94 protein-coding genes, 1 other RNA gene and 20 pseudogenes (2 of these 115 running past the window's edge) are annotated in these 115,343 nt (G+C 41.0%); 66 read left to right on the top strand and 49 right to left on the bottom strand.

Annotation, left to right across the window (positions count from 1 at the left end; translation table 11 throughout):
• Both RS130_RS10180 and RS130_RS10185 read left to right on the top strand, forming a co-directional pair.
• Nucleotides 1-37 carry the end of an undecaprenyl-diphosphate phosphatase gene (locus tag RS130_RS10180; protein WP_316025863.1) on the top strand. 764 nt of this gene lie to the left of the window's left edge, so the window shows 37 of its 801 coding nt (coding positions 765-801); its start codon lies beyond the left edge, outside the window; the stop codon is at nt 35-37.
• A gap of 12 nt (nt 38-49) precedes the next feature.
• Complete coding sequence (locus RS130_RS10185; protein ID WP_316025864.1) at nt 50-415, top strand: histidine triad nucleotide-binding protein; 366 nt, start codon at nt 50-52, stop codon at nt 413-415.
• 70 nt (nt 416-485) lie between these two features.
• Here the strand turns inward: RS130_RS10185 and RS130_RS10190 are convergent.
• Nucleotides 486-2,174: pseudogene (locus RS130_RS10190) on the bottom strand (dipeptidyl-peptidase 3 family protein).
• 307 nt (nt 2,175-2,481) lie between these two features.
• Here RS130_RS10190 and RS130_RS10195 point away from each other — a divergent pair.
• Nucleotides 2,482-3,318: an HDOD domain-containing protein gene (locus RS130_RS10195; RefSeq protein ID WP_316025865.1), complete on the top strand. Its 837-nt coding sequence runs from the start codon at nt 2,482-2,484 to the stop codon at nt 3,316-3,318.
• 173 nt (nt 3,319-3,491) lie between these two features.
• On the opposite strand, the gene rdgC is transcribed toward RS130_RS10195, so the two are convergent.
• Together rdgC and RS130_RS10205 are read right to left on the bottom strand one after the other, a co-directional pair.
• Nucleotides 3,492-4,397 (bottom strand): recombination-associated protein RdgC, encoded by a 906-nt coding sequence (rdgC, locus tag RS130_RS10200; protein WP_316025866.1) that lies wholly within the window; start codon nt 4,395-4,397, stop codon nt 3,492-3,494.
• A gap of 92 nt (nt 4,398-4,489) precedes the next feature.
• Nucleotides 4,490-6,210: pseudogene (locus RS130_RS10205) on the bottom strand (sensor histidine kinase).
• Nucleotides 6,211-6,528: 318 nt separating this feature from the next.
• Between RS130_RS10205 and phoB the strand changes: the two are divergent.
• The 4 genes from phoB (at nt 6,529) to RS130_RS10225 (ending at nt 11,023) form a co-directional block, all read left to right on the top strand.
• Nucleotides 6,529-7,218 (top strand): phosphate regulon transcriptional regulator PhoB, encoded by a 690-nt coding sequence (gene phoB / locus RS130_RS10210; protein ID WP_316025867.1) that lies wholly within the window; start codon nt 6,529-6,531, stop codon nt 7,216-7,218.
• A 112-nt stretch (nt 7,219-7,330) separates the two neighbouring features.
• Nucleotides 7,331-8,656, top strand: a complete 1,326-nt coding sequence (phoR, locus tag RS130_RS10215; RefSeq protein ID WP_316025868.1) for a phosphate regulon sensor histidine kinase PhoR — start codon at nt 7,331-7,333, stop codon at nt 8,654-8,656.
• Nucleotides 8,657-8,855: 199 nt separating this feature from the next.
• Nucleotides 8,856-10,460 (top strand): S9 family peptidase, encoded by a 1,605-nt coding sequence (locus tag RS130_RS10220; protein WP_316025869.1) that lies wholly within the window; start codon nt 8,856-8,858, stop codon nt 10,458-10,460.
• Entirely contained in the window at nt 10,439-11,023 is a 585-nt protein-coding gene (locus tag RS130_RS10225; RefSeq protein WP_316025870.1) for a prolyl oligopeptidase family serine peptidase, read from the top strand. Before RS130_RS10220 ends, RS130_RS10225 begins: the two co-directional genes overlap by 22 nt.
• 123 nt (nt 11,024-11,146) lie before the next feature.
• Here the strand turns inward: RS130_RS10225 and RS130_RS10230 are convergent, their stop codons facing one another.
• A complete protein-coding gene (locus tag RS130_RS10230; protein ID WP_316025871.1) occupies nt 11,147-12,286 on the bottom strand; it encodes an HD domain-containing phosphohydrolase in 1,140 nt (379 codons plus the stop codon).
• A gap of 163 nt (nt 12,287-12,449) precedes the next feature.
• On the opposite strand from RS130_RS10230, the gene RS130_RS10235 reads away from it, so the two are divergent.
• From RS130_RS10235 to RS130_RS10260, 6 genes are all read left to right on the top strand, one after another.
• The gene (locus tag RS130_RS10235; RefSeq protein ID WP_316025872.1) at nt 12,450-13,193 is read left to right on the top strand and encodes a 1-acylglycerol-3-phosphate O-acyltransferase; all 744 of its coding nucleotides are present in this window, start codon (nt 12,450-12,452) and stop codon (nt 13,191-13,193) included.
• Nucleotide 13,194: 1 nt separating this feature from the next.
• Nucleotides 13,195-13,560, top strand: coding sequence for a ribonuclease E inhibitor RraB (rraB, locus tag RS130_RS10240; protein WP_316025873.1), 366 nt, complete (start codon nt 13,195-13,197; stop codon nt 13,558-13,560).
• A gap of 224 nt (nt 13,561-13,784) precedes the next feature.
• Nucleotides 13,785-16,163: a TonB-dependent receptor domain-containing protein gene (locus RS130_RS10245; RefSeq protein ID WP_316025874.1), complete on the top strand. Its 2,379-nt coding sequence runs from the start codon at nt 13,785-13,787 to the stop codon at nt 16,161-16,163.
• Nucleotides 16,164-16,231: 68 nt separating this feature from the next.
• Entirely contained in the window at nt 16,232-16,555 is a 324-nt protein-coding gene (locus RS130_RS10250; protein WP_316025875.1) for a hypothetical protein, read from the top strand.
• Between the two features lie 70 nt (nt 16,556-16,625).
• Nucleotides 16,626-17,369 carry an alkaline phosphatase family protein gene (locus tag RS130_RS10255; RefSeq protein WP_316025876.1) on the top strand — a complete coding sequence of 248 codons (744 nt, stop codon included), beginning with the start codon at nt 16,626-16,628 and terminating at the stop codon, nt 17,367-17,369.
• Nucleotides 17,370-17,390: 21 nt separating this feature from the next.
• Nucleotides 17,391-18,473: an alkaline phosphatase D family protein gene (locus RS130_RS10260; RefSeq protein WP_316025877.1), complete on the top strand. Its 1,083-nt coding sequence runs from the start codon at nt 17,391-17,393 to the stop codon at nt 18,471-18,473.
• A gap of 179 nt (nt 18,474-18,652) precedes the next feature.
• On the opposite strand, the pseudogene RS130_RS10265 reads toward RS130_RS10260, so the two are convergent.
• From RS130_RS10265 to RS130_RS10275, 3 genes and pseudogenes are all read right to left on the bottom strand, one after another.
• A pseudogene (locus RS130_RS10265) lies at nt 18,653-19,694 on the bottom strand (NADP-dependent oxidoreductase).
• A 98-nt stretch (nt 19,695-19,792) separates the two neighbouring features.
• Nucleotides 19,793-20,950, bottom strand: coding sequence for an iron-containing alcohol dehydrogenase (locus tag RS130_RS10270; RefSeq protein WP_316025878.1), 1,158 nt, complete (start codon nt 20,948-20,950; stop codon nt 19,793-19,795).
• Between the two features lie 37 nt (nt 20,951-20,987).
• Nucleotides 20,988-21,674, bottom strand: coding sequence for a type 1 glutamine amidotransferase domain-containing protein (locus RS130_RS10275; RefSeq protein WP_316025879.1), 687 nt, complete (start codon nt 21,672-21,674; stop codon nt 20,988-20,990).
• 177 nt (nt 21,675-21,851) lie between these two features.
• On the opposite strand from RS130_RS10275, the gene RS130_RS10280 reads away from it, so the two are divergent.
• The 5 genes and pseudogenes from RS130_RS10280 to RS130_RS10300 form a co-directional block, all read left to right on the top strand.
• Nucleotides 21,852-22,754 carry a LysR family transcriptional regulator gene (locus RS130_RS10280; RefSeq protein ID WP_316025880.1) on the top strand — a complete coding sequence of 301 codons (903 nt, stop codon included), beginning with the start codon at nt 21,852-21,854 and terminating at the stop codon, nt 22,752-22,754.
• A 32-nt stretch (nt 22,755-22,786) separates the two neighbouring features.
• On the top strand, nt 22,787-23,257 hold the full coding sequence (locus RS130_RS10285; protein ID WP_316025881.1) for a DUF1499 domain-containing protein: 471 nt from the start codon (nt 22,787-22,789) through the stop codon (nt 23,255-23,257).
• Nucleotides 23,258-23,306: 49 nt separating this feature from the next.
• On the top strand, nt 23,307-23,588 hold the full coding sequence (locus RS130_RS10290) for a YkgJ family cysteine cluster protein (protein WP_316025882.1): 282 nt from the start codon (nt 23,307-23,309) through the stop codon (nt 23,586-23,588).
• Nucleotides 23,589-24,701: 1,113 nt separating this feature from the next.
• Nucleotides 24,702-24,824 (top strand): annotated as a pseudogene (locus RS130_RS10295) (type II toxin-antitoxin system CcdA family antitoxin); the annotation flags it as partial.
• A gap of 27 nt (nt 24,825-24,851) precedes the next feature.
• Nucleotides 24,852-25,139: pseudogene (locus RS130_RS10300) on the top strand (CcdB family protein); the annotation flags it as partial.
• Between the two features lie 316 nt (nt 25,140-25,455).
• Here RS130_RS10300 and RS130_RS10305 read toward each other — a convergent pair.
• The 8 genes from RS130_RS10305 to RS130_RS10340 form a co-directional block, all read right to left on the bottom strand.
• Nucleotides 25,456-26,034 (bottom strand): hypothetical protein, encoded by a 579-nt coding sequence (locus RS130_RS10305; RefSeq protein ID WP_316025883.1) that lies wholly within the window; start codon nt 26,032-26,034, stop codon nt 25,456-25,458.
• A gap of 11 nt (nt 26,035-26,045) precedes the next feature.
• A complete protein-coding gene (locus tag RS130_RS10310; RefSeq protein ID WP_316025884.1) occupies nt 26,046-26,360 on the bottom strand; it encodes a response regulator in 315 nt (104 codons plus the stop codon).
• The gene (locus RS130_RS10315) at nt 26,357-27,856 is read right to left on the bottom strand and encodes a sensor histidine kinase (RefSeq protein ID WP_316025885.1); all 1,500 of its coding nucleotides are present in this window, start codon (nt 27,854-27,856) and stop codon (nt 26,357-26,359) included. The genes RS130_RS10310 and RS130_RS10315 overlap by 4 nt, the downstream gene beginning before the upstream one ends.
• Nucleotides 27,857-28,077: 221 nt before the next feature.
• The gene (locus tag RS130_RS10320) at nt 28,078-28,806 is read right to left on the bottom strand and encodes an ATP-binding protein (RefSeq protein ID WP_316025886.1); all 729 of its coding nucleotides are present in this window, start codon (nt 28,804-28,806) and stop codon (nt 28,078-28,080) included.
• Nucleotides 28,807-30,063 (bottom strand): DNA cytosine methyltransferase, encoded by a 1,257-nt coding sequence (locus RS130_RS10325; RefSeq protein ID WP_316025887.1) that lies wholly within the window; start codon nt 30,061-30,063, stop codon nt 28,807-28,809.
• A gap of 539 nt (nt 30,064-30,602) precedes the next feature.
• Nucleotides 30,603-30,959: a transposase gene (locus RS130_RS10330; RefSeq protein ID WP_316025888.1), complete on the bottom strand. Its 357-nt coding sequence runs from the start codon at nt 30,957-30,959 to the stop codon at nt 30,603-30,605.
• Between the two features lie 20 nt (nt 30,960-30,979).
• Nucleotides 30,980-31,411: an IS110 family transposase gene (locus RS130_RS10335; RefSeq protein ID WP_316025889.1), complete on the bottom strand. Its 432-nt coding sequence runs from the start codon at nt 31,409-31,411 to the stop codon at nt 30,980-30,982.
• A 673-nt stretch (nt 31,412-32,084) separates the two neighbouring features.
• Nucleotides 32,085-32,981 carry a DapH/DapD/GlmU-related protein gene (locus RS130_RS10340; protein ID WP_316025890.1) on the bottom strand — a complete coding sequence of 299 codons (897 nt, stop codon included), beginning with the start codon at nt 32,979-32,981 and terminating at the stop codon, nt 32,085-32,087.
• A gap of 290 nt (nt 32,982-33,271) precedes the next feature.
• On the opposite strand from RS130_RS10340, the gene RS130_RS10345 reads away from it, so the two are divergent.
• Nucleotides 33,272-34,819: a VCBS repeat-containing protein gene (locus RS130_RS10345; protein WP_316025891.1), complete on the top strand. Its 1,548-nt coding sequence runs from the start codon at nt 33,272-33,274 to the stop codon at nt 34,817-34,819.
• 116 nt (nt 34,820-34,935) lie between these two features.
• On the opposite strand, the gene RS130_RS10350 is transcribed toward RS130_RS10345, so the two are convergent.
• The 3 genes and pseudogenes from RS130_RS10350 to RS130_RS10360 all read right to left on the bottom strand — a co-directional run bounded on the left by RS130_RS10350 (nt 34,936) and on the right by RS130_RS10360 (nt 37,280).
• Nucleotides 34,936-35,763 carry an SDR family NAD(P)-dependent oxidoreductase gene (locus tag RS130_RS10350; RefSeq protein ID WP_316025892.1) on the bottom strand — a complete coding sequence of 276 codons (828 nt, stop codon included), beginning with the start codon at nt 35,761-35,763 and terminating at the stop codon, nt 34,936-34,938.
• Between the two features lie 160 nt (nt 35,764-35,923).
• Nucleotides 35,924-36,199: a DUF1330 domain-containing protein gene (locus RS130_RS10355; RefSeq protein WP_316025893.1), complete on the bottom strand. Its 276-nt coding sequence runs from the start codon at nt 36,197-36,199 to the stop codon at nt 35,924-35,926.
• A 93-nt stretch (nt 36,200-36,292) separates the two neighbouring features.
• Nucleotides 36,293-37,280, bottom strand: a pseudogene (locus tag RS130_RS10360) (zinc-dependent alcohol dehydrogenase family protein).
• A gap of 121 nt (nt 37,281-37,401) precedes the next feature.
• Between RS130_RS10360 and RS130_RS10365 the strand changes: the two are divergent.
• The gene (locus RS130_RS10365; RefSeq protein ID WP_316025894.1) at nt 37,402-38,352 is read left to right on the top strand and encodes a LysR family transcriptional regulator; all 951 of its coding nucleotides are present in this window, start codon (nt 37,402-37,404) and stop codon (nt 38,350-38,352) included.
• A 49-nt stretch (nt 38,353-38,401) separates the two neighbouring features.
• Here the strand turns inward: RS130_RS10365 and RS130_RS10370 are convergent, their stop codons facing one another.
• On the bottom strand, nt 38,402-39,718 hold the full coding sequence (locus RS130_RS10370) for a hypothetical protein (RefSeq protein ID WP_316025895.1): 1,317 nt from the start codon (nt 39,716-39,718) through the stop codon (nt 38,402-38,404).
• Between the two features lie 254 nt (nt 39,719-39,972).
• On the opposite strand from RS130_RS10370, the gene RS130_RS10375 reads away from it, so the two are divergent.
• A complete protein-coding gene (locus RS130_RS10375; RefSeq protein WP_316025896.1) occupies nt 39,973-40,827 on the top strand; it encodes a PA4780 family RIO1-like protein kinase in 855 nt (284 codons plus the stop codon).
• A gap of 96 nt (nt 40,828-40,923) precedes the next feature.
• Nucleotides 40,924-42,429: a sulfatase gene (locus tag RS130_RS10380; RefSeq protein ID WP_316025897.1), complete on the top strand. Its 1,506-nt coding sequence runs from the start codon at nt 40,924-40,926 to the stop codon at nt 42,427-42,429.
• A gap of 235 nt (nt 42,430-42,664) precedes the next feature.
• Here RS130_RS10380 and RS130_RS10385 read toward each other — a convergent pair whose 3' ends face one another.
• From RS130_RS10385 to RS130_RS10400, 4 genes and pseudogenes are all read right to left on the bottom strand, one after another.
• Nucleotides 42,665-43,693 (bottom strand): GGDEF domain-containing protein, encoded by a 1,029-nt coding sequence (locus RS130_RS10385; protein WP_316025898.1) that lies wholly within the window; start codon nt 43,691-43,693, stop codon nt 42,665-42,667.
• 98 nt (nt 43,694-43,791) lie between these two features.
• Nucleotides 43,792-45,320, bottom strand: a pseudogene (gene ppx, locus RS130_RS10390) (exopolyphosphatase).
• Between the two features lie 2 nt (nt 45,321-45,322).
• Nucleotides 45,323-47,394 (bottom strand): annotated as a pseudogene (ppk1, locus tag RS130_RS10395) (polyphosphate kinase 1).
• Nucleotides 47,395-47,512: 118 nt separating this feature from the next.
• The gene (locus tag RS130_RS10400; RefSeq protein WP_316025899.1) at nt 47,513-48,016 is read right to left on the bottom strand and encodes a glycine cleavage system transcriptional repressor; all 504 of its coding nucleotides are present in this window, start codon (nt 48,014-48,016) and stop codon (nt 47,513-47,515) included.
• Nucleotides 48,017-48,272: 256 nt separating this feature from the next.
• Here RS130_RS10400 and RS130_RS10405 point away from each other — a divergent pair, with 256 nt between their 5' ends.
• From RS130_RS10405 to RS130_RS10450, 10 genes and pseudogenes are all read left to right on the top strand, one after another.
• Nucleotides 48,273-48,950, top strand: a complete 678-nt coding sequence (locus tag RS130_RS10405; protein ID WP_316025900.1) for a TIGR00153 family protein — start codon at nt 48,273-48,275, stop codon at nt 48,948-48,950.
• Nucleotides 48,951-48,965: 15 nt separating this feature from the next.
• A pseudogene (locus RS130_RS10410) lies at nt 48,966-50,233 on the top strand (inorganic phosphate transporter).
• Nucleotides 50,234-50,693: 460 nt separating this feature from the next.
• The gene (locus RS130_RS10415; RefSeq protein WP_316025901.1) at nt 50,694-52,280 is read left to right on the top strand and encodes a hypothetical protein; all 1,587 of its coding nucleotides are present in this window, start codon (nt 50,694-50,696) and stop codon (nt 52,278-52,280) included.
• A 79-nt stretch (nt 52,281-52,359) separates the two neighbouring features.
• Nucleotides 52,360-55,029, top strand: coding sequence for a TonB-dependent receptor domain-containing protein (locus tag RS130_RS10420; protein WP_316028023.1), 2,670 nt, complete (start codon nt 52,360-52,362; stop codon nt 55,027-55,029).
• 290 nt (nt 55,030-55,319) lie between these two features.
• The gene (locus RS130_RS10425) at nt 55,320-56,084 is read left to right on the top strand and encodes a DUF3450 domain-containing protein (RefSeq protein ID WP_316025902.1); all 765 of its coding nucleotides are present in this window, start codon (nt 55,320-55,322) and stop codon (nt 56,082-56,084) included.
• Nucleotides 56,085-56,097: 13 nt separating this feature from the next.
• Complete coding sequence (locus RS130_RS10430) at nt 56,098-57,495, top strand: MotA/TolQ/ExbB proton channel family protein (protein WP_316025903.1); 1,398 nt, start codon at nt 56,098-56,100, stop codon at nt 57,493-57,495.
• A gap of 8 nt (nt 57,496-57,503) precedes the next feature.
• A complete protein-coding gene (locus tag RS130_RS10435) occupies nt 57,504-58,028 on the top strand; it encodes a MotA/TolQ/ExbB proton channel family protein (protein WP_316025904.1) in 525 nt (174 codons plus the stop codon).
• 48 nt (nt 58,029-58,076) lie between these two features.
• The gene (locus tag RS130_RS10440) at nt 58,077-58,484 is read left to right on the top strand and encodes an ExbD/TolR family protein (RefSeq protein ID WP_235311970.1); all 408 of its coding nucleotides are present in this window, start codon (nt 58,077-58,079) and stop codon (nt 58,482-58,484) included.
• Nucleotides 58,485-58,503: 19 nt separating this feature from the next.
• Nucleotides 58,504-59,112 carry an energy transducer TonB gene (locus tag RS130_RS10445; RefSeq protein ID WP_428982853.1) on the top strand — a complete coding sequence of 203 codons (609 nt, stop codon included), beginning with the start codon at nt 58,504-58,506 and terminating at the stop codon, nt 59,110-59,112.
• An 85-nt stretch (nt 59,113-59,197) separates the two neighbouring features.
• A pseudogene (locus tag RS130_RS10450) lies at nt 59,198-60,444 on the top strand (tetratricopeptide repeat protein).
• A gap of 855 nt (nt 60,445-61,299) precedes the next feature.
• Here RS130_RS10450 and RS130_RS10455 read toward each other — a convergent pair.
• From RS130_RS10455 to ampD, 7 genes and pseudogenes are all read right to left on the bottom strand, one after another.
• Nucleotides 61,300-63,243 carry a S9 family peptidase gene (locus RS130_RS10455; RefSeq protein ID WP_316025906.1) on the bottom strand — a complete coding sequence of 648 codons (1,944 nt, stop codon included), beginning with the start codon at nt 63,241-63,243 and terminating at the stop codon, nt 61,300-61,302.
• A gap of 172 nt (nt 63,244-63,415) precedes the next feature.
• A pseudogene (gene lpdA, locus RS130_RS10460) lies at nt 63,416-64,850 on the bottom strand (dihydrolipoyl dehydrogenase).
• A gap of 124 nt (nt 64,851-64,974) precedes the next feature.
• Complete coding sequence (gene aceF / locus RS130_RS10465; RefSeq protein ID WP_316025907.1) at nt 64,975-66,957, bottom strand: pyruvate dehydrogenase complex dihydrolipoyllysine-residue acetyltransferase; 1,983 nt, start codon at nt 66,955-66,957, stop codon at nt 64,975-64,977.
• Nucleotides 66,958-66,983: 26 nt separating this feature from the next.
• A pseudogene (aceE, locus tag RS130_RS10470) lies at nt 66,984-69,660 on the bottom strand (pyruvate dehydrogenase (acetyl-transferring), homodimeric type).
• A 99-nt stretch (nt 69,661-69,759) separates the two neighbouring features.
• Nucleotides 69,760-70,515: a pyruvate dehydrogenase complex transcriptional repressor PdhR gene (gene pdhR, locus RS130_RS10475; RefSeq protein WP_316025908.1), complete on the bottom strand. Its 756-nt coding sequence runs from the start codon at nt 70,513-70,515 to the stop codon at nt 69,760-69,762.
• Between the two features lie 196 nt (nt 70,516-70,711).
• Nucleotides 70,712-71,536 (bottom strand): beta-lactamase regulator AmpE, encoded by an 825-nt coding sequence (ampE, locus tag RS130_RS10480; protein ID WP_316025909.1) that lies wholly within the window; start codon nt 71,534-71,536, stop codon nt 70,712-70,714.
• A 70-nt stretch (nt 71,537-71,606) separates the two neighbouring features.
• A pseudogene (ampD, locus tag RS130_RS10485) lies at nt 71,607-72,184 on the bottom strand (1,6-anhydro-N-acetylmuramyl-L-alanine amidase AmpD).
• 189 nt (nt 72,185-72,373) lie between these two features.
• Between ampD and RS130_RS10490 the strand changes: the two are divergent.
• From RS130_RS10490 to RS130_RS10530, 9 genes and pseudogenes are all read left to right on the top strand, one after another.
• Nucleotides 72,374-72,849 (top strand): annotated as a pseudogene (locus tag RS130_RS10490) (retropepsin-like aspartic protease family protein).
• A 27-nt stretch (nt 72,850-72,876) separates the two neighbouring features.
• Nucleotides 72,877-73,719, top strand: coding sequence for a carboxylating nicotinate-nucleotide diphosphorylase (nadC, locus tag RS130_RS10495; protein ID WP_316025910.1), 843 nt, complete (start codon nt 72,877-72,879; stop codon nt 73,717-73,719).
• Between the two features lie 314 nt (nt 73,720-74,033).
• Nucleotides 74,034-74,450, top strand: a complete 417-nt coding sequence (locus RS130_RS10500) for a pilin (RefSeq protein ID WP_316025911.1) — start codon at nt 74,034-74,036, stop codon at nt 74,448-74,450.
• A gap of 74 nt (nt 74,451-74,524) precedes the next feature.
• Entirely contained in the window at nt 74,525-75,739 is a 1,215-nt protein-coding gene (locus tag RS130_RS10505; protein WP_316025912.1) for a type II secretion system F family protein, read from the top strand.
• 169 nt (nt 75,740-75,908) lie between these two features.
• Nucleotides 75,909-76,796, top strand: coding sequence for a prepilin peptidase (locus tag RS130_RS10510; RefSeq protein WP_316025913.1), 888 nt, complete (start codon nt 75,909-75,911; stop codon nt 76,794-76,796).
• A gap of 10 nt (nt 76,797-76,806) precedes the next feature.
• A complete protein-coding gene (gene coaE / locus RS130_RS10515) occupies nt 76,807-77,415 on the top strand; it encodes a dephospho-CoA kinase (protein ID WP_316025914.1) in 609 nt (202 codons plus the stop codon).
• Between the two features lie 174 nt (nt 77,416-77,589).
• Nucleotides 77,590-78,342: a cell division protein ZapD gene (gene zapD / locus RS130_RS10520; RefSeq protein ID WP_316025915.1), complete on the top strand. Its 753-nt coding sequence runs from the start codon at nt 77,590-77,592 to the stop codon at nt 78,340-78,342.
• 10 nt (nt 78,343-78,352) lie between these two features.
• On the top strand, nt 78,353-78,583 hold the full coding sequence (gene yacG / locus RS130_RS10525; protein WP_316025916.1) for a DNA gyrase inhibitor YacG: 231 nt from the start codon (nt 78,353-78,355) through the stop codon (nt 78,581-78,583).
• A gap of 142 nt (nt 78,584-78,725) precedes the next feature.
• On the top strand, nt 78,726-79,466 hold the full coding sequence (locus tag RS130_RS10530; protein WP_316025917.1) for a glutathione peroxidase: 741 nt from the start codon (nt 78,726-78,728) through the stop codon (nt 79,464-79,466).
• 476 nt (nt 79,467-79,942) lie between these two features.
• On the opposite strand, the gene RS130_RS10535 is transcribed toward RS130_RS10530, so the two are convergent.
• Together RS130_RS10535 and RS130_RS10540 are read right to left on the bottom strand one after the other, a co-directional pair.
• A complete protein-coding gene (locus RS130_RS10535) occupies nt 79,943-80,926 on the bottom strand; it encodes a transposase (RefSeq protein WP_316025918.1) in 984 nt (327 codons plus the stop codon).
• Nucleotides 80,927-81,385: 459 nt separating this feature from the next.
• Entirely contained in the window at nt 81,386-82,411 is a 1,026-nt protein-coding gene (locus RS130_RS10540) for an endonuclease/exonuclease/phosphatase family protein (protein WP_316025919.1), read from the bottom strand.
• A 402-nt stretch (nt 82,412-82,813) separates the two neighbouring features.
• Here RS130_RS10540 and RS130_RS10545 point away from each other — a divergent pair, with 402 nt between their 5' ends.
• The 4 genes from RS130_RS10545 (at nt 82,814) to RS130_RS10560 (ending at nt 85,277) form a co-directional block, all read left to right on the top strand.
• Complete coding sequence (locus RS130_RS10545) at nt 82,814-83,527, top strand: alpha/beta hydrolase (protein ID WP_316025920.1); 714 nt, start codon at nt 82,814-82,816, stop codon at nt 83,525-83,527.
• 1 nt (nt 83,528) lies between these two features.
• A complete protein-coding gene (locus RS130_RS10550; protein ID WP_316025921.1) occupies nt 83,529-83,852 on the top strand; it encodes a hypothetical protein in 324 nt (107 codons plus the stop codon).
• Nucleotides 83,853-84,136: 284 nt separating this feature from the next.
• The gene (locus RS130_RS10555) at nt 84,137-84,544 is read left to right on the top strand and encodes a CidA/LrgA family protein (protein ID WP_316025922.1); all 408 of its coding nucleotides are present in this window, start codon (nt 84,137-84,139) and stop codon (nt 84,542-84,544) included.
• A complete protein-coding gene (locus tag RS130_RS10560) occupies nt 84,537-85,277 on the top strand; it encodes an LrgB family protein (RefSeq protein WP_316025923.1) in 741 nt (246 codons plus the stop codon). Before RS130_RS10555 ends, RS130_RS10560 begins: the two co-directional genes overlap by 8 nt.
• A gap of 63 nt (nt 85,278-85,340) precedes the next feature.
• Here the strand turns inward: RS130_RS10560 and RS130_RS10565 are convergent, their stop codons facing one another.
• From RS130_RS10565 to RS130_RS10580, 4 genes and pseudogenes are all read right to left on the bottom strand, one after another.
• Nucleotides 85,341-86,534, bottom strand: a complete 1,194-nt coding sequence (locus RS130_RS10565) for an AGE family epimerase/isomerase (protein ID WP_316025924.1) — start codon at nt 86,532-86,534, stop codon at nt 85,341-85,343.
• Nucleotides 86,531-87,256: pseudogene (locus RS130_RS10570) on the bottom strand (carbohydrate kinase family protein); the annotation flags it as partial. The pseudogene RS130_RS10570 and the gene RS130_RS10565, both read right to left, overlap by 4 nt.
• Before the next feature lie 85 nt (nt 87,257-87,341).
• Nucleotides 87,342-87,512 (bottom strand): PfkB family carbohydrate kinase, encoded by a 171-nt coding sequence (locus tag RS130_RS10575; RefSeq protein WP_316025925.1) that lies wholly within the window; start codon nt 87,510-87,512, stop codon nt 87,342-87,344.
• Nucleotides 87,513-87,537: 25 nt separating this feature from the next.
• Nucleotides 87,538-88,830 (bottom strand): MGH1-like glycoside hydrolase domain-containing protein, encoded by a 1,293-nt coding sequence (locus RS130_RS10580; RefSeq protein WP_316025926.1) that lies wholly within the window; start codon nt 88,828-88,830, stop codon nt 87,538-87,540.
• Between the two features lie 222 nt (nt 88,831-89,052).
• Between RS130_RS10580 and RS130_RS10585 the strand changes: the two genes are divergently transcribed.
• The 12 genes from RS130_RS10585 to RS130_RS10640 all read left to right on the top strand — a co-directional run bounded on the left by RS130_RS10585 (nt 89,053) and on the right by RS130_RS10640 (nt 98,470).
• Nucleotides 89,053-90,003, top strand: coding sequence for a TonB-dependent receptor plug domain-containing protein (locus RS130_RS10585; protein WP_316025927.1), 951 nt, complete (start codon nt 89,053-89,055; stop codon nt 90,001-90,003).
• Nucleotides 90,004-90,516, top strand: a complete 513-nt coding sequence (locus RS130_RS10590) for a hypothetical protein (RefSeq protein WP_316025928.1) — start codon at nt 90,004-90,006, stop codon at nt 90,514-90,516.
• Nucleotides 90,517-90,551: 35 nt separating this feature from the next.
• Entirely contained in the window at nt 90,552-90,929 is a 378-nt protein-coding gene (locus RS130_RS10595; protein WP_316025929.1) for a hypothetical protein, read from the top strand.
• Nucleotides 90,930-90,943: 14 nt separating this feature from the next.
• Nucleotides 90,944-91,495 carry a TonB-dependent receptor gene (locus tag RS130_RS10600; protein ID WP_316025930.1) on the top strand — a complete coding sequence of 184 codons (552 nt, stop codon included), beginning with the start codon at nt 90,944-90,946 and terminating at the stop codon, nt 91,493-91,495.
• 141 nt (nt 91,496-91,636) lie between these two features.
• Nucleotides 91,637-93,214: a sodium:solute symporter family protein gene (locus RS130_RS10605; RefSeq protein WP_316025931.1), complete on the top strand. Its 1,578-nt coding sequence runs from the start codon at nt 91,637-91,639 to the stop codon at nt 93,212-93,214.
• 13 nt (nt 93,215-93,227) lie between these two features.
• Complete coding sequence (locus tag RS130_RS10610; protein ID WP_316025932.1) at nt 93,228-93,581, top strand: DUF4147 domain-containing protein; 354 nt, start codon at nt 93,228-93,230, stop codon at nt 93,579-93,581.
• A gap of 23 nt (nt 93,582-93,604) precedes the next feature.
• Nucleotides 93,605-94,477, top strand: coding sequence for a glycerate kinase type-2 family protein (locus RS130_RS10615; RefSeq protein ID WP_316028025.1), 873 nt, complete (start codon nt 93,605-93,607; stop codon nt 94,475-94,477).
• A 35-nt stretch (nt 94,478-94,512) separates the two neighbouring features.
• Nucleotides 94,513-95,439: an ROK family transcriptional regulator gene (locus RS130_RS10620; RefSeq protein WP_316025933.1), complete on the top strand. Its 927-nt coding sequence runs from the start codon at nt 94,513-94,515 to the stop codon at nt 95,437-95,439.
• Between the two features lie 37 nt (nt 95,440-95,476).
• Nucleotides 95,477-95,698 carry a hypothetical protein gene (locus RS130_RS10625; protein ID WP_316025934.1) on the top strand — a complete coding sequence of 74 codons (222 nt, stop codon included), beginning with the start codon at nt 95,477-95,479 and terminating at the stop codon, nt 95,696-95,698.
• A 142-nt stretch (nt 95,699-95,840) separates the two neighbouring features.
• Nucleotides 95,841-96,272: a thioredoxin TrxC gene (gene trxC, locus RS130_RS10630; RefSeq protein WP_316025935.1), complete on the top strand. Its 432-nt coding sequence runs from the start codon at nt 95,841-95,843 to the stop codon at nt 96,270-96,272.
• A gap of 12 nt (nt 96,273-96,284) precedes the next feature.
• Nucleotides 96,285-97,010, top strand: a complete 726-nt coding sequence (locus RS130_RS10635) for an SOS response-associated peptidase family protein (RefSeq protein ID WP_316025936.1) — start codon at nt 96,285-96,287, stop codon at nt 97,008-97,010.
• 185 nt (nt 97,011-97,195) lie between these two features.
• Complete coding sequence (locus RS130_RS10640) at nt 97,196-98,470, top strand: O-acetylhomoserine aminocarboxypropyltransferase/cysteine synthase family protein (RefSeq protein WP_316025937.1); 1,275 nt, start codon at nt 97,196-97,198, stop codon at nt 98,468-98,470.
• Between the two features lie 122 nt (nt 98,471-98,592).
• Here RS130_RS10640 and RS130_RS10645 read toward each other — a convergent pair whose 3' ends face one another.
• From RS130_RS10645 to ssrS, 10 genes and pseudogenes are all read right to left on the bottom strand, one after another.
• On the bottom strand, nt 98,593-99,786 hold the full coding sequence (locus tag RS130_RS10645; RefSeq protein WP_316025938.1) for an acyltransferase family protein: 1,194 nt from the start codon (nt 99,784-99,786) through the stop codon (nt 98,593-98,595).
• Nucleotides 99,787-99,872: 86 nt separating this feature from the next.
• Nucleotides 99,873-100,544, bottom strand: coding sequence for a hypothetical protein (locus RS130_RS10650; RefSeq protein WP_316025939.1), 672 nt, complete (start codon nt 100,542-100,544; stop codon nt 99,873-99,875).
• Entirely contained in the window at nt 100,544-101,449 is a 906-nt protein-coding gene (locus tag RS130_RS10655; protein WP_316025940.1) for an ABC transporter ATP-binding protein, read from the bottom strand. Before RS130_RS10655 ends, RS130_RS10650 begins: the two co-directional genes overlap by 1 nt.
• A gap of 11 nt (nt 101,450-101,460) precedes the next feature.
• Entirely contained in the window at nt 101,461-101,844 is a 384-nt protein-coding gene (locus RS130_RS10660; RefSeq protein ID WP_316025941.1) for a GntR family transcriptional regulator, read from the bottom strand.
• A 405-nt stretch (nt 101,845-102,249) separates the two neighbouring features.
• Nucleotides 102,250-102,906, bottom strand: coding sequence for a ribose-5-phosphate isomerase RpiA (gene rpiA / locus RS130_RS10665; protein ID WP_316028026.1), 657 nt, complete (start codon nt 102,904-102,906; stop codon nt 102,250-102,252).
• Nucleotides 102,907-102,968: 62 nt separating this feature from the next.
• A complete protein-coding gene (locus RS130_RS10670; protein WP_316025942.1) occupies nt 102,969-103,571 on the bottom strand; it encodes a 5-formyltetrahydrofolate cyclo-ligase in 603 nt (200 codons plus the stop codon).
• 60 nt (nt 103,572-103,631) lie between these two features.
• Nucleotides 103,632-104,574, bottom strand: a pseudogene (locus tag RS130_RS10675) (nucleoside hydrolase).
• Between the two features lie 25 nt (nt 104,575-104,599).
• A pseudogene (locus tag RS130_RS10680) lies at nt 104,600-105,495 on the bottom strand (ribokinase).
• A 280-nt stretch (nt 105,496-105,775) separates the two neighbouring features.
• A complete protein-coding gene (locus RS130_RS10685) occupies nt 105,776-106,186 on the bottom strand; it encodes a hypothetical protein (protein WP_316025943.1) in 411 nt (136 codons plus the stop codon).
• 26 nt (nt 106,187-106,212) lie between these two features.
• Nucleotides 106,213-106,394, bottom strand: a non-coding RNA gene (gene ssrS / locus RS130_RS10690) — 6S RNA.
• A gap of 522 nt (nt 106,395-106,916) precedes the next feature.
• Between ssrS and RS130_RS10695 the strand changes: the two genes are divergently transcribed.
• From RS130_RS10695 to ybaK, 6 genes and pseudogenes are all read left to right on the top strand, one after another.
• Entirely contained in the window at nt 106,917-107,486 is a 570-nt protein-coding gene (locus RS130_RS10695) for a UPF0149 family protein (RefSeq protein WP_316025944.1), read from the top strand.
• A gap of 38 nt (nt 107,487-107,524) precedes the next feature.
• A pseudogene (gene pepP / locus RS130_RS10700) lies at nt 107,525-108,851 on the top strand (Xaa-Pro aminopeptidase).
• On the top strand, nt 108,851-109,690 hold the full coding sequence (locus RS130_RS10705; protein WP_316025945.1) for an FAD-dependent monooxygenase: 840 nt from the start codon (nt 108,851-108,853) through the stop codon (nt 109,688-109,690). Before pepP ends, RS130_RS10705 begins: the two are co-directional and overlap by 1 nt.
• The gene (locus RS130_RS10710; protein WP_316025946.1) at nt 109,665-110,072 is read left to right on the top strand and encodes an FAD-dependent monooxygenase; all 408 of its coding nucleotides are present in this window, start codon (nt 109,665-109,667) and stop codon (nt 110,070-110,072) included. Before RS130_RS10705 ends, RS130_RS10710 begins: the two co-directional genes overlap by 26 nt.
• Nucleotides 110,059-110,418 (top strand): hypothetical protein, encoded by a 360-nt coding sequence (locus tag RS130_RS10715; protein WP_316025947.1) that lies wholly within the window; start codon nt 110,059-110,061, stop codon nt 110,416-110,418. Before RS130_RS10710 ends, RS130_RS10715 begins: the two co-directional genes overlap by 14 nt.
• Nucleotides 110,419-110,482: 64 nt before the next feature.
• Nucleotides 110,483-110,949 (top strand): annotated as a pseudogene (gene ybaK / locus RS130_RS10720) (Cys-tRNA(Pro) deacylase).
• A 102-nt stretch (nt 110,950-111,051) separates the two neighbouring features.
• On the opposite strand, the gene RS130_RS10725 reads toward ybaK, so the two are convergent.
• Nucleotides 111,052-112,140 carry a glycoside hydrolase family protein gene (locus RS130_RS10725; protein ID WP_316025948.1) on the bottom strand — a complete coding sequence of 363 codons (1,089 nt, stop codon included), beginning with the start codon at nt 112,138-112,140 and terminating at the stop codon, nt 111,052-111,054.
• A gap of 255 nt (nt 112,141-112,395) precedes the next feature.
• Here RS130_RS10725 and RS130_RS10730 point away from each other — a divergent pair, with 255 nt between their 5' ends.
• The 3 genes from RS130_RS10730 to RS130_RS10740 all read left to right on the top strand — a co-directional run bounded on the left by RS130_RS10730 (nt 112,396) and on the right by RS130_RS10740 (nt 114,050).
• A complete protein-coding gene (locus RS130_RS10730; RefSeq protein ID WP_316025949.1) occupies nt 112,396-112,893 on the top strand; it encodes a sulfatase-like hydrolase/transferase in 498 nt (165 codons plus the stop codon).
• A 109-nt stretch (nt 112,894-113,002) separates the two neighbouring features.
• Nucleotides 113,003-113,527, top strand: a complete 525-nt coding sequence (locus RS130_RS10735; protein WP_346433325.1) for a sulfatase-like hydrolase/transferase — start codon at nt 113,003-113,005, stop codon at nt 113,525-113,527.
• Nucleotides 113,478-114,050, top strand: coding sequence for a sulfatase/phosphatase domain-containing protein (locus tag RS130_RS10740; protein ID WP_316025950.1), 573 nt, complete (start codon nt 113,478-113,480; stop codon nt 114,048-114,050). Before RS130_RS10735 ends, RS130_RS10740 begins: the two co-directional genes overlap by 50 nt.
• Nucleotides 114,051-114,152: 102 nt before the next feature.
• Here the strand turns inward: RS130_RS10740 and RS130_RS10745 are convergent, their stop codons facing one another.
• On the bottom strand, nt 114,153-114,821 hold the full coding sequence (locus RS130_RS10745; RefSeq protein WP_316025951.1) for an RluA family pseudouridine synthase: 669 nt from the start codon (nt 114,819-114,821) through the stop codon (nt 114,153-114,155).
• Between the two features lie 88 nt (nt 114,822-114,909).
• A pseudogene (locus RS130_RS10750) lies at nt 114,910-115,343 on the bottom strand (tryptophan halogenase family protein) (it continues 1,050 nt past the right edge of the window).

A 115,343-nucleotide genomic window follows, 5' to 3' on the forward strand; every position in this document is an offset into this window, starting at 1 on the left:
CCTAGGTGTAGCACTGTTGCTATTTGTATTGCTATAAAAAGGAGCTGTTATGTCCGACACTATTTTTTCCAAAATTATTAATAAAGAAATACCTGCTGAAATTTTGTATGAAGATGATTTGGCATTGGCCTTTAAGGATATCAATCCTCAGGCACCGATACACTTTTTAGTGATCCCGAAAAAGCCGATTGCCACAATCAACGATATTCAAGTCGAAGATAAGGCGCTCGTTGGCCATTTATATTGGGTCGCGGCAACTATTGCAAAAGAGCAAGGGTTTGCTGAGGATGGTTACCGCGCAGTGATGAACTGCAATGAAGATGGCGGACAAACTGTCTATCACATTCATTTGCACGTATTGGCGGGGAAAGCGTTGGGTTGGCCGCCGTATCAAGCTACATTAAAAACAGGCTAACTCTTAACGCTACTCAATATTTTACAACGGCCATCTTATACAAAGAATATGGCCGTTGTGGGCACTAATATTATTGCGCTAACCCTAGTACTTTTAGACCTTGTTTAAAGTCAATATCTACGGGGATAGCAGCTTTAGTCAATTTATCTAAGTCACTTTGTAATTGCGGCTGAATACCCCCATTTCCGCTACTAATTTAGCTACACCTTTATAATCGCCATCACCTTGCAGTGTGAGTATTTTGTTTGCTAGGGCAGTAATAGCGCTATTCATTTTTAGCATATTTACGCGATACAGTCCGTCATCACCTTTGCTAAAAGCTTGATGCTGCTGGAAGAAATTAAAGCGGATCATATTCGCTTTACCATGGGCGGAGCTAGCGCCAAAACGGACTGAGCGAAAAATACCAGCCATGAAAGTGACATAATAGTCTTCTAATACCCCTTCAGTTATATCGCCTTTGGCCAAAAGTTGCTGCACCATGTACAAGCCCAAAATGTCGGCTTTACCTTCTTCCAATGCAGATGCGTGCTCTTTTAGCGCTTGTCTAACTGTTTGCTTTGTGCCCAAAACTGTTTTTATACCTAAACCATGAGCCACTTCATGAAACATGGTATTGGCAAAAAATGCCGTGAATGTAATGTGTTTTCTTTGTTCTGGGACAATTAACTGATCAGCAATGGGCAGTAGAATATTATCGAACTTAGCTCGCATGGCGTTTTTTAGTTGCAGTCTACGGGTGCCTTTTTGTAATTGTACCTCTTCATCATTGGGTAAATTAATGGCAATCGTTTTACTACCCGCATTTGAGTGCCCAGCGTAATAAATTACGTCGTAAGCATTTAAGTCTGCGTTGCTGCCGGGCATTTGTGCTTTATATTTATCCGCAACGGGTAAGCCTTTCTGTAGCTCTGGTAAATAAGCGGCATATTTACTCAGTTTGTCGCTCCATTCTAAATCTTTAATCAAGACATAAGCTTCAAATGCGGCGCGGTATCCGTAGAGTTGATCTTCATACGTTTCAATCGGACCATAAACTAATTCAATCGGATTTGTTTTCATGTTCATCCAAGCAAAATCTGACGCCTGGTAGTCATTTGTCAGTAATGCTTTGGCGCGCATTTCTAAATATTCTGCGAAACTATCGTCATCAGCCAATTCCGCCGCTTTAGTCAACAAAGCCGCAGCCTGTTTTAGTTCTTTGGCATAATAGGATGAATAGGGAATAGTATAGAGCTGGCCATTTTTGTCTCTACGTACAACGGAGTACAGACCTTGTTTGTCGGTAAAATCAGCTTTCTCGAATTCAGCTTTAGTCATGTCTTTAGGATAAAACTCGGCGGCCTGGTGACTTTTCTTGAATATGGCTGAGTAAAATTTTATCACCATCCAATCTGTCCCAAGGCCCATAGTTGATGCGTATAAAGTCGGTTACTTTGGTATCTGATATTTGTGATAGAAATTGCTCTTTAGGTTGATAGAAAGCTTGTTTCCAAAATAACTCATCCATTATTTCAGACGCTTCAATTAGTATGCTTAACATTGCTTTTTGATTGGCACTTAAATGAGAAAGGTCTGCAGTCAGCTCAACTTGATGATAAATATCCAGTCGACTATGGTCATCGTTGATTAATTGATATTGATCTGGAACGGGATCTTTAACTTGCAGTGTTGGCTCAGTAGTTGTGTTGTCACAGGAATATAGTAAAGTGGATAGTGCTCCCACTACTAAGGTTGAAATAACTGATTTACAAAAGATTTTTCATAATGTTTCCGATATATAAAGGTTAATATCTATTGAGAAAAATAGAACATTTGGAAATATAACAAATATTTCACGGCATATGAGCTAACAAGACTAGTTAGAAGCAAAAAATATGCTAGCATTTAAGTTCTTTCAGATTCATCAATTCATTGTATTTGATAGTGCTTTCAAGTTGGTTAAGTGAGTTAGCTGGAATCCGAAAGATACGGCAATCTAAGTTTAGGTCCGATTGGATATAGCTTAAGAGAACAAAATTAATACGACTGACCGATTCGGTTGCTCAATGATTACGGGTAATAATATGTATACAGAAAATGCATTATTAACAATTTTGGTTGAAAAAATTAACAATGACACATTGGTCTTGCCGACGCTACCTGCTATTGCATTAAAGGTAAGGCGTGCCGCCGATGATCCAAATATTAACCTAAATGCTATGGCTGACGTTTTAGGTCAAGATCCTTCTTTGTGTGCTCGTATGATCAAAATATCGAATAGTGCTTATTTAGGTAGAGCGGTTAAAGTGACCTCTACTCAACAAGCTGTTACGCGTATTGGTTTACGTCAAATTAAGAATATTTCTACGGCACTAGCCATGGAACAACTGTTTGTATCTAAAAACGATGTCGTAAAAGAGTACATGGATCGAGTTTGGGCCGATACCATAGAAGTGGTAGCGAGCTCTTTGGCGGTGTTGCAAATACACATAAGGCAAACTAAGAACCGCCTTCTTTCTTTAGAATCTATGATGCTGGCCGCACTCATTAATAACATAGGTGTGCTACCCGTACTAACTGAAGCCGAACGTCATTCTGAAGTGTTCGCTAATCTGACCTTTTTGGATGCGGCGATTGATAAATTGTCGGGAAAAATTGGTGCCAGTATCATGAAAGAGTGGGGATTTGAGTCCGACTTTATTCAAGTTGCTGCCTATTTTAAAGATATGTCTGTTCAAACTGACGCTATCTCATACTTAGATTTAGTACGCTTAGGAGCTGCACTTTGTGGGCGTTTGGAAGAACATAAAGATGAAGTGTTTGAGTTGGCGGTGAGCAAGGGTATCGTTAATCAATTCTCTGATTTATTGTCTGAGGACTTTGCTGAGTTGCGAGACAACGCTAAATTAATTTTTGCTTAATTCAGCGCTAGATAAAATATTTCTACAGAGCTGAAGCTAAGTATCAGCTCTGTATTTTCTACATAACCTGAGTTATGGATAAAAAGTATCGTTTAAGCTAAACAATCCAACGCCACTAGATACAAAAAGAGCGTTATCCAGAGGTTTGGTTTATCCAGGATTCAGGTTACCTATTATTGCTCTTCGTTATCTAACTGAAAAATCACTTTTAGTCGTTCAGCGAACTTCACTACTTCTCCCGACATCAGGGCAAAATTAGCGTCTAGTCTCGCTAACTGTTGATCTTTCGGTATATCGTCATTTTGTTCTACGATAACATCGGTAAATTTAAGTCGTTTGATACTTAAGTCTTCTTGAATGATGGCTTGCAAGGTTTCATTCCACTCAAATGCAATCTTTTGCACGGATTTTCCTGCCGCTAAATGATTCGCGATTTCTTCACTGAATAAATCTTGGTTTTTACAGCGTATTATTGCCCCTTCATCTTCCAGTGCCTTAAGCTCAGCCTCCTCTAAAATACTAATATCTGATGGGGTGGCGTCATCTTGCAACCAAGCAGTTAATTCAGCTTGGACAGATTGTCTGGCCATAGGCATTACAGGCAATGAGCCAATGGCTTTACGTAACATGGCTAAGAAGGCCTCTGCTTTTCCATCTGCGGCAGCGTCAACCACCACTAGGTTGTCTTTCCACGATATAAATCCGTGGGTGAAACTATTCTTAGTAAATGCCTGTGGTAACAAACGCTGAATGATTTCTTGCTTAATATCTTGTTGGGCTTTTTTGCCGACGGGCGAACCCGTTTCTGCTTCGATCAAGGCAACTTTGTCGGCTAGTTCTGCGTTAACGACTGCAGCGGGTAAGATGCGTTCTTGTTTTTTTAAAGTTAACCAAACTCGCCCTGCTGTAACATGTATTAGCGTTTCGCCTTGGTTGAATGGTGAACCCCAACCCATTGTGGCGAGTTCTTGACTGCCGCATGGACGAAATTTAAATTCCGCTAACTTCGCTTCTAGATCTTGTTCGGTAATATCTACGGACTGTGTGAGGGTGTATAGTTTTAGGTTCTTAAACCACATATATCGTATCCAGTGTAAGGCTATTTTATAAGAATAAAAAGAGAGAAAGGGTAGCAGGAATTGTAAGTTGTAGCCATGAATGACCGAAGTTTTTACATAGGGATTCTGATTTTATATTGTAAGCCTTCGTTTGGCGCACTGATGGCATCAATTTTCCCTTTAAGGGTTTGAGTAACCAAATTAAACATAATGTGTGTGCCTAAGCCACTGCCTCCTTTACCTCGTTTAGTCGTATAAAAGGCTTCGAAATGTTTCTCTAATGCATCGCTAGATAAACCTTTACCATTGTCTGCATAATCGATAACTAGCTGATCATCAAGTTGACTAACATCAATTTTAATTTCGCCTTTTTCCATATCTTCAAAACCATGAATTATCGAATTCATAATCATGTTAGTAAAAATTTGCGCAAGTACACTAGGGGCACATCTGATAGTGAGTTCTTTCTGACAAATCACGTCAATAGTGTGTTTGGTTTTTTCAAGCTCGGCGCTAACGATTGAACAACTTCAGTCAAATACTGGCAAACGTTAATTTCTCGCACCGCTTCACTTGTTTGGTCTACAGCGACTTGTTTAAAACTAGATATCAAGTCGGAAGCACGGTTTAGATTATTAGTTAACAATACGGTTGTTTGCTTAGCGTCTTCAATGAAAGTTGCCATAGTATTGCCGGTAAGTGTTTTTTCTTGATAGGCTGTCTGTAGTTTATTTAACCGTTCTTCTAAAAAGCTGGTAGCGGTAATACTGACACCTAGTGGGGTATTTACGTCATGGGCTATACCTGCAACTAAGCCACCGAGAGATGCCAGCTTTTCAGATTCAATTAATTGGTCTTTAGCTAGTTGAATGGTTTCCATTGATGAAGCAAGTTCATTGTTTCTACTTCGCAACTCATCTTCAATAAATTTACGGTTTTCATTCTCTTGGCGTAATTCTCGCTGATTGATCAGTAATTCATCTTTCTGCTGCTCAAGATCTAGCATGATCTTGCTTAATGTCGCGGTTTTTTTCGCGACTTCCTCTTCAAGGGAGATATTCTGTTCATCTAACCGTATATTGGCATCTTCAAGCTTCTTTTGGGTACCCGCAAGTTTGGACTGATAAGCAGCCATTTCATCGATAAGTTTGTTGTAAGAGGTTTCTAATAGTTTTAATTCATTGTTATCAGCAATGCCTAAGTCTAACTTTGAAGATTCAGGATCATCTAAATGGAAATCGGTAATTTGTTGAGCTAATTCATTCAGTGGGTTAGTTAACATTTGGCGAAAGGCACTCATAAACAAAAACACTAAAAATGCCGTTTTAACTATGGCATTGCCAATCAAAAAGAAAATCCCAACTTCTATGCGGCTAAAGATAATATCAACACTTGAATATAAGGTTACGTCGCCAACAAGTGAGGTGCGCCCCGAAAACTCAAAAATCAGTGGGAAGCTGTAACCAAAAGTGCCACCAGAATGATCTCTGACTACACCTCTGGTGATTGATTCATTGGATAATTTCGATGTACGGCCTAGATCTTCTATATAATTACTATTTTCATCTCGAATTTGTACTCCTTCGATAATAGGCAATTCCATTAAACCTTGAGCAATAGACTTAGCCTGTGGGGTGTTTAATTCCCATATAGCTCGGGTTAAACTGGTGCTGAAAGTATTTTTTAAGGTCCGAAGTTCACTTTCAATATGGCTTTTAGTATTCAGGTATTCAGTTAAAATTTGACCACTGGTCACTATAAGGGTAAGAATGAAATATACCGATAACACTCTAGCTAGTAGTTTTTTAGATAATCCTTTTTTTATACTAGACATTTCCGACAAGCACCCTTAGCTAAAGTTTTGTTCTTTCCTAGTTACAGAATATGCGTATTCAAAAAAATAAACAAGGAGAGTCATTAAATGATTATTTATCAATTGGGTGCTGCACTTTAAGCCGTCCAATAATTCATTTTGCAGTGATAGTTTAATAAAGAATAGGTGTTTTTATATCCAAGAACTGATGAAATAACAATATTTCAATTTAAATTATGAGTAATAACCACCTTTATGACACTTAAATGAAGGATTTAATAAAAGTGTCATGAAAAGTATGAATAATCAGCTTCGCTTTCAGTACCGAGGAATTCGCACATGGCAAAACGTATATTATTAGTTGAAGATGAAGCTCCGATTCGAGACATGTTAAAATTTGTTCTTGAGCAATCGGGTTATGAAACGATCGAAGCTGAAGATTATCAAGTGGCATTAGATAGAATTGTTGAGCCATATCCTGATTTGATTTTGTTAGATTGGATGTTACCTGGAGGTACAGGTATTCAATTAGCAAAAAAATTGAAACAGCATGAATATGCCCGAGATATTCCAATTATCATGTTAACTGCTAAGGGTGAAGAAGAAGACAAAATTAGAGGCCTAGAATCAGGGGCTGATGATTATGTCACTAAGCCATTTTCTCCTAAAGAACTAGTTGCCAGAGTTAAAGCCGTTATTCGACGGGTTACACCAACCTCTAGCGAAGACGCAATTGAATTTAAAGGTTTAAGACTTGACCCTGTTTCTCATCGAGTGACGTCTAACGATTCTCCAATAGAAATGGGCCCTACAGAATTTAAGTTGTTACATTTTTTTATGACACACGCCGAACGTGTTTATAGTCGTGAGCAACTGTTAGATAATGTGTGGGGAACCAACGTTTATGTTGAAGATAGAACTGTCGATGTGCATATTCGTCGATTAAGAAAGGCTTTATCGGTGTTTTCACATGAGAATATGATCCAAACTGTTCGTGGCGCAGGCTATAGGTATTCCACTAAAATTTAGGATGGGTCGTCCCGTTTTTAACGGGGAATGATCTTTGGTGCATGTTTTGCCATGACAGCAAGGTGTTTGAATTAAGTTTTATGCAACTTCTAAAATAAGGGATATTCGGCAAATGTATCATAGATTTATGTGGGTATTCGGTTTGGCTCAGATAGCAATATTCCTGTTATTGACGTCTTACCTTGGGTATTACTTTGGATACTTCTCTATCGGCATTTTGAGCGGAGCATTAATACTTTTAGGGTTACAATACTGGCGGTTGCATCGGTTAAATTATTGGTTATGGCATAGTAAAAGAATCACACCTCCTAACTCTAGAGGCGTATGGGCGAATATTTATGAAGGGGTTTATGCCGCTAAATTAAGTAACCGAAACAAACGTAAAGGTTTAGGCGAAATCATTCGTCGATTTCGAGAAGGTGCTGAAGCACTGCCAGATGCTGCCGTTGTGGTGGATGAAACAGGTGGTATTACTTGGTGCAACAGACTAGCCAGAATCGAATTAGGCATTAAATGGCCTGAGGACACTGGGCAGAATATTAATGACAGTATCAAATCTTCACTATTCAGAGATTTTTTTAAATCAAAACGCTTTGATAAACCAATCGAAATACGGTCGCCTATTAACTCATCTAAAGTGCTGGAAATTAGGGTTGTACCCTACGGCGAACAAGATTTAATGCTGTTGATCAGGGATGTCACTCGACTCATCCAAATTGAAAAAATGCGAAAAGACTTCGTAGCCAATGTTTCCCATGAATTAAAAACACCGCTAACTGTTATCAACGGTTATTTAGAAATGCTCCCTGAAGACGGTAGCATGCCACCGGAAATGATGAATAAAGCGATTAGCGAAATGCGCTCCCAATCGACTCGTATGCAGAGCTTAATTGAAGAGTTATTGGTGTTATCAAGAATTGAAGCAAGTACTGAAAGAACATTTGAAAAACTGGTCAATGTTCCGCAAATTCTGTGGCAAATACAGGCCGAGTCAGAAGCTCTAAACCGAGAAAAGAAGCATAGAATATTTTTTGATATTTCGCCTATTTTGTATGTGTACGGGATAGAAACTGAGTTGAGAAGTGCTTTTTCAAACCTCATTTTTAACGCAATCCATTACACACCGCCGGGAGGGGTAATTCAAGTCACTTGGGGTTTTGAAGGTCAGCAAGCTAAATTTAGTGTAAAAGACAATGGTGAAGGAATTGCGGCAGAACACATTGAGCGCTTGACTGAGCGTTTCTACCGGGTGGATAAAGCACGCTCTCGCACTACCGGTGGCTCTGGTTTAGGCTTATCTATAGTGAAACACGTATTATCACACCACAATACTAAATTAGTTATCGAGAGTGTTGTTGGGCGAGGTGCTGAGTTTAGTTGCCGTTTTTCCCCAGAGTTAATATCTCTTATCGAGAGTGACGATAAACCTGAACTCTAGGATTTCGTCGCTCTGCCACTTTTTCTGGCAAGCTCAATTCAGATGAGACTATGACGCTTAAGTTGTATCCCACTATCGCCTATTAACGGCCTCACCTTACTTATTTACAGCGAAAAAATGTAAGCAAAGAACGTGCATTTTGACCAATCAAAGGTATATTCATTGCTTAAATCAGCGCTATTTCGTAGAGAAAGTGAATATGAAAGGGATGTATATTGTTAGTATTGTTTGGGGGATTTTAATGGCGATATTCGTGCAAGGCTGTAGTTCACAGCAAGACTCTGAGCCGTTTCCACGGATCTCAGCAATATCCTCGGTGGCGCCGAAAGCAGAAATTAGGCAGTACCAAGCTGAATATCATGGTTTAACCTTGTCGGATAATTATCATTGGCTTAGAGACCAAAGCTACCCTGAAGTAGACGACCAAGCTGTTATTGACTATTTACAGGCAGAGAACAAATATTTCGACGATTTTTTGGCCCCGCATGCCAAGCTTGTTGATACCTTATTTGAAGAGTTTAAAGGTCGCGTAGAGGAAAGTGATGAATCAGTGCCTTGGCAAGAAAATGGTTATGAGTATCGCTGGTTTTATCGAAAAGGCGAAGACTACAAGACATGGGCCAGACGTAAGCTAGGAAGTGTTCAAGAAGAAATATTTCTTGATGAAGCCAAGCTATCCGAGGGGCAAGAATATTTTTCGTTAGATGATTGGCAAATTAGTCCCGACAACAAACTTTTAGCCTATTCAGTGGATACCGATGGCAGTGAACGTACCGTAATCAAAATAAAAAATTTAGCAACAGATGCGTATCTCGATGATGTGTTGATCAACGCAGCCGGTGAGCTCGCGTTTAGTTTGGATAGCCAAAGCATAGTGTACACCCTATTAGAGGAAGAAAAGTGGCGCACCAAAAGTGTGAGTGTGCATAAGTTAGGAGAACCTCAATCACAAGATAAAGTGCTCATCAGCGAAGCTGACGACACATTTAACTTGGGCTTTCGCTTAACAAGTAGCCAACAATATTTTGTGGTGACTGCACGCAATTATGAGCAAACCGAAGTGTCTGTGTTTGACGCCAAGGATTTAAGCCAAAAGCCTATGCAACTAAACAGCCGAGAGCAAAACTTTCTGTTAACTGTGGATCACGGTAACGGCTATTTTTATATGCTCTCAAATGACACTCATGTCAATTTCAGGCTTTCTAAAACTAAAGATAGTATGCCGGGGTATAGCCACTGGCAAACAGTTGTGGCGGGTAATCAATCTCATTACTTGACTGATTTAAAAGTCTTCGACAACTTTATTGCACTAAGCCAGACTATCCAAGGTCTAGAGTCGATCAGTATTTACCCTGATGCTAGTAAGCCATACGAAATCGAATTTCCAGAAGATGTGGCTCACGTTTCCATAGGCAATAATCCCGAGTTTAAGCAAACTCATTTACGTATTAATTACGAATCAATGATTACCCCAGTCAGTGTTTTCGATTATGACCTAACAGCAAAATCGTTACTGCTGCAAAAAGCCAGTACTATCCCATCCGGCTATGATAAAGATCAATATCAAACCAAAAGATTGATGGCTAAAGCGCGAGATGGTGTGCAAGTGCCAGTGACTTTAGTTTACAAAAAAGGCTTTAGACAAGATGCTAGTCAACCCGTTTTTTTGTACGGATATGGCGCCTATGGAACTGCTTTACCTCCTTATTTTTCAACGCTTAGATTAAGTTTGCTAGATAGAGGATTTGCCTATGCTTTTGCCCATGTTAGAGGGGGGATGAGTTGGGTTACCAATGGTATTTAGATGGTAAGCTAACTAAACGCACGAATACCTTCAATGATTTTGTCGATGTCGCTCAATACCTGGTTGACCAAAAATACGTCGCCAAAGGAAATATTTCTATTGCAGGACGTAGTGCTGGTGGCGAATTGATGGGAGCTGCCGTTATTCAAGCTCCCGATTTATGGCGATCAGCCAACTTGGGTGTCCCCTTCGTTGACGTATTAAATACCATGCTAGATGAAAGCTTGCCTTTGACACCACCAGAGTGGACCGAGTGGGGTAACCCCATTGAAAGCAAGGAAGTGTATCAATTGCTAGCAAGCTATTCACCTTACGACAATATTCAAGCCAGAGAATATCCACCTATGTTAGTTACAGGTGGATTGAATGATCCTAGGGTAACCTATTGGGAGCCTGCTAAGTGGACGGCAAAAATGCGTGCGCTAAAAACCGATAATAATTTATTGGTAATGCGTATGAATATGGGGGCTGGGCATTTTGCCAATACTGGTAGATACGGCCGTTTAAAAGACTTTGCACAAGAGTATGCGTTTACACTATTAGCCCACGGAATAACTAAATAACCTGAATTTTGGATAAGCCGAACCTCTCGATAACGCTCTTTTTGTGCTTAGCTTAAACGATACTTGTTATCCAACACTTAGGTTAAATAGGTTGCCGAGTATGTGCATGGCTATCTCCGCTAACTATTTAGTCAGTAGCGATTGCATGCCGCGATTAAATGCTTGCATCCATTTGGGGCAAAATTGGCCTTGAGCAATATGGTTAATTTCTATGACGGCTTTCTTTTTCGGTCTTTGTTGATGTGCTTTGTGCGCTTTGGCATGAGTGAGCGCATTAAAGGTATCTAAAATGGCAATTAATTTTGCCCCTTCACAAATATCTGCTCCTTTTAAACCTAAAGGGTAACCGCTGCCATCTACGCGCTCGTGATGTTGCATTACCATTTTTCGAGCTTCATCCCACTGCTTTAGATTCTCTAGTAAACGCGCGCTTTTATAAACGTGTGAGCGCATTAAATTGAATTCCGCATCGTCTAATTTTCCTTGTTTATGCAACAATTCAATTGGCATAAAAGCCATACCAAAATCATGCATGTAACAAGCAACTGCCAACTGTTCCTCATCAATAGGCGTGCCGGCAACTTTATTGATATAACCAGCGAGTTTAGATATTCGATCGCCTCGGCCATCCCAATATTTAGAGCGTTTTTCAACCGGTTTCATTAATTCTCTAAAAAATACTAAATCACTACGGTTATCACCGCTAATAGATTTAGGAATACCAATTGTGGCGAGACTAACTTTGGCTTCTGCTGTGGTTTTTTTATTACTTGCACTTGGTTCTTCTCGTAAATCTAAGCTGGGATCTAATAATAGGACGGCTTCGGCCAGAAGGCGTTCATGTGACTCCGGGTTGCTAGGGGTGATACGTTTAATTTGAGTAACCAACTGCGAGAACAAATTTTCGTCGTACTCGGCATTGCCAGACTTAATACAACTTTGTACAAATATCTTGACTCTATCCATCGTCAATAAGACTAAGTCGCTCATATTGCTGGTGTACTGAATTTGCCCTTTACGTAAATAATCGAGTAGATCTTCAGCGTGTTGCAATAGGGGGATTAGGGGCGAAAAATTTACTAGTCCCAAGTCACCTTTTATGGTGTGAATGGAACGAAACAATGATCTTTGAAGCTCGTTGTCTTGAGGTTTTAATTCTAATTCGATTAAAATTTGTTCACTTGCTTCATATAGCTCGTTAATTTCATCTAACAAGTCTGCGAGAATATCTTCATCTAAATCATCATGTACGAAGGTTTGCATTAATCGAATAGTCCTAATTTCTTTTGCTCACAATCCTAGTATCGGCCAAAAGAAATTATTATTCATTTATTTTGTGATATTTATTTTTACCAATAAACAGAGCTATTTGGCTAGCGTAAAAATGGGTTATACTCTGCGGATTTTCCATTATCTAGGATAGTTAGTGTTAGCATTACTCAGGATTGTAGTCATATTCTTTTTCTTTATTTTCATTAATCTGATACTTATTCTGGTTTGTTTTGTACGGCCGTTCCATCGGGATAATGTTTACCTAGCGGGCAAGCTCTATAGTTCAATTTCTTTTTTACTAGGCTTAAAAATTAAGGTGCGTACACCTGACAGCGTTATAAGTGGCGGCCCCTATGTCTTTATGGCAAATCACCAAAATAGCTACGATTTAATCACTATTTGTGCCGCAGTCGTAAAAGGTACTGTCTCGGTTGGCAAAAAAAGTTTGGTATGGATCCCCTTATTTGGACAAGTATATTGGTTGTCTGGCAATATCTTGATAGATCGCAAAAATGCAGGAAACTCTCGAAGTACGTTACAAAAAACAGTACAGAAAATACGGCAGAAACGTTTGTCTGTATGGTTTTTCCCAGAAGGCACTCGTAGTTATGGTCGTGGCTTATTACCGTTTAAAACGGGCGCTTTTCGTATTGCTGAGGCAACAAAAGCACCAATAGTACTTGTGTCTGCGAGTGAGTTACATAACAAAATTGCCCTTAACCGTTGGTCAAATGGCACATTGATAGTTGAGATGAGTGCGCCCGAACGAATGGATGAAAATAAAACATTGAAGCAAAATGTCGAATACTTCCAGCAAAAAATGGGCGATACTATTAGCAAATTAAACACCGAGTTGGCCGAGAATTCCAAGGCCAAGTCTTCACAATCAGGGCAATGATATGAGCGCACTTACTGATCCAGAGTTAGTAGAATGGTACGAATTTAACCAAGAAACGGTCGAAGCTTTAATTGAAGACGGCAGTGATGCGAGTCAAGCACATACCATTGAATATCATTTTGCTAGTGCGGATTTTGAAGCACTAGAAAAAGCGGCTGTAGATGCATTTAAAGCAGGGTTTGAAGTAGGCGATGCTGAAGAGTTAGAGCTTGATGATGGTGGCGAAGTATTTTGTTTCGACGCGGTCGTGGAGCGAATGTTAGAGCCTCTTTTAATTAATCAAGACACGGATAAGTTGTACGCTATAGCTGCTAAGCATAAAGTACATTATGACGGCTGGGGTACTTACTTTATTGAGCAAGAGTAATTTTTGCTAGCCTCTATTATTCAATAATGGAGGCTTCATCTGCTGTTTATGAAACTTCTGCTGTTTCATTTTTTTCTCTTTTTAATCATTTTAATTTACATTTAGTCATAATTCTGACTCAAATCTTACTTAAAACAGTCACTTAACTGTCAATTAAATTACATGCTAGCTTCATCTAAGCGTTGCACATTAGTGCCCACTAAAAAAACTAATGGGAAACACTCATGCAACACAAAAATAAACTCGCCTTGGCAATATCCGTTGCCCTTAGCTCTCAATTTATACTTAGCAGTTCTTATGCTGAAGAAGCAGAATCAGGTCTAGAATCCATCACTGTGGTGGGTAAAAGTGTTTCTTACGCTAATAACCTTACCTCTGACGAAATGGTCAAACAGCAAAGTAATCTAACCAGTGTATTGGCTGTGATTGATAACCTACCCGGTGTGTTGATCAACGAAGGCGATACTTTTGGCTCTGATGACTGGTCTACTACTGTGTCAATCCGTGGTTTTCAATTAAGCCTAGACGAACAACAAATCGGTATCACCATAGATAGTATCGCTAATGGTAACTCTAACTATGGCGGCGGGGCGAAAGCTAACCGTTATATCGACACCGAAAACCTTGCAGCGGTTGAAGTATCACAGGGTACAGGGGACATTGCATCACGTTCTAACGAAGCGTTAGGTGGCACTTTAAACTTTACCACTATTGCACCAAATGACATCGAGCAAACCACCTTAAGTTGGTCTCAAGGTAACTTTGATGCACAGAAGTTCTTTGTACGTTATGACACTGGCGAAGTCGCCAAAGATACATTTGCCTGGATCAGCGTATCAAATAGCCGCAACACGGATTGGATAACTGGCACTGCAGAGAACGTACGTGATCATTTAGCAGCCAAAGTGGTGAGTTTAGTGGGTGACGTTGAAGTCACTGCTTACGCGTCATGGGATGATACTCATGAAGAGAACTACCAGCGAGTGAGTTTAGCTGGATTCAAGCAAAATCCAGAAAGCGATGGGCTAACGGGAGAATGGACAGGTGTTCCTTTTATCGACCAAGTTTATCGTCAAGGGTGGTCAACATTACGTGAAAACTTATTTGGTTATGTGTCTGCTGAATATAAGGGTGACAACATCGAACTGAACGCTAATGTCTACTATCACCAAAATGAAGGTCGTGGTGATTGGGTACCGCAGTATGTAGCTGATGTTAAAGATGACGGTGCCGATGCCCCTCATTCTGAATTAGTCTCAGGCAACACAATTTATGGTGGTGCAGCGATTGGTCAAATTGGTTATGTCGACAGAGACGGTAAATCATTACCTATTGGTGATATTACAAGTTGTGCGTCATTAACTTTCCCTTATGGTGGTACACGTAATGATGATCCAAGCACGCCAGATATAAATGAAGCCAGTGGTTTGTTATTTGATCCTAACTGTTATGAAGAAGGTGCTATTCCTGTTGGTTCTTATCGCCATACCCACTACAACAAAGAACGTGTTGGTTTTAATGCCGATTTTGCTTGGTTTACTCAGTTCAACGACATGGACAACACCTTACGTGGTGGTATTTGGTACGAAGATTACACCCGTGATGAGTCACGTGACTGGCATAAAATTTTAGACTCACGCTCAAGCTATGAATTTGATCACACGCCTTATTGGGTGCAATACGAGCGTACCTTCCCGGTTGAAACCACTATGCTTTACTTGGAAGATGAGCTAGACATGGGCTTTGCTACGTTACGTCTAGGTGCGAAGAAATTCTTAGTTGATTTAGAGCGCCAAGATAACTTTGATGCCAGTAACTCAGCTGCAGTTTCTTCAGACTCGGATCTATTAATTAGTGCGGGTGTAGTGGTTCCTTTGCCGGTAGATGGGCTTGAGGTGTTTGCTGGCTATGCCGAAAATTTCGCCGCGATAAAAGACACGGTACTTGAGCGTGAGGCTTCAACTCTCGACCTAGTCACCCCTGAATCAGCAGAAAACGTCGACTTAGGTTTCCGTTTTGTTTCGCAAAATGTGAATGCAAGTTTAACCTACTACAGCATCTCGTTTGATGATCGCTTAACTTTTATCGCACCTGATTCACCAGCTGGTATTGATTATCTGATTGGTACTAACGGTAGCTATGTCAACGTTGGGGGCATTGAGTCTAGTGGTTTTGAAGCGTCGTTATCAGTTAACTTAACCGACACTTTATCTGCTTACGGGTCGTTTACCATGAATGAATCTGAGTATGTGGATGGCTCGATTGATTATCCAGCAGGTAACACTGTATTTGGTTCGCCAGAGAATATGGCTGTGGTATCTCTAGATTGGGAAAAAGACACACGTTTTGCAGGTTTGTCCAGCAAATGGGTTGACGATCGTTATATCGACGCGGCAAATACTCAAGTTGCCGATGCTTATTTAGTCACTGACTTATATGCAGGCGTTGCTGTGCAATCACCAGTGAAAGGTATTCAAGGACTCGAAATTCGTTTAACAGTGAATAACCTGTTCGACAAAAGTTACTTAGGTGGTATCGCAGGACAATCCGCATGGATTGGTGCCCCTCGTACAGCAGCAATCAATATGACTGCTAAATTCTAAGTTAGTTAGTTCTACACTTATTGGCGGGCTTCTAGCCCGCCTTTTTGGTTGCGCTCTAAGGAGTAAAGATGAAAAAAATAACGCTATTGATGACATTACTGATCAGTCTTCAATCTATTGCCGCTGAAAACTTAGTCATAGTGTCTATCGATGGTTTACGTTGGCAAGAAGTGTTTCGTGGCTATCAAGACGACGTACTCAATTTACCGGCATTTGCCAAACAAAAAGCTGCGCTAAAGCAACAATTTGATGGTAAAAATAGCAAGCTAAAAAGGGCAAAGTTAATGCCTTTTTTGTGGAATGATGTAGTAAACAAAGGCCTACTGATTGGCAATAGAGATCTTAACTCTAGAATGAATGTAACGAACAATATGTGGTTCTCTTATCCTTAGCTACAACGAGATATTAACGGGTAAAGCCGACCCCAGAATAGCCTCTAATCAAGCGATTGCTAACCCCAATGTGACTATTCTAGAGTGGCTCAATCAACAGCCGCGCTACCAAAGTGAAGTGGCGGCTTTTGGCAGTTGGGATGTGTTCCCTGCCATAATTAATCGGCAACGAAGTGGTGTTCCAATAAACGCAGGTTTTGAATCTGCCCAATGGTCGCCATTGTCAGAAAAAGCCCTGTGGTTAAATGAGCTGCAAAAACAAATCCCCAGTCCTTGGCACAACGTACGCTTAGATGCCTTTACCCATGGTTTTGCCATTGAATATATCAAAAGTCACGCGCCTAAGGTGATCTACCTAGCCTTGGGCGAAACAGACGATTTTGCTCATCAAGGGAATTATCCTGAATACCTGAAAGGCGCGCACCGCAGCGATGATGTCATCGCAATGTTGTGGCATCAATTACAGCTACTTGCGCAATATAAAAATAACACTAATTTGTTGATCACAGTAGATCATGGTCGCGGAGAAAACGCTAAAACTTGGCAACATCATGCTAGCCCTAAAGCGGTGAAAGGTTATTTAAACGGTTTAAATCAATACCCACAAGGCATAGTGGGCGCAGACCAAGTGTGGCTAGCCGCTATGGGGCCAGATGTAAAAAAACTAGGTGAAGTACAGGCTAATGACCACTACTACCTGAATCAAGTGGCTGCAACCGCTTTGCAATTATTAGGTTTTGATTGGCAGCGTTATGCTGAAGATATCGGCCAACCATTGCCTATTTTAAACGCCATTAATTCAGATAAACCTTAAAAATACCTAATCGAGACACTTATGTTTAAAACAATCAGTTCACGCTTATGTGACACTTTTGCTAATCGACTTTACCTCTGCCTGCTATGTATAGGTTTGTTGAGTATCAATGTTGCCAGTGCCAATACTCAGGTTAGTCCACAGCATTACAAAATCATTTTTGGCTCTTGTTTGCATCAGGATAAAGCCCAACCCATTTGGCAAGCAATAAACCAAGAGCAGGCGGATTTATTTGTACTGCTGGGTGACAATGTCTATGGTGATACCGAAGATATGAAAGCGCTAGAGGCTAAATATGCCAAGCAATGGCAAAAGCCCGGTATGCAAAAAATGTTAGCTAACACACCATTAATTGGTATTTGGGATGACCATGACTTTGGCGAAAATGATGCCGGGGTAGAATACCCGCAAAAAGAAGCGTCGAGGCAAATTATGTTGGACTATTTTAATGAGCCTGCAGACAGTATTCGACGAACCCGTAAAGACGGCATCTACACCAGCTATATTTTTGGCAAAGCGCCAATGCGAATACAAATAATACTACCAGACTTACGCTGGAACCGAACTAAGCTTAATTCTGTGGGTAAATTGTCGTACATGACTAATAAAGCGCCCAAAAACCTAGGGCCGTATGAACCCAGTGAAGAGCCTTCTGCTTCTATGCTGGGAGATACCCAATGGCAATGGTTAGAACAGCAATTGCAACAACCAGCCGACGTCAGAATTATGGCTTCGAGTTTACAATTGTTACCTGAATTCACTGGCTGGGAATCTTGGGCGAATTTTCCAAAAGAGCGTCAGCGGTTTTTAGATTTACTCGACAAGTATCAAGTCTATAATTTGGTCGTCGTCAGTGGCGATACCCATTGGAGTGAGCTAAGCCAAGTCACACGCAAGAACCAGCAACCTCTTTGGGAAATGACCGCCTCGGGGTTAACAGAAGAATGGAAAAATGTGAGCCCTAATAAACATCGAGTAGGCGACAGTTATAGTCAGGCAAATTATGGCGTAATTGATATTAAAGTAACGGGCAAAACCCAGCTCGAAATGTCGATTAAAGACGTAGAAGGGGCGGTTAAAATGCAAACATCCTTAACCTTATAGCGCGGCTAAATGTGTGATTGATAACCAGAAGTAGTGAGTGCGATCAGTCACCACTATGCAATTAAAAAATAGTCAGCAAACCAATTCATATTGAAAAGGGCCGCACTAGTGCAGCCCTTTTTTAGTCAGTATAGCAGCCATTAAAAGTATCGGTTTATGTAGGCTAGTTGAGCTATATGTTACAACTCATCGGGTCCAACACGCACGACTAGTTTGCCGAAGTTTTCACCTTGGAGTAAGCCAATAAATGCGTTTACTGCGTGGTCTAAACCTTCAACTAGGTGTTCTTTGTATTTGATTTCGCCAGCCATTAACCACTTTGCCATTTGTTGGCTAAATTCATTGTATCGATGTCCGTAGTCGTCAAACACGATGAAGCCTTGCATTTTGATGCGCTTAACCAGCAATGTGCCTATTAGCATAGAAAGTCTATCAGGCCCACTAGGTAACTCAGTAGCGTTGTACTGAGAAATAAGTCCACACAGAGGAACGCGAGCAGAGCTATTCAGCAATGGCAGCACAGCATCAAATACCTTACCGCCCACATTTTCAAAATAAACATCTATGCCTGCTGAACAGGCCCTAGCGAGTTGTTCTGTTAAATCATCACTATAATGATCTAGGCATGCATCAAAACCTAAGGTGTCTACTGCGTATTGACATTTGCTCTTACCGCCGGCAATGCCGACTACTTTACAGCCTTGCAGCTTAGCAATTTGTCCCACTAAACTACCCACCGCGCCAGTGGCTGCCGCCACGACGACTGTTTCGCCCGCTTTGGGTTGACCAATATCTAGCAGGCCCATGTAAGCGGTTAGCCCTAGCATACCCAATACACCTAGAGCATAGGAAGGATTAGGCAGGTTATTGTCTAATTTAAGTAAATCCTTGCCTTAGCAACACCTTGTAGTCTTGCCAACCACCAAAGGCCACCACCCAGTCACCAGTTTGATAATCAGCATGATTAGACTGTTCAACTCTGCACACACTGCCCCCTACCATCACCTCATTTAAGGCAACTGGGTCAGCATAAGATTTAGCGTCGTTCATTCGCCCGCGCATGTAAGGGTCGAGAGAAAGGAATACGGTACGCAGTAATACTTCGCCGTCTTTGGCGACAGGCTTGTCGGAGCTTACAAGTCGAAAGTTGTCGGCTACTGGTGCACCAATTGGCCTAGATGCCAACAGGATTTGACGATTACTATCAGTGGTTTGAGTCATCTTTTTTCCTAAATATTTGTGAAAAATAGCAGCATGTACAAAGTGTATAACTAAGTCACATGCTGTTGCTCCAATTTGGGGATATTGCTAGCAGGCTATTAAATTGCCTGAGTCAATATCTCGCGGCTCACCTCTAGTGTGATATCGCTATGCTCACCTAGCGCAGTCATACCGTGTCGCTCCAAACGGGATACCAATAAATCAATCTCTTTGCTACTAATGTCGGCGTCTGTCAAGCTAGTGGGTACTTGCATTTTTTTGAAAAATTGCACGGTTAGCTCAATCGCTTTGTCGATTTTGCTGTTGTCATCACCTGCAGTGATTTGCCATACACGCTCGGCGTATTGCAGTAATTTTTCACGCTTTTGTTGACGGCGAACCTGCATTAGTGCCGGTAACACAATTGACAAGCTACGGGCATGATCTACACCAAAGGCACCCGTTAACTCATGGCCAATCATGTGAGTGGCCCAGTCTTGAGGCACACCTGCGCCAATTAAACCATTTAGTGCCATAGTAGCCGACCACATGATATTGGCTCTTACTTCTAGGTCATCTTTAGTCTCAGGCGCTAAGGCTTTTGGCCCTTCTTCGATCAAGGTTTGCAATAAGCCTTCACTAAAGCGGTCTTGTACCTTGCCATTTACGTTATAGGTTAAGTATTGCTCGATGATGTGTACAAAAGCATCAACCACACCATTGCTGATCTGACGATCAGATAAAGATAAGGTGACTTTAGGATCTAGCACAGCGAATAGTGGACGAACCAAAGGGCTAGAAAAAGGTATTTTAGTACCATCTCGGGTGACCACTGAATTACCGTTACTCTCCGAGCCCGTTGCTGGTAAGGTTAATACCGCACCAATAGGTAATGCCTTGTGAACTGGTTGTTGTTTAACAATAATATCCCAAGGATCGTCACCTTGATATTCAGCTGCAGCGGCAATAAATTTAGCACCGTCAACTACTGAGCCTCCACCTACAGCCAATATAAAATCAATTTCTTCGGCTTTTATAATGTCTTGGGCCTTCATTAACGTCCCGTAGCTTGGGTTGGGCTCAATGCCCGAAAATTCGAACCAAGTATGCTTTTCTAAGGCATCTGATACTTGTTGAAATACGCCATTTGTTTTGATTGAACCACCACCGTATACCACTAATACTCTAGCGGTAAGCGGGACTTCCTTGGCTATGGCTGCTATTTGCCCTTCACCAAAATGAATATGAGTAGGATTTTGAAAACTAAAATTTAACATGCTGATTCCTGTATTTTTAAATTGTTTGCTAACGTCTTTAAGCCGAAATGTGGGTTAACAGTTTTTCAGCGGCAAGTGATGAGCTAGCTGGGTTTTGACCACTAATAATTAAGCCATCTTTTACCGCAAAGGCTTGCCAGTCTGGGGCTTTTTGATAATCGCCACCTCGTTTAATTAATTCATCTTCTAGCAAAAATGGCACAACCTCAGTTAATTGTACGGCGTCTTCTTCACTGTTGGTGAAACCCGTCACCGCTTTGCCCTGAATGGCATATTCACCAGAGTTTAATTTAACGTTTAGTAACGCTGCGCTAGCATGGCAAACTGTGGCTACCGCTTTGTTGGCCGCTAGAAAACTCTCAATTAAATTGATTGAGTCCTGATTGTCGGTCAGATCCCAAAGTGGCCCATGCCCGCCAGGATAAAACACCCCATCAAACCCATCTTGGTTTACAGACGACAACACTTGGGTGTTAGCGATTTTATTTTTTGCTACATCATCATTATTAAAGCGCTCTGTGGCCGATGTTTGAAAATCATCTAAGGTGCTAGTAGGGTCGATAGGCGCTTGGCCACCTTTAGGGGTCGCGAGTGTTACTTCAACTCCGGCATCAATAAAAGCGTAATAAGGTGCCGCAAATTCTTCTACCCAAAAGCCAGTTTTGTTACCTGTGTCACCTAGTTGATCATGTGAAGTTAGGACCATCAATATTTTCTTAGTCATGTTTATTCTCCGCTATTTATGTTCATATTTGTCTTTGTGTAGACGCATTCTGAAGCAGTGTTAATTGCTTTGAACCTAGTATATGGCTAGAGTAAAATATAACAATGCAGTTAAAGTTGACATCATTGTATTAAAAATTGATACAATGAGTGTAATGCGTGATCTTAGGGGCAGGTTTTGGACTTATCTTTTGAACAACTAAAAAGTATGGTGGTGTTTGCCCAGGTGATAGATCAAGGTAGTTTGAGTGCTGCCGCCAAACAATTAGGTTTATCAAGAGCAGTGGTAAGTTATCATGTAAAAAAACTTGAAACGCAATTAGAGGTTAAGTTGCTAAATCGCTCGACGCGAACGATTAATCTGACCGAAGCAGGGCAGGCTTATTATGAACGTTGCCGAGTGATCACCGACCAAGCAAATGCTGCCAATCAGCAAATAGAAAACCTCAAAAGTGAGCCTCAAGGTCTACTAAAAATAACCTGCCCGGTTAATGTGGGCTTGCAAACAGTGGTGCCGGCGCTGAATGAGTTTAAGAAAATTTATCCAAAAATTGAACTCGATGTGATGTTAACAGATGAAGTGGTGAACATCATGAAAGAGGGCATAGACTTAGCTATTCGCGGCGCACCCTTGCCCGATTCAGGATTACAAGCCAGTAAACTCGCAACTTTAGCTACCTGCTTATGCGCTGCCCCCGAGTATTTTCAGAAGTATGGTAAACCCACTAAACCAGCAGAACTCAGTGCACATCAATGGGTAATCTATAAACTCACTTCTGGAATATTGCGCTTACATAAAGGCAGCCGCTCATTCAGTATTGAAACCAAAGGCACGATTAGCACCAATAATGCCGCTGCCCGCACCGCATTTGTCGAGGCTGGCCATGGCTTAGCACGTATTCCTAAATATGATGCGCGGCCTAAAATAAAAGCCGGTACCCTTGAAAGTGTACTCGATGACTACACCCTCAATGACATAGATGTATACGCGGTTTTCCCACCGGGCACCGCCAATGCAAAAAAACTAAGGTTGTTGCTTAATTATTTAAAAAAATATTTTGCCAATCAAGTAACTCGATGACAAAGTGCACACCAACTAAAGAGGAATAAAACATGAAGACACTTACGCAGCTTGTATTACTTGGTTTTGTATTACTAAGCGGTTGCACATCTGTATCTCCAGAGTTAGGGGTGAAAAATGGCCAACTCACCCCTTGTCCTGAAAAACCGAATTGTGTCAGCAGCCTAACAGAAGACAAAAGCCAGTATGTCGAGCCAATGCTGCATGACGGTCAGCCGCGACAGATTAAAAGTGATATATTGCAAGTGCTGGCTGAATTAGATAATAGTCAAACTACAGTATCCAAGGACAATTACATTCGTGCTGAATTTACCTCTACGGTTTTTCGTTTTGTTGATGACGTTGAATTTTACTTTCCAGAAACGACATCAAACGGGACCCAAATTCACCTGCGCTCTGCTTCGAGAGTCGGCCATTCGGATTTTGGGGTAAATCGAAAACGTATTGAGCTGATCCGCAGTAAATTTGAAAACATTCGACAAGAAACTGACCCCAGCCAATAGCTATATGAGTGAAACAAACTAACGGTTAAAAAATGGTGGGTGATTAAGAATGACAATTGAAGTAGTGAATTTGCCCAATGAAGAAATAACGTGTTCAACTTGTCAGGCAAATTGTTGTCGTCTAGAAGTGCTACTGATCTCAGATACAGGTGTCCCTGAGGAGTTTATCGCCGAAGATCAGTGGGGCAGCATGACGATGGCCCGCCTAGACGACGGATGGTGTGCAGCGCTCGATCGTTCCACTATGCTCTGTAGCATTTATGAAAAACGCCCATTGATCTGCCGAGAATTCGAAATGGGCGGATATGAATGCTTAGAAGAAAGAGACTAAATAAAATAGAAAACTAGAATGCTACTGACTAAGCAGGCTGGGGTAAAGTAAAGCAGAAAAACAGTTAGCTAGTCGCTAGGGATAGAAACTAGGAACTAGTGTAAAGATGAGATCAAGTACAAGACCATCGCCTAACCTCAACCTCAACCTCAACCTCAACCTCAAACCTCAACCTCAAACCTCAACCTCAACCTCAACCTCAAACCTCAAACCTCAACCTTACCCCGTCATTCCTGCATGTCGTTAGCAGGAATCCACTCTTGTAAGTCAGTGTACTGCAGCTTAAGCAGAATGAATCAGACTAAGCAGGCTGGGGTAAAGTAAAGCAGAAAAACAGTTAGCTAGTCGCTAGGCATAGAAGCTAGTGTAAAGATGAGATCAAGTATAAGAACATCACTCAACCTCAAACCTCAACCTTACCCCCGTCATTCCTGCATGTCGTTAGCAGGAATCCACTCTTGTAAGTCAGTGTACTGCAGCATAAGCAGAATGAATCAGACTAAGCAGGGGTAAAGTAAAGCAGAAAAACAGTTAGCTAGTCGCTAGGGATAGAAACTAGTGTAAAGATGAGATCAAGTACAAGAACATCACCCAACCTCCAACCTCCAACCTCCAACCTCCAACCTCCAACCTCCAACCTCCAACCTCAAACCTCAAACCTCAAACCTCAACCTTACCCCCGTCATTCCTGCATGTAGTTAGCAGGAATCCACTCTTGTAAGTCAGCAGCTAGATACGAGCAAAAGCTGAAAGCTATTCTCCACAGAGCCTCACAGAGGCTGCGCTACACAGAGCAAGGTCAGTATCTGTAGGTAAGGAGCACAATGAACTACTCCTTAAAAATTACGGCTTAATTCTTGATTTTATTTCTATTTTTCCCCGAATCTGAGTCACAGGTACTGATCCACTATCTTGGCTGTCCCTGTAAAAACTCAACATTGAAATTTTTCATTGTTAAAATTTGTGTGTAATAGTTTAGTGTGTAAGTAACGTAAGTATGAGGATGGCCAATGCAAACTACGCAAGATAAATCCAGAATAAATTTGTACATTTCTAAATCATTATCTGATGATGCTAAAAAGCTCGGTATTAATATGAGCTAAGGTCCTTGAACGAACATTGCGAGCAGATATTGCTAAAAAATGGCAAGAGGTTAACAAAAGTAAAATAGAGCGTTACAACCAACATGTTGCTAGTAACGGCTTACCCTTTGATGATGAAGGTATGGCAATTTAATCTGCTATGAAATAGTTCGATGTATATCTCAACCCCATTGCCAAAGGGCGTGCGTTATACCCCTACCTATGCTGCCTGCAAAGTGAACTGTTAGATGGTTTATCGACTAGAGTGGTGTGTTTTGTAACTGACGATGCAACTGTTGCTTTTGATAAAGTCAGTGTGCCTATATCCAAAGATAATACTGACTTTTATCTTTGTATGAATGTTATAGCAACCATTGAAAGTAATAGATTAAGTGATTTTGCTTGTAATGTTATCGATTCGCGAGATGATATTGTAAACGCTTATGACACGTTGTTAATGGGGATCTAGTTGCAGCAGCTGTGCCGCCAAGGCATGAGCTGGACTCATAGGGAATAAAAGCCCCCTAAAAATAACTACTTTGCTTTTTGTGGTAAAAATAGTAATCTCGGTTGTACAATAAAAACATGTAAAACAACGGTTTACGTTCGATGGATATGGATTTTTATGGCAAGTGATTTGCAGTTTTTGTAGTGAGTACACCTTGCGTTTAATAGGGTAAAGGAATTGTCTAAGTGTCAGAGCCGTTTTATTCAACTAATATTACCAACGGCCCTTTATTCTTTTTTCAATGAATCTGACGCTTTATATACAGGAAGTTTCTTGCTTAAATAAACTTACCGATACTCTCAAAGGTATCTTTATAATCAAGTACTTTATGACGAAGAGTTAAAAAATCATCGAGTGTAAATTCAGATTCTCGAGAACTATTTTTAAGTATATATTTTCCTTGTTTACATTCAACTTCCATTGAGTGTGCTAGCTTATTTCTAGGTACAATTATATCTTCTGTATATTTCGATAAGCTTTCAATATGAGCATAAAGCTGTTCATCATCTAAATCATTTAACATTTTAATAAGAAGAGTAATTTTAGGGTTACTACTAATCAAATCAGTATAAGTATTGATGTGTCCGTCTTTAGAAAGTTTTTTAATCTTTTCAACTTGCTTTTCATGGAAACTAAGGACGTTATTAAATATATGCCCAACAGCTTCTTCTTTGAGGTTTTCACATTCCATCTTATCAAAAGTTGTATGGATAATATTATCAATAAAATGATCAAAATCGGCAACAGCAGCCAGATAAAGCCCTCTCATTTGATTTAAATCTAAAAGCTTCTTGAGTCGCACTTCTATCAAATGAATTAAAGAATTAGGTAAATCCGCACGGTTATAACAGTACACACCATCTACATTTATTTTTTTCTTAAATCACTAGGAGTTTCACTGCTATAAAATGCAATATCTGTCGCAGTACAAAACCTCCTGATAATCTTGATTAATTCACTACCTGTTCTTGCACCAGTCTGCATTTTATAATCTATAACAAGTAAGTCATATTCGTTTTTTCTAAATAAAGTCTTTAGAGCGTTTTCATTTTGAACTTCATTTACTAACTTTAAGTTTAGCTCAAATCCCATTCTTGCAAGCTTTTCCCTTACTCTATCTTGTGCTGCACTGACTTGGTTTTGTCTATCATCAATCCATAAAACATCGTACTTCAATTTCACTTTGCAAACCTCACTGTAAATTTAGCTCCATCTTCATATGAAAGGTCAGCTTCAATACTACCTCCCATAGCATTTATTACCTGCTTAACATGAAAAAGCCCCAAACCTGAACCGTCAGTTGTTGTTACTCCCATGTCAAATATAGAATCAATGTCTAGTTTTAAGTGTTCAGCAAAACCTAAACCATCATCAAAAATGTCTATTTTCAATCTATCCTTTCCATAACTCATAGAATCAAAACAAATCTTAGAGCAGCCAGTATTAGGCTTAGCCGCATTATGCACCAAGTTATCAATAACAATCATAAGCTCTAATGGCATAAACTCCATTTCCCACTCAGTACCGTCTGCTTTCCACGAAACTTCGATATCCGGGTGATATTGGCTTGCTATATTTTCTAAATACTGTCTTGAAAACTCCACAATATCATCTTGAATAAGTTCTGCACTCATTCTGTAATCAGCTAGAGTAGCTATACGGCTAACTGTAAGTATTTGCTGGTTTTGAAAGCTAATAGACTCAAGAAGTGACTTAATATCATCTGAGGAAATATCATTTCCTCTATTTAAGTTATCTAATTTCAATTGAATTAAGTGGTTGATACTTGAGGAGTAAATACCAATTTGATGATGAAAGTTTCGGACTGTATCAAGTTCAACAGATGAAGCTTGCTTTAAAAAGCGATTTCTCTTTTTCTCTTCTTCAAGGGCATGCTCAACAACATCAATATGCTCTTCAGCTGTTTCTAAATCTTGTGATAATTGATCTCTTTCTTTTTCAGCTTCGTTTTTAGCCTCTTTTGCTTTTTGAGCTTCTAACTCCGCTAATCGCCGTATCTCTTTTTCTTTTTCAGCCTCTAAACGTGATTTTTCTTCAGCCTCCTTGAGTTCTTCATAACGAGTGATTGCCAATTCAACTTTTTTCTTCAACTCGTCAGAATCAGAGTTTTCAACAAACTTTTGTAAATGAGTTATATTATCTTCAAAGCTTTCATTACGAATACTGATAGTGTCAATAAGTGATTCACTATAATCAAGAAGCTCAATATTTTTACCAGCGATCAATTTAGCTAATACTTTTATTACTCTATTTTTACCCTGATCGGTTAAAATTCGACTTAAATCATCAGTTTCAGCATCTAACTTATCTGGCCAAGATACATTAGACACATACGCCTCAAGTCTCTTTAAAGCTTTATCAAAGAAGAATAAATTAAGTTCTTCAGACGCCTCGGTATTAACTAAACCTTTATCTCGGCTACTTACTTCTTTGAATTTATCAGTAGTACCAGTTATATCAATTAACCCAAGTAACTCACGTGTGCCTAAAAATCTAGCGTAACCTTGTGATTTTCTTGAATTTAACTTGTAGTAATCTTCGTCGGGGTCACCAACTGGAACAACTCTAAATCCATTATTAAAAAGAAATACTGAGCCAAATTGAGTAGCAGGAATGCCCATATGCCTAGTAAAGTTATACTTGGCTGTGGTATTCATGTAATACAGTTCTATTTTTACAGATGTATCAATTAAAGAAGCATACGGTGAAGGCTCTTTGATTAGATAAACTCTTTCCCCTCTATCAATTAATTCCGTCGTAATAAACTGACAATCATCGGATAACTCAACTTTTATATATGTGGTTTTACTAGCTAGTTTTCCAAATATTAGATTTTTAACAGGCCCATTAATAATATCTAGATAAGGAGAGTCTTTATCTAATAGCTCATTTTTTTAAACTTTTCTTTTAGCTTTGTATACTCATCTTTATCTTTTTCTAACTCATCAGGAGCATGGAGGTATATATCAAAATCTTTTTTAACTCCAAACGGGTCAATTAACTTTGCAATCGAAGACTTTAATTTTTTAAGTTTATTTCTATCCCAAGAATTTTCCTCTCTGATGTTAGAAATTTTTAAAACTGTTCCTGTTTTGAGTGATAAGTCTGATAATTCGCTAGGTAAGCTAAATTTACTCGTTGTTTTGAAATTAACTTTTACATCTTGAAACTGATTATTTTGATCAGCTTCAAAATCTCTCCAGTCAATATAAACATTATTGATAACATCATCAGATAAACTTTTTGATTGAATATTTAATTCTAAACCAAGCCTGTCACAAGAAAAACGACCAACGCCTTTGTTGCCAGCATATGATTTTCTAGTTGCTCTTAAATTAGTTCTATAATCCTGAGCTAGGGCAATATCCTCTGTATTATCAGACTTTGCAGAGTACGCTACAAATAACCACTTATTGATTAAATCATCCTTTGACATTCCTTTGCCATTATCAATTATATATATACAGTTATTTCCGAAAAAAAGCTCAACTCGATCAGCATACGCATCAAACGAATTCTTAACTAATTCAAAAATAGCTACAAAATCATTAACAATTAAGTCTTTTCCTATAATATTTTTTAACCCAGAACTTATTTTAAACTTCACCTAAAAATCCTTTTCATGTAAATGACTAATTAATTGACCTAAAACTTCTCCAACTAATGGTGGTACGGCATTACCTACTTGGGTATACCTTGGGCATTCTTGAGTTCTTCTACTCCCGCCAGTTGTATATTTCCCTCTAAATACAAAGTCATCAGGAAACGATTGTATTCTGGCATTTTCTCTAACGGTCAAAATTCGTGGTTCAGAGTAATGGAGTAAGTCATCAGGCAAGGTTGTCAAAGTTCTTGATGGCTCTTTAGGGTTAAGAACTGAAATAACTTGTTTCTTAATTCCTAAAGCCACTTTATTTTCATCGCTTAAGCCTTTGCCTGGTTCACACAGTGACTGAATCAACTTAAATCGTTCAATGGTTGCGTGTCTATGTCGTGCGATTCTAAGACTGTTAGGTTTAGAGCCATTTAGTCCTTTTCTCATTAATTTCTGATAAGCGTTAAGGGACTTAGGCGGCTTATATTGAATTTGTTTAAAACCGCTATTGTCGTTACCAGAGTGGTAAATTAATTCCGATTTTGATAGCTCTAGATCACAAATCGCTTGTCTTACACTTACGTGTTTAGCAGGCAGTTTTTTATTTTTTAAGAAATCTAACCTAAGACCTTCCAATAGTTCAAAAGGCTTGGTGTTATTAGTGGCTAAATCTTTACGAATACCAATCATAATAAAACGGGTACGCTTTTGAGGTACGCCGTAATACTCACTATGAACGTAATCAGTAAATACTTTATAACCTAGGGCTTCAATTCGTGCTTTAACAACCATAGCGTAAGGTTGTTTTTCTCGCTTACCGTCGGAGTCTTTGAAAGTAGAGTTAAACCCTCTTACATTTTCTAATACCAAATATTTAGGTGATACTAACTTCACCATCTTTATATATTCGTCTGATAATTTATTTCTAGGATCTTTTGAATTTCTTCTGCCAGCCAATGAAAATCCTTGGCAAGGTGGGCCTCCTGCAATTAGATCAACCTTACCTTTAAGGTTTGATAATTGCTCAGGATATTGTTCTAGTATTTCTTGAATAGTGGTTGCTTGTTTGGGCAGCCAACTAGGCCAATCGAAGTGATTATATTTACCATCAATTAAATTATATCTAAAAGTTTCAAAAGCCATTGAATCTTTCTCAACAGCAAAGACGCCTTTCCAACCAGCATTGCCCAATCCTAATGAGAAGCCGCCACAACCCGAGAAGAGGTCAATATATTTACCGGGATTTTTGCTTGTCTTCCTTGCAGTCATTGTTACTGATTGACCTAATTATTGATTATCATATTTAGGTGATAATACCAAACTTGTTTAGACATACTAGAATATTTTGTACTGTAATTAATAAACTTCAATAATTGAAGAATTAAGAGGCTGTCATCATAGTGTTTTGTCACTGAAATAGGCTTAATCCAAATTCAGTTGGTTAGGTATTAAAACTATAGAGCACTATCAAGACATATATGGACGCTCCGCTATGGTCAAGGCAATATTTGCCTCCATCTTCAATTCGAAGATGTTTACTTCTTTATTTTTATTAGCACATCAACTCTGACGATAAATAATTAAGGGTCGTACTGACATATATCCGGCCTATTATGAGAGTGAGGTTATTGGTGTACTCTCTGGCCCTAATGAGATCCGCACTTAACTGTCTCAAACACCCACTCGGTTTTAAAAACCTAGTCTCGTACAGACTGTTGCTAAGTGCGGGAAACCCGCTTTTACATCATTTTTCGTCGACTTTGATTGTGTATTTTATCTATATCGTTTTATCATATTAGGCTTGATATTTAGCTAGCTACCGGCTGATAGTTTTCATTTCGCTGTAATAATATCCAAGCTAATCGGGCTAGACGATTGGCCAGTGCTACCGCCGCTTTGTTCTTGCCACGTCGTTCAACTAGTTGTTTTACCCATACGGACAATTTGTCATCTCGGTTTTTTGTGCGATACATCACACTGCGCGCACCATGTATGAGTTGTTTGCGTAAATATTGATTACCGCGTTTGGTAATACCGCCATAAAAAGACTTTTCCCCACTGGCATATTGCTTAGGAGTGACACCTAACCATACCGACAATGCTCGAGGGGTTGCAAACTGACTCCCATTGCCAATTGCTGCATATAATGCGGTGGCATTAAGCACGCCTACACCTGGTAGCGTCATTAATCGTTGGCATAGGGGTTTTGTTGAACATATTGCTTTAACTCGTTTTCAATAGACTGGCAGCGCTTGCTGAGTTGGTCGTATTCTTCCTTGGTGTCTCTTAGCTGGTGTTTCATTCGTAGGCTAATACGTTCATCTTTTGGGTCAATAAGGGCGGTAATATGCAGTGTAAAGCTTTTTAAGCCTTGAGGGATAATCACGCCATACTCGCTAAGTAGCCCTCGTGTTTGATTAATAATACTGGTTCGTCTGGCAATCAACTTATCGCGAATACGATGCAGTGCTTGAATGTCTTGTTGCTCCACAGATTTAAGCGGCACAAATTTAATGTTAGGGCGCCAAGAGGCTTCCGCAATCGCGATGCTATCATTACGGTCATTTTTATTCCCTCGTACAAAAGGTTTAACGTGTTGGGCAGGAATTAAACGCACGATATGCCCCATCCCATCAAACAGCCGCGCCCAATGGTGGCACTATCAAGACACCCATAAAAGTAAATCTCTTAGAGGTTGTAGGGCACTATCAAGACACCCATAAAAGAGGCACTATCAAAGGCACTATCAAGACACCCATAAAAGAGGCACTATCAAGACACCCATAAAAGTAAATCTCTTAGAGGTTGTTGTCACGTTTAGTGATGGGGAGTTAGTTGGCTTGGCAATATTGTAGAAGCGTGGATTCCGGCTAAAAAGCGTACCGGAATGACGATGTTGGAGTGAAACTTATCAGTAAACTTATCAGGGGCAGAACAAAGTTAAATCAATAAACAGGACTGTCATCAAAGTTGTTGTTTATAAAATAGTGGATTCCGGCTTGAAAGACGGCACTATCAAAAACCACTATCAAGACACCCATAAAAGTAAATCTCTTAGAGGTTGTTGTCACGTTTAGTGATGGGTAGTTAGTTGGCTTGGCAATATTGTAGAAGCGGGGATTCCGGCTAAAAAGCGCACCGGAATGACGATGGTGGAGTGTATGTCGTTCGGGGATCACTGGCATGACGATGATTGAATGTATGTTGTCCAGCGATAGTAAGTTCATGTTGTCAAAAAACAAAAAAGGCGCTAGTAGCGCCTTTTCTAATGCTCTTTTAAAATAACAAAACTAGTCGTTGCTATGCAGGCTAGCATTTAAGCCGCCCCATTTTGATGAGTCAGCGACTATGGCTTCTACCATGCCGTTTTGGCTGTTACGGCGGAATAACAAACCGTTTAAGCCTGATAATTGACGGGCAGATACTACTTCGCCGTCTGGGGTTTTTACTTTTGTACCAGCGGTAACATAAAGGCCTGCTTCAACAATGCAGTCATCGCCCAATGAAATACCAATACCGGCGTTAGCCCCAACCATGCTGTTTTGGCCGATTGAGTTGATTGTTTTACCACCACCAGACAAGGTGCCCATTGTGGATGCGCCACCGCCTATGTCAGAGCCGTTACCAACAATAACGCCTTGAGAAATACGTCCTTCAACCATAGAGCTGCCTAATGTTCCGGCGTTGAAGTTAACAAAACCTTCGTGCATCACTGTGGTACCAGAGGCTAAATGTGCGCCTAATCGAGCACGGTCAGCATCACCAATACGCACGCCTTCTGGGATCACGTAGTCAGTCATGCGTGGGAACTTGTCGATTGAAGATACGGTTAGATGATGGTTCTCAGAGGCGATGAGTTCTCTTAATTCTTCAACTTTATTTGGTAAAACGGGGCCGGCTGATGTCCATGCAACGTTGGTTAGTAAACCAAATACGCCTTCTAGATTAATGGCATTAGGTTGTACCGCACACTCAGATAGCAAGTGCAAACGCAGATAGGCGTCTTCGGCTGATTTAGGGGCTTGGTCAATTTCTAGCTCTACTTCGATTAGTTCGCCTTCGATCAATCCTGTTTTGCTGGCTAGACAGCTACGGGTAATTTGCTTGTTACTGCGAGGAAACCAAACATCTAAAGTTTTGCCCGTTTCTACGTCTATATATCTGTGACCATTACGTTTTATTGTCATTACTGTATCCTTAAATTTTCACATATGGTAATTATCGCGCGTCTGGGTTGAGTTAACAGCCACAATTTTTTTATAGGTTATAGCTAAATGATGAAAAGCCCTGTAAAACGGTGGAATGGTGCAGGGGATTTATTAATAATCTTCACTTAGATTGAATTAAAAGCAAACAGTCGAGTCATATTTTTTGAACATTCATTGGCTAATATATTAAGTCTGAAGCTACTAGCGGGCTTGTGTTGAGTTTTCTCTGCTATAAGCTGTTTACTGTTTTTATGAGGAGTCCAGGTTGTATGTTTAACAAGTGGTGTCTGAGTCAAATTAACCCAACTTTTTGGGGCTTGAGAATACTCTATGTGGTCGGGTTAGTGGTGAGTTTTCCAAGTTTGGCTAAATACACCGAGTTGTTTTCTGAGCATAATATTTCGGTTCCTTTCAAGGTGAATCAAGGGGTTGTGGCTGCCGACATTTTAGCGCACCTAGGAATAGAGCTTTTGGTCATTGGGGTTGATGAGCAACAGCAACGTAAGCTGGCCATTTATGGTGTCAACATTAATGAATATGAAGTGTTGGATCTTATTGATATTCCAAATAATTTTTGGGGGTATGATTTAGGAGATAAGAACGCTGAAGGGATGCGACAGCTGTATTTTTTGACCCAGTCAAAGGTGTTACGTTACGTTCCAGCGCACCATTCGCAGCCAGCAAAAATGCAGGTCGAGCAAGATGTTGAGTCAATGTATTTGAGCGCACAATCCGATTCATTTATGCAGATAGATTTTGTGCAAGACCTAAACAATGATGGCGAAGATGATATTTTCTTACCTCACTTCCAACAGGTGAATTTGTGGCTAACAGACGGTTCAGATATAAAGCAGCGCCAAAGTTTGCCTATAGGCGCAAGGTTGCAATTAAAGCATAGTCAATTTCGATTCTTCGATGCAGATTTGTATTTTGAAGATATGAACCAGGATACTAAAACCGATATTGTTTACCTGTCGCAAGATAAAGTGGCGACACATCTACAAAATGACAAAGGGCTTTTTTCTACAGAACCTGTGTACATTGATATTTTGCCCATGGTGTCAGCTCATGAGTGGTGGGATATTACAGATGTAAATGGTCAAGAATTGGATCAAAGCAATTTAACCCATCGAAAATTAGATGGGTTAAGAGATATCAATGGTGATGGCATTGCCGATTTAGTTGTGAAGTACACCCAAAGTTCTGGGGTGTTAGATAAAACCATCGACTATGAATTTTATTACGGGTCTTTGAAAGATGGCGTATTGGAATATGAGCATGATATTTCTAGCAAAGTGTCATCGAAAGATACGTTAACTGATTTACAGTTTGTTGATTTAGAAAATGATGGCAGGTTGGAAGTATTAGTGTCGTCTTTCGATATTGGTATTTCACAAATAGTTGGCGCTCTTATGTCAGGCAGCATCGATCAAGATTCAATGATTTTTGCGATGGATGACAAGGATGAGTTTGCTAAAGAGCCATTGCTTAATCAAGAAGTTGAAATGACGTTTAGCTTATCTTCTGGTTCTCGTGGCGAACCCATGATAAAAATGATAGACCTAAATAAAGATGGGGTTAAAGACATGGTTTACTCAGATGGTGACGCGTTAATTCGGGCTCTGTTAGCTACCCCGGGTGAGAAAAGACCGTACTCAAGGTGGTCACTAAAACAAAAAATATCCATGCCCAAAAATCCAGCGAATGCCTTAACTCAAGATTTAAATGAAGATGGTAAAACCGATTTGGTTTTGCATTATGGTCCTGCAGATAAGTCTGAGTTGTTGCAACGTCTAGTGATACTGATTGCCATGTAGTCCAACTCTTGTTGATAAGTTGCCACTTAGCCTATTGCATATTACTAGTATGAATTAGGCTTATATGTTAGCCCCAAGTAAGGGAGCTTAATCCCGCAAAATAACCAACAGGGTTGTTAGGCCTTTGAGGTGAGTTGCATTGTGACAGTTTCTATAGCGCCAATGACTTGTTCTACAATAGTAGGATTTAATGCGTCTGGGTGTGGTAAAGAGAATTGTCCCGAGTCGTTATCGAAATACAAACCACTTGATTGCTTGAATTCTTCATCTAGGGCTAACTTTTTCAGGATCTTGGCACCAATACTGATATCACTGCCCGCAACACCAAAGCCCTCTTTTACCATTTTACTGGCGAGTAATGACCTAGGATTGACTGCAATCATAACGGGTCCATTGTCCTGATTATGTTTGGCAAAATACTGAGACCAGATGGTGATGGCTAGTTTACTTTGTGCATACGCATCCATGTCTGCTAATTTTGCTTCGCCTTTAAATGCCCTTAGATTGATTGGTGCTTGGGCGGCCGAAGACAAATTTATCACACGGCTGTTTGCATTCAATACAGACGTTAATAAGTTTGTTAGTAGGTAAGGGGCAATAGTGTTCACCATAAAGCGAATATCTAGGCCGTCTTCCGTTTCGGTCATTGGGGTGCGAAATATACCGGCGTTGTTTAGTAGAACATCAAGTTGTTGGTGCTCAGCCATGATATTTTGGGCTAGGGCTTGAATGTCTGCAGTTTTAGACAAATCTGCAACGTAAGTGGCCACTGGGTATGCCGTATTAGGGGTCGTCAACTGTTCGGCGACCTTTTTAAGCTTGTCAGGATTACGGCCATGTATCAATACTTGATGGCCGAGAGAAACCAACAGTTTGGCAGTCGCTAAGCCGATTCCATCTGTTGCGCCTGTGATGAGAATGGTTTTTGCGCTCGTTGCTTGCATAGTCGTAATCCTTAATATTGTCAGTTTGTTTGGCCGATAAAGGCGTTGTTATACCCATTCCAGTAAATTATTGCTCAGTGTACATCTATTTTATTGGAGTTGGTGTTACAAGAACAAATACGTGTGCTTTATTCGGCACTTGGTTCGTTTAAGCCTTCAATCAAAATATGTTGGCTGTCAGAACCTTTGTGCGCGCCGCCAAATGGGGAGTGTATTCTGGGTCATTCATAAAAGCGATAGCGGCTTCTTTTGATGGCCATTCTAATATAACCCGCACTGCTGGTTGCGGGCCTGCCCCTTCAATATATTGATGCTTGTCGGTACGGGCGATATATTTCCCGCCGTGCTTGGCTACTATTGCGCCAGCTGCTGCCGCATAACCTGCTTGCCAATCTTGGCTGGTAGGCGTTACTGCTAATACTGAATAATGGATCATAATAGTTTTCCTACTTTGGCTGATGCGTCGCTAGCAATCCAATAAACAAAGGACAGCTAGCTTCGTATAGTGTAAATAACGAATGGGCGGTGATTAAATATCAACTACCACTTTGCCCATGCCTTGACCGCTAGATAATCTAGCTTGGGCTTCGCCCGCTTGAGCCAATGAAAAAGTTAACTCATCTAATACTGGTGTTAGCGCACCGGCTTCAGCAATCTCGGTTAATTGCTGTAAGATTTTTGCGTGCTCTTGACGTTTGTAGTTATGTAACATTGGGATCAACATAAAGACTACGTGCAATGACAAACCTTTAAAATGCGCTACAGACAAATCGATTTCTAGTAAAGATACTGTTGAAGCTATTTGCGCATTTAGTGCTGCCGCTTCAAAGGAGTTGCTCATGTTTGCCCCGCCTACAGAATCAAAAATCAATTCAAAACCGGCACCGTCAGTGTATTTCTCAACATAGTCAGCGACTGTTTCTGTTTTATAGTTAATCGCGGTTGCCCCTAGTTTTTCTATCAGTGCGAGTTGTTTGTCACCGCCACCTGTTGCAAACACGTTGGCGCCAAAATGTTTCGCCAGCTGCACAGCGACATGACCTACGCCACCAGAGCCACCGTGTACTAGTACATTTTGCCCGGCATTGATACCGGCACGCTTTAAGCCTTCATAGGCTGTGATGCCAACCAAAGGGAGCGCTGCGGCTTCACGCATGCTCAAGTTTTTCGCTTTGTGAGCAATTAAATTTACGTCTGCGACAATATATTCTGCGAGGGTGCTCAGGTAACTCGCCTAAACCACCGGCGCAACCATAAACTTCATCTCCAACAGCGTACCCAGTTACCCCTTCACCTACTTCTTCAACAATTCCCGCGAAGTCCATACCAAGCACTGCGGGCAAAGGTGGCGCGAATGGTAAGTCTTTACCCATTTCGCGGATCATGGTGTCTACGGTATTAATACTAGAGGCTTTGATGTTGACCAAAACATGGCCCGCTTTAATGTCTGGTTTAGCTATATCTGCTAGTTCAAATACGTCAGGCCCGCCGAAATCTTTTATGATTGATGCTTTCATTATTAATACTCTCTGCTGTTGGGTTTATATAAGTAGTTAAGTTGCATACAAGTATATTTAATAATTTGAAATTGATAATATTCATTTAAATAGAATTACTTTATAGATTTCGTTGATAATTATGAATGTTGAGCATTTAAGTTTGTTTGTACGTGTGGCCATGACACACAATATTAGCGCGGCGGGTCAAGAGTTAGGCTTATCGCCAGCGGTAGCCAGTGCCCATATTAGTAAATTAGAAGATGCACTTAATGTTCGCTTAATTCATCGCACCACGCGAAAAGTCTCCTTAACCGAAGAAGGTGAAGCGTTTTTACCACATGCCGAAGAAGTGCTAGCCCAAGTCGATGCCGCTAGAGCGTCTGTGGGTAAGGGGAATGCTTCACCCAGCGGAAAATTGCGCGTCGCCGCACCCATATCATTTGGTCGTTCCCATTTAGTCCCGGCTCTTAAAGACTTCTTGGCTCGTTATCCTGATTTAAAAGTAGATTTTAGGTTGTCTGACTCAATGGTGGACATGGTAGAAGGCGGTTTTGATATTTCAATTCGTAACGCTGCGTTAAAAGATTCTACCTTGGTGGCAAGAAAATTAGCGGCAGATAAACGTATTGTGTGTGCTGCCCCGTCTTATCTAAAGGAATTTGGCACACCCAAGGTGCCGACAGACTTATTAGAGCACGAATGTTTGCGCTTGATTGGTTTAGAAGTGTGGAACTTTAACGGGAAAGAAGGACCGCAAAGTATCAAAACAAACGGTGCTTTTCGCACCGATAGTGGTGAGGTGGTGCGAGATGCTGCAGTAGAAGGAATAGGAATAACCATCAGCTCAACTTGGAATTGTTATCAACAGATCGCCAATGGCCAGTTAGTACAGATATTAGCGGATTATACCATTGAGCCTGAAACCGCTATTTGGGCGGTTTATCCGAGCTCGCGCCTACTAGCACCCAAAGTACGGGCCTTTATTGACTATTTCTCAGAGCGTTTTTCTGGTGTGCCTTATTGGGATGCAAAAAGTAAGCCTAGAATATTAGCGCATAACGTTGCGTTAATATCAGTCGGTAAAAAATAGCAGGTAAAAAGAGCTGAGAAAGTCGATCCCTCAGCTCTATTTAGGCGTGTTACTTATGCATGTCTGAACCGGTAGACAGTTCGGTCAGCATTCGCTCAAAAGCTTGCCAGTGACTTTTTTGATCTGCCCCTTGAGCGTAAACATAGTGCGAAACTATGTCTTTACCTAAATTGTAATTTAAGACATAAGCACGATATTGCTCAATAAACCGTATGCTTTGTTCGGCCTTGTCTTTAGAAACAAGAGAATATTTACGTCTTTGTTCGATAGCCTGTTCTCGCGTTATTTCGCCATTCAAATACAGTTGAGCGGTGGCGGTAATTGAATGGGAGAGGGTGTCGGTTAACTGAATCAGTTTTTCTAACTTTACCGCGGATTCGGCTGGTATTCCCGCTGCAGGAAACAGCACTTCTTTTTCAAATTTTATCTTTTGATTGTTTGGAAAGGCCAATTCAACGCCAAAGTTTGCGCTTCCTTCAGCAATCAGTGCATAAGGACTAAAGAGTGGGAATAACGAATATTCGATCCAACCTTTTTGTTTGAGTAATTTATTTTCAATCAGCGTATTCCACACATGGTGGCCTGGATACCCTTCGTGACAGCCTAAAGAGATGGCTCGGTCAATTTGCATTGGGAAATCTTGATTGATTTGCATCAGACTTGTGTTGGCTCCTTGATACCAATTGTAGCCAGACCAATTTTTGTCAGTGACGTATTCTAGTTTGAAATTTTCATTGTCAGGTAGTCTAATATAAGTATTTGAACGTGCGCGACATTCTTGTATGGCTAAGCCTAACACTGTATCTACTTTGTCCTCATCAATAGTAAATTTATTGCGAAAATCTTCTACTCGCTGAGATAGATCTCCTTCGCCTGGCAGGAGCTGCGCAATTTGTTGCAATGCGGCATCAAATTTAGCGAAGTCATAAGTGGGCACCTGCACGTCATAAATAAGCTTGGCTTCTTCTGAAAAGCTGAATTTCTCACCAACTAACATTCTCGCTCTAACATCCATGGCACGAACATTTCGAAATAGTGCTTTGTGTCGTAAGGCTGGCTCCTCACCATTAATCGGCATCACTTTTAAAGCGGTGAATAAAGAATGAATGTCTTTAGCTAATTGTTCTTTAGAGCGAGGTTTTTGCTGTGCTTTGTTACGCCATTCGACTGGGCCCAAATATGCGTCAACATAGTCTAGATCGTATTCACCTAATTCTAAGCCTAGTTTTACATAACGCTCAGCGGCCGCGTCTAAGGTTTCGTTGATTAGTTGTTCAGTTTGCGCAAACACGCTGAATGAAGAGAAGAGTAAAATACAAGTCAGCAAAAATGTGCGGTTAAATGCAGAAAAGTCTTTTTTTGTCATACCGATGATAGGCAACCTAATGTTATTAGTTTGTTAAATACTACCTAATTAAACGCTTTAATTCTGTTTTTATTTGTAACAAAGGTTATGAAGAGCTGAGTAATACGTGCTAACAAGCAGAAATAAAAAGAAAGGCAAATTACTTACGAACTGCAATACCCATTGGGCTTGGATTTTTGTTAACATAGCCTGCGCTTTTTTAACGCGATATCTATATTTGAAATAATTGGCCCGGTTAGTGGTCTTAGGATTGAATGAAAACTCCCAGTAGAATACAGCCTTTAGTTGAGGATGGCCTTGTTGATGAGGTGTTGTATCAATTAATGAGTGGTAAAGAAGCGACGGTTTATGCCGTGCGCTGTGGCCAAGAAGTACGCTGCGCCAAAGTATACAAAGAGGCGATGAAACGTAGTTTCAAAAAAGCAGCAGAATACCAAGAAGGCCGTAAAGTTAAAAACTCTCGACGGGCTAGAGCCATGGAAAAAGGTTCTAAGTTTGGTCGTAAGCAACAAGAAGAAGCTTGGCAAAATACTGAAGTGGATGCGCTATTTAAGCTTGCTAAAGCAGGAGTGCGGGTGCCAGAGCCCTATGGTTGTTATGACGGTGTATTGTTAATGGAGTTAGTTACTGACGATGAAGGTGATGTCGCGCCCAGATTAAACGATGTATCCATGTCACCCGAACAAGCCAAAGAGGATCATGCCTTAGTGATGCAATACGTGATGCGCATGCTATGTGTTGGTTTGGTGCATGGAGACTTATCTGAGTTTAATGTATTGGTTGATGATTATGGCCCAGTGATTATTGACTTGCCCCAAGTGGTCGATGCTGCTGCAAATAACAATGCGTTTAGTATGTTGCAGCGTGATGTACGTAATATGTCTGAATATTATGGGCAATATGCCCCAGAATTAAAAAATACCTTTTATGCAGAAGAAATGTGGGATTTATTTGAAGCAGGTAAACTCACAATAGACACTGTATTAACAGGTCAATTTGAACTTTCAGAAGATGATGCCGACGTGGATTCAGTACTTGAAGAGATTAAGGCTGCTTTCGCTGAAGAAGAAGCTCGTCGAGAAAGAATAAAAGAAGCGAACGAAGATTAATGCTACTGGCACTTAGTTCTAGAGCGGTTTATTTGTGTACAGCCAATAGTTAACGTATAAATATTGTGACATACAAAGGGTGGTCGAGAATAAAATATGAAAAATTTTGCTTTAATTACTTGCTGTTTAGCACTGTTTACAGCTTGCTCTGATACTGGAAGTGCTGACCTAGAAGCTCCTATTGCAAGCTTGAATAGGCCTAACGTGGTATTTATTTTGGTGGATGATTTGGGCTATTCTGATATTGGCGCTTACAACCCCACCTCTTTTTACGACACGCCAAATGTTGATTCACTCGCCGCACAAGGCACGCAGTTTACCCAAGGTTATGCCGCCAACCCCGTTTGTAGTCCCTCTCGATACGCGATTCTTACTGGGCGTCACCCTAGCCGAATTAATGCCACTGATTGGTTTCATATTAATGGTTGGCCTCACAGGTCTGAAAAATTTAACCCCGCGCCTTTGATACAAAAATTGCCTCTGTGGGAACAAACCCTAGCAGAAACTTTTAACGAAGCGGGCTATGCCACGTCTTTTTTAGGTAAATGGCACTTGGGAGAAAAGCCTACACATTGGCCAGAGGAACATGGTTTTGATATTAATATTGGCGGTATTGCTAATGGTCACCCGGCTAATGGTTATTTTTCACCATATAAGAATGCTCGGTTGCCAGATGGTGAAGATGGTGAGTATTTAACAGAGCGACTGACCTCAGAAGCGATAAGCATAATCGACCAAAATGCCAAGAAAAATCAACCCTTCTTTTTGTATTTGTCTTTTTATACGGTACACACGCCCCTGCAAGCTCCTGCCGATGTGGTGAGTCGATATGAAACCAAACGAGATACAACAGATACCTCTGATAGCTTTGCCGCAGAAGAACAAATTTGGCCAAGGGATGAACCAAGACAGGTAAGAGTGAAACAAAACCATCCGACTTATGCTGCCATGGTTTCTAAAATGGATAGTCAGGTTGGTCGTATTTTAAAGAAATTAAAAGACGAAAACCTAGATGACAATACGATTGTTGTATTTACCTCTGACAACGGTGGACTTTCCACTGCAGAAGGCTCTCCTACCTCGAATCTTCCATTGCGAGGTGGCAAAGGTTGGCTGTATGAGGGAGGCATTAGAGTGCCTTTTATTGTCAAAATACCGGGTGCAAAAGCTAATGGCACGCAAGTTGATCAACCTGTGGTGTCTACCGACTTTTACCCTACATTGTTACAAGCGGCCGGTATCAAACTTAATCCTAAGCAGCATCAAGATGGGGTGTCTCTGGCTCCTTTGCTAAGTGGTCAGCCTGATATCGAGCATGAGCAAAGGCCTATTTATTTTCATTATCCTCATTATTCAAACCAGGGGGGCTTTCCAGGTGCGGCAGTTCGTTTAGGGGATTGGAAGTTATTGGAAAGGTTTGAAGATGGCAAAGTACAATTGTTTAATCTTGCCCAAGATGTAGGTGAACAACAGGATCTTGCTAAGCAACAACCTAAAAAAGTAAAAGAACTACGGGCGATGTTACATGCTTGGTATAAAGAAGTAGATGCTCAGTTTATTCAAGATAAAGACAACCTTCAACCATGGTCAAATCAGTTGTAATCCAACTTAATTTCTGGATAAGAAGTATCGTTTAGGCTAAACAATCCAATGCCGTTAGACACAAAAAGAGCGTTATCGAGAGGTGCGGCTTTTCCATGATTCAGGTTAATTTATTGTTGCATCACTTTTGATGCAACTACATTTTAGCTGTGGGTAGATATCGAAAAGAATGATGAATTAACGATGACTGAGGCAAGGTAATCGATCAGTTAAAAGCCAGCCTAAACTAGGCTGTTTAGGTGGCTAGCTCTACTCTATTTCTGCCTGCTTCTTTTGCTGCGTACAGTGATTTGTCTGCTCTTTCAATCATACTGATCAAAAGCTCATCTTGATGCCGACTAGCAATACCAAATGAGGCGGTAATAGGTGGGATTTTAGTGCCAGTTCGTTTGTTGTTATATGGTGTGATAGCCAACTTACTTCGAATACTCTCGGCCAACGCATGTGCTTCTTGTAAGTTGTGATCAGGGCATAGTAGGGCGAACTCCTCACCACCTAAACGCACAGCAACAACTGGATCTGTACAGGCATTTTTGAGCAATTTGCCAACAACTTGTAAAATTTGATCACCTAATACATGGCCATGGGTGTCGTTAAATAGTTTAAATTTATCAATATCCATAATTACCAATGTAAGATCGGCGCTGCTGTTGCTATCTTCAACAAAGTCTAAGTAAATGGATTCCATGGCCCGTCGATTTAATAAGCCAGTAAGAGGGTCAGTACTGGCTTCTCGTCTACTGTTATCAAGTTCTTCTTTTAAAGAGTTAATTTCTGTTTTAGCCGCTGTCAGTTGCTTTTGAAATATATCGTTGGCACTGCAGATAGCGTTCGCGTTAGCGCTAAGTTCTTTTAGAATAGGAGATAAGTCTTCTTGGGTTTCTATGGTTGCAAGTGTCGATACGTTGCCTCTTAAGGCTTTAGAAAAATCGGTGGTTTGTTTGGCTGTAGTACTTAATGAGTCTGAGAGGTCGTCGACTAGAACAGACAATATTTTTTGAAAAGCAAACAGTTGTTGCTCGTTGTCTTGGTCTACGGCACTAATGTGATTTAGAAATAGTGTCTCACTGACAATGGTTGGGCATGTGCCATAGCGTTCAACAGTTTCGTCTAGCTCTTTATTTAAAAGCGGGAATAAGTTCGAGTAGTAGCTATACCATAACGTATAGTTCAAAGGATTAGGCACAATGTTGTATTTCATCATTGTTGGCACTGCCTGACGCAAAAAGTCTACAGCTTGATCTGAGTTTTCAGAAAACTTCATTTAATTCCTTAGCTTAAACATTTAAGTTATACAAGAATGATTACTAGTACATAGAAAACGCCATCAAGACGGAGTGAAATCTCCACCTAATTATGGCGTTATTTATACTTTAAGTTTAATCCTAGCTCTCGAATATAGGATTGCTCTGCTTCTATGTCGGCACTAAAAACAGGCTTTTGTTGCAGCCAGTCAGTAGGAAATTGAATATATAACCCCTTGCTGTCTGCTTTTAGTAGGATATCAGGTAAAATATCATCTTGTCTTTTAATATTTAGTAATACAGCTAAGCGTAGCAATGCAATTAATTTATACACATCACTTTGTTTTAATAGCGCAAACTCGGGCATCTCAGATAACTTAATTTTTTTCCGATGAAAGCGAGTTAATACCGCTAATAACGTTTGTTGCTCTTGACTAAATCCTGCAGCTCAATATTTTGCAAAATATAACTAGAATGCCTTTGAATACCTCGGGTATTAATTTGTAAGCCTACTTCATGCAATAGTGCAGACCAACCTAACAAGTTTTTTAATTCAGATTGATCTATATCCCATGATTTCTTAACTTGCCGATATAAATCTAAAGTAGTGGTTAATACGCGTTTGGCATGGGCAACATCAACGTCGTAACGGGTGGCCAAACTTTGCGCACTGCGTTCACGAATGTCGACTTGCTGTAAGTTGTCTTCCATTTCATAGAGTACACCTTCGCGTAGAGCCGCGCTAGAAAGCTTCATCTCGGTAATTTTCAAGCTTTTGAATATGCCAATTAATACCGCGAGACCGGCTGCGAACACAGGTTTTCGGTCTTCTGATAAACCATCTAACGCTAAGTCAGCGCTATTTTTAGCGGCACAGCATAATTCCATTAGTGTGTATAAGTCACTTAAGCTGACGTGATTATCTCTATTGGTGCCGTCTAAATGGGAAGCCAGTTCGACAATAGTCTTAATGGTTCCCGACGTGCCTATACAGGCCTGCCAACCAATACTTTTATATTTTTTGTCAATGAGCTCCATGGATTGCTCTGCAGCCGTAATCGCTTTTTCAAAAGCTTTGGGTTTAAGCTCTCCTTGCTTGAAGAATTTACTGGTGTAACTGACACAGCCCATTTGGATACTGCGTAATATATTGGTTTCAAAACCTTCACCAATAATAAATTCTGTTGAGCCGCCACCAATATCAATGACCAGTCGTTTACCTTCTTGGTGGTTAGTATGTGCGACCCCTTGATAAATTAATCGGGCCTCTTCAACTCCGGATATTATTTCTATCGGAAAAGGAAATACCTCTTTCGCAGCTCTAATAAATTCATTGGCATTGCTGGCCTTGCGCAGCGCATGAGTTGCTACCACCCTGACATATTTAGGTTCAAAGCCCTGTAAGCTTTCAGCCACCAGTTTTAATGCATCTAAGCCTCGATTCATGGCTTCTTCAGACAATTTTCCATCTTTATCTAGGCCTTCGGCTAGGCGTACTTTAGGTTTCAGTCTATGCAGAATTTGCACCGAATCGGCCACTATGCGAGCCACCACTAAATGAAAACTGTTAGAACCTATATCCAATGCGGCAACTTGAATATGGTCTCGTTCTTCAACACTTTCAAAAGCGGATTTAATACTCGACATAGTTATCCTTTTTCATTTGTTTTTATGTACTTGTATGTCTCTATTTGTGATCGCAGATGTTTACGATTACCACGACGGACATATTTGTTGACTTGCTCTTTGTCAATAACGCGAGCTTTTAGGGTGTCTTTAAATTGTAGCTCCATGATATCGAAAATTTTCTTCTTCAAATCAGGATCGTAAATGGGGCAACCTACTTCAATGCGAAAGTCCATGTTTCGGGTCATCCAATCGGCCGATGAAATAAACACTTTTTGTTCACCGGCACTCTCAAATATCATGACTCTTGGATGTTCTAAAAATCTGTCCACGACACTGATGACGCTAATATTTTCACTCAGCCCTTTTACACCAGGATCAATGAACACATGCCGCGAATAATTGCCTTAACTTTGACACCCGCTTGACTGGCTTTATATAAGTCGTCAATTAACGTTTTATCATCTAAATTGTTAATTTTTAGCGTAATACCTGCCTTCAGACCTTCTTTGGCATTTTGAATCTCTTGACGAATTAACAATTGAATTTTAGTTCTATTGTTTAAAGGTGATACTTGTAAATGCTTAAATTTTTGTCGGCGATAGGGGGCCATGATGAAGGTGAAAACATCTTCCGCTTCTTTGGCAATCTCTTGATTACGAGTAAATAGACTAAAGTCGGTGTATATTTTTGCCGTTTTTTCGTTAAAGTTGCCCGTGCCCAAATGTGCGTAATTGATTAACTCGCCGTTTTCTTCGCGGGTAACCACACACAGTTTGCTATGAATTTTCAAGGCAACCATACCGAATACCACTTTAACCCCTGCATCGGTTAGTACTTTGGCCCATTCAATGTTGTTTTCTTCATCGAACCTTGCTCTAAGTTCAATCACTACCGTTACTTTCTTGCCGTTGTCAACCGCGTCTATTAATGAGCTGATAACCCTAGAATTACTGGCTACACGATAAATGTTGAGGCGAATATGTTTTACTTTAGGGTCAAATGCCGCTTGTCGAACAAACTCTGTAACGTGCAAAAACTTATGGTACGGATAATACAACAAAATATCTTTGGCAGTTATGGCGTCAAATACTGTATCGTAATTGGTAAAGTCTTTACAGGTCATGGCCGGCAATTCAGGATTTTCTAGATAACTACGACCAATATTAGGAAAGCCAATAAAGTCTTTTAAAGTTTCGATAGGGCCCACTTGCGATGAGACTATCGTAGGAAGATATTTTTAGTCTTTTCTTTAAATCTTTCAACGTTTCTTCGGGCATTCTGCTGTCGTAAACCACACGAACTGGCTCGGCGATTAAACGTTGTTTGACACTTTCAGACATTCTATCCATGAAACTTTCATCAATTTCATCATTGATAGAATATTCTGCGTCTCGGGTCATCTTAAATGAGTACGCTTCGAGATGTTCGAAATCAATAAACCCTTTGAATATGTTTTCCAAATTAAGGCGAATGATGTCATCCAATAACACGATATATTTTTTCTTGCGGCTTTTTTCGGGGGGATTACCACAAAGCGTGACAAGTGTTGAGAAGGCACTTCAATGACGGCGAAAGCGTCGGCTTTATCGGTTCGTTGAATGCGCACATATAAGTATGTAGATGAGTCGTTGAGGCGATTCAGGAGTTTCACTTTTTTATTCAGTAAAACTGGCGCGATATGACAGAGAATTTTACTTTTAAAATAATTGGCTAACCAGTCGGCATGGTACGCATTTAAATCTTCCTCACCGATTAAAAATATATTGTAACGCGCCAACCCTTTGACAATATCTGTGTAGGCTTTGTCGAATTCACCGGTCATTTTCAACACTTTTTGTTGAATTTGATCCATCAACATTTTAGTTTGTTCGGCTTCATCTTTTTTGCCTTCATCTATATAAATATAGATTTGACGTTTGACTTCTGCCACTCGAACTCGGTAGAACTCATCCATGTTATTAGAATAAATGCCTAAAAATCGAATTCGCTCAATAATGGGGTTTGTGGCGTCTTTTGCTTCTTGCAACACGCGATGGTTGAAAGACAACCAACTTAATTCTCTAGGATAATAAATAGTAGGTAAATCAGACATGCAGACTCTTAATACGGCGAATTTAAAACACTAGATCGTCCATTGATAGTGTGACAATTTAATGACAAAGGCAACACTCAAGACAAAAACAAAAGTAAGGACCCATTCATCTACTTGATTATTGACATTCGATATCCACCATTAAATCGTTGGCAATCGCTTCTAAACCTTCACGTAAGCGGTCTAGGTCAAAATCTACTGTTGTAGAAATAATCGCCGTTGCTTTAAATAATAACCCGCCCCAATTAGGGGCACTTTCACAACTTGAATCAAATTTAATAATATTTACGTTAAATTGGTTGAGTATTTGCGTCAGGTCTTGCACTATCCCCGACCTGTCATTCCCCATGATTTCAATCTTAGCGTTTCGTTGGTCAATAGTTTCGACTGTGTGGCCTGGCAATAGGTGAATTTTGAGTATAGGGTGTTCGGAGAATAGTTTGATTAACTTAGCATGTTTAGCTTCTGGTAAATCAATGTGTACAAATCCAGCAAAATGACCGGCCATATGGGACAAGTTACTGCCTAGCCAATTGCCGCCCATGTCGTAAACGGTTTGGGCTAGGTTACTAATTAAGCCGGGTTGGTCTTGTCCTACTAAAGTAAATATCATTGGTTTCATAAAAGCGTCACACTACTGTAATAAAGTCTCTGCGGTCATTGCTGTAGCCTAATACATTCTACCTAATATGTAAGCGTTTAATTTTAGTTTGACGACTATTTCGAGAGCTAACTTAATGAACTTTAGATTGATGGCAGTTCTAGATAGTGATTATCAGAAAAATAAGCCTATATGAGGTTTTTAGTTCCATTACATTCCATATTAGATTTAGCTATATGGTTGAATGATTGTTAATTTAATACTGAAGAGAAAAATTATGCCAATAAATTCATTTTTGGGCGTGTTTGCAAAATCGCCACTTAAACCGCTCGAAGATCATATTAATCTTGTGAATAGCTGTAGTCAGGGCTTGTTACCGTTTTTTGAAGCGGTTTATGCGCAAGATTGGAAGACTGCGTTTGATTGTCAAAGTGCTATTTCTCAGAAAGAGAAAAAGGCTGATGAAATCAAACGTGAGTTACGTATGAGTTTACCGGTTGGTATCTTCATGCCTATTCAGCGCCAAGATGTGTTAGAGCTTTTAACTCAGCAAGACAAAATTGCTAATAAAGCCAAAGATATTTCTGGCCGAATATTGGGACGCCAATTGGTGATACCTACAGAACTGCAAGAATCCTTTATGGAGTATTTGGTTCGTTGTTTAGATGCAACTAAACAGGCGACCAAAGTGATCAATGAATTAGATGATTTGTTAGAGACCGGTTTTAAAGGACGCGAAGTGCGTGTGGTAGAGGATATGATCGAACGCCTAGACGCAATAGAAGATGATACCGACAAATTGCAAATTAGTTTACGTCGTTCGTTGTTGGCACTCGAAAAGGACTTGAATCCAGTTGATGTGATGTTTCTTTATAACATTATTGAATGGGTCGGTGAATTAGCCGATATTTCTGAACGAGTCGGTTCTCGACTTGAATTAATGTTAGCCAGTTAAAAGAAGATATTAGCTATGGATATTTTACAAAATTACGGCCTAATTTTAATTATCACTGCAGCAGCCGTGGGTTTTTTAATGGCTTGGGGTATAGGCGCTAATGATGTGGCCAATGCAATGGGCACTTCAGTGGGTTCAAAAGCGATTACCATCAAGCAGGCCATTATTATTGCGATGATTTTTGAATTTGCAGGGGCTTACTTAGCGGGTGGCGAAGTCACTTCTACCATTCGTAAAGGCATTATTGATTCTGCTTATTTCGTGGACTCCCTGAGTTACTGGTATATGGCATGATATCGGCGCTATTCGCTGCGGGTGTTTGGTTGGCTGTTGCCTCTTATTTAGGTTGGCCTGTGTCAACCACGCACTCAATTATCGGTGCTATTGTTGGATTTGCCGCCGTGGGGGTAAGTAGTGATTCTGTAGAGTGGGGTAAAGTAACAGGTATTGTAGGTAGTTGGGTGGTCACGCCAGCAATATCAGGAATGATTGCTTATCTGATATTTCAAAGTGCCCAAAAATTAATTTTTAATACAGAAGACCCACTGGCCAGCGCCAAACGATATGTGCCATATTATATGGCTGCGGCTGGTTTTGTAATGTCTTTGGTTACCATTAAAAAAGGCTTATCTCATGTTGGCCTAGATATTGACGCTAGCACTGGCTATTTTATTGCGATTGGCGTGGCTATTTTTGTTGGTGTGATAGGCGCAGTCGTAATAAACCGTCTGAAGCTAGGAGAGTCTACCGATCGAAGTACACACTACGCTAACGTAGAAAAAATATTTGCCGTACTAATGGTGGTAAGTGCTTGTTGTATGGCTTTTGCTCATGGTTCAAATGATGTTGCAAATGCAATTGGTCCATTAGCAGCGGTTGTGACGGTGGTAAATAGTGGTGGTGAAATTGGTGCCAAAGCGCCTTTGGTTTGGTGGATTTTACCATTGGGTGCTGTGGGGATTGTATTCGGTCTAGCACTATTTGGGCATAAGGTTATTAAAACAATCGGAAATGGGATCACCCATTTAACACCTAGTCGCGGGTTTGCGGCAGAACTTGCCGCTGCGTCAACAGTTGTTATTGCATCAGGCACCGGGTTGCCAATTTCTACTACGCAAACGTTGGTGGGAGCAGTTTTAGGGGTAGGTATGGCCAAAGGTATTGCTGCTATCAATTTAGGTGTAGTGAGAAACATCGTGATTTCATGGGTGGTCACCTTACCGGCTGGTGCGGGCCTTTCCATCGTATTCTTCTTTATGATAAAAGGTATTTTTGCTCCTTAGTGTATTAAATAGAGCATACATAAATAGCGTTTATAACAGTCAGTTTCCGGTATGATGCCGCACCAAAGCCCAGCGATACGTTTACATATCATCACGTATCACTGGGCTTTTTACGTTTTATTGTTACTTTGCGGGCGATTAAAACCATTCTTTGATACCGACGTCTTGTTCAAAAACTGCTGGATGGGTGTAAAGCGATCACTTATCAACATAGATTGATATACAGTCCTCATCAAAACTTGTTAGGAAAGTGTATTTCGAGCAAGGGAAAGATCACTAACCTTTTGTATATATGGGGAATTATGCAAATGATGATTACCTGTCTGCATAGTGTTACCAAAGGATATTATTAAACTTTTGTGACAATTTTATGATGTAACAAAACTGTCATGGACCTTGGGTACTCTTCTTGCGTTTTCATTTATAACTATTTAATTAATTCGCACATTTGGAGAGAACAATGGAACTTAAGAATATATTTAAAGCTAGTGCAATCGTTTCAGCATTAGTTCTTGCTGGTTGTGGTGGCGATATCAACATTACCCCTACTGTTAATGATACTAGCGTTAACAACAGTAACAACACTACGACGACTACTGTTGAAGGTGGGAATGGTAACGGCTCTACTGAAAATCCTTGTGCTTCTTATGATGCAGACGGTGTGACAATGCAAGGTGAATTCACTGGTGGAAACTGTGAATATAGTAAAGAATTCGTAAGCCCTTCTAACCCATTAGCGGTAGATCTTAGTTTAGATAAGCTGGAAGGCACTGGTGTTCATTTCTTCAAAAGCTCTTTGGTAGTAGGTGAAAACTGTAATACTTCTGATAACTGTACAATTGTTACTGACGGCCCTACGTTATCCATCGAAGCTGGTACAACACTAGTATTTGATGATGCGTCATCTCGTGTACAAATTAACCGTGGCGCAAACATCGAAGCAACCGGTACTTACAGCGCTCCAATTACTTTTACTTCTGCTAATGCTATTGCAAGCCTTAAAGTATCTGACCCTCAACCTCAAGATTGGGGTGGGATAATGATTGATGGTTTAGGCATCACTGACCAATGTTCAGATGCAGAGCGTACTGCTGGTACTTGTAACGCAGAAAGTGAAGGCGCGGTTACTTTTTATGGTGGTAACGACAACACTGACAACAGTGGTACCCTTAAGTTTGTTAAAATTCACTTTGCTGGTGGTTTACCAGCGGGTGCTGAAGAAGGCGATGACTTAAACTCACTTAGCTTGTTCGCGGTTGGTTCTGGAACAACTATCGATTACGTAGACATCTATGCAGGTTATGATGACGGTATCGAATTATTTGGTGGTGCGGTAAATCTTAAGCACGTAGTGGTTACTGATACTCAAGATGACAGTATTGATATTGACGCTGGTTGGAAAGGTAACGCACAATTTATTCTTATCAAGCACGGTACTGTCGTTAATGCTGCTGGAAACTCAATCAATATGGGTAATGGTGGATTTGAGTCTGATGGCACTAAAGTTAAAGATAACAACGTTGCTCCATCTGCTCCGCAAATCGCTAACGTAACTGTATTGACTACTGATGAAGAGTCAGTACGTGACGGTAACCCTTCTGCTGCAATCAAGTTAGACGATTTTATCTCAGCGACTTGGTACAACACTTTACTAGTGAAAACATCTGGTACGCAAACTCATTGTTTCGAAAACTCAGCTGATGCAGTTGCGGTTGTGGAATCAGGCGATGTATCTATGAAAAACTCGGTAATGGCTTGTGCAGTATTGGGTAAAGCAGAGACAGTAGGTACAACAACTTATACTAACTGGTTAACTGATGATGCTGCCGATATGAACACTATTACTGGTGGAGACGCAGACGTATTATCAAGCAACGGTTTTGCTACTATTGCTGACCTTAAAACGCCATTTGATGTAACAACAATTGATGCTAACTTCTTCGAAAGTGTTGATTATATTGGTGCGGTAAGCCCTACAGATACTTCAAGTGATTGGTATGACTGGGCAAAAGATGCCTATGACAATGCCATTGCTGACGAACAATAAGTCGTCTAGCTAACAAATTTATAGGCGTGCTAGGTCACTAGTTACGCCTTTTTTGTTCATTTTGAGTGTAGGATTAATGATGAAGACTCAATACAGCACGAGTAAAATCTCGTTAGCAGTTGCATTAGGTCTTGTCGCGGGTTCGCTACATGCCCAACAGCAAGATAATGCAATTGATGAAGTGGTTACCACTGGTAATCGTCTTCAGGGTACTGCTGCAGCGGTAATCGCAGAGCGTAAAAACCAAGCTTTCGTAGCCGATATTCTTGGTTCAGAACAAATTTCTCGTACAGGGGACAGTGATGCTGCATCTGCATTACGTCGTGTAACGGGCCTAACTTTAGTTGACGGAAAATTCATTTATGTTCGTGGTTTAGGTGAGCGTTACTCAAGTGCTCGACTAAATGGCGCAAATATCCCTAGCCCTGATTTAACGCGTAATGTTATTCCATTGGATATTTTCCCAACCAACGTAATAGAGAGTTTATCAGTTCAAAAAGCATTTTCACCTAACATGCCAGCAGCATTTGGTGGTGGTAGCGTTGACATTAGAACGAAAACCCTTCCTTCTGAATTTATCGCTGGATTTCAGTTGGGGATAGAAGGCAATTCTAATAATTCAGACGGTTATACTTACAACACCAATGAAGATGGGATACCGGATGATTTAAGCGCTGCGATAGTTAGGTATAGAGGAGATTTTTCTTTTCGAAATATTATTGAAAAGAATGGCTTAACCGATACCGATACGCAAACTGCGTTTCAACAGGCGTTTGTTGCTAACCAAGGTTTATTGAAAAGTTTGCCTCGCAATTTAACGGTTGAAGAAGGTTCATTAGATCCTAATTATTCTTTCCAAGGTAATTTAGGTAATTCTTTTGATGATGAATGGTTCGGTGGCACATTTGGTTTTCTAGCTTCGGTTGCCTACGATAGCAAATGGACCTACTCCGAGCGCACTAATGCGGTGGTGAGTGCTGATAAAACGGATGACTGTTCGACTTCTTTCATAACCGAAGATAACGCTAATAATAGTTGTTATGACAGTCTTACAGATTCTTCAGTCACGACTGAAAATGAACGGATGAATGGGCTGATCACTTTAGGGTATCGCCTAAGTGGGCATGAAGTTAGCTATAGCAAGATCTTTATCCAAGACAATGAAGATGAGAGTGAATTAGGCGTCAATCAGAATCCTAGTCAGGGTATTACTATTGCTGTTGACGGCACCGCCGACAGAGACCATCAATTTACGTTCGAAGAGCGTCAGTTAGAAATAGACCAGTTTAAAGGCCAACATACATTTTTAGATTATTGGGGAATTGGTGCAGACTGGCAATATACCAAGTCTGAAGTACACACCAACATACCTTTAGACGTGACCTATAGTTTCTCTGATGACTTTACTGATAGTGTTTACACCAGCAGTGAAATCAATGGTGGTAATGGTAATGTCAATTATCAGTTTGTTGATATGCGCGATTTCATGACGTCTTATGGCGGAAATGTTTCTTTACCTATTAGTGCCGGTGATTTCGAAATAGAATTCAAAAGCGGTTGGGACTACTCAGATAGAGCGCGTTACTATACTACGTCTAGTTTCTTCATTAACAACAATGGCGCAGCTATTAATGTTAATAATGGCAGTGATGGCATTTTAGGATTGAGCTCGTATTTATCTGATGACTTTATTGATAACAATGAAGTATGGATATCCTTTAACGAGCCAGAAGCGCCAGAAGCTGACGATTACATGGCGGCTCAAAAAGTTGAAGCTGGTTATGGTGCGTTTGATGTGTTCTACGATAACACTTGGCGTATTAGTGGTGGTTTACGCTATGAAGCCTTCAAACAAGTGACCCTTGAAACGTCTAGTTTGATTTTTAGCCGCGAAGATATCGAGAGCTTTTATAGTCAAGAAAGGATCCAGGACCGTACTATTAATGAAGACGATTTCTATCCTTCTTTAAGTTTGACCTATATCGGTGGCGAAGATTATCAAGTGCGTTTCGGTTACGGTGAAACAGTTGTTCGCCCGGACTTACGTGAAGTAGTACCGGTGGGGTATTTTGACCCATTAACCGATATTCGTACTACTGGTAGCTTGTCACTTACATCAAGTCAGTTGAAAAACTATGATGCTCGTTACGAGTTGTACGGTGCTAACGGCGACAACTTAGCGGTATCTTTATTCTATAAAGACATTGCTAATCCTATCGAGTCTGTATTGGCAGTAGGTGACTCTAGTTACACCGCGTCATTTACTAACGGTACGTCTGCCGAGTTATATGGTGTTGAAGCTGAATGGTTATACGATTTAACTTTTGTTTCAGACGGATTTTTTACCTCGGGTAATATCACGTTGAGTGATTCTGAAGTCATTGTTGAAGCGGCAGATGCGGGTAATTTAACCAATAAAGTTAAGCGTATGAATGGTCATTCACAGTATGTACTTAACTTGCAGTTAAACTATGACTCAGCCAATGGCGAGCATAGTGGCTCGTTAGTGTATAACGTATCTGGCGAGCGTATCCTTGCGTCTGGTATTGGTGGACGAGGCGATGCGTTTGAGCAACCATTCCATTCACTAGATCTTATCTATACTTGGTATCCAGATTTCAATACTAAAGTGAAATTCAAAGTCAAAAACTTAATGGGTGAAAACCAAGAAGTTATTCAAGATGACGTCGCGGTTCGATCTCGTGAAATTGGCTCTACTTTTGGTGTCAGTTATAGCTACGAGTTCTAGTTGAGGAATTAGCTACCTTTAAAAGCCAACCCCTGGGTTGGCTTTTTATTCAGTCAAACTCTGATAACTTTTCTCAAAATAGCCTGGTTCTACTCCTCTGTTTGGTTTTTTGTCGGCGCCTTAATTGCCTCTATCACCAACTAAAGCTTGTAAACTGCCATTTTAAGGCGATCTAAACACATCATTTTACTGTCATATTGCTGTAATATTTTTGTCACACAAAGTGCTTATCCTCGTCTCAGTTTTGAATTATCAGTGAAGTGCTGATAGACAATTTTAGGGTTTTAAGCATGAAACGACTGAGCAAGTTATCAGCTGCATTATTTACCATCTTTGCAGCAACGAATAGTTGGGCACAGGAAGACCAGTTCCTAGATCCAGCGGTTAAGAAAGCGACTGAAATTAATGAATCAGCCGCCAATTCTCAAGAGAAAATCAATAAAATTACCGACCAAATTGGCACTAAGTTACAACAGTTTAAAGCAGTCAACAAAGAAACGGCTGGGTTAGATGTGTACAACGGTCAGTTGGCTAGGCAAATTGAAAATCAAATGCAAGAAATGGCTGACTTAAATGCTGCCATTGATGAAGTGAGCGTGATTGAACGTCAAATTACGCCGCTAATGATGCGTATGATTACTGGGCTTGAGCAGTTTGTAAAGTTAGATGTTCCTTTCTTGCCAAAAGAAAGAGCGAAGCGTCTTGATGAACTTAAACACTTAATGGATAGAGCTGATATTGCTCCATCTGAAAAGTTCCGTCGTGTAATGGAAGCCTATCAAGTCGAAATGGACTACGGTCGCACTTTAGAAGCTTACAGCGGTTTACATATGATTGATGGCCAAGAGCGTGATGTGGATTTTTTACGTGTTGGACGTACAGCACTTATTTATCAAACACGTGATGCAAGTTTGCAAGGCTCTTGGAATAAAGCAACGGGTAAATGGGAAGCACTTCCTTCTAGCTACCGAACTCAAGTCACTAAAGGTTTACGCATGGCGAAAAAACAACTTGCGCCAGACCTATTGATGTTACCAGTAGCGATGACGGATTAAGGGCCAAATGACAATGAAATTATTTACTAAAAATATCGCGCTAGCTTGTGTACTTGGTTTAATGACTAATGTTGCATTGGCTCAAGATGACACAGCTCTTGATTTAGATAGCTTGCTAAAACAGCTAGAGCAAGGACAATTTGCGCAAAATAAACAAAATGCTCAACGTGAAAAAGAGTTTGCTCAGAAACGTTCTGAACAAGACGCCATGTTGTTACAGGCAAAGCAAACACGTAATGCCGCGTTAAGCACTTCTGAAAAACTTGAAACTCAGTTTGAAGAAAACGAGTTTAAATTGGCCGATTTAAACGAGGCAATGAACAAGCGTTTAGGTTCATTAAAAGAATTGTTTGGTGTGTTACAGCAAGTATCGGGTGATACCAAAAGTAAATTCCAAAACTCGATTATTTCGGCGCAAATCCCTGGCCGTGCTGAATTTTTAGATAACTTAGCTCAGTCAATGGGGTCAACCTCTAAACTTGCATCAATTGCAGAAATTGAACGTGTATGGTTTGAAATGCAACGTGAAATGACTGAGTCAGGCAAAGTAACTAAATTCACTACCGATGTGATTGAAGCAGGTGGTAATAAAGTTAGCAAAGAAGTGCTACGTGTAGGGCCTTTTGCTTTAACTGCTGATGGCAAATACCTAGATTATAACGGAACGACAGGTTCGGTGGCTGAATTAGTACGTCAACCTGCTGGTCGTTACGGCGACAGTGCTATGGCATTGCAAGCCTCTTCTGGTGAGTTAGTTGAATTTGGTTTAGACCCAACAGGTGGTTCAATTCTTAAGTTGTTAGTTCAAGCGCCAAGTTTGAAAGAACGTGTTGAGCAAGGTGGAACCGTGGGTTACATCATCTTAGCAGTCGGTGCAGTGGGTCTGTTAATCGCACTTTGGAGATTCATCGTTCTAGGCATTGAAGGCGCGAAAGTTAATCGCCAATTGAAATCTACCACCTTCAAGTCAAATAACGCCTTAGGTCGAGTGATGAAAGCGCGTGACGATTATCCCGAAGCCGATACTGAAGCACTTGAGTTACATCTAACTGAAGCAATCTTAGGCGAAGTGCCAAAACTAGGCCGCTTCTTACAAATTATTAAAGTGATGTCGGTAGTTGCACCATTGATGGGCTTATTAGGTACAGTGTCGGGTATGATCAACACTTTCCAAGCTATTACATTGTTTGGTACAGGTGACCCTAAACTGATGGCTGGTGGTATTTCGACTGCACTTGTTACAACAGTACTTGGTTTGGTGGTAGCAATACCCATGACGTTACTTTACGCCATGCTGAATACGCGCAGTAAGAACATCGTTTACATCTTACAAGAGCAAGCGGCGGGTGTGATTGCAGAACGTGCTGAAGCACAAAGCCCTAACCTTCAATCTAGCAAAACAAAAGCGTAAGCAAAATCATGATTGAATTTCTAGAAACCATTCGAGATTTTACCGAGACCGGTGGGCAAGTCCTACTGGTTATCGGGGCTCTAATTTTCGTTATGTGGTTAATGATTTTAGAAAGAGCAATGTATGTCTTTGTGACTCACAAGCAATATAAGTCAGCGATTATTGCGAAGTGGAAAGCCAGAGAAGACAGAGCATCGTGGAACGCAGAACAAGTTCGTCAAGCCATGATCTCAAGAGTGTCTTTAAAGTTAGGCGCAGGTATTCCAATCATTCAATCACTTGTTGCGTTATGTCCTTTATTGGGCCTGATGGGGACAGTGACAGGAATGATTGAAGTATTTGACGTAATGGCTATTTCTGGTTCTGGCAATGCTCGCTCTATGGCATCTGGTGTATCGAAAGCCACTATTCCAACCATGGCTGGAATGGTAGGAGCGCTGTCTGGTGTATTTGCATCAAGTTGGTTGTCTCGTACCACTAAGTCAGAGCGGGCAAAGTTAGAAGATGCATTAATGATGGATCGCCACCGTTAATTAACTCACTAAGTTGATTAGCGAAACAAGTAAATTGAAGAGATTAATATGAAACAACATTTTCAAAATATGATGGATGACGAAGAAGCGGCAATTGATATGACGCCTATGCTAGACGTTGTATTTATTATGCTTATCTTTTTCATCGTAACTGCTTCTTTCGTAAAAGAAGCAGGTATCGATGTTAACCGTCCTGAAGCGGCAACTGCAGTGAAAAAAGACCGAGCGAATATTTTAGTCGCCATCAGTGACAAAGGTGAAATCTGGATCAATAAACGTAAAATTGATGTGCGAGCTGTACAGGCTAACATCGAACGTTTATATGCAGAAAATCCTCAAGGAACTGTTGTGATCCAGGCCGATAAAAAGGCGACGACAGACGTATTAATTAAAGTGATGGATGCATCACGAGCTGCAGGCATTTTAGATGTCTCGATAGCTGCTCAAGAGCCGTAGGTCATTTATGCCACAGACAATACCAAGACTGTTTTTTGCAATCCTATTGGCTGGTGTTGTCACCTTAGGATTGTTCTTCTTAATGCAATCTCTGATTCAAAGCGGCGGTAGTGCCCTGACTGACGCTCCAAAAGGCAGCGTGTTAGATTTTGTTAGAGTGAAAAAAGAAGAAGCAGTACAGAAAAAAGATCGTAAACCTAAAAAGCCACCTAAGCCAAAAGAGCCACCACCCGATATGGCACCGCCTCAAATGGACGCTCCTAGTCCAGATGCAGCAGCCAGTGGCTTGGATTTTAGTGCAGACGTGGCAGCAGATGTGTCTTTAGATGGAGGGCTTGCGCTAGACTCTGGTGATGGCGAATATTTACCTATTGTACGTGTTGCGGCTGTGTATCCTAGACGTGCGCTACAAAGAGGGATTGAAGGTTTCGTGGATGTAACATTTACCGTATCTAAACTTGGATCGGTAAAAGATCCTAGAGTGTTGCAAGCATCACCTGAAGGTATTTTTGATAAAGCAGCGTTAGATGCAACTTTAAAATACAAGTATAAACCGCGCGTTGTGAATGGCGAGGCCATGGAAGTTTCCGGTGTTGAAGTGCGCGTTACATTCGAAATTGGAGGCTAAATTTATGGTTAAGAACATGCTACCTACATTCAATCTCAAGTCGCTGACAGCCATTGCTATTGTCAGCGGTTTGTTAGTTAGCGGTATGCAAATTAGTGTTGTGAACGCCCAAGAAACGAAAACTGAACGTAAAACAAAAGAGTGCCTACGTTGCGCTCAAAAGTTTACGATCAACTATCCCGGGCGCAAAACTTTGCTGATGAAGGCAAGCAAGCCGAAGCGTTTGAAGTTTTAGACAATGTAAAAGAAAAAGCGAGTTCTATGAATAGTTATGAACTGGCTATGATGTATAACTTCTATGGCTTTATTCACTACGAGGCCGAAAACTTCGATCAAGCAATCGCTGAGTTTGAAAATGTAGTCAAGCAGCAGCCTATTCCAGAGTCGTTTGAACAGGCGACTTTGTTCAGCCTAGCGCAACTGCACATGATGCGTGGCAACTATGACAAAACCATTGAGAACATCGAAAAGTGGGAAAAGATCCAACTTGCTTTGTTCCCAGGCAAAGATATACCCGCTAAAAACTTAGTATTGAAAGCGCAAGCTATGTATCAAAAGCAAGACTACCCAGCCGCATCAAAATACATTAATGATGCAATTGAGCAAGTTGAAAACAATGATTTGGGCTTTCAAGTAGAAGAACAGTGGTATGTGCTACAACGTGCTGCCTATTACGAGCTTAAGCAACCAGAGCAAGTCAAAAATGTGTTGCTTAAATTGCTAAGAAAATTTGAAGCACCTAAGTACTGGATCCAATTGGCGGGTATGTATGGCGAGTTAGGCTTAGAAGAAAAACAATTGGCGACCATGGAAATTGCCGAGCAAAAAGGCTTTGTAATGACAGGGTCTGAAATGTTTAACTTGGCACAACTTTATTACTATCACCAGATCCCATACAAGGCCGCTGAATTAATGCAAAAAGCCATTGATGAAGGCAAGCTGGCTGAAGATGAGCGTAACCTAACGTTTTTAGCGCAATCTTTGAATTTCGCTAAAGAGACAGAAAAAGCGGTACCTGTGATGTTAGCTGCTGCTAAATTATCAGAAACTGGTGAGTTATATTCGCAATTGGGTCAAATGTACTTAAACTCAGATCAATGGGAACTCGCCATTTCAGCTTCGCGCACAGCGATAGAGAAGGGTGGTTTACGCAACGTTGGTATGGCCCATTTGGTTATTGGTATGGCTAGTTTTAATACCGGAGATTATAACCAAGCGTTAAACGAGTTAGCCAAAGCACAAGAGTTTGAAGGTAGTCGTAGCATGGCAACGCAGTGGATGAAGTTTGTGGAAGGTGAAAGAAAGCAATCAGATAACTTTGCATCTTTGTAGGGTTAAAAGTAAGTAGTACACTTTCTGGGTACGAGATTGTTGACCCTACAATCTCGACTGCGCCTTTTTGAACTGAACCGTCCTTAGGTTAACTATACTACCAAGCGCAAACTAAGGCCTGTGTTCGATATTGTATCGAGCCCAGGCCTTTTTTTACTAGCATAATAATCTTTCCCTTTTTGAGATCTAAGTCACTGTAGAGTGCTTCTAGCCAATCCCATCCCCTATTGAGACACCCATGACTAGAACATCCCCCATCCCCTATTGAGACACCCATGATGAGAATGTTGGTATTACTAATGAGTAGCTGGATTGTGTGGTCTTGAAGCGGTTGCATTGTATGGGTGTCTTAATTGGAAGATACTCCTAGTCAATCCCATCCACTATGAGACATCCCCTATTGAGACACCCATGATTAGAATGTTGGTAATACTGATGAGTAGCTGGATTGTGTGGTCTTGAAGCGGGTGCATTGTATGGGTGTCTTAATTGGAAGATAGTATGGGTGTCTTAGTTGGAAGATTGTATGGGTGTCTTAATTGGAAGATATCCATGGGAATTTGCTAAACGCTAGGTAGGATCGCCGGACGCTTACCTTAAAACGGTGGCTCTGGGCAATTGCTACCATAGGGGGTTACTAAAGAAGACTAGGTGGGATGCTGGGCGTTTGCATAATATGCGATTGGGAGTTTATTGAAGTTGTCGCCGGCGTCTTAAGATGCAGTTTATAATTTTTTGCGGAGCCATTGGCTTCATTAAATAGGGGAATTACTCTGGATTAGATGGGGGTATTGCTATTCCACAACGTTCAAAGATTTATTGGGGCAGACATTTATATAGCTACCCCAATGGGTTTTATAGGTGTTTTCCTAAGAATTTGTCTATCGCTTCGAAGGCTTCTGTTCGGTTTTTAGGATCATCAATAAAGTGAGTGCCATCTTCTAATAATAATAGTGTGGCCTGCTTGCGCTTTTTCTTCAAAGCTTTATACATATCTTCGCTTTGTGAATAGTGCACTCTTTGATCATTTTCTCCGTGTATTAGCAATACTGGTGCTTTATATGCGGTTATATGGTTGATTGCAGAGTTTTCATCCATGTCTTTGCGTTCTTCTTTGTCATCAACATCGCCAATGGTTATTTTCTGATTTACTTTCAGGCCGTCCCAGTAACTGTCTTTTTCAACCATTTCTGTCAGGTCTGAAATACCGGCAACACTGACAATACATTTAAACCAATCTGGTTTTTGGTATCCGGCGACTAATGCCACATAGCCACCATAACTGCCACCTACCATGCACATATTAGTTGTGTCTGCCAATCGTTGGGATTTTACCCAATCAATCGCTTCGTATACATCGTTTTGCATCAGTTTACCCCACTGTTTTCGCCCCGAAGTTTCGTAGGAGTTGCCATAGCCAGTAGAGCCTCTAAAGTTCACTTGTAAAACTGCATAGCCACGGCGATTTAGCATTTGTACCCAGATGTCAAAATCCATGGTGTCTCTTGCTCCAGGTCCACCGTGTGGGAAAACAATTAAAGGAGAGTCTTTGCCCTTGGAGCCTGGGGTAAAGTATCCATATAACTCTGTGCCGTCTTGGGTGCTAAAGCTGTAACTTTGCTTACTAGTAAGCTTTTTATTTTCTAAGTGGGCATATTTAGATAACCAGAAATTAGCTTTTTTGCTAGCTAAGTCGACTAAGAAATACTTACTTGGGCTATTGGATTGCATGGCTAAAACTATGAACTTAGTTTTATCTTTGTTATTGCTGACGATATAGCTTTGATACTGGGAGAAGGTTTTGGTGATCAGTTCTTGGCGGGCTTTCAGGGCTTCGTCAAAATATTCAATTCGATAGAAGTCGTCGGTATAAGCTGCACCTACAAAGCGCCCATCCCTAATTATTGCAGAATCTACATCGTATTTGTCTTGCTGAAAAACAATCTCGCCAAACTCTCTTTTTTCAATATCAAACTTGCGGATAACATCTTTGTAAACTTCAAAATCTGAAAATACATATAGTGTTTTGTTGTCATCAGAAATTGCAATGGGACTGACGTAAAAATCTTTGAAAGAGCGATAGCTGTATATGTTTTCCCACTCTGTACTTTCTATGTTCTTTCGATAAAAAATATCAGTTGTCATCTCCTCTGTTTTATTATCATATTCTCGTTTAATGCCAATACGTACATTTCCATTCAAATCAGACACCCAGCTGTCAATCTCTTCAGCCGCAGAAACAACTTTTTCAGTCGAGCCATCAAAAATATTAAACTTAAAAACCGCTGGACTCTTATCGCGCCCTGTATAGGTCTGCACTAAAATATGTTCGTAGTCATTAGGTAAAATACTCAGTACTTTTAGATCTGAGAATAATTCAGCTTGATCATGGCGTTGAAGTTTATTCAACTGTAATTGACGTAAATCAGTGCCGTCTTTATTGACCGCAAATAATCGACCAATACGCACTCTTTTACCGAAAACGACTTTGGGATAAGTGGCATACACTAAGATCCTGTCGTTATTGGCCCATTGTACCGATTCAATACGATCTTTGCTTTTGTGTAATTGCACAATTGATGTGAATTCAATGGAGTCATATGGGGCGACTACTATGGTTTTTTCGCCGGTATATGAACTGACAGCCACTATATTCTCGCCATTTGGGGAAAGGGAGGGACTTTCAACCATAGGCAGTTCAGCAAAATGGGCGAGAGGAATAGATTCTGCGTTAAGGGTAGAAGAATAAAAACTGAGCAATAATAAATAAAGTGAGGTAACAAACAGTGGTGTCTTCAAATTAATTCCTTTTCGATAGTATAAAGTGGCTCAACAATGATAGGGTGATTATCCTATACATTAGCACTATTCTAAAGGGGGGCGTAAAAAATTCCTCATTTTGTTGTTTGTTCTTGCAGGGGAGCGGCTCAAAAAAGGGCCATATAGGCCCTTTTGTTAATATAGCTTAATGCTATTTTTTCTTTTTAATTGCTTTTGCATTTGGTAAATCAGTGATGGAGCCTTCAAAAATTTCAGCGGCTAATCCAACTGATTCATTTAGTGTTGGGTGGGCATGGATAGTTAATCCTACATCTTCAGCGTCAGCGCCCATTTCAACAGCTAAGCAAATTTCACCTAACAATTCACCTGCATTGATTCCCACAATGGCTCCACCTAAAACGCGACCAGTGTCCTTGTCGAAAATCATTTTAGTTTTGCCTTCGGTACGAGCAGAAGCAATCGCACGGCCAGAAGCTGACCAAGGGAAGTTAGACACTTCAATTTTTAACCCTTGCTCTTTTGCTTCACGCTCGGTTACACCTACCCAAGCCATTTCTGGGTCGGTGTAAGCGATTGACGGAATACAACGTGGGTCGAAAATGTGTTTCTTACCAGCGATAACTTCTGCAGCACAATGAGCTTCGTGTACTGCTTTGTGAGCAAGCATCGGTTGGCCAACTACATCACCAATAGCAAAAATATGGTTAACGTTTGTACGCATTTCTTTAGAGACATTAATAAAGCCGCGCTCATCAACAGTAACACCGGCTTTTTCGGCATCGATTAGCTTACCATTTGGTTTACGGCCAACGGCTACTAAGATTTTGTCGTAGCGAACTTGTTCGGCTGGGGCGTTTTTACCTTCAAAAGTCACGTATAAACCGTCGTCTTTAGCATCAACAGCAACAACTTTCGTTGACAGCATGACCGACTTAAATCTTGGTTTATTGTGTTTTGTATATATCTTAACGATATCTGCGTCAGCAGCAGGAACTAATTGATCGGCAAATTCTACAACAGATACATTTGAGCCTAATGAACTATACACAGTCCCCATTTCTAGACCTATGATACCGCCACCTAATACCAATAGCTCTTCTGGCACATCTTTAAGTTCTAATGCGCCAGTCGAGTCGATGATTCTAGGGTCATCGTTGGGAATAAAAGGTAGGTCAACAACAGATGAACCACAAGAGATAATGGCATTGTCAAAGGTAACGGTAGTTTTACCATCTTTGCCTTCTACTTCAATCGTTTTATCTGACGTGAATTTTCCATAACCCGTAACAGTGGTCACTTTTCGCATTTTTGCCATACCAGCGACACCTTGCGTAAGCTTACCTACTACATCTTTATCTTTCCATTGGCGAATTTTTTCTAAATCAATTTCAGGTTGGCCAAAAGTTACACCGTGTGCAGCCATGTCTTTCGCATCGTCTATTACTTTAGCAACGTGTAATAGCGCTTTTGAAGGAATACACCCTACATTCAAACATACACCGCCTAGGGCATCGTATTTTTCGATTAAAACTACATCTAAGCCTAAATCGGCTGCGCGAAACGCTGCTGAATAACCACTCAGGGCCAGAACCTAATACTACTACTTGAGTTTTAATTTCACTCATGAGAACCTCAAATTATCTTATTTGAAACAACCAGTTACTAATTCTATAACTGGTTGTGAATAAATTATTTTACTTAATAACGCTAGTCTGCGAGCAGTAACACTTTACTGTTACCGCTGTTGTACTAAAGTACTAAGCGACGTAAATCAGTTAAGTTGTTAGCCACTTCAGTTGAGAAAGCCGCACCTTCAGCTCCATCAATCACTCTATGGTCGTAAGATAAACTTAACGGTACCATCAAGCGTGGTTCAAATTCTTTGCCGTTCCACTTAGGTTTCATGTCTGACTTAGACACACCTAAAATACCTACTTCAGGTGCATTAACAATTGGCGTAAATGCCGTACCACCAATACCACCTAAGCTAGATATAGTAAACGTCCCGCCTTGCATATCAGCAGCCTTAAGCTTGCCATCACGGGCTTTACCAGAAATAACGATTAATTCTTGTGAAAGTTCTTCAATGCCTTTTTTGTTCACGTCTTTAATCACCGGAACAACTAAGCCGCCTGGTGTTGCCACTGCGATACCAATATTGACGTACTTCTTCAAAATCAAGCTAGCACCATCTTCAGATAACGAAGAGTTCATATTTGGGAACTTCTCCAAAGCACGAGCAACCGCTTTCATGACAAATACGAGTGGTGTAATTTTTAAACCAGTCTTTTTCTTCGCGTGATAAGCGTTTTGTTCTTTTCGGAAGTCCTCAATGTCAGTAATGTCGGCTTCGTCAAACTGAGTCACATGAGGGATTGTTGCCCAATTTCGATGTAAGAAAGGCCCAGAAATCTTTTGAATACGACCTAATGGCTTTTCTTCTATTTCACCGAACTTGCTGTAGTCAACAGGCTTAACCGGTATGATCTGTAAGACGTTGTCACCTACAATAGCTGTGCCGCTAGCGGCTGCTTTAGGCGCTGCAAGGGCCGCTTTTACATAGGCTTGAACGTCTTCTTTTAGAATACGTCCTTTACGTCCCGTTCCTTTTACTAAGCTTAAATCTACACCAAATTCACGACCTAAACGGCGAATAGCCGGAGAAGTGTATACTGGACCTGATGACTTAAAGTCACTCGGTGCAGCAGGCGCTGGAGCTGGTTTCGCTTGAGGTGCAGGGGTTGGCGCTGCTGCAGGTGCTGGAGCCGGAGCTGCTGCCGCTGGAGCTGGTGCAGAACCGCCACCTTTGGTCTCAAGTTTAATAACAACTGAACCTTGCTTCACTTTATCACCAGTTTTAATGAATACTTCTTTCACTGTACCTGCGTGAGTCGACGGAACATCCATTGTTGCTTTGTCAGTTTCTAACGTAATTAATCCGTCTTCTTGTTCGATTTCATCACCAACAGCAACCAACACATCTATGACGTCGACTTCACCGTCTTCGCCAATATCTGGTACGGCTACGTCGATTAACTCACTGGCTGTGGCAACAGTCGCCGGAGCTTGCTCTGTAGTCTGTGCAGGGGCGGAAGGTGCTGGAGTAGGGGCTTCAGCAGCCGTTGCAGTATTGGCTGTAGCTGACGCGCTTCCAGCGACTTCAAGTTTAATAACTAGCGTCCCTTGCTTTACCTTGTCGCCGTTTTTGATCATTACTTCTTTGACTGTACCGGCATGAGTTGACGGCACATCCATTGTCGCTTTATCAGTTTCTAAGGTAATTAAACCGTCTTCTTGTTCAATCACATCGCCTACAGTAACCAATACATCGATAACGTCAACTTCACCGTCTTCGCCAATATCTGGTACCGCAACTTCAATGATTTCACTTGCACCTGATGCTGCATGGGCTGGCGCTTCTGCTGGGGCGGTTTCTGGCGCTGGCGCTTCGGCTGCTGGTGTTGCAGGCTCTTCAGCAGCGGGCGCTGCTGCGCCTGCTGCTTTTATCTCACCAATCACATCACCTTCTTTAATTTTATCGCCAACGGCTACAGATAGGCTCGCTAATTCACCTGCAAATGGGGCAGGAATGTCCATTGATGCTTTATCAGTTTCAACGGTAACAATTCCTTCATCTGCTTCTAGTGAATCACCTACGGCAACACAAATTTCGATGATTTCAACTTCTTCGCCACCTACATCTGGAACTAGAATTTTTTGAATATCAGACATATATAAGATTCCTTATCTAGTCGCTATTAAGCGTAAAGTGGATTAAGTTTATCTGTGTTGATATCGAAACGTTTAATTGCTTCTGTTACAACACTTTTCTCTACTTCGCCACGTTTAGCTAATTCGTATAATGAAGCTACCACTATGTACGCTGCGTTCACTTCAAAATGAGTACGTAAATTTTCACGGCTGTCACTACGTCCGAAACCGTCTGTACCTAAACAGCGATAGTCGGTTTCAATGAAAGCTCGTACTTGGTCTGAATAACCTTTCACATAGTCAGTTGCTGCAATTGCAGGACCTGCTTCTTTGGTTATGACTTGGCCAATGTGTGCTGTAAGAGGTTCTGCTTCTGGGTTAAGCATGTTCCAGCGAACTACATCTTGACCTTCACGTGCTAATTCATTGAATGAAGTAACAGAATAGACATCAGACGATACATTGTAATCAGCGCTCAATATTTGAGCTGCTTTGCGCACTTCATTTAAGATAGTGCCTGAGCCCATTAACTGTACGTTAGATTTAGCTTTTTTCGCTTCAACACGCTCAAGCTTGTAAATACCTTTAATGATATCTGCCGCTACGTCATCACCTTCAGGCATAGCTGGGTGTTGGTAGTTTTCGTTCATTAAAGTCAGGTAATAGAAAACATTTTCGTTTTCGCCGTACATACGACGTAAACCGTCTTGAATAATTACCGCTACTTCATAACCGTAAGTGGGGTCATAGGTGACACAGTTGGGGATTAAATTAGCTTGCACATGTGAATGTCCATCTTGGTGTTGTAAACCTTCACCGTTAAGCGTTGTGCGACCAGCAGTTGCACCTAACAAGAACCCACGAGCTTGGCTATCGCCAGCAGCCCATGCTAAGTCACCAACACGTTGGAAACCAAACATTGAGTAGTAAATGTAGAACGGGATAGTGGTAGCATTACAGGTCGAGTAAGACGTGCCAGAGGCAACCCATGATGCCATCGCACCTAGCTCATTAATGCCTTCTTGTAATACTTGGCCTTTTTTATCTTCGCGATAGTAAGCCACTTGGTCAGCATCTTGAGGTACATATTTTTGTCCTTCGCTGGCATAGATACCGACTTGACGGAATAAACCTTCCATCCCAAAGGTACGTGCTTCATCTGGAATGATTGGCACAATACGCTTACCAATTTTCTTATCTTTTAATAAGCTATTAAGTACTCGTACAAAGGTCATGGTCGATGATACTTGACGATCACCAGAACCTTTTAAAATAGCGTCAAAAATTGATAACTCAGGCATTTCAAGCTGTTCTTCAGCTTGCATACGGCGTTGCGGTAACGAACCACCTAAGGCTTCGCGACGCTCTTTCATGTACTTGTATTCTGCGCTGTCTTCGTCAAACTTGAAGTACGGTAAGTCTGCAATGGCGTCATCTGCCACTGGAATATTAAAACGGTCACGGAATTGTTTAATTGAATCCACGTCCATTTTTTTCACGTTGTGCGCGATATTTAATGCTTCACCTGATGCACCTAAACCAAAACCTTTAACGGTTTTAGCTAAAATAACGGTAGGACGACCTTTAGTGTCCATGGCTTTTTGATAAGCAGCAAATACTTTCACTGGATCATGGCCACCACGGTTCAAACGGAAAATATCTTCGTCAGACATATTGGCTACAAGTGCCGCTGTTTCAGGGTACTTATTGAAGAAGTTTTCGCGAGTGTATTTTCCACCTTTAGCTTTACAGTTTTGGTACTCACCATCTACTGTTTCACTCATCAGTTGTAAAAGTTTACCTGATGTATCACGAGCGATCAGTGCATCCCAGTAACTGCCCCAAATAACTTTGCAGACTTCCCAACCGGCACCACGGAATGTGCCTTCAAGTTCTTGAATAATTTTGCCATTACCACGTACCGGTCCATCAAGACGCTGAAGGTTACAGTTAATGACAAAGCATAGGTTGTCTAAGCCTTCACGAGTGGCTAAGCCAATTGCGCCTAATGATTCTGGCTCATCACACTCACCATCACCCATATAGCAATAAACTCGTTGCCCAGAGCAATCTTTAATGCCTCGGTCGGTTAAGTACTTTAAGAAACGTGCAGTATAAATTGCCTGCAATGGGCCTAACCCCATAGAAACAGTTGGGAACTGCCAGTAGTCTTTCATCAAATGCGGGTGCGGATAAGAAGATAAACCTTCGCCATCACACTCTTGACGGAAGTTGTTTAACTGTTCTTCAGTTAATGTACCTTCAACAAATGAGCGGGCATAAATACCTGGAGAAATGTGACCTTGCGAGAAAATGAAGTCACCGCTATTTTCAGCGTTAGGTGCTTTAAAAAAGTGATTAAAGCCTACATCGTATAGCATTGCTGAAGAAGCGAAGCTACCAATATGACCACCTAGCTCTAAATCTTTTTTAGAGGCACGCAGCACTATCATCAGTGCATTCCAACGTATTGCACCACGAATGCGAGATTCTAGCGTTCTGTCACCAAGGCATTGTGGGTTCTTGAGATGGCGGGATCGTATTTACATAGGCTGTTTTAGCATCAAAGGGTAGGTGAGTACCGCTTCTACGAGCTTGATCAATTAACTTCTCTAAAAGGAAATGGGCGCGTTCTGGACCTTCATTTTCCAAAACTGCTTCCAAAGATTCCAACCATTCTTGGGTTTCTGACGAATCAATATCAATGTTAGGGAGCTCAGACATAATATTTACTTAGTCTCCAATGTTGTTATGTATAAATAGTTAAATGACCAAAAATTTGACACTAGTCATCGTGGTTTACCGCCTAATCAAAGATTAAGCTTACTGATGTCGTTGCATCCGCGTAATTGAACGCTGCATAAAGCTTTGTTCTTGCGAAAGCAACAATAATTCTTCTTCAATAAAGGTAAGGTGATTGTGACTCTCACTCCACGCTTTTTGAGGTTTACCTGCTAATATAGCTTGCAGTAGTTTTTTCCGATAATCGCGCATCTTGTCGAACATCTCAGGGCGCCTAGCAAGTACTGTTATATTCTGCTCTAGAGTATTTGTAAATAGGCTGGCCATACTCGTTACCAGATGCAAAATGACAGCGTTGTGGCTAGCCCGACAAATAGATAGCAGAAACTCAAAAACGGCTTCTGCTTCTAAGCGGAAATTGTTTTCAATTTGAGCCAGGCTGACCGCGTCAAACGTAGCTTGTATGTCTTTAAGTTCGCCAGGCGTGCCGCGCATAGCAGCGTAATAAGCGGCCATACCTTCAATTCCCAATCGGAACTCTAATAAATCAAATTTGCTGTCGGCGTTTTTTGACATGAGATCAAACAACGGATCAGACAAACCGCCAAATACGTTATTACAAACAAAGGTCCCACCACCTTGCTTACGGATTACTAAACCTTTTGCTTCTAATTTTTGTATTGCTTCTCTTACTGAGGGTCTTGATACTTCAAATTGTTCGGCTAAAGTACGTTCTGGAGGGAGCTTTTGTCCAGATGATAATCTGCCATCTAACATCATGGATTCTAATTGATCCATAATGTCGTCAGATAATTTTCTAGATTGCACCCTGCGCATTTTTCATTTCCGCCGTATCAATAAAGTATAATTATTAATCTTGGTAAATTGGTAAGACCATTTAACCCGATAGCTTAATTGACATTCCGCCTCGGGTAAATATTAAATTTGTAAAAGTCTTTTTTTATTTCACTTGAAATTAAATTAATCCTTTTAAAAGAAGGGGTAGGGACATAATCTTTTATGGTCGTACCACTTAGTTGATCCAGCCTGCTAGGGTCAATATGGCTATTACAACTAATAAAAACATGACATTACGTTTCGCCAGTCGCACTAAGGTACAAGGTTCTTCGGTACAATTATTATCATCGGGTTCTACTTCTTCTGCATTTTTTGACACTTGCAATAATAGTGTTTTGGCAGGTACCGCTGGATCCGGTAAGTAGCTCAGCCAAGTCGAGAACGCGTTAGAAAAGTGACCAATTATTAAGAAACCAAAAGCAGTGATCCTAACGGGGATCCAATCCACTAGGTTCAATAAAAATTTGGCTTGGGGCGCAGCAGCACTTTTTTGTTTAGTCAGGTAGTTTTCTAAATCGCGGACCAGCACATACAAAAGGGCGCCTGCTACACCAAATACCGTAAACCACAAAATAACCGCGGTATAATGGCGATAGTTTTGCCAAACTAAATTTTGTCCGAAAGAAGAGTTGTCTTCTGCACCATTTTTAATTTGTTGTTCATATAAATCACAAGCTTGTAAATCACCGCGATTAGCAGCTTGTAAGAAACATTTGTAAGTTGCTCTGATATTTGGGCACCCTACACATACCATCAAAACAGCCGTACTGATAATGAGTTCAAGTAAACCACCGGTAAATTGTTGGATAAAAAAGTGGCTAAGCAAGACTGGCAGCATAATAAATAAAATCAGTGCCCAAGACTTAGATGAAGAATTCAACCATTTATTTGAATTGATAGAACTTGCGTACTTGTTTGAATAAAACTCAGCTTGCCAATATCTAGATTTTGTTGTGATTCGCTCTACTAATATGACGAGTAACAAGCTGATCAAGGTCATGATAATTTCTCTTTAAATAGTTGAATTTAGAAATAATAGTGAAATCATATCACCATTAGCTAGTGCGCCGTTATTCAGTTAATGATTGCCTGTATCTTGGCCAATCAAATGAAATGCCAGGATCGGTTTTTCGACCTGACGCGATATCATTATGACCTACAATTCTGGCTAAATTTATTGCTGGGTAGGCTTTCATTATCGCTAACGTCACGGTTTGTAAACTTAAATATTGATGGTGGGTGTAAGGAATGTGGTCGGCCCCTTCCATTTCAATACCAATTGAAAAGTCATTACACCTGTTTATTCCCTGAAAGCTGGACAATCCGGCATGCCAAGCTCTTTTATCGAATGGTACAAATTGAATGATGGTACCGTCGCGTTTAATTAAACAATGAGCTGATACCTTTAATTGATAAATATCTGCAAAGTAAGGGTGTAATTGAGGGTTGAGGTTGCCAGTGAAAAAGTATTTTATGTAATCGCCACCAAATTCATTGGGGGTAAAGAAATATTGTGGATCACTAGTAATGAAACGTGCGAACCGGCAGGCCGTTCATCCCAATGAGAAGTTGGGTAAAATTCTGCTTGTGTTAAAATGGATTTTTTTATCACTGGATCGGTAGCGTAGTGATGAATATTTTTTATCATAACAAAGCTGTCTCAACCTAAACAACTAAAAAACTAACTTTAAACATATATTCTCAATCCAATTCATTAGAAGGGTATAAGGCGACAAGGGTACTGCAACTTAATGGGGACTGTTGGATGACCGTCGTGACCTTTGGACTGGCTTAGATATAAGGGGAGCCATTGAAACAAAGTAGAATGGGCAAGGGCATGTTGATTATTGCCTGGGTGATAGGTTTAGGTCTTATGACGCTCATTTTTGACGAGCAATTGAGTCAGCAGTTTAACCCTAACTCTGAACCACTTAGCAGCAAGATTTTGGGGGAGCTGAAGTACGACTTAAGCGCAATAAGGCGGGGCATTACGTAAGTGGCGGAGCGATAAATGGTCAGCCCGTTGTTTTTTTATTAGACACAGGCGCAACACAAGTCTCTATCCCTATGCACCTTGCTGAGCAATTGGGTTTAGCAAAAGGCCGAGCGTATTGGGTACAGACCGCAAATGGACGGGTGCAAGTTGCACAAACAACGATTGCTCGCTTAACTATAGGTGATATTGAACTGACAAATGTAGCTGGGCATTTAAACCCTAGCATGCAAGATGAACAAATATTACTAGGCATGAATGTACTTAAACATTTAGAATTCAGCCAAAAAGGTGATTGGTTGATCCTACGTCATCTATAATTTACAACATATCAATTAAGAGTAACCATGTTAGAGAACCATATAAAACAAGCAGTGCAAATTGCATTAACCGAAGACTTAGCTGGAAAACACCCTGACATTGGTGATATTACTGCCAATTTAATCGCCAAAGATCATCAAATTAGTGCGCAAATAATTACTAGGGAAGAGTGTGTTTTAGCAGGAGCGGCATGGGTGACAGAAACCTTTTGTCAATTGAACCCGGATATTGAATTACAATGGCATGCTAAAGATGGGCAAGCTCTCGTTGCCAATCAAACGATAGTTACGCTATCTGGCAATGCTAGACACATCCTAACAGGTGAACGAACCGCGCTGAATTTTTTACAGTCTTTGTCTGGCACCGCCACGGTTGTTGCCGAATATGTCAAAGAGTTAGAGGGAACCAAAACTAAATTACTCGATACGCGCAAAACTATTCCAAGCATGCGATTAGCGCAAAAATATGCAGTAACTTGTGGCGGTGGCCAGAATCACAGAGTAGGTTTGTTTGATGCCTATTTAATTAAAGAAAATCACATTATGGCCTGCGGCTCTATCCAAGCTGCGATAGACAAAGCCAGAGAGCATAACGACAAATTACCGATTGAAGTCGAAGTGGAGTCTATTGAAGAATTGCAGCAAGCTATTCAAGCGAAAGCCGATATTGTAATGCTCGATAATTTTAATTTGGCCATGGTCGCCAAGGCGGTTGAGGTAAATAAAGGGCAGTGTAAATTGGAGGTATCTGGCAATATAACCAAAGGCAGGCTACGTGAATTAGCCAACGCGGGGGTAGATTTTATTTCATCTGGCGCGTTAACCAAACATGTGCAAGCCATTGATTTGTCATTGCGCCTGATGGCATAGCAGACTTATCTTCTCATTTTTGTAAATTTCCAATGTAAAGTAGCAAACGTGGTTAAAGCCTTTTAACCACGCTCCTCGTAGTTTTATCAGCGAACCATACATAGTGCGTTCCAATCGCGGTGCAAATAGAACGGGTAGAATACCATTCAACCGTTAAACATGGCGCAGATGCCAGTCTTGAATATTGATTGTGAACCTTGGCCTATCGACAATTCAGATTATTTATACTTGTTAGATCGTGAGTGCCTTCTATACTGATTAAGCAGTATAAATGCTTAATTATTAGGCAACACTCATGCAATGGAGATATTTTTATGAAAAGGATTCAACTCAAAAATCATCATGGCTTTACGCTAATCGAATTAATGATTGTAGTAGCGATAGTCGGTATTTTAGCCATGTTTGCCATCCCCGCTTATCAATCGTACACCGAAAAAGCCCGCTTTACACAAGTCGTAACTGCCATCGCTGCAACTAAAACTGCAGTCGAAATTTGTGTGCAAATGGGTAATGCTCTTGATGATTGTGATGGCTCGTCAAATGGTGTGCCGGCCGATATAGAAGCCGCCGATGGTATTGTTGGGGTAACAACAGCAAATGGTGTTATTACAGCCACTAAACCTAATGATGCGGCCATTGAGGGGGACGGTACTTACACCTTGACACCTAACGAAGAAGACAATGGAAACCTTTCTTGGGCGGCAGTCTGTGTGCCCGCTACGCTTTGTTAATAATACTATAGGATGAGATGTTCAAGGCTCGGCATATCCGGGCCTTTTTTACTTCGTGTACGAGAATACAAATTATGGCTATGACTTCGTCAACTATATTCACCTATCAAGGCTTAAATAGGCGTGGCCTTAAGGTAAAAGGTGAGATTTCCGCCGTCTCTGTCGTTGAGGCTAAAAATCAACTTCGGCGACAAGGTATTTCTGCTAAAAAAGTAAAAAAACTGAATAACCCCTTGTTTGCTAAAAGAGGCGAAAAGATAAAAGCAGCCGATATGGCGGTGCTGTCTCGTCAAATAGCCACTATGTTAGGGGCTGGGGTAACGCTAATTCAAACTATTGAGATGATTGCTAGTGGTCATGAAAATGTGTCTATGCGCAAATTATTGAATGACGTAGCAGCAAGCGTAAAAGCCGGAAACCCTCTCTCATCTACATTAAGAAAACAGCCAAACTATTTTGATGATTTATATTGTGATTTAGTTAAAACGGGCGAGCAGTCAGGGACGCTCGAAACCATTTATGAGCGCATTGCGATATACCTAGAAAAAGCAGAAGCGTTAAAATCAAAAATTAAGAAAGCCATGTTTTACCCAGTTGCGGTGTTAGTAGTGGCCTGTGTTGTGACTATCATTTTATTGATCTTTGTGGTGCCACAGTTTGAACAGATTTTTGCAAGCTTTGGGGCTGAGTTACCTGTTTTTACTCAATGGGTGTTAGCCATATCCCGATTTTTGCAACATTACGGATTATTTGTTGGAGGAGGAGTATTCATTTTTACCTGCTTGTTCGCAAGAGCTTATAAACGAACTGTTAAGCTACGGGACTCAGTCGATGCAAAGCTACTCCGATTGCCTGTAATCGGAGACATTTTAAAAAAGGCATCGGTCGCCCGTTTTACTCGCACGCTAGCCACTACGTTTGCCGCAGGTGTGCCATTAATTGGAGCCCTAGATTCAGCCGCCGGCGCAGCAGGAAATGCCGTTTTTCGTGACGCTATTTTGATTGTGAAGAAAGAAGTCTCTAGTGGTATTCAAATGAACGTTGCAATGAACATAACTAGGGTGTTTCCAGCGATGGTTGTGCAAATGGTTGCCATAGGTGAAGAAGCGGGAGCTGTGGATGAAATGCTTAGCAAAATTGCCAGTATTTATGAAGCCGAAGTCGATGATATGGTTGATGGTTTAACTAGTTTACTCGAACCTTTGATTATGGCGGTATTGGGGCTGGTAATTGGTGGGCTAATAGTCGCAATGTACTTGCCTATTTTTGAAATGGGCAATGTTATCTAGAATAAGGACTAACTTGGAGCGGTGAGTACCGAGAGCGAGTTCACTGTATATTCTTTGACTTGAAACACAAGGTTAATGACTCTCTTTTGTTTTGGCTCGTTACTCGCAACTTTTGTATTTTTCTGGCAAGCTAAGCTCCTTTTTATCTGCGCTTGATATAAGTTGAATTATGTTTGATATTTTTCAATTAATGGCTGACTCTAGCATTTTCTTTGTTTCTTTTATTTTTGTTTTGAGCTTGTTGATTGGTAGTTTCTTAAATGTAGTCATTTATCGTTTGCCGATTATGATGCAACGGGCTTGGCAAGCGGAATGCGATGAGTATATCGCTCAACAACATTCCACCCCAGCGGCCATAAACCAACAAGACGTATTTAATTTAGTTAAACCCGATTCAACTTGCCCTAAATGCCAGCATGAAATTCGAGCGTGGGAAAATATACCTATTCTCAGTTGGCTATGGTTAAAAGGTAAGTGCAGTCAATGCAGGGCTCCTATATCCATTCGTTACCCGATGGTGGAGTTGAGTACAGCTGTGTTATCGGCTTTGGCTGCTTGGCATTTTGGGTTTGGGCTTGCCGGTTTCGCAGCTGTATTGGCCACATGGTTACTAATTACCATGACCTTTATTGATGTTGATACTATGTTGCTACCGGATCAACTGACACTTCCTTTATTATGGATAGGTTTACTGATTAGTATTTCTAGCCCTTTTGTGTCAACTCAAGATGCCGTTATAGGTGCCGCTTTAGGTTATTTTTGTTTATGGAGTTTGTATTGGGCGTTCAAATTACTAACTGGTAAAGAAGGGATGGGCTATGGTGATTTTAAACTTTTAGCCGCTTTAGGCGCTTGGGTAGGCTGGCAACATTTACCAGTGGTAGTGTTACTGTCATCTATTGTTGGTGCTATTGTTGGACTAATGATTTTAACCGTTCAAGGCAAAGATAAGAGTCAACCTATTCCTTTTGGGCCTTACCTTGCTAGCGCGGGATGGTTAACCTTGTTATTTGGCGATTGGTTTGTTGAATTGTATTGGCAATGGGTTTTACCTTGAGGCACTTAGTATGAGTCAATATATAGTGGGAGTTAGTGGGGGAATAGGCAGCGGAAAAACGACTGTTACCAACCTTTTTGCAGAACAAGGTATTCATGTAGTTGATGCCGATATTGTTGCTCGGCAGGTGGTAGCGCCGGGAACCGATGCTCTACATCAAATCGCGAGTAAATTTGGCTCCGAGATTTTAAACGCTGACCAAACCCTCAATCGGGCACAACTTAGGCAGGTGATTTTTCAACAAGCTGAACTGAAAAGTTGGTTAAACGACTTACTCCATCCCATAATTCGCCAAACCATGTGGCAACAAACTCTATTGGCTAAGTCAGCCTATTGTTTGCTGAGTGCGCCACTTTTGGTAGAGAATGAATTACACCTAAGCGTGAATCGCGTTCTGATTATTGATGTCGATGAATCTCTCCAACTATCTCGAACGATCTTGAGAGACAACAGTAACGCGCAGCAAATACGAGCAATAATGGCGGCACAAGTCAGCCGAGAAAAGCGTCTGTCTGTGGCCGACGATGTGATTGATAATAATCACGATATCGCCGAGTTAGTGCCGCAGGTTGCACGATTACACCAGCAATATCTACAGGTAGCCGAAAACATCGCGTGAGGCTGCTCGGTGAGTTATTGATACATCGGTATATGTTTGTGTCGTGACTGATTGCAAAAATATTCAGCAAAGCATAACCGCCCCTATGATTTAGCTAGAAATTCTTTACAATACCTTCATCTTTATTCCAAACTGCTGTTGGCGGTTAACTATTCAATAGGAGTGCTCGTTTTTATGTCTCATGCTATATATGAATTTCCGCTCAATGAAAAGGTGCGTACGTACCTTAGGCTTGAGCAGTTATTTGAGCAGTTAGAGCATGCAAAACAAGCAGATGAAGATTGGCAGTATATTAATTTTTTGGATTGTTTATTTACTTTGCTCGACTTGTTGGAGCGTATAGATTTACGAAATGATGTTCTTAAAGACATAGAGTTACATGAACGAAACTTGGTGATTTGGTCGCAGCATCCGAATATAGACAACGATGCTTTGCAAAGTGCGTTACAAAAAATACTGCGTTTAAGGGAGGCTTTGAAAGGTTCCAAGAAAATCGGCTCCGAATTAAAAGAAGATAAATTTTTGTCTTCAATTCGCCAACGTTTTTCGATTCCAGGTGGCACCTGTAGTTTTGATCTACCTAGTTTGTATTACTGGTTAAAACAACCCTTAGCTGTCAAACAACAAGGCATTGTGAATTGGCTACAAGAACTTATTCCAATTCAACAAGCCATGTTGATGACTTTATCTTTTTTGCGTGAAAGAGGGCGTTTTGGTGATGTGACGGCAGAAAAGGGATTTTACCAAGGTGTAGCTGATGATAAGAATGAATTAATTAGAGTACTGAGTTTAACCGATCAAGGTTATTACCCTATGTTGTCTGGCAATAAATATCGATATGCCATTCGGTTTACTTTATTTACGCCCACTGCACAAGGTAATAGCGGAGTTGAGTCTGCAGTACCATTTAAATTAGCCAGTTGTTAGGACCCTATGTATGCATGTTAATTGTCCAAATTGTAAAAAAGAAGTTGAGTGGTCAGAGGCCAGTCAATATCGCCCTTTCTGCAGTAAAACTTGCCAGTTAATCGATTTGGGGGAATGGGCCGATGAAGAAAAATCCATTCCCTGTGCCGCTAATAAAGATCAAGAGCTCTCAAGTTTGCCAGACATAGAAGATATTGAAGCCTTGCTGAGTGCTCAGTCGGAAGACTTTTTCAAAGAGTAATCGGCAAGGGGAGGTTTTTAATCGTAAAAATCGATTTGTAGAATCTAATTTAACCATTTTTGTTTCCATCCAATTAAGCCTATTCTTTCCTCACTGAAGTCAAACAACTAATTAATTAACTAACTTATTGGAGAATAGAAATATGTCAAACCCAAATTTTGCAGACAAATCTGGTCAAGCCGTTCCACAAGTCACTTTCGCTACTCGCGCTAATGATGAATGGAAAAACGTTACAACTGACGAGTTATTTAAAGGTAAAACAGTAGTCGTGTTTTCTTTACCTGGCGCATTCACACCGACTTGTTCTTCTACTCACTTGCCTCGTTACAATGAACTGGCTAAAACATTTAAAGCAAATGGCGTAGACGAAATTATCTGTATGTCGGTTAACGATACCTTTGTCATGAACGCGTGGGCTGAAGATCAAGAATCTGACAATGTGACACTGATTCCTGATGGAAATGGTGAGTTCACAGCAGGAATGGGCTTGTTAGTTGATAAGGCTGACCTTGGATTTGGAAAGCGTAGCTGGCGTTATTCGATGTTGGTAAAAGATGGTGTAGTAGACAAAATGTTTATTGAGCCAGACTTACCAGGCGACCCCTTTGAAGTGTCAGATGCGGATACAATGTTGGCTTATGTGGCGCCAGATGCGAAACCAGCAGCAGCCACTGCTATTTTAACTAAACCAGGTTGCCCGTTTTGTGCGAAAGCAAAAGCTTTATTAACTGAAAAAGGTTATGAGTACGAAGAGTTAGTAATGGGTAAAGAAGTATCATTTACTTCACTAAAAGCGCTCTCTGGTAACGAAAGTTGGCCACAAGTGTTTATCGGCGGTAAGTTGATCGGTGGTTCTGACGATTTAGAAGCTTACTTTGCATAACATTTTATAGTGCAAGGCATATTTGAAAATGGCGCCCAATGCGCCATTTTTTTTGCCTTATGTAACGTACTACTCATTCTATTACGCAATTGATAAAGCTAAAGCTTTGTCAAATACGGCAGACCGCAAAGTGCGTAGGCTGCGTAGATACTTTTATCTAGATACTTTTATCTAGACACCCAACATAAATAAATACACTGCAAATGGCGACTTAAAAAGTGCAGTAAAACTGTCACTCACTTATATTCACCTCGTATATTTTAGAAATACTTTTATCTTGACACCCAACATAAATAAATACACTGCAAATGGCGACTTAAAAAGTGCAGCAAAACTGTCACTCACTTATATTCACCTCGTATATTTTAGAAATGAGGGTTTTGAAGAGGATAACTGCAGATATTCGTGTATTTACGCGTTTTGCGGGTACGCTTATTCTTACCTTGCGATAATAGATTCAAATGGATGTGAGTAAACTATGCTCGTTTGAGTAATGTCTTCGATGTACACATGCCCCGCATGCGTTGATGACCAGTATGCTCAGCAAATTGTCGCATCATGTGCTCTGAGCCAACGGCATAGCAAAAGTGTTGTTCGAACTCTGTGGTAAGGGTGAGCCATTGTGCATCTGATAGCCCCAATCTTTGTAATATTGCTGGTTGGGTGGTGGCGATATGGCCTTGTTTATCTTCGCGAATGACACGGCCTGTTATATCCACTAGTTCGCAGTAATCTTTTAATGAGAATGAAATGCCTTTGGGCATGTTTTGCCTAGGGTTACCCACAAATGGCAACAGCGTGTGGGGTGGGTGTTGGTTAGTTTTCAACGCGTGAATGCGTTTTTGAATGCTGGTGTGATGGGAGTTTTCAGGGGTTGTCGCTATTTTTGTGCGAATGGGATTTAAATCCACATAGGCCATGCAGGCTAGTAAAGCTCTGTTATCTAACAGAGCTTGTGATTTAAACCGCCCTTCCCAGAACCTGCCAGTGCACTCGTCCTCTTTGTTGGCTTCTCGGGCGATGTGCTCGTTGAGATTGCGCATGAGCCAACTGATGTCGTGCAAACGCTGGCGATAAACCGCAATGGTGTCTTCAAGAGTATGCATTTCACTTTTTGTTAGCTCATCATCTCGCATAAACCTCTGGGTCAACAACGTCCCCTTATAGAGCGTATGCCACAGCGCTAATACCTGTTTATTCGACCAATTTAGCGCTTTGTCTACATCCACATGCAACACCACATGTACGTGATTGCTCATCACCGCATAAGCACAAATATCAATGGCAAACACCGAAGACAAAAACAACAAGCGCTCCTCTACCCAAGCCCGCCTGTGCTCATAATTTTGCCCTGAATAATGGTCAACGCCACACAAAAATGAACGGCGCACACAACGGGAAACACAATGATAAAATGGGGTGTCTGATAAACTGATTAAACTGGCTCTTTTCTGAGTCATAACGCCTCCGAAAATGAATAAACACAAGCACAACCGCTTAACGATAGTCTAGTATAAATCTACGATTTATCAAATTGTGATGGGTGTCCTTATTTCTTTGAGGGGCGGATATAATGAGAGTCTCTGAATTGTGATTTTTGGAATAAGGGTTAGGCGTTGTTAAATGGTAGCGCGAGCCTGTATCAGATTTTATACAACTGCACTATTTGCTTATTCATATAGTTGACCTGAGTTCAGGGCAAGCAGTATCGTTTAAGCAAAATAACATCAATATAATTCAATGGTTTAATATATCTTGACCAAATAACCTCAGCTTAATGATCACTCTCCGACGAAATTTTTCGCGTATAATAAGGCAGATTACTGTGCGTAATAACCTATTACTATTAGACAATCCAACCCCGCTAGACACAAAAAGAACGTTATCGCGAGGTTCGGCTTATCCAGGATCCTAGTTAGTTATTCAACGTGCCAGCTAAACGTTGTTATAAGCGGTAGATGATTAAATATCTTCTCTAGGTTTTTTCCCGAAAGATTTAAAGACTGTTGGGCTTCAATGGAAAGAAGCTCTGGATTAAAAATATAGCCATCCTTAAGTATTAAACTTGTGGGACTATAAATAACTAAATCTAACACGCGTGATGGAAATTTGGTGCCACGCCCGTCCCATGTCCAGGTTTGCATTTTGTCTATATGGGTTAAGTCAGCTGCTATCAAACCAGAATGCGGCTGTTCATATGGGCCAGATATGATGACTAGTGGCATTACAGTGCTGACTAAATTTAAATCTCCGGCGACAATAATTCCGTCTACTTGAACTCGTTGGATCACACGCTTTATTTGTTTTCTAATTTCTCGCACTTCGATTCTGCGCTTGTCTTCTTCCCAACTGGTCGGGTAATTTCCGCAGCACTCTAAATCAAGAGAGACGACTAATAGGCGTTTGCTCGCGGTAATAATTATTGCGCCATTAACTGATATGCCTGAGTCTAGGCTCTGTGCATATTTTAATTCGCCGTTATTAATTATCAGTGCTTGTAAACGTGCTTTATTAAGGTCTGGGTAAGCCACTATTCTTTGAAATTCTTGCAGTGGTTCAATTGGGTAACGGCTAGCAATTACCGTTCTTTGTCGCCCTCCGCTCACCCAAAAATTCATGTGCCAGTTGCTTTGATTATTGACGTTAGAAGCATGTAAAGCCTTTCGTAATTGCGTTTTATTGGCTTTGTCTGTTACTTCATCTAGTAACAGAATATCCGGTCGCACCTTTTCTATCAGTGAGTTAAATAGCGCTGGTTCATTTATAAAGGCGTCACCCGAAATGTTCCACGAAAACACGCTAACATCCTTGGGGGGCGATGCCGTTCGGGTTTGGGTAATCGTTTTATTTTTGAACGACTCGGTTGAAGAATTGCCTAAGGTATTCTGAGCAATAACCGCATTGATGTTCAATACCATTACACATAGCGAAAAAGTACGGAACATAAATGGTCTCTTTAATTCGGGACGTATTGATAAGTTAACTTCTGAAAAATGAGTAAAATGCAACAAGTAACGCTAGAGTCAACACGAATACAAGTAAATGTAAAATAAACCATAAGCTCTTTTCACGCAACAGGCCGATTTTGGCTATTTTCGGCTTGCGAAGATAACCGCAAGGGGTTAATGAGTAGCAATTCAAGATGAATTGATGGCAATTCGATTGACGATTTTTGGCGCATTGCAGACTATCAGATTAGTTCAAAGCGTTGGTCTATAGATGCTATATCCAGTCTGTGCTTCTACAAGTGATGTTTTGCTTATCGTTTATGTATATAATTGCCGAATAAACGTCTAGATTTTTCTTCGTCTTCATCTGGTAATGACTATTTCCATAAGTGTTCAAAAATGAAAATCCTTGTAACTGTATTTCTACTAACGACTGTTTTGACTAGTGCGGCTTTAATTCGTGGCGCTGCTGCTCAGTCTGTAAGCTCAAACTTGCCCGAAGATGCGTCTTTGAGTATTGATGCGACATTAGATAAGTTTGATCAACTATATCAACGAGAGCTGGGGTCGACACGAGGTTGCCAACAGCCAGAGCTACAAATGTTTAAAGTATGCTCTGATGTGTTGCGAAATGATGGGAATGGGCCGTTTATTTTACATCATAATCACGTAACCGATAAAGTTGTCGTGTTATTTCATGGCCTAAGCGATTCGCCTTTTTATCTTAAATCTATTGCCAAAGCGCTTCATCAGCAAGGGTACAATGTAGTGGTGGGCCTGTTGCTAGGGCATGGTAAAAAATATGCTGATAAAGATATGCAAGATCGCTCTTTGTCATCTCGTTGGCGACAACATGTTTCTGAATTGGTGCAACTGTCTAGGCACTTAGGTACAAAAACGGATATTGGCGGATTTTCTACAGGTGGAATTTTGGCTATTGAATATGCATTATTAAATCCACAGTCGGTCCATGCTTTGGTACTTTTTTCTGGTGCGTTAGCACTAAACGATAGTGTAGAAACCTTGAGTAAAGTGTGGGGAGTACAGTCGCTGTTAAAGTGGTATGACGGAGAATATTCTACGGCTGGTCCCAATAAGTATAAGTATCCTTAGTGTGGCGCGTTTTACCGTAGTTGAATTGATGGAAGTGATTTTATCGGTCCGAGAGTTAATTGATAAACAAGAGCCAAACCTGCCTATTTTTGCAGCTCATTCAGCCGCAGACAAAACCACACCGATTAAAGGTGTCAAAGCGTTACTGGCGATAAATAAAGGAGACAGTACCTTATTTGAAATAGGCGAAGAGTATGATTTATGTCACGGTGATTTAGTGTTAGATCAAGCTCAATATCTAGAAGTGAAGTATGATTTACCGCCGCAACAAATAGACAAACATTGCAAACCCCTTTGGCCAATCCACAACATAGTCAAATGGTGAAAGCGTTGTTAGCATTTATGGATGCTCATTGATGTCGTCAATAATGAGTGTTTGCATAGTCATTTTTAGTGCTTTTACGCTCCGCGTCCATCATACCATGTCGCTGCAGGCGTCAACGCTAGACCAACAGGAACGAATGATTATTCAGCTCTATCGTTATATTCAAAAGGGAAGGGGGTTGTTGCATCAACAAGGGCGAGCAGGCCTTTTAATCAATAAAATTAAGCCACAAGCGCTGGATACTTTTTAATGTACAGCATGTATTTCAGTCTTATCTAAACCTTATGCAAAAGTATACACCCTTCTTGTCACGCCTACTCCTAAACATGCTTGAATATATAGTAGTGGCTATTGTGGTCGCGAGCTGTCTAACCGCTGGCCGATTAGTGAATCAGTCTTTTTCACTACTGCCTCCTTCGCTATATGGCATGCTGATATTTGCTATTGTGCTGAGTATCGGTAATAAAACAGGTTTATTGCCCGAAAAGCTGTTTCATGCACCAATGGCTGTGATCATTCGATTTATGTCCTTCGTGTTTGTTCCTGTTTCGGTGGGGGTGATGCAGTATGGTGATTTATTGCTAAGTAGTGGTCTTGAGATCTTAGCGGTAGGCATTTCTGTTACCTTTTCCTTACTTGCCATCGTAGGATTGTTAAGTAAAAAGTTGCTAGGAGACGAGTCTGTTGATTGAAATCTTAGTTATATGTAGTGTCACCTTGAGCATCTTTTTAGCGACTTACTTTGTTCAAAAAAAGTATCCTGTCGCGCTATTAAATCCTTTATTGCTATCAGTCGTTATCATTATAGGTTTGTTATCTTGGTTTGAAATGAGTTATCAAGATTATATGCAAGGGGCGCAATATATTAATTATTTACTTGAGCCTGCTGTGGTGATGCTCGGTTTTCCTTTGTACAAACAGCGATATTTGTTAAGAGTACAATGGCCTAAAATTCTGGCTATTTGTTGTTGCGCTTCATTTACTGCCATTACCTTAATTGTGTTACTTGCCCACGTTTTAGGTATAGAGTCGTGGCTCATTGTTTCAATGGTTACTATGAACATTACTACTGCAATTGCTATGTCTACTGCAGTAGAGCTGGGAGGTAATGCCTCAATGGCTGCAGTGATGGTGCTGGTGGCCGGCGTTTCAGGCAGTATTGTGGGCTTAGCTTGGTTGCGGTTAATTGGCTTAGTCGAATTAACAAACTCAAAAGGCAGGGTTGAGCTCAAGCACAGTCATCAACAGCATTCTTTAGGGATGGCTATAGGTAGCGTGTCTCATGCCTTAGGCACTTCAAGTATTGCTAAGTCTTTTCCTGTTGCCGCTGCTTACGCGTCTAGTGCACTGATACTATGCGCTATTATTACGGCGATAATAGCGCCAATATATGTGCCTTTTTTACTCGGGATGATAGGCATTTAAACATTTTATCGTCGCAGCGCCTTGCAGGTTTACCTTTGCCATGGTGCAGTAGCGTCGAATAGCTTAAGGCAAAACACTTAGCACATCATAACAAGCCCCCATAGTGTGGTAATCGGTTTTGCCAATAGGACTTTTGGTGTCTTCAAGTTTTTGGTTGTCGGCAGATAAAATTCTGAACCAAGCGCCGTACTCGTGATCTATCATATGTTGCCAAGCATATTGCCATGTCCTGTCATACCATAGCCAATATTTATCATCGCCTGTAGCGTCAGCTAGTAATGCTGCGCAGGCAAAGGTTTCGGCTTGTACCCAAAAGTACTTTTCGTCGTCGCAAATAGTTAAGTCAGGGGCAAAGCCATAATACCAGCCACCATGGGTTTCATCCCAGGCGACCGCAGCCGCCGTATCAAATAAAAAGGTTGCGCGCTCTACTAACCACGGATTGGGTCGAGACTGGTTTATCATTAATAGCAGTTTGGCCCATTCGGTATGATGGCCTGGTTGGAATCCCCAAGGTCTGAATAGATTTTTAGGGTCACTCAAATTGTAAGTCCAATCAATTTGCCAATCTATTGTGTAATGCTCCCATATTTTTCCGTCAGCTAACTTAGCTTGACGATTGATCATGTTGTCAGCAAGTAGGTATGCCCGGTCAAGAAACTTACTATTTTGTGTGGCATTGTAAGCCGCGATCATTGCTTCGCAGCTGTGCATGTTAGCGTTTTGTCCGCGATAAGGATCAATGATCGAAAAGTCACTATTGGCTTCATCTTTGTATAGGCCCGCTTGGGTATCCCAAAAATGTTGCTCCATTAATTGCCAAGTGTCTTCAATGTAGTTTGCTGCTTCTGCAATTCCAGCGCGGTATGCCCAACTATATGCGAGTAAAACAAAGGCTAAGCCGTAACAGTGGTTGTGATCATCTAGCACCTTGACTTGATTACCTTGCACGTCTAATAACCAATAATAGCCACCGGTAATGGGGTTGAAATGTTTGTCACGAATAAAATCAATCCCTGATTTTACACGTTCTAAATCAACAGTTTGATTAAATTCTAAATAGGCTCGCGCATAATTAAATACAAAGCGGCTTGAACTCACCAAGTGCCGTGTTTGCTTATCGTATACCTCCCCATTATCTTTAAAGTTCTGATAAAAACCGCCGCTTGGATCATCAACATTGGTAGCATAAAACCCTAAGGTATGTTGAATATGAGAGAGTAAGAAAGTTTTGCTTCTAAAGTTTGGCATGTTCATTTTGCGGTCTCTTCAAAGTAATTTTGTAAAGTGTGTTGGGTTGGCAAAGAAGGAAATGCGCCCGCATGAGCTGCAGCATAAGCACCGCAGTGGCTGGCAAATAGTAATGCATTGTTTACTTTATCATGCTGGCTTAACCATTGTTTAAAAGCACCTTTACTATGCAGTTGTTTACTAAGTTGGAAAATCAGCCCGCCAACAAAAGCATCACCAGCTGCGGTAGAGTCAACGGCTTTTACTTTAACGGGTTGTATGCTTTGTTCACCTGATTGACTATACAAATTAAGTATTTTTGGACCGTCGGTGACGATCAATAATTGGCATCCCGTATCTAAAATGGCATGGATAATCGCGCGATGATCTTCACCATTGGCAATGAAATCCAATTCTTCGATAGCTACTTTTATGACATCTGCTTGAATAATGAATTGCTTAATTGTTTCTCTTGGTTGTGTGCCTTTTGCCCACAAATTGGTCCGCAAATTGACATCAAAGCTAATGAGCCAGTTATTATCTTTAGCCAATGTAATGCCCTTTTGGGTACTTTTAGCTATAGCCGGTTCGGTTAAACTGTTTGAACAAAAATGGAATATCCCAAAATCGTTAAACCAATCATTTGAAAAGTGTTCTGCACTAAAGCACAAGTCCGCTGCTGGTGGGCGATAAAACTCAAAGCTGCGTTCGCCTGCATCATCCAAAGAAACAAAAGCTAAACCTGTTTTGGCTTGCTTAGTAAAAAAAGTGTAGTCGGTATGTACCCTTTCTTTTTTAACGTATTTAAAATAAAGCGGCCAAACATATCTTCGCCTAACATACCGGCAAAATAAGCATTCCCCCTAATTTGGCCAAAGCTACGGCAACATTGGCTGGTGCGCCACCAGCGAACTTGGTGAAACTTTCATGTTCACCGATGTTTCCTTTAATCTTGTTAGATAACAGGTCAATTAAGGCTTCGCCAAAACAGATCACTTTTTGCATGATTATTTCCTAAAGTATATCTCGATTATAAGTGCTGAATAGATTGAGGCTGCAGCCACCAGTACAGAGCAATTGCAGCCGTCCAAGAAAATTCTTTTCCGCCACATCCAGCGCCCGAGTCTGCATGAAAATATTCGTAATAACCCGATTGATTAACCAACGCTATGGCGTCGTCTTTCATGCACTTTGCGATATCGGTAAATTGATAATCGTCAAAGCCAATGGCGATCATCCAGTTGATGTGTAACCAAATAGGTCCCCTCCAATATCGCTGTGGTTCATAAAGTGGACTTTTAGGATGGGTAGAAGACATGCTAAATGTTGAAGCTTGAGTCCAAGCTAATGCATCTGCATTCAGAATGTCTGCTTGTAGTTTGTTGGCTAAACCTGCGTATAAAATAAGTTGAGATGCGCTGGTTTTTACTTTACACAACTCACCTGTAATGACATTTCTATTGTAAAAATATTGGTCTTGTTCGCACCACAATCCATTAATTGTTGTTTCCGTAAGGGCAACGGCATCGTTTAACTCAGTAATAGACGGGTGGCTGATATTTGTTTTATCACATAAGGCTAACAAGTCTTTGCTTGCCCGGTGCAAGATGCTGACAATACCGATATCGTTTACTTTGTAGGGGCAGTTTTCATAAATCAAGTCACTGTCAAAGTGATTATTTTTGAAGAACTCAACCAAATATAAAAAACGGTCATACTCTTTCTTATGAGGTCGCTCTGAGGCATTGATATGGGTGGTGTCACATCTTTGATAATCCCAGGTAACAGGTGGTACCGCAGCTAACGCTTCATCCCAGGCTGGACTATTGTCCATACCTGATTCCCAAGGATGGTAACTCACGACTAAACCGGTATTTTTGGGATCTCGCTCTCTATACCACCACAAGTGATAGGCTATTAACTTTGGCATGAATTCTGCCATTTTTTGCGCTGCTAAGGCACGATCTTTACACTGATCAAACATAATATTCATGACACTAGCCAGTACTGGTGGTTGTGAGATAGAGGTACTTTTTACTTTTTTGTCAGACCCCCAGACATCCGGTCCCGGAAAGTAAGTATCAGATTCTTTATGAAATAGAACATGTGGGATCATGCCATTGTCCCATTGCCCACTAAATAATAATTCTATTTCTTGCCAAGCGCGTTCTTCATCGAATGTCATCCAACCTAGAGCGGTTATGGCCGAATCCCAGTTCCACTGAAATGGGTATAAACCATGCGTGGGCACTGTGTATCCACCAAGGTCATTGTTAATTAGAGTTTGTTTTGCAGTATCTATTAACTGCTTTTGATTGTTCATATTTCACCAGTTGTTAATTAATTATTAAAGTCATTTTGGGTTTTTAAATGAAATAAATCAAGTTTTATTTAATAAATAAAACCCAAAATGAGTTGAAAGTGTGAAAATGCTGTGCTTAACTAATAATCAAACTGATACACCCAATTGATTAACAAATTAGGTGATTCAAGTGATTAATATGTTTTTTATTAACATTCACCTAACACGTACTGGAGATATATTATGAATAAGACCCCAATAGCTTGTATTTTGTCATTGGTTTTTGCGTCTACCGCTTATGCACAAGAAGAACAAGCCGAAGAATATGTAGAACAAATCATAGTGACAGGCTCAAGTGTTGCTCGTACGGAGGCGAATACACCGGCCAAAACAACCCTGATTGATAAAGAAAATATTGCTAATACTGGTTTTTCTAGCCAAGCAGATATTTTAATGTCAGTGCCGGGTATTAAAGTTGAAGGTGGCGGTGGTGAAGTTGCGACCAATGCCTTTGTCAGAGGTTTACCTTCAGGCGGGCAATTTCAATTTACCCCGTTAAATTATGATGGTATGCCAGCTTTTCAATCGGGAATGACTTCTTCCGCACAAGATGTGTTTTATCGTCCTGATATCGGTATAGAACGCGTAGAATATGTCGGTGGTGGGGTCTCTAACTTATTTGGTCCTGGTTCGGTCGCTGGCATTATTAACTATATTTCTCGTACCGGTGGTGATGATCCTGAAAGTACAGTGCAAGTAGAAGTGGCGGAAGGAGGGCGAATTAGAACTGACTTCTTTAACAGTGGGGCATTATCTGGTGATGAAAATTTGTATTATGCGATTTCAGGTTTTTACCGATACGACGATGGTCCTTTAGACACTGGGTTGCCAACTAAAGGTTATCAGTTAAGAGGTAATATTCGTAAAGAGTTTGACGATGGTCATATTACATTTCATGGGCAGTTGATAAATGACAAGGTTCAGTTTTTCCTTCCTCTACCTTTAGATGGTGACAATCGCGAAAGGCTAACGGGCAATGATGGTGAGACAGTTTACGTTGCGCAAACCGTAGCGGCTTCTGAATTACGTTATCCTAGCGCAAATGGTATGTATGAATCGCCCATTCGAGATGGGGTGGCAACAGAAGGCGGATCATTTGGTATCGATTTTGAGAAAGAACTGTCAGACACCTGAGTGCTAAACGGTAAGGCTAAAGCTGCTGATTACGAGCATCAATTTAACTTATTTTTGGATGGTGATGGTTTATCGACGGGTAACATACCTGAAAGTCAGAGTGACTACATTTCTAATCCCGGCAGAATGGCTAACGGTGGATTGTTAAGTGATTTAGGTACGGCTAGTTTTACTTGGTCAGAAACAGGTAATCCTGTGCCAAGCGATTATTTACTATTTGGTAACCGTATTTTAGACCGTCAACGAGATGGTGATTTCTTCAGTACAGAATTTAATGTTACCGGTGAGCTCTCTTCAGGTGATTTTGAGCATACTGTTAATATCGGAACGTTCTTTATCCATGCGCAACAAATGGATTACAACATTATTTCTAGTTATTTAGCTGATTTTAGTGATGGCAAGAATGCTCGATTAGTCGACTTGTCTTTTAGAGACTCTGCTGGCAATGAGGTTTTTTACTCCAAAAATGGTGTGACAGGCCCTGATGTACTAGTTATACAAACAAAAACCTAACCAGTAAAAGAACGGCTTTTTATATTACCGATCAAATGGAAAATGATGACTGGGCGTTTGATGTGGGGATGAGAATTGAACGTGCTGAAGGTACCTCAAAAGCTGAAGGTAGCGAAACTGTGTTGGTATCAGATGATCCAAGTATAGCGTCAAATCTACAAACGAATGTAACGGGGAATGGCCGCTTTACTTATGGTGAAGTCTCAACCACTGAAGCTGCATTCTCTGCCGCAGCTTTATACAAAATGGATGACCATGACCTGAACTTTTATGCCAATGCTTCAAAAGGGTATTTCTTTCCACAGATAAGAAGTATTAGATTTAATGACAATGGTGAACCTCAAAGCTATGAAGGAGAAGACATTACTTTAGCGGCGTTAGGTTTGAAATTTTTCCTCAAGATTTATACATAGATGCATCGTTATTTATGGCAAATTTAGATAATAGACGCCAAGTCGATTTTACCAATGATGGGGCTGGTGGATTAATTGAAACCGTCGTCGAACAGTCTACAGAAACCTTTGGTGCTGAGGTTATCGCTCGTTGGAATGTATCTGATGAAGTCGTGCTTGAAGGTAATGTAACGTATCAAGACGCGGAATTTAGTGAAGGAGCGAATACAGGGAACGAGCCCGCTAGACAACCTGAGTTTACCGGTAATGTTGCGGTGTCGTACAACGACGGTTATGTCGATGCTCGCCTAGCCGTAAACTATTATGGGGAGGCTTTCGCCAATGACAGTAATAGTGCGACACTAGATAGTCATACAGTAGCGGTGTTAAATGCTGGTTACTCTTGGGCATTTCAAAATGATCAAACTATTAGACTAGGGGTTAGTGTATGGAACTTATTTGATAGCGAAGGTATTACCGAAGGCTCACCTCGTCTTGGCAATAGCCAAGTATCTGATGGCGCGTTCTTTACAGGCCGTCCAGTATTGCCTAGACGTATTAGCTTAACCGCTAGATATGATTTCTAATCTTATACTTTAGTCAATAGTAAATTCGGGCCACAGAGCGTGGCTCGTTTTTAAATAAGCTCTACATATGAAGTTGCGCAATATAGTGCTTGTTTAAGACCCCGCACATTTTAATAAAATAACAGTAAGTGATGACACACCATGAATATTTTTGATTACAGTATAGTTGTTATATACCTTGTTCTATTGGTTGGTATGGGCTTTTGTTTTAGGCAGCAAAATACTAAGGATGATTACTTCCTAGGTGGGCGTAATCTAGGTTGGAAAGCGTTAACCTTGTCGGTTATGGCAACACAGCTGTCAGCAATTAGTTTTATATCAGCCCCCGCTTTTGTCGGTTTACGAGAGGGAGGCGGCTTACATTGGTTGTCCTACGAATTGGGTGTGCCTTTGGCGATGCTGCTGTTGTTAAGTACTATATTGCCGGTTTTGTATCGCTCAGGTTTTGTCAGCATTTATGACTATTTAGAGCAAAGATTTGGTCGTTCAACCCGTATCTTAATTAGTATTGTGTTTCAATTCAGTCGAGCCTTTGCTACGGGGATTATGATTTTTGCCGTATCGCTAATTTTGCAAGGTACGATGGGGATTGAAGCCTTGCAAGCGATAGTCGTTACTGGAGTGATTACCGTGTTGTATTCGTTGCAAGGCGGAATGAAAGCTGTGGTTTACGGCGATGCCATTCAAATGATTATTATTGTATTGGGCACAATTGCTTGTATAGGTTTTGGGTTATATCACTTAGGTGGTATCGATGAGTTTATGAGTAAGGTAGACCCTGCTCGGTTACAAGCAATTAAACCAGAATCTCTGGGGTTTAGTGGCGATGGCTTTGGTTTATTGCCGATGATTTTTGGTGGTTTTGTACTTTATGCTTCCTATTACGGTTGTGATCAAACACAGGCTCAACGTGCTCTGGCGGCAAAAAATACTAATGATCTGAAATTTATGATGTTAGCCAACGCCACTGTGCGTTTTCCTATCACTTTGCTTTATTGTTTTTCGGGCCTGATTGTCGGTACGTTAGCGATGACCGAGTCGAGCTTTATGCAACAAATTCCCACAGAAAACCCAGACTGGATGATGCCAATATTTATCTTAAATTACTTACCTCATGGCATGATTGGTATTTTAGTGGTGGCTATTTTGGCGGCAGCGATGTCGTCACTTAGTTCGGCAATTAATTCACTGGCTGCGGTGACAATTGAAGATTACTGTCGTTTGACCAATAAACAGTACGAGCCAGAGGACTACCTTAAAAAGGCTAAATATGTCGGGCTGATTTGGGGCGCCATTACACTGGTTCTATCTTTCTATGCAGGTAACATTGCTCCTACTGTTATCGAAGCCATTAATAAGGTGGGCTCGGTATTTTATGGCCCAATATTAGCTGTGTTCTTGTTAGGCGTTGTGAACAAACGTATTCGAGCGAAAGAAATCAATATTGGCTTAATTGCAGGCGTTGGGTTTAACATTTTTATCTGGTTGGCGCTTCCGGATATCTTCTGGTTTTGGTGGAACTTTATAGGCTTTGTGACTGCGGCTATTGTGGCATACGCCTTAAGCATAGGGAATAAAGGCGAAGTAAACACACAATCGATTCAAGCAAAAGAACAACAAGGCGCCGCTATATTGAGCAAGAAAGACGTCGTCATATTAGTGACCGCATTTTGTACCATGCTGGTTATTTGCATCTTAATTCCACTACTCTTTTTATAAACAGGTGTTAGCAGTGAAAACAGAAAAATCATTTTTATTAGAGTTATTCAAGCGAGGGGTTAATAGTTGCTTACCCAGTGTGTGTTTGCCTCGTTACTTAAGTGAAGTTGATATAAGCCAAGGGGTTTGCATTATAGGCGCCGGTAAAGCGGCAGCCGATATGGCCGCTGCGGTGTATGCAAAATATGGTGATGCTTGTTTTGGTAAAGTGGTGACTCGTTACGGATACGGTACAAAGTTACCTACCGGTAATATTGAAGTGTTGTATGCCGCGCATCCAATCCCAGATGAAAAAAGCTTAGAGGCAGGGCTGGCGCTATTAGACTTAGCGAGAAATAACCCTGCTAATATTCCAATTATTTTTTGATCTCTGGTGGTGGTTCCGCTTTGATGTGTTTACCCGTTGAAGGTATTAGCTTTGAAGACAAATTGGCGGTGCATAAATTTCTTTTGCGAAGTGGTGCATCTATAGATGAGATGAATGTAGTTCGAAAGCAATTGTCGCAAGTCAAAGGTGGTGGTTTAGCCTTGGCTTCGAAAAGTGACTTTTATACTTATGTCATTTCTGATGTAGTTGGAGATGATCCGAGTATTATTGCATCGGGCCCCACAGTGGTAGATAAAAGCACAGCCAGCCAAGCCTTAGATATTTTAGAAAAGTACGAATGGACAGTCAATGCTGCTATTGCGCAAACATTACAATCTGCACAAGCAGTGCAAACTTACGATAGCCTGAAAAGTGAATATGCGATTGTAGCCAACGCGAATACAGCTATTGATAGTGCAATTGACTATGCGCAAAAGCAAGGTTGGCAAACACAAGTGCTTAATTATGAACAACAAGGTGAAGCCGCTGAAGTGGCGCGACAACATGCCGTAATAGCTAAATCTTTACAAAAAGAAGGCAAAAGGTTGTTACTGTTTTCTGGAGGTGAACTCACGGTCAGTGTTAAAAATGCAACCGGCCAAGGTGGACCCAATCAAGAATACGCCCTCGCTATGGCCAATGCGCTTGAAGGGCAACCGGGAATTAGCGTGTTGTCCTGTGATACTGATGGGGTCGACGGAAGTAAAGATGTCGCTGGCGCATTTGTCGATGCTGATACGTTAGCTAGAGCCAAGCAACTGAAACTAGATCCTAGTGAATATCTCACTAATCATGATAGTTTTCATTTCTTTGAGGCGTTGGGTGACTTGATTATTACAGGCCCAACCCAAACTAATGTCAATGATTTCAGGGTGATTATGATAAATTGTCTGTAGTTGTAGATAAATCGCAAATAGGAAGTGAATAGGTTATGTTGTCCTCAAATAACAATAGAATAATGCTCTCATCAGACAGTAATAGTGTATTAAGAGCCGGATTTGTCTTAGGGAAAGGCAATAAACTTCTTCAAGATGCAGAGCGTGAAATTCTTAGGTTGGTGTTTTGGGGGGACGATGTTACCCAAAGCCGAATTGTTGATGTGACCGGTATTCCTCAACAAACCGTATCCCGCAGTGTTAAGTCTTTGATTGAAAGAGGGGTGTTGGAGCAATCAGAAAAATCAGCGGCAACGGCACGGGGAAAACCTGGCTTTGAACTCAAACCTAATCCAAGTTTTGCCTACACCTTGGGCGTATCGATTCTGTTTGACTCTGTTGCTTTGGTATTAATGGACTTTAAGGGACAGATCATTTCTTCCTGTTTGCATCCTATGTCGGACATGAAAATTACCCATGTGTTAGATAAATTAGAAAGTCTAATTACCGAACTGATTGCTGGACATAATATCTCAGAAGATAAAATTTTAGGTATGGGCATAGGTATCTCGGGTTTTTTCAGCTCCTTAGATGGAAAGATGAACACTCACCACATGATTGAAGAATGGGCTGAAATTGATATCGCTCAAATATTTTCGACACGATTTTCCTTGCCTATCTGGGTCGTAAACGATGCGACAGCGGCTGCGGCTGGAGAAGGTATCGCTGGAGTGGGAAGAAAATTTAAAAATTTTGTGTATGTGTTTATCTCTACCGGTTTTGGTGGCGGCTTAATTTCGAACAATGAAATGTTAGTGGGTACCTTTGGCAATGCCGGTGAGTTAGGGGATATGCTGCCGCCGAAACATTATGTTCACCCTAACCTAGAGTTACTCAAACGTATTTTGATTAATAACGGAGTTGATATTGAATCTATTTACCAATTGCGCACCAATTTTGATATGAATTGGCCAAGGGATTGACGAGTGGATATTCAAAATTCAAGACTCCCTAGACTTAGTGGCCACATCTTGTTCTGCGTTGTTAGACACCCAAGCGATCGTGGTGGGAGGACATATTCCTATCAAGCTAGCAGCAAAGATCATTCCACGCATTGAAATACATGCGCAATATCGAAGAGGTGCCCACCGACCTTTGCCGGAAATTGTCGCCGCGCAAGTGGAGAAAAACCCAGTCGCTGTGGGCGCAGCAAGTTTACCGATTCGGGAGCTTTGCTTGTAAAACTCGCCCACGGGGACGTTCCGGCGGGTTGTGCTCGAGGTTAGCGGTATTTAAAAGGGGGTATGCACACCGTCAACTTGTTCAAAAAAGCTGGAATGTTCTGAGCTATAGTTAATTAATGGAATAAGTATTAGGAGAGTATATGCATATCGTTTGTTCACATTGTTTTGCTACGAATCGAATCCCACAAGGCAAAAATATTAATCAAGCTAAGTGCGGAAAGTGTCAGCAGTCCGTGTATGCAAACAAGCCAGTGGTATTGGGCAGTAACAATTTTTATGCCTATATTGAACGCAACGAGTTGCCTATTGTGGTTGATTTTTGGGCCAGTTGGTGCGGGCCTTGTCAAACGATGGCACCAATATTTACTGCAGTGGCAGGTCAATCAGAAGGATTACTTTTTGCAAAATTGAATACCGAGTATGGGCAACAGATTTCGGCTGATGCGGGGATCCGTAGTATTCCTACCTTGATCTTTTTTCATAAAGGTGAAGAAGTAGATAGAATATCAGGGGCACTGGCAGAGTCTCAGTTAAAAGCGTGGATCATGCAATGTTTGCACAAAATTTCATAAGGAAAAACTAGGATGTGCGGGCGATTAAATGTGACTGATGATCCTGCGGTGCAGGCGCTATGCGAAACCTTGGGAATTAATTTGTATCCTCAATCTAATGCGCTAGATATGCCTACACGACCTTTATTTAACCGCTTTACCCGAGTTGCTAATAATGTATCGATTATTCGTGACGTGCAGGGTAAACGACGTTTAGACAACGCTATATGGTGGTTATTGTTGTCGCCAACCGAGCACAGTTTTAAAGCCTCGAAGTGGACAAGTTTTAATACGCGCTACGATAAACTGAATATACCGGGTAGCGCTGGTTATCAAGCATTTCGTCATTCAAGGTGTATTGTACCAGTCAAAGGATTTGGCGAAACACAAGGCAAAGGGAGTGATGCAGTGTATACCGATTTCACCGCCGAGTTTGGGGCGATTGCTTTAGGTGGTTTGTGCCGGGAATGGATTCATCAAACGAGCCAAGAAGTCGTATTATCTTGCTCAATTATTACGTTACCTGCCCACCATAAACTCGCTCAGTATCATAGTAAGTCTTCTCCTTTAATGCTGCGGCAAGATGATGACACCATGCACATGTGGTTAGATCCTTCGGTAACCGATGTACAAATATTAAATAATTTACTGCGGCCTAATTTACCTCAAAATTTATTGGCCCAGCGCATAGACAAACCTTCTACTTTTCGAACAATTGGCGCTGTTGAACGAATAACAGCTGATAGTCAATTGCTATAGCCGTTCATGGTATCTGCTGCCTGCTAAGAATATCGCTAAGGAGGAGAACCTGCCATTTTTATACCCTTTTACTTGTGCTCTTTTAAATAGTGAGATGAATTGGTATAAACCAATCTAGTAGAGTATTCTGAGTTTTTTCTACGCACTCTAAAACAAAAGCTACAATAAAACGATAAGGACTAAATATGAAACTTGAATCATTAGCGCTACATCATGGTTATACTTCTGAGGATACAACCAAGGCCGCTGCGGTACCGATTTATCAAACCACTTCATTTACTTTCGACGATACCCAACATGGTGCTGATTTATTTGACTTAAAAGTGCCAGGCAATATCTACACTCGGATTATGAACCCTACCACTGATGTGCTTGAACAAAGAGTTGCTGCTATGGAAGGTGGAATTGCGGCTTTGGCTGTGGCTTCTGGTATGGCTGCAATTACTTACGCTTTGCAGTGTATTTGTGATGTTGGTTCGAATATTGTGAGTACCAGTCAGCTATATGGAGGTTCCTATAATTTATTGGCGCATACTTTACCTAAGCAAGGAATTGAGGCTCGCATGGTGTCTGCTGATGACTTAGCTGGTTTCGAAAATGCTATCGATGACAACACTCGGGCTATTTTCTGTGAGTCGATCGGCAACCCCGCGGGAAATGTCGTCGATATCGCGGCCTTAGCTGAAATAGCCAATAAATATGGCGTACCATTAATTGTTGATAACACAGTCGCGACCCCATTTCTATGTCGTCCATTTGAGTTAGGGGCGCACATAGTGGTGCATTCACTAACCAAATATATTGGCGGTCATGGTACGAGTATTGGTGGGGTGATTGTTGATTCAGGTAAGTTTGATTGGGTAGCAAATAAAAACCGTTTTCCTATGATGAATGAACCTGACCCTTCTTATCATGGGGTAGTGTATACCGAGGCTTTAGGTGCGGCTGCTTATATTGGTCGTTGTCGTGTTGTCCCTTTACGAAATACTGGCGCGGCGTTAGCACCCCATAGTGCGTTCTTAATTTTACAAGGTTTAGAAACGCTAGGTTTACGCATGGAGCGCCATTGTAGCAACGCTGAAAAACTAGCGGCATTTTTACAAGACCACCCTAAAGTTAATTGGGTGAATTATGCCGCCTTGCCAGATAGCCCTTATTATGCTGTTTGCCAAAAAACTACAGCAGGAAAAGCGTCGGGGATCTTAAGCTTCGGGGTGAAAGGTGGAATTGAAGGTGGTGGCCAGTTTATTGATGCACTACAAATGATTTTACGATTAGTGAATATTGGTGATGCTAAGTCATTGGCATGTCATCCCGCGTCTACTACACATAGACAGCTAAATGAAGAAGAGCTAGCCAAGGCAGGAGTGAGTACCGATTTGGTGCGGATCTCTGTGGGTATCGAAAATATTGATGACATCATTGCTGATGTAAGCCAAGCGCTCGATAAAGTGTCATAGTTTTAGGCTAGATCGTAACGGTTAAAGCACTTACGCTTGAGCAAGGGTAAGTGCTTTTTTTACGCTTAGTTAAAAATTAAATGTGTATAGCCAAGCTAGGTTATAAATTCAGTGGTGATCTTTTATTTTGTGGTCACTGCCGACACAGACGGCAGAATTTCTTTTGTCTTTTTACCATTCAATAACCAGCCAATAGGCGTGTGCTTGATCAATACTAGATAACTTAGATAACCGATGGCTAGCGTCCCGAGTGAACTGATCAAAAACTCTAGGAGTAATGGTAATTGCACATCTAGTAAAGCAAACTGAATGACCCACAATACAGGTAAATGGACGATATAAATCCAATACGAAGAATTTGCAATTGCTCGCATGGCAACATTTTGCTGGCTAAAGATGGTTTTTCCTGTCACCAACAAGAATAGACACATGTTCACACCTGTGTATGCTTGCAATGCTGCTATACCGACTTGACGCCAAGATAACTTGGGGCTTTGGCTGGCATTTTCCATAACTTGTTGCATACTCACTTCACCGCCTAGGGTGCTGTGAAAGGCTGCATAAGCAAGTATCGCGGTGATAAGCATTAGCCATGTATAAGGTTTCAAAGTATCTAAAAATTGTTCATGTTTGTACAAGCCGTAACCAAATAAGTAAAACAATCCATAAAAACCAAATGACCAAAGCTGCGGCATAAATTGCTCTGGTGCGGGGAGGGGAGCATGTTGCGAAGTCACGGCTGGGATCAACAATACTGGCCCTAACAACAGGAATAACTTGGGACTTTTTACTACATAACGCATCCAGTTAAACCTCATGCATTTCACCATGATAATCGTTAACCCATAGAAAAACGTTAAGTTGTACAAAAACCATAAATGGGTTGTTGTCGCCGGAGGGCTTGGTGCATCAGGTATCTGCGACATCATGGCGATCATACCCAGCATAGGCGATTTACTGTCAATTGCGCTTATCGCCCAAGTAAATATTAACGCGAAAGATATCATCACCAGAGGTAAAAATATGACAAAGGGCAATGTCACCCTTAGTAAGCGATTTTTTATCATCGCGCCTAGGCCTTGCTTATTGAGCAACAACGCGGCAAAAAATCCAGCGATAATGAAAAACAAGGGCATTCTAAATGTGTGGCTAAAGAACGCTAGCACATCGACAATGGCTGAATTTTGAGGATCAGACGTTGGCCAAATTTGATTCAGCATTGGGCTATATGCTAATGCTGCGTGAAAGAAAATGCCTAGTAACATGGCAAATGCACGTAAATTGTCCATATAATGGACACGACTATGACTACTCATAATGAGCACCTTTATTGAGTTAAGTTAGTGTTGAGTACAGCTAAGTGTGTGATCTGTGCTTAGGCGCAGACCGGCAATGAGGCCTGCTACAGAAAGCAGACCTTTCGAGATTTGATTGATAAAGTAATGGTTATGATCAGCAATATGAGCGCTATTTCGCCACCAATAAGTATCAAAGCGGTACTATTGAATAACGCGTCTGGTTGATTAATATTGGGGCCGATGTCGTGCATGCTAGCGACCATAAACATAAAGAGGTTAAAGAAGATATTTAATCCCACCATAGTAAGAATAGAAACAGGTACCGAGCCAACTAAAACGCCAATGGCCAATAAAATTGTGGTCGCTATTAATATCTCCAGACACAATATAATGGCAATAGGAGCCATACCATTAGGCAGTGGCGTCAGATAAATTGCGCCGATCAGTAGGCTTACAATTGCTATCCAGCACACTAAGAATATACCGAGTCCACCAATGAGTTTAGATACCGCATAATCGAATGGGCTGATTGGTAGCCCCATTATAAAGGAGTACTGAGACTCTTTTATTTCAGTAACAGTGGTGCTGAGTGCCATATGTGCACTGGCGCCTATTAGAACGGTAATAATTGACACCATACCTATATAAAAGAATGTGTGAGATGGGATGCTCATTAGAGCAATAGATAGCAAGCCCAATAATACATACCCCATTAGATACCACTTAAATAAATGCCAATCTTTGTTGATAAGTTTTGCAATCATTAGTGTGTTCATTATCTTGCTCCCTTTTGTTGTACTTGCCTGCGATAATTAACATTGGCTAAAAATATTTCTTCTAGGCTCATGGTTTCTACAGCGAGTATTTTGATATTCTGCTGCTGATAGGCATCCAGTATCAGTGGCTCAAATTGGTTACTGATAACTGACGCTATACGCCCATTTTGCTCTACTTCGATGACACTTCCAGATGGCTGTAGCGGCAAGTCAGTGGGTAACTCAAGTTGGATGCGTCGCCAGTTTTCCAAGTAACTTTCTTTGTCTTGGCTGTCGATTAGCCTGCCGCGATCGATAAAGGTAATTTGGTCAGATATTCTCTCGACATCAGCGGTATTGTGGGACGAAAATAAAACCGTGCGTTCTTCGTCCTTTAAAATTAAAGCCAGTTCATTGTTAACTTCCTGTCGAGCGACAGGGTCTAAACCTGTGGTCGGTTCATCTAATACTAATAGCTTAGGTTGTCGTGCAAGCACGAGTAACAACTGGGCTTTAATGTGCTGCCCCTTAGAAAGCTGTTTAATTTTTTGTTCTAGGTTTAAATCAAATCGGTGCAAGAGTTCTCGAGCATAGTTGTCATCCCAGTTCGGGTAGACATTCTTAATAAAATGAATATGCCAAGCTAAATTTTGTGCGCCGTACAACTTCATTTCCTCTGAACTGAAGCCTACATCTCTTTTGATCTGGGTCTGCATTTGGGGCATAGATTGACCCAACACAGATATATTTCCTTTGTCGGCTTGCATTAACCCCATAATTAAACGAATCGTTGTGGATTTACCAGCGCCATTCGCGCCTACAAAACCCATGATTTGTCCTTTAGGTAAAGTCAGGTTAATATTCTTTAGTTCAAAATGACTAAAGTGTTTACTCACATTTTGCAGTTGAATCGCTAAGTCTTGCATTACTTTCACCTTTACGTGTTGATGTTGAACAACACATGTTTGATCCTTTCTATGATTTGGTCATCGCTCAACCCCAAGTGTCGAGCATGTTCAATCGTTAATTTCAATTTTTCGTCTAACTCGGCCAACTGAAGTTCACTGTGCATCTGAGTCGATTCTGCGACAAATGAACCTCTTCCTTGCTGGGTATAAATCACTCCCTCATGCTCAAGTTCTGAATATGCCCGCTTGACGGTAATAACACTTACCCCAGTGGCGGCTGCCATTTCTCGAATTGAAGGAAGATGAAATCCCATTTGCCAATCTCCAACTAAGATCTTTTGTTTTATTTGCGCCATGATCTGTTGGTACATTGGTCGGCTGTCTGTTTGCGAAAGAAACAATTTAATCGTCATTAAGTGCCAACGCTGTATATATACAATATGCACAGTATATACAGATATGCACAGTTGGCAATGTTTTTTGTGTGTTATTTAGACAAAATGCGGTGTTTAGTCGATTTGTTTATATTAAGTTATTGATTAAATTGATAAATTATATTTTGGGAAATTGAGTCTACTGTGTATATACAGAGGGGCGCAATAGGCTAGTACTAACGTCAGTGCCAGAATGTGATAGCTATCAACAATAATAATTGGTAATCGTGAAGGCGATGCTCAGTTTTAGGTCTGCGCATATGGGGTTGAGTTAGAAGGCCGTCATGCTTTATGAGTAGGAATAAAGCGTAAAATAATCGAGTTGTATGAACCAAATTAGGCGTGACAGCTATTTTACCAATAGCCCTCGCCCTAAGTTTGTGTTTACTCGATAGTTGTCACACCTGAGTCAGTACCTACTAACACCACATCAGCTCCTCTGTGAGCAAATAAACCATTGGTGACTACTCCGACAATGCCGTTTATTTGTTTTTCTAACTCTACCGGGTTGAGTATTTTTAGATTATGTACATCTAAAATAACATTGCCATTATCTGTAGTAATACCTTGGCGATAAACAGGATCGCCGCCTAGCTTCAGTAATTCGCGTGCGACATAAGAGCGAGCCATAGGGATCACCTCTACCGGTAAAGCAAAGTCTCCTAAAACAGGCACTTGCTTACTGTCATCAATAATACAAACGAATTTTTTGGCCACAGCAGCAATGATTTTTTCGCGAGTTAATGCCGCACCACCGCCCTTAATCATATGTTTATGCTTGGTAATTTCGTCAGCGCCATCAACGTATACATCTAAATTGTCTACAGAATTTAAATCGAAGACTTCAATGCCGAGCGCTTTTAAACGCTTGGTTGAATCTTCAGAACTTGACACTGCGCCGACAATGTCGTGTTTGATGCTAGCTAGAGCGTTAATAAAATGCACAACAGTTGAGCCTGTACCTACACCCACAATTGAGTTTTGCTGGATATATTGTAGAGCTGAATTTGCTGCCGCTTTCTTCTTGTCGTCTTGAGTCATCACATTTAAATATTGCTAGAAAATTTATGCCGATAGTGTAACTCAATTGATATTAAAGTAGATCAATCAATCTTAAAAAATTGTGCTGGCGTGGCAATACCGTTTAACGGAATATCCCAGCTATCAGTTGGCAATTGTATAGCTTGCTGGCATTCGTGAGCCAACCCTATTAGTTGAGTAGACAGCTTGTTTTCGACAATGGCTGCTAAAGTACGATCGTAATAACCTCCGCCCATACCTAATCTGTTACCTGTATTGTCAAAAGCCACAAGCGGCGTGAAAATTAAATCGATATTCTCAATTGGCACTGTGTTATCTATTGTGATGATAGGTTCAGGAATGCCATAGACGTTTGCGCGCGTTGGGCTGGTTGGCTGATAATCAACAAAAATTAAATGCCCTTCCTTAGCGGGATCGAGTACGGGCAATAGCACCTGTATATTGTGTTGCCAACAAAATTGCATCAGTGCTTGGGGATCGAGTTCGCCGTCGTTGGCTAAGTAACATGAGACTATTTTTGCCCGACTTAATGTAGTGGACTGAAGGCAAACAGATAAGCAAGAACTCGCCGCAGTTATTTGTTGTTCATCTGATAGTTGATTACGCAATTGCCGATACTGTCGACGTAGTGCTTGGCGGTTTTTGAGTGTGTCAGAAGGGGTCATTGTCTACTTTTTAAAAGCTGGCCTGCACTGCAATCAACGTTCTAGTGCAGGCTATTCTGTTTAACGTTTATAGGTGTCTAAATAAAACTGAGTTAGACGTTCATTGTCAACTTTGGTGGCAACGTTGATTTGCTGCGCATTTAACCAATCTGGGCTGGCTGTCGTATTTGGCAACGCAATAGACGTTTGGCCGATGTTAAGTGGATCCGTAGATACTCTGGCATGGCCTCGTTGCAATTCAAATAAACTCGGGTCAAGCAGATGTGCTATCGGCATAGCATCATGGAAAAAACATACATCGTCTTCACGGTTTTGTGAGTAGAACTGTACGTAAAATTGTGCGGCATCGTGTACAAAACCGCCTAATTTAGCATTTGATTGCTTAATCTCATTCAAAAACTCAGGAGAGAAAGGGCAGGAGTTTGTTACATCAAGGCCAAACATGTTGAGTTCCCAATCGGCGGCAAACACTATTTCTGCTGCGTAGGCATCATTCCAAATATTAGCTTCGGCTACTGGCGTGACGTTACCCCGTACAAAGGCTGCGCCACCCATGATCGATACCGCTTTAACTAGTCGAGGTAATTCGGGTTCTAGCCTAAGTGCCAAGGCTAAGTTTCCTAATGGACCTATGGCCACAATGGTGACTTCAGCCTGGATATTTGCGAGCCATATCAACAATAAATTGTGCCGAGCTACGAGGGTCTAGTTTGCCTTTAGCCGGCGGAAAATTGATGTTGCCAAATCCGTCGTCACCATGCACGAAATGAGCATAAGTTGACTCCGGGCCAACCCAAGGTCGCGCTACACCTTTACAAACTGGGATGTCTTTGCCTGCGATGTCGCAAAGTGTCATCGCATTTTGTGCTGCCATTTCAACCGGTACGTTACCGTAAACTGTGGTTAATCCTAAAATATCTAGTTCGGGTCTTTGAAAGGCAAAGAAGATTGCCATTGCATCGTCAATGCCCGGATCTGTATCGATAATAATTTTATGAGTCATGAATTTGTCCTTTACAATTTAAGTCTTAATTTTGTTTGGCAAGAAAACGGTTTACCGCGTCATTTAACGGGATAGATTGCGCTGCCCCTTCTTTCATAACTGCCAAGGCAGAAGCTGCACAAGCTTTAATTAGGGACTTTCTAGGGTCACAGTGAGAGGTATATGCCGATAAAAAATAGCCAATAAAGGTATCACCGGCAGCGGTGGTATCTACGGCTTCTACTAAAAATGAAGGGATGTTAATGGTTTCTTCTTTTTTCAGCATTCGTACACCAGCTTTACCCATAGTGATCAGTACTTCAGAGCCCTGGCCAGTTAGCACGGAAATAAGATTCCATATCATCCAACTCATGCTGGCCTGAAATTTCTGCGGCTTCAACTTCATTGACAATTAACAAATCAATGCAATCGTGAGGCAGTTCTTTTACTGCGTCAGTCATAGGTGCTGGATTAAATGCAACCTTCAACCCCTTTTCTTTTGCTTGAAGTAGTATGTGTTGCACTGAGCTAGTCTCATTTTGAGTTAACACCCAATCCGAAGGTTTAGCATCATCTAAGGCGTACATTATGTCTTTTTCGGTAATTTCTTGGTTGGCACCGCCAAAGAGTACTATTGCATTTTCAGCAGAAGGGGTGACTTGAATGATAGCGTGACCTGACGCTGTTTCAGTGCATTTCACAAACTTACAATCAATACCATCGCGGATCATGGTTTGTTTAAATGCGACATCCATTTCGTTAATTTTGCCGACATGAAAAACTTCGGCTCCTGCTCGTGCCAAGGCTATCGACTGATTTGCGCCTTTGCCACCTAATAAATTTTGATAGCCTGATGATGCTATAGTTTCTCCATAGTTGCACAAAGTGCTCCACTTGATAGACGTGGTCGATATTAATCGAACCAAAATTAATAATAGCCATAGTGAATGCCTTATTTGAAATGGGAAATGAATAAATTTTAGTTAGTCTAGCTGATTCTGCGAAGGTATAAAACAGACCATTTGGTCTGATTTATATCAAGCATAAGCAAAATCTACATTTTAGCTATCTAAAGGGTCATATCATGGGGAAAATTTTTGATAGACAATCGTAAAAGAGCAACACTGATTCAAGCATATATCCCTCTGTTCATTTACATCTATCATTTAATGGCGGGATTGAGAATTATTGTAGTTGGCGTGTACTGAAGTCGCTGCTGAGTTTATGCAAATAAACGAGTGAGTTTTTGAAAAAAGCCTCTTTTTTCTACGTAAGGTGCAGTATTAGTTAAAAATACTCTTACTGAAACCGTAGCTCCATGTCCCCAAGGCCACCAAGCGACCATTACTTGAGGGTGAGATTCTAAGTCTGCACTGAATAGTTTTTGCTGACGTATTAGTTTACTAAATGAACCCGCATAGTGTTTTACTTGTCCCGGTGCTTTTTTGATACTTTTGGCATCCCATGAGTTAGGCAATACCTGCTGCAAAACGAACTGCACCTGCTCTTCTTTATCTACCGAAAACTCAGCTAACATGACTTTATGAAAATCGTCATACTTCCATTTTACTAAAGGAGAAAGTGCTTCGATTATGTCTTTTCCAAGCATTTGTATACGTTCTTCTTGACTCATTTCTTTAATCCATTATTTCTAGCATGGTGCCTCCCAAAATGCCGCTGTTTAGTATAAGCCCGTGAACCGAAAGTTCAGGGCGGAAGTATCATCATTACCGTAGGCTTCTCGGTACTAGCCAAGCTTGCACAATAGTAGTGGAATCAACTTCCTGGGTAAAAAGCATCGGTCAGGGACATGACTAAACTGGCAAACATTCCAGGAGGCGCAGAAAGCGGTTTTACATTTGAGCAGTTTGTTGCTCAAATGTAAAACCGAGGCCATTATAAACCGTAACCGCAACGAGTTACTAGGGGCTGTTGGACTTTGGCGCGTGTTTTTGTATTCAGTTGTTCGCTATTCATTCAATTGAGAGCAAAACAGGGGAATTTTACATGCGCTTACTCTATGTTGCCCGAACTCAAAAGAGAACAGGCTTCTTTATTGATAACGAATTATTCTAGCAAAATGCTCGTCCAAGCACGCTTGACTAAGCGCATGTAAACTCTTGCACAGTGGCTATTTAATGTGACAGATTGGTTTACACTTCGATAAATTGCTATCTGCTGTTATACAGAGAATGAAGTAGAGCGATATACGCATGACGCATTTTTGTTATTTTTAAAACAATGAGCGGGTTAGTGGTTTGGTATCCTCAAGGGACAATGTTAGCATTGGCGTACCTACGCTACCTTTGGATTTGCCATCCTGATCATAGCTAAGGCGTAATTCAACAAATTGAGAGAATAAAGTGAATACTGCAAGTAATCTGTTTGACAATTTAACCGCGTTATTAGAACGCAATAATGTATTAACTAGCGCCGCCGAAGTGCAGGGCATGTTTTGTGGCATGTTAGGTGGCGGTATGCCTTTGGAATGTCAAGATTGGCTAGAGCCGCTATCTGACTTTATTCACCAAGGCGAAGTTTTTTCAGCTGAGGTACAAACAGCTTTCAACGAGCTGTATGATGCCACTTGTCAGCAATTGGTCGAGAGCGACTTTTCGTTAGTGTTATGTCTACCTGAAGACTCAACGCCGATTAACGAACGCGGCCAAGCCTTACTGAGCTGGGTGCAAGGCTTTATGTTAGGTTTTGGTTTACATCAAGCTGATTTAACCGGGTGTTCAGCAGATGTTAAAGAAGCTCTGGAGGATTTTGCTGAGATCGCCCGTATGGATGATGAAATGGCTGAAAATGAAGAGTCTGAACAAGCTTTATTTGAAGTAATGGAATATGTGCGTATGACTGCTATGTTGTGTTTTAATGAACTAGGTAAATCACCAGAGCAGCAGCAAAGCGAACCTAAAACGGTTCATTAGTCAGCTTACTCAACTTCACCAAGAGTTACTTTTACACCATGTCAAATTCTGAATTTTTAGCCCGTAGAACAGAGCTTTTGCAAGCGATGCAAGCCAACAGTATTTGTTTAATTCCCGCTGCTGATCACGTTACCCGAAGCAATGATACTGAATACGCCTTTCGTCAAGATAGTTATTTCCAATATTTGTGCGGTTTTCCCGAACCACAAGCATGGTTGGTTTTGTCAAATCATGAGCGTTATGACAAAGCCTTATCGGTATTGTTTTGTTTGGACAAAGATCCACACGCAGAAGTGTGGCAAGGTCGAAGGTTTGGTCCTAAAGAAGCAAAAAAACAGTTTTCCCTAGATATAGCGTTTGCTCTAGATGAATTCGAACAGAAGACATTAGATTTATTAGATGGTCATGAGCACTTATATTTTGCCACCGGACATGACTCTCAGGCAGATGAAATGGTGTTTTCATTAATGCAATCCCTACGCGAAGCGCCCAAACAAAGCATGCTGTCGCCAAGCAGTGTAATAGATGTACGGGGTATCTTAGATGAAATGCGTTTAATAAAGTCGAGTGCTGAATTGGCGCTGATGCGTCAGGCTTCAGATATATCTATCGCTGCCCATAAGCGAGCCATGTCGTACGCTGAAGCAGGTAAAAACGAATACCACTTAGAAGCTGAAATTCAACATGAATTTGCTATGCGCGGAGCGAAATATCCTGCGTATAGCACTATTGTTGGCAGCGGTGACAATGCTTGTATATTGCATTATACCGAAAATAACCAACCCCTTAAAAATGGAGACTTGGTACTAATCGATGCAGGTTGTGAAGTGCAGGGCTACGCGGCAGATATTACCCGTACATTTCCAGTGTCGGGCACCTTTACTCAACATCAAGCGCAACTGTATCAATTAGTTTTAGATGCACAATTGGCCTCTTTTGAACTCATTAAGCCGGGGAATACCCTCAAACAAGCGACAGATGTAGCTATTTCGGTGATAACGCAAGGCTTGATTGATTTAGCTATTCTACAAGGGACCTTGGCTGCTAATATTGAGCAGAAAACCTACCGCGAGTTTTTCATGCATGGGTTAGGTCATTGGTTGGGTCTAGATGTACATGACGTCGGAAATTACAAATTAAATGGCATCGATAGACCATTATTAGTAGGTATGGTTCTCACAATTGAGCTAAGGTATTTATATTGCGCCAAACGCTAACGTAGCAAGCAAGTGGCAAGGTATTGGTATTAGAATCGAAGACAATTTAGTGGTGACCGAAACGGGCTACGAGAACTTAACTGCAGGTGCACCTAAGACAGTGGATGAAATTCAATCTTTCATGCAAAAAAATGGTAACAAAGGCTAATGCAAACATTCGACGTGGTGATTGTAGGAGGTGGCATAGTAGGGCTCACTCAAGCATTAGCATTAAAAAACAGTGGTTTGTCGGTGGCGGTAGTTGATGGGCTGCTCAGTAAGGGTATGCCTAATGGTGCTCCTCTACTCAGAGTCAGCGCATTAACGCTTGCATCACAAACAGTGTTACAAAATATTGGGGCATGGCAGCACTTAGATCCTGCGCGTATGAGTCGCTATGAAAATATGTCTGTTTGGGATCAAGACAGTTTTGCCAATATTAAATTTACATCCAACCAAGTACCCAACTCCGAGTTAGGTTATGTATTGGAAAACCAAGTAATTCGCCACGCCTTATGGCTACAAGCAGAGCAATCCGATTTTATCCAGTTATTAGTGCCGAAAAAAATTCAGAACATTGTATTTGGTCAGCAGGAGTGTTTTATAAGCTTAGACGATGCTAGCCACTTAACCGCGCGTTTAGTCATTGGCGCAGATGGCGCTAATTCTATTGTCAAAAAGCAAGCCAACTTAGTTGAGACATTCTGGGATTATGAGCAGCAGGCCATCGTCGCTACGATTAAAACAAAGCTTGCTCACCAACATATTGCGCGACAGGTTTTTACCAGCCACGGTCCATTGGCATTCTTGCCCCTTTGGGATGACTATCATTGTTCGATTGTATGGTCGCAAGATGTCGATAAAGCCGAGCAGTTAATGGCATTATCCAAAAGCGAATTTGAAAAAGAGTTAACCGTTGCCTTTGATGCCAAGGCTAGGTTTATGCGAATTAGTCAGCGACAAACAAGCTTATCCCTTAAAAATGCGGTATGCGCGACAATGGCTTGATGACAGAGTCGTCATTATTGGTGATGCCGCGCACACTATCCATCCGTTAGCTGGACAAGGTGCAAATTTAGGAATTTTAGATGCAGCGGTGTTAGCGGAACAAATTTGCAAAACTGTGCAGCAAGGAAAGGATTTTGGTTTAGCAAAGAATTTGCGACCATTTGAACGCTGGCGTAAAACTGATACTGTAAAAATGATAGCGGCAATGGAAGGGTTTAAACGCTTATTTGCGGGTGAGAAAACAGTCAAAAAACTGGTAAGAGACGTGGGTTTAGCGGTAGTTAATCAATTGCCCCATGTTAAGCAGTCAATCGTTAGGCAAGCTATGGGCTTAACGGGGGAGTTGCCCAAATTAGCTAGGCATAGGGATGGCAAAAACTAGCCAGTACCCTGAAATTCAATTAATAACAATTAGTAAGGATAACATGAAAAATTTAATCATCAGTGCAGTATGTCTCGGGGTTATTTCTGCTTGTAGTGTAAATTATGAGACTGGCAGCGCAAAGGCCGATAAGTCAACAGAAGTTGAAAACTATATTGAAGCTAACGAACCGTCTACACCTGAACAAAAAGCACAATTGGCGAAAGAAATGCAAGAGCATGAAAAGATCACAAAAATTAAGTGCCAAGATGCGAAATTAGATTTGGTTGAAGCAGAAGCGACCAAAAATATGAGCATTATCAAACAAGTGACTACTCGCATTCAAAAGTACTGTGATGACAAATAAGGTTGCGCGCCCTTTGCGTTAGCATTGACAATTCACTACAGCTTAAAAATATAAATCGATACTTATGACACCGGCTATTAATTTATTAAAAAAATCAAACATAGACTTTAAGGTGCACAGTTACGTGCACGACGAGCAGGCTAGTTCATATGGTTTAGAGGCCGCTGAGAAACTTAACTTAGCAAGCGAGCAGGTGTTCAAGACGTTGGTTGTCAAATTAGACAACGCTGAGCTGGCGGTTGCTGTGTTACCAGTTAACACAATGCTTAGTATGAAATTAGTTGCCAAGGCACTGGCGGCCAAAAAAGCTGAAATGGCAGACAAGCAAGCCGTACAACGATCGACTGGATACGTTTTAGGCGGGGTTAGCCCGCTTGGGCAAAAAAGCGTTTAAAGACGGTAATCGATACGTCGGCCACTCAACATCAAACCATATACGTGAGCGCAGGCAAAAGAGGACTAGAAATAGAGCTGAGTTGTCAGGATTTAGTCGCCGCTAGTCAAGCCCTAGTGGCGAAAATTGCTAGTTAATCTGAGTTTGGGATAAGAAGTATCGTTTAAGCTAAACAAGCCAACGCCGCTAGACACAAAAAGAGCATTATCGACAGGTTCAGCTTATCCGGGGGAGGTTAGTTAGTCCTTTGTAGACAAAGGAATATGAACATTAAAAGAGTGGCTTCTGTCTTCGTCTGCTGCTGCGAATAACACCTTAGGCACGCCATTTTTGAGCCACAGCTGCGGCCGCTCAAGGTGAGCTAGCTTTTGTATTCCCGTTGCTCGCCAGTTTATTTGTAGCTTAGAAACTAAAGGTTTATTTGCGACTTGCCAATCTAACCCATCATTTGACTCAAATAAAACTAAAGATTGCCCAACATCTGAAAAGGCACCATGCATGTCTTTTACTATGGCCCATAACTTACCATCTTGAAACCAAATATAAGGGTCCTCAGCTGGAAAAGCTTCGCCAGGCTTAGTAAATACCGGCTTATTTTGCTTAACAAAACCTTGGTCGGGTTGATCAGATAAAGCCACTAAGTGCACGACTGGACCACCACCTAGTAGTGACTTTTGTTTACCTACCGCTTTGTAAACTAACACAAATTTGCCATCCGCTCGTTGTGCGATAGAAGGATTACTGACCATAAGAGCATCATGAGCATTTTGGTCGGGACTGACATCTATTAGTGGTGTATCTGAACGTTTCCAAGGGCCATTTGGATGATCTGCTACGGCTACACCAATACGTTGATTATTTCTATGAGACCAATTGAAACCTGCTGTTACTTTGCCATCGCCGGTATTTCCCATGTAATACAAATAATATTTACCAGCAAATTTATGCACGCTAGGGTTGTGAGTGTCTAGGCCGTCCCAATAATTTTCACCTCTTGCTGGCAACGCTACGTCAACATGTTTATAAGGACCAGTAGGCGCTGAAGCTACTGCATGGGCAATTTCAGAATGGGTTAACCACCCATTGTGGCCCAGCGATTTTGGCCACCGACTATAAAATAGATGGAACTGGCCTTGTTCATCTTCCACCATACTTGCGCCCCAGATGTAATATTCAGGATCGATAAACTTGGCATGGGCGGGTACGGGCAATAATAGTTGATTAATGTTTAGTGAACTTGCAGCTAACTTAGAGTTATAGCCCGTAAAAAGAAAACCTAAGCCAATAATAATGAGTGTTTTTAAAGTATGAAATGGCGAATTCAACATAGTAAAGTCAACCTTTATAAATTAATTGAAAAATATTGTGGCTATTATAGATTCATATTGGCTGGGTAGCAAAAACTAAATTGCACTTGAGCCATGGAATAAGTTGAGTTTATCAGGAATATGGTAAGTCCTTGTGGTTATTTTAGACATGTCCTTATACATAATTCACTCTCTTATATATAAAAACTAGTGTTTGTATTTCAAGGGGGTGCTGTTGTACAATTGTTGTTTATTGTCGCTTGATGGAAAAATAAAATGAATAAAACGTTAAAAGTGTTGGCGGGTTATGCCTCCATTGGTTTAGCAGGCGTTTTCTTGGCCAGCTGCGGTGACAGCGCTAATGATGTGCAGGCACAGAGCAAAGAAGTCGTTAAAAGTCCGAAGAAACAATATAACGTGCTTTACATCATGACAGATGATCATGCTGCACAAGCCATAGGCACATATGGCGGACGCTTAGCCAAATTAAATCCCACGCCAAACTTGGACAAATTAGCCAGCGAAGGCATGGTGTTTGACAATGCGTTTGTGACTAATTCTATTTGTAGCCCAAGTCGAGCGACTATTTTAACCGGCCAATATAGTCAAACTAATGGCGTACAAGATTTAAAAGGTGGTGTGGGTAAAGAGAATCAATACTTGCCCATTGAAATGAAAAAAGCCGGTTATGAAACTGCTTTAGTGGGCAAGTGGCACTTAAAACAAGAGCCGGGTGCTTTTGATTATTATCAAGTATTGCTAGTGCCAAGGTAAGTATTTCGATCCTGATTTTAGAGTACAAGGTGATAAAGCTTGGCCAAAAAATACGACCTCATATAAAGGTCACTCTTCTGATGTTATTACCGATATTTCGATAGATTGGTTGAAAAATCGTAAGTCAGATAAACCATTCTTCTTAATGCATCAATTTAAAGCACCACACGATTACTTTGAATATGCGACGCGATATAACGACTACTTAGAAGATACCACTATTCCTGAGCCTGTTGATTTGTATGGCGTGCCAGATACTTTTGGCTCTAAAGCAACACGGGGGGAAAATGATTCACTCATTCATGAAATTGGTACGTCTATCTCAAAACGAAATCCAAGACGTAACTATGGTCAGTATTATAAAATTGATCCTAACTTGCCCGATGATGAATACACTAGACAAACATACCAAGAATACTTGAAAGGTTATTTACGTTGTATTAAAGGTGTAGATGACAACATTGCTCGCTTAATTCAAACCCTGAAAGATCAAGGTCTTTACGATAACACCATCATTGTTTATACCTCGGACCAAGGCATGATGCTAGGCGAACATGATTATCAAGATAAGCGCTGGATGTGGGATGAGTCAATCCAAATGCCGTTCATTGTTAGGCACCCTGAGCATAGATAACGCTGGTCAACGAAGTGACTTATTAGTCAATAACACTGACTACGCGCCATTCTTATTAGACTTGGTCGGTCAAGAAACGCCAGAGTATATGCATGGCCGTAGTTTTACTGCTGCACTAAAAGGTGAAACACCAGAGAATTGGCGTACCGCTACGTTATACCGCTATTGGACTCATCGTATGTATCACGAAGTGCCAGCGCATACCGGGTTACGTAGCAAAGACTATAAATTGATCTTTTTCTATGGTGATAACTACCGTGAAAAACAATTCCCATTTTACGATCAAAAGTGGGTGCAAAAGACAGGTTTAGAGCCTAACAAAATTCCTACACCAGCTGGTTGGGAGCTTTATGATATGAGAAATGAACCAGATGAATTGGTCAATATCTATAACGATCCTAAATATGCAGGTGTTATTAAAGAAATGAAAGCTGAACTAGTTAGACAGCGAGAGTTGTATAACGAAACTGATGTTAACTACCCAAGAATGGAAGCGATTTTTAATAAACATTTTAATGACTAACGGTTAAATCACCGCTAGCTAAAAAGCCCCAAGCATGTGAATGTTAGGGACTTTTTTTATGGTAAAAGTGCCGTTACATTAAGACCCCAACTACCCAGTTGGTTAGAAAGGGCTAGGGCTCGCAAGGGTGATGCGCTGGTGGCTAGTAGGGTGGTTAAAGCAAATTTGTGATGCATGCAATAACAGCCTTGGTGCCAATGACCGTGTTTTTGTACTGCCATAAAGGTCACAGCCTAAAATCGGGTGACCTATGCCTTGGCTATGAATTCGTAATTGATGAGTTCTGCCCGTTAAGGGGGTGAACAATACGCGAGTTCTCTCTGGGTGATTGAGGCGTTCAATAACTTGATAATGAGTTGTAGCTACTTTACCTGTTTGATTACAGATTTTGAGCCTAGGAAAGTTACCAGGATCTTTTGCTATAGGCAGTTCAATTTGGCCTTTATCATTAAGCAAATGGCCATCTAAGATACTGATGTATTGCTTATCAATAGACTTATCTTGAAACTGCTTGGTTAAAATAGCATTAGCAGTTTTATGTTTGGCTAAAACCATTACACCTGAGGTACCAAAATCTAACCTGTGTACCAGAGTGATACCTGAATATTTTTCAGCTAAGCGAAAGTGCACCGAGTCTTTATTTAGCGGATTTTTACCCGACAAGCTAAGTAAACCACTGGGTTTATTGATCACTAATAAATGCTCATCTTGAAATAAATATTCAATTTTTTGATGACATTGTGGGGCGATAAAGTTGTCTACAACTGACATGGGAGACTCATATGGTGAGGTCTATTTTTATATTAACATGAAATTTAAGGCCTTTAGTTTATTTACATTAGACCTAGTTTCTACATGTTTAGTTTTTAGCTGCGCAATATAGGTCAATAAACTCTTGATGAGAGGGTAGGGAGGATGCGCGTTTATATCCAAGCTCTCGCATATCATTCAAAAATTTCATCAGTTCATTGCCACTCATATTATCCACAATAGGATGGTAGTTTTGTGGAAACAACCCTTGGCCAATCATCACTTGCATCCATGAGTCTTCGAATAATTCATCATTCTTTAGGCAGACATGACCGGACTCCGTAAATAGTCTTATTCTGTGTTTAAGGGAATCTGGAATAGACATTTCTCTGTGATATTGCCAGTAAGGACTATCGACTCTTTCTGTGACCACATAATGCATAATGATAAAGTCACGAATGGAGGCAATGTCCACTTCTGTCTGTTGATTGTATTCGTCTACATCTGTCTGTCGTAAACCATTAACCGGAAACAATTGCATAA

It is taken from the genome of Paraglaciecola aquimarina (assembly GCF_032464635.1).
GTDB classification, from domain to species: domain Bacteria; phylum Pseudomonadota; class Gammaproteobacteria; order Enterobacterales; family Alteromonadaceae; genus Paraglaciecola; species Paraglaciecola aquimarina.

Bases quoted from the DNA above. Each gene is read 5' to 3' on its own strand.
- pdhR (WP_316025908.1), bottom strand. From the start codon at position 70,515: ATGCGCAGGGTGCAATCTAGAAAATTATCTGACGACATTATGGATCAA.
- RS130_RS10510 (WP_316025913.1), top strand. From the start codon at position 75,909: ATGTTTGATATTTTTCAATTAATGGCTGACTCTAGCATTTTCTTTGTT.
- RS130_RS10565 (WP_316025924.1), bottom strand. From the start codon at position 86,534: ATGAACATGCCAAACTTTAGAAGCAAAACTTTCTTACTCTCTCATATT.
- RS130_RS10340 (WP_316025890.1), bottom strand. From the start codon at position 32,981: ATGACAATAAAACGTAATGGTCACAGATATATAGACGTAGAAACGGGC.
- nadC (WP_316025910.1), top strand. From the start codon at position 72,877: ATGTTAGAGAACCATATAAAACAAGCAGTGCAAATTGCATTAACCGAA.
- RS130_RS10290 (WP_316025882.1), top strand. From the start codon at position 23,307: ATGACAATTGAAGTAGTGAATTTGCCCAATGAAGAAATAACGTGTTCA.
- RS130_RS10685 (WP_316025943.1), bottom strand. From the start codon at position 106,186: ATGAGTCAAGAAGAACGTATACAAATGCTTGGAAAAGACATAATCGAA.
- trxC (WP_316025935.1), top strand. From the start codon at position 95,841: ATGCATATCGTTTGTTCACATTGTTTTGCTACGAATCGAATCCCACAA.
- RS130_RS10725 (WP_316025948.1), bottom strand. From the start codon at position 112,140: ATGTTGAATTCGCCATTTCATACTTTAAAAACACTCATTATTATTGGC.
- RS130_RS10185 (WP_316025864.1), top strand. From the start codon at position 50: ATGTCCGACACTATTTTTTCCAAAATTATTAATAAAGAAATACCTGCT.
- RS130_RS10430 (WP_316025903.1), top strand. From the start codon at position 56,098: ATGAAATTATTTACTAAAAATATCGCGCTAGCTTGTGTACTTGGTTTA.
- RS130_RS10250 (WP_316025875.1), top strand. From the start codon at position 16,232: ATGAAAAAAATAACGCTATTGATGACATTACTGATCAGTCTTCAATCT.
- RS130_RS10615 (WP_316028025.1), top strand. From the start codon at position 93,605: ATGTGTTTACCCGTTGAAGGTATTAGCTTTGAAGACAAATTGGCGGTG.
- RS130_RS10385 (WP_316025898.1), bottom strand. From the start codon at position 43,693: ATGAAGTTTTCTGAAAACTCAGATCAAGCTGTAGACTTTTTGCGTCAG.
- aceF (WP_316025907.1), bottom strand. From the start codon at position 66,957: ATGTCTGATATTCAAAAAATTCTAGTTCCAGATGTAGGTGGCGAAGAA.
- RS130_RS10605 (WP_316025931.1), top strand. From the start codon at position 91,637: ATGAATATTTTTGATTACAGTATAGTTGTTATATACCTTGTTCTATTG.
- RS130_RS10745 (WP_316025951.1), bottom strand. From the start codon at position 114,821: ATGTCAGTTGTAGACAACTTTATCGCCCCACAATGTCATCAAAAAATT.
- RS130_RS10710 (WP_316025946.1), top strand. From the start codon at position 109,665: ATGCGGTATGCGCGACAATGGCTTGATGACAGAGTCGTCATTATTGGT.
- RS130_RS10400 (WP_316025899.1), bottom strand. From the start codon at position 48,016: ATGAAACCAATGATATTTACTTTAGTAGGACAAGACCAACCCGGCTTA.
- RS130_RS10415 (WP_316025901.1), top strand. From the start codon at position 50,694: ATGGAACTTAAGAATATATTTAAAGCTAGTGCAATCGTTTCAGCATTA.
- RS130_RS10270 (WP_316025878.1), bottom strand. From the start codon at position 20,950: ATGTTAAATTTTAGTTTTCAAAATCCTACTCATATTCATTTTGGTGAA.
- RS130_RS10635 (WP_316025936.1), top strand. From the start codon at position 96,285: ATGTGCGGGCGATTAAATGTGACTGATGATCCTGCGGTGCAGGCGCTA.
- RS130_RS10375 (WP_316025896.1), top strand. From the start codon at position 39,973: ATGAAAACTCCCAGTAGAATACAGCCTTTAGTTGAGGATGGCCTTGTT.
- RS130_RS10355 (WP_316025893.1), bottom strand. From the start codon at position 36,199: ATGATCCATTATTCAGTATTAGCAGTAACGCCTACCAGCCAAGATTGG.
- RS130_RS10650 (WP_316025939.1), bottom strand. From the start codon at position 100,544: ATGAACACACTAATGATTGCAAAACTTATCAACAAAGATTGGCATTTA.
- RS130_RS10645 (WP_316025938.1), bottom strand. From the start codon at position 99,786: ATGAGTAGTCATAGTCGTGTCCATTATATGGACAATTTACGTGCATTT.
- RS130_RS10195 (WP_316025865.1), top strand. From the start codon at position 2,482: ATGTATACAGAAAATGCATTATTAACAATTTTGGTTGAAAAAATTAAC.
- RS130_RS10260 (WP_316025877.1), top strand. From the start codon at position 17,391: ATGTTTAAAACAATCAGTTCACGCTTATGTGACACTTTTGCTAATCGA.
- RS130_RS10440 (WP_235311970.1), top strand. From the start codon at position 58,077: ATGAAACAACATTTTCAAAATATGATGGATGACGAAGAAGCGGCAATT.
- phoR (WP_316025868.1), top strand. From the start codon at position 7,331: ATGTATCATAGATTTATGTGGGTATTCGGTTTGGCTCAGATAGCAATA.
- RS130_RS10325 (WP_316025887.1), bottom strand. From the start codon at position 30,063: ATGACTGCAAGGAAGACAAGCAAAAATCCCGGTAAATATATTGACCTC.
- RS130_RS10575 (WP_316025925.1), bottom strand. From the start codon at position 87,512: ATGCAAAAAGTGATCTGTTTTGGCGAAGCCTTAATTGACCTGTTATCT.
- yacG (WP_316025916.1), top strand. From the start codon at position 78,353: ATGCATGTTAATTGTCCAAATTGTAAAAAAGAAGTTGAGTGGTCAGAG.
- RS130_RS10655 (WP_316025940.1), bottom strand. From the start codon at position 101,449: ATGCAAGACTTAGCGATTCAACTGCAAAATGTGAGTAAACACTTTAGT.
- RS130_RS10405 (WP_316025900.1), top strand. From the start codon at position 48,273: ATGCCAATAAATTCATTTTTGGGCGTGTTTGCAAAATCGCCACTTAAA.
- phoB (WP_316025867.1), top strand. From the start codon at position 6,529: ATGGCAAAACGTATATTATTAGTTGAAGATGAAGCTCCGATTCGAGAC.
- RS130_RS10715 (WP_316025947.1), top strand. From the start codon at position 110,059: ATGGCAAAAACTAGCCAGTACCCTGAAATTCAATTAATAACAATTAGT.
- RS130_RS10600 (WP_316025930.1), top strand. From the start codon at position 90,944: ATGGCAAATTTAGATAATAGACGCCAAGTCGATTTTACCAATGATGGG.
- RS130_RS10500 (WP_316025911.1), top strand. From the start codon at position 74,034: ATGAAAAGGATTCAACTCAAAAATCATCATGGCTTTACGCTAATCGAA.
- RS130_RS10220 (WP_316025869.1), top strand. From the start codon at position 8,856: ATGAAAGGGATGTATATTGTTAGTATTGTTTGGGGGATTTTAATGGCG.
- RS130_RS10380 (WP_316025897.1), top strand. From the start codon at position 40,924: ATGAAAAATTTTGCTTTAATTACTTGCTGTTTAGCACTGTTTACAGCT.
- RS130_RS10535 (WP_316025918.1), bottom strand. From the start codon at position 80,926: ATGACTCAGAAAAGAGCCAGTTTAATCAGTTTATCAGACACCCCATTT.
- RS130_RS10245 (WP_316025874.1), top strand. From the start codon at position 13,785: ATGCAACACAAAAATAAACTCGCCTTGGCAATATCCGTTGCCCTTAGC.
- RS130_RS10230 (WP_316025871.1), bottom strand. From the start codon at position 12,286: ATGCAAACCTTCGTACATGATGATTTAGATGAAGATATTCTCGCAGAC.
- RS130_RS10660 (WP_316025941.1), bottom strand. From the start codon at position 101,844: ATGACGATTAAATTGTTTCTTTCGCAAACAGACAGCCGACCAATGTAC.
- RS130_RS10740 (WP_316025950.1), top strand. From the start codon at position 113,478: ATGAGTCAATCCAAATGCCGTTCATTGTTAGGCACCCTGAGCATAGAT.
- RS130_RS10555 (WP_316025922.1), top strand. From the start codon at position 84,137: ATGCAAAAGTATACACCCTTCTTGTCACGCCTACTCCTAAACATGCTT.
- RS130_RS10420 (WP_316028023.1), top strand. From the start codon at position 52,360: ATGAAGACTCAATACAGCACGAGTAAAATCTCGTTAGCAGTTGCATTA.
- RS130_RS10620 (WP_316025933.1), top strand. From the start codon at position 94,513: ATGTTGTCCTCAAATAACAATAGAATAATGCTCTCATCAGACAGTAAT.
- RS130_RS10345 (WP_316025891.1), top strand. From the start codon at position 33,272: ATGTTTAACAAGTGGTGTCTGAGTCAAATTAACCCAACTTTTTGGGGC.
- RS130_RS10530 (WP_316025917.1), top strand. From the start codon at position 78,726: ATGTCAAACCCAAATTTTGCAGACAAATCTGGTCAAGCCGTTCCACAA.
- zapD (WP_316025915.1), top strand. From the start codon at position 77,590: ATGTCTCATGCTATATATGAATTTCCGCTCAATGAAAAGGTGCGTACG.
- RS130_RS10585 (WP_316025927.1), top strand. From the start codon at position 89,053: ATGAATAAGACCCCAATAGCTTGTATTTTGTCATTGGTTTTTGCGTCT.
- rpiA (WP_316028026.1), bottom strand. From the start codon at position 102,906: ATGACTCAAGACGACAAGAAGAAAGCGGCAGCAAATTCAGCTCTACAA.
- RS130_RS10370 (WP_316025895.1), bottom strand. From the start codon at position 39,718: ATGACAAAAAAAGACTTTTCTGCATTTAACCGCACATTTTTGCTGACT.
- RS130_RS10435 (WP_316025904.1), top strand. From the start codon at position 57,504: ATGATTGAATTTCTAGAAACCATTCGAGATTTTACCGAGACCGGTGGG.
- RS130_RS10505 (WP_316025912.1), top strand. From the start codon at position 74,525: ATGGCTATGACTTCGTCAACTATATTCACCTATCAAGGCTTAAATAGG.
- RS130_RS10670 (WP_316025942.1), bottom strand. From the start codon at position 103,571: ATGACCCCTTCTGACACACTCAAAAACCGCCAAGCACTACGTCGACAG.
- RS130_RS10545 (WP_316025920.1), top strand. From the start codon at position 82,814: ATGAAAATCCTTGTAACTGTATTTCTACTAACGACTGTTTTGACTAGT.
- RS130_RS10425 (WP_316025902.1), top strand. From the start codon at position 55,320: ATGAAACGACTGAGCAAGTTATCAGCTGCATTATTTACCATCTTTGCA.
- RS130_RS10315 (WP_316025885.1), bottom strand. From the start codon at position 27,856: ATGAATACCACAGCCAAGTATAACTTTACTAGGCATATGGGCATTCCT.
- RS130_RS10540 (WP_316025919.1), bottom strand. From the start codon at position 82,411: ATGTTCCGTACTTTTTCGCTATGTGTAATGGTATTGAACATCAATGCG.
- RS130_RS10365 (WP_316025894.1), top strand. From the start codon at position 37,402: ATGAATGTTGAGCATTTAAGTTTGTTTGTACGTGTGGCCATGACACAC.
- RS130_RS10730 (WP_316025949.1), top strand. From the start codon at position 112,396: ATGAATAAAACGTTAAAAGTGTTGGCGGGTTATGCCTCCATTGGTTTA.
- coaE (WP_316025914.1), top strand. From the start codon at position 76,807: ATGAGTCAATATATAGTGGGAGTTAGTGGGGGAATAGGCAGCGGAAAA.
- RS130_RS10595 (WP_316025929.1), top strand. From the start codon at position 90,552: ATGGAAAATGATGACTGGGCGTTTGATGTGGGGATGAGAATTGAACGT.
- RS130_RS10580 (WP_316025926.1), bottom strand. From the start codon at position 88,830: ATGAACAATCAAAAGCAGTTAATAGATACTGCAAAACAAACTCTAATT.
- RS130_RS10640 (WP_316025937.1), top strand. From the start codon at position 97,196: ATGAAACTTGAATCATTAGCGCTACATCATGGTTATACTTCTGAGGAT.
- RS130_RS10275 (WP_316025879.1), bottom strand. From the start codon at position 21,674: ATGACTAAGAAAATATTGATGGTCCTAACTTCACATGATCAACTAGGT.
- RS130_RS10285 (WP_316025881.1), top strand. From the start codon at position 22,787: ATGAAGACACTTACGCAGCTTGTATTACTTGGTTTTGTATTACTAAGC.
- rraB (WP_316025873.1), top strand. From the start codon at position 13,195: ATGAGCGCACTTACTGATCCAGAGTTAGTAGAATGGTACGAATTTAAC.
- RS130_RS10350 (WP_316025892.1), bottom strand. From the start codon at position 35,763: ATGCAAGCAACGAGCGCAAAAACCATTCTCATCACAGGCGCAACAGAT.
- RS130_RS10705 (WP_316025945.1), top strand. From the start codon at position 108,851: ATGCAAACATTCGACGTGGTGATTGTAGGAGGTGGCATAGTAGGGCTC.
- rdgC (WP_316025866.1), bottom strand. From the start codon at position 4,397: ATGTGGTTTAAGAACCTAAAACTATACACCCTCACACAGTCCGTAGAT.
- ampE (WP_316025909.1), bottom strand. From the start codon at position 71,536: ATGACCTTGATCAGCTTGTTACTCGTCATATTAGTAGAGCGAATCACA.